Genomic DNA, 115343 nt, shown 5'->3' with positions numbered 1-115343 from the left:
CGTGGCCCAACTGAGCCGCGCCATTGTGGTGGGCCCGATTGCGCGGCTGGAACTTATTCCCTCCGACGATCACAAACCAGCGGACAATGCGTCCCCAGACCACTTGATCGAAGCGCAGATCCCTGCGCAGCAGTTCAAGGAAATGGGTTTCAAGGAGGGTGAAACGCTGGTGGTGACACCGCGCCGCGCCCGAGTGTTCCTGGATCACGCCGCTGGAATCTGACTCCCCCTGAGCCGCTGCGCGTCTTCCCCCTGAGGGGGCGCACCCGGTGGACTGGCGGAGCCAGATCCACGGGTGCACTGGCATGGGCCGCGCCCGTTTCGGAGGCGGCACCGTTTGCAATGGCTATTGGATGAGGGATAAGAATGATGGTGTTGAACTGGATCGATCAGGCCCCGCGCCGCGTGCTGGCACTGATCAGCGTGGCTTGTGTGGCGATGCTGGCTTTTGGCATGTACCTGCAGCATGTGGTGGGCCTGGAGCCTTGTCCCATGTGCATCGTGCAGCGCTATGCTCTCATTGGCATAGCAATCTTTACAGGTCTGGCAAGCGTCAGGGGCCAAAAAGGCTGGTGGATGACCTGGGCGGTGTTGGCGGTGATCGCGGCCGGGTTTGGCGCCTTTGTAGCGGCCCGCCAGAGCTGGCTGCAGTGGTATCCCCCCGAAATCGCCACCTGCGGCCGTGACTTCTACGGAATGATCGAAAACTACCCCATCAGCCGCGCCATTCCGATGATCTTCCGGGGCTCGGGCGATTGCACAGCGATTGACTGGACGTTCCTCGGTGGCTCGATTGCCAACTGGTCCTTTATCTGTTTTGTAGGTTTTGGCCTGGTGCTGCTGGTGCTGCTGGTGCGTGCCTTGAAGAATGGTGGGAGCCGGGGGGGCTCGGGTTACTCAATGGCGTGATGCCCCTGGCTCGCCATGGACTAAAAAAGGCGCTCGTTGGAGCGCCTTTTTCATTTGCTGAACCAAGGTGTCGGGCGGTGCGGCCTGACGTCCCGGTGCCTCATTTCAATGGCTTTTCTTCCGTGGGCACGGGTGCAGCCTCGTCGGGCACCTTGGGGATGTCAGAGGCATGGTGCTCCATGGGAGTCTTCTTCCCCGGCTGAGGTGTCTTGTCAGCGCCCGGGGCGATCTCCTCGTTGTTGTGCTGCTTCGCTTGCTGAACCTTCTTGTCGTGCGCAATGTTGCGGGGATCGGTCATCTCGTACTTTCAGTGGTGGATACCCATCCTTGTCCGAGAACACAGTGGCACGGGTAGGACAACGGGACGTTGCAGTGCAAGGGGCGCGTTTGCACATCGGGTGTCCCTGTCTGGTTATCTACCATCCTCCAGGAATGGGAAAGGCACCCCCTTCGTTCCATCTACCCATCCCGGCAGCTTGTGCATCACGCTCTCGAACAGGCCGTTCACCTGCCACTGCGCCAGCCAGGTCTGAAGGTGTGGCCAGGGTTGGGCATCCCACCATGCGGCGTCAATGCCCGCAAACTGCCGAACGAAGGGGGCAATGGCCATGTCCGCCAGGGCGGCGTGGTCGCCAAACAGGAAGGGGCGTTGGGCAAGCCGTGTCTCCAGGCCGTGCAGCCATTCCACGGCCTGTGTGCGGGCCAGGGCGGTGTCGGCCTCGGGGTAGCGGCTGGGGTATTTGCAGCGGTCCAGTGCTTGCTTGAAGGGGCCGTCGCATTCAGCCACCAATGCCAGCATGTCTTCCACGTCGCCGTGGCTCGGGGCCAGCCAGCCGGCAGGGTCGTTTCGGGCCAATGCCCATTGCATGATGTCCAGGCTCTGCTCCAGCACCTTGCCGTCGGGCAGCACCAGCACAGGCACCGTCGCCTTGGGCGACGCCTGCAGCAAACCTTGTGGCTTGTTCCTCAGCACCACCTCGCGCAACTCGCACACGTGGCCACTCACGGCCAGCGCCAGCCGGGCGCGCATGGCATACGGGCAGCGGCGAAAGGAATAAAGGACGGGCAGGGCGCTCACGCGGATTCGTCCTCGTGATCACTCTCGTCGTCTCTGGAGCTGGATCGCGCCGGGTTGCCCGGTTGCCGCGCGCCGATGTGCGCCTGTCCGCGTTGGTTTGCCAGGTCCATCTGGCGCTGCCGCTCTGCCAGCGCGCGTTCCTGCTCGGGTGTGCGCGTGCCGTGGCAGTAGGGGCAGCTCACGCCGCGCACGTAATGTGGCGAGTGCAATTCGGCCTCGCCCAGTGGCATTCGACACGACCGGCAAAGCTGGTGGTGGCCGGGTGCCAGGCCGTGGCCTACCGACACACGTTCGTCAAACACAAAACAGTCGCCATGCCAGCGGCTGGCCTCTTCGGGCACAGTTTCGAGGTACTTGAGAATGCCGCCTTCGAGGTGAAAGACCTCCTCGAACCCCTGCGATTTGAGCAGGGCGGTGGACTTCTCGCAGCGGATGCCGCCCGTGCAGAACATGGCCACGCGGGGTTTCCCAGCCAGCACGCCGCCAGGCTGCGATTGCGCGGCCACCCACGCCGGAAACTCCGCAAAACTCTTCGTGTGCGGGTTGATGGCGCGCTCAAAACTGCCGATGCCCACCTCGTAGTCGTTGCGCGTGTCCACTACCACCACACCGGGGTCGTCGATGAGCGCGTTCCAGTCCTCGGGCTTCACATAGGTGCCCGCGTTGCGGGCGGGATTCAGGCCGGGTACCCCCAGGGTCACGATCTCGCGCTTGAGCCGCACGCGCATGCGGTAGAACGGCTGGCGCTCGGTAGGCGCCTCTTTGTGCTGCAGGTTGGCAAAGCGCGGGTCGTTGCGCAGCCAGGCCAGTACGGCCAGCACATCCGCTGGCTCGCCCGCGATGGTGCCGTTGATGCCCTCGGGCGCCAGCAACAGCATGCCGCGCACGCCGCGCTCGTCGCACAGGGCCTGCAGCGGCGCACGCAATGCGGCGCAGTCGGGCAGATCGGCAAACTGGTAGAGGGCGACGGTGAGAAAGCGGGGTGTGACCGAGTGCACGAATGGAGTGCCTGAAGCAGCGACTTGTGGAGGGAAGGGGGTGATGATAGCGGTCACCTTTCGTTACGATGTGGTGTCGCCAACGCTGCACCAAGGTGGTTGTATGAGCAAGGAATCCACGATCGACCTGTTTCGCCGGCTGGAGCAGCTCAACGGCATCGGCGCGGCGCTTTCGCGCGAGCGGGATATCGACCGGCTGCTGGAGAACATCCTGGAGGCAGCCAAGGCCATCACCGGCGCCGACGGTGGCACGCTCTACAGCGTGACGGAGGACCAGTCGGCCCTCAAGTTCGAGATCCTGCGCACGGACTCCCTGGGCATCCGCCTCGGGGGCACCACGGGCAAACCCATCGACCTTCCGCTGCTGCCCCTGCGTACAGCCGATGGTGCGCCCAACGACTCTCTGGTGGCCGCGCATGCCGCCATTCACGACCGCACCGTGAACATCGCAGATGCCTACAGCGCGGCGGGGTTTGACTTCTCGGGGACCCGTGCGTTTGACCTGCGCACCGGCTACCACTCGCAATCCTTCCTCACGGTGCCGATGAAGAACCATGACCGGGAGCTGATCGGCGTGTTGCAACTCATCAACCCGCGCGATCCGCAGACGGGGGAGGTCATCACCTTTTCACAGGCCGACCAGAGCCTGGCCGAATCGCTGGCCTCGCAGGCCGCCATTGCGCTGACCAACCGCCTGCTCATCACCCAGCTCGAACGGTTGTTCGAGTCGTTTGTGAACCTCATCAACCTGGCCATTGACGAAAAATCGCCGTACACCGGCGGCCATTGCCAGCGTGTGCCAGCTCTCACCATGATGCTGGCCGAGGCCGTGGATCGCACGGCGCAAGGCCCGCTGGCAGCCTTCAAGATGACCGAACGGGACCGCTACGAACTCAAGATGGCGGGCCTGCTGCACGACTGCGGCAAGATCACCACGCCCGTGCACGTGGTGGACAAGGCGACCAAGCTGCAGACGATTTACGACCGCATCGGCCTGGTGGACACGCGCTTTGAAGTGCTCAAGCGCGACGCCGAGCTGGCCGCGCTGCGCCGCCAGCTGGCGCTGCGCCCCGTGGTGGATGCGCGGGCCGAAGGCCAGGAACTGCAGGGCCTGCAGCAGGAGATCCACACGCTGGAAGAGGAGCGCAAATTTCTGCGCCACTGCAACACCGGCAGCGAAGCCATGCGGCCCGAAGACCAGCAGCGCGTGCGCGACATTGCCGCCATCCGCCACTGGCGCAACCCGCAGGGCGTGCAGACCAGCTTTTTGACGGCCGAAGAGGTCGAGAACCTCACCATCCGCGCGGGTACCTTGAACCAGGCGGAGCGCGACACCATCAATTACCACATCGTCGCCACCATCAAGATGCTGGAGACGCTGCCCTGGCCCCGGCACCTGAAGAACGTGCCCGAGTACGCGGGCGGTCATCATGAGCGCATGGACGGCAAGGGCTACCCGCGTGGCCTCACGCGCGAGCAGATGTCGCTGCAGGCCCGCATGATGGGCATTGCCGATATCTTCGAGGCGCTGACGGCGGCAGACCGGCCCTATAAAAGTGGCATGACCCTGTCAGAGGCGCTGGCCATCATGCGCAGGATGCGGGACAACGGACACATCGACCCAGACCTGTTCGAGGTGTTCGTGCGCGAGGGGGTGTATCTGCGGTATGGACAGGAGTTTCTGGATGCGGGGCAGGTGGACGGGGTGGATATTGCAGCGCTGGGGTTTGTTTAGCAGGGCTGGTAGCTATTGTTTTAATAGCTGCCAGCGCATGCTGAATGGGCGCTGGCGGCCCATATGGATCAAATCACTCCCCATCCCGCACGCACCCCTCCAGCTTTCCCCGATCCATCACCTCCACCACCCGATACCCCACCCGCAAGATCCCCTCGTCTTCCCACAGCTTCAACTGCCGGTTCACGCTCTGCCGTGACACCCCCAGCATGAAGGCCAGGTCTTCCTGCGACACCGCCAGCGTGGTCGCCCCGTCCGAAGCCTCGGGCCGCGCGTCCAGCGTCAGCAGCCGGTGCGCCAGCCGTACGGGCAGCGGCTGCAGGATGGCGTCATCGATCCACGCCAACGCCTGGCGCAGCCGCATGCACACCAGCCTGGTAAACGCCATGTGCACCGGAGGCTGCGTGTTCACCAGGTGGTGGAAGTCGTCGGCATAGACCACGGCGATCTCGGCCGCATCGACCGCACAGGTGTCGTACACGCGCTCGCGGCCTACGAACAGCGACACCTCGCCGAACCAGTGGCCGGGCTCCAGCACGGCGATCACGGCCTCGCGCCCGCCGGGGGCCACCACGCTCACGCGCAGCGAGCCGCTGACCACGCCGAACAGCGCATCGGGCGCCGAGCCCTTGAGGAACAGCGAATCGCCGCGCTGCAGCTGCTTGTGGTGCGCCACCTGCAGCAGTTGCAGCTGCACATCGTCCGGCAGGCGCAATCTGTTGGCCGCGTCGGGGGCAGTGAGCGCGTGGGGCGCGTCGGGGGACAAGGTGGGAGAGCGGGGCGGGGGCGTGCGCAGGGGCATGGGGCGGATGGCGGGCTTGTGCGTGTTGGCGAGCTGAGACGAGCGATCAAGGTGGGTGGCACGGTGTACCGCATGCGGGGGCGGGGCGGAAGGCCTGTGCGGGTTTGTCCGGGGCCGCAATTGCCAACAACAGACAGTCTGCGAAGGGAGGGCTGCGGATAGTCGATGGCTGTACTGCGATGCAACGCGCAGATCACCACCTAGACCAAGGAACCCACGATGACGACTGCCACCACCTCCCCGGTCCCACAGACCGCCCTGCAGGCCCTGCGCGAAAAGACCGTGCTGGACCATTTTGCCGACGAGACCCGCCAGGACTTCGACGCGGTGCTGGACACCTTTCCGCACCCGCACTACGAACTGATTCCGACCGGCGAGGTGCACGACGGCAACGAGGCGGTGCGTGCCTACTACCTGGCCTCGCGCAAGGCCTTCCCGGACCAGCGGCACGAGATCATCCAGCTGCGCCACACCGACGACGCAGTGATCGTGGAGTTCTGGCTGCTGGGCACCCACCGGGGCCCGCTGGGCAACCTGCCGCCCACGGGCAACAGCTTCCGCTGCCGCATGATTGCGCTCTTCATCTTCGAGGGCGAGCGCCTGGTCTGCGAGCGCGTGTACTTCGACTCGATGACCATGCTGCGCCAGTTGCTGGCCGGCGTGCCGCCCGCGCAGCTGCCGGCCATTGTGGGCTCGCTCCTGGCGGCGGGGCCCACCAGCGCGCCCGCAGCTTCAGGGCGCCAACCAGAAACCACTGCGGCTGCCGCATGACGGCGGGCTCGGCGCTCTCGGGTCACCACGCGGTCATCACCGGCGGCGCACAGGGCATCGGCCTGGCCATTGCCCGGCGCTTTCTGGCCGATGGCGCCAGTGTGTCCCTGTGGGACCGCGACACAGAGGCGCTCCAGGTCGCCAGGGCCCCGCTGGATGCCAGCGCCCGCATCCACACGGCCCGGGTGGATGTGGCCCATGAGGCCGATGTCGAATCGGCCGCCCAGGTCAGCGAGGCGGCGCTCGGGCCTATCACCGTGCTGGTGAACAACGCCGGCGTGCTGGGCCCGCTGGCGCCGTTGTGGGAACACACCCCGGCGCAGTGGCGCCAGGTGATGGAGGTGAACCTCACGGGCGCCTTTCTGTGCTGCCGGGCCGTGGTGCCACGCATGCTGCGGGACCTGGCTGGCACCCAGCCGCCCGGCCTGGGGCGGCGCATTGTCAACATCGCCTCAGTGGCGGGCAAGGAAGGCAACGGCCTGAACGCGGCCTACTCCGCGTCCAAGGCCGGGCTCATCGCACTCACCAAGTCGCTGGGCAAGGAGCTGGCGGCGCCGGGCATTCTGGTCAATGCCATCACCCCCTCGGCGGCCGACACGGCAGTGTTCGATGCCGTACCGGCGGAGCACCAGGCCGCGCTGCGCCAGAACCTGCTTGCGCGCGTGCCCATGGGCCGCTTCGTGTTGCCCGATGAAGTGGCTGCGATGGCGGCCTGGCTGGCCTCGGCCGCCTGCTCGTTCAGCACCGGCGCGGTATTCGACATCTCGGGCGGGCGCTCGCTCTACTGACCTGCCTACTTCTCCAGGAGAACTCCATGAAAAGAGAAAACGCCCCTTCCGCCCTGGTGGCGGTCACGGACTTCGACGGCGCCCGCAGCGCGCCGTCGCCGCAGGACCGCCTGCGCGCGCTGCGCCGCAGCGGCGCGCAGTTCCGCGAGCGGTTCCTCGACGAGCCGGCCGTGCGCTACGCCCGCAGCTTCGACCTGCTGCGCATTCCCTATCCGGCTTGGTATGCGTTCAGCGGTGTGTATTCGCAGCAGCTGCTCAAGCCGCACATGGTGCATCTGCTGGCGCGCACCGTGCTCATCCAGTTCGAGGACTTCGAGGGCCAGCTGCGCCAGCTGCTGTTCACGCCGGCAGACCACGAGACGGGGCGCGATACGCCGTACTTCCGCCGCCTGAGCGAGCAGACGCCGGCCTTCTTGCACAGCACCATCGCGCCCATCTATGGCACCGTGCTGGATGCCCTGGCCAGCGTGGGCGTGGCGCCTGAGCACATCGACTACATCACCTACGACCACCTGCACACGCAGAACCTGCGGCGCTGGCTGGGCACGGACGGCGGGCCTGGCCTGCTGCCCAACGCGCGCCTGCTGGTGCACCGGCAGGAGCTGGCGAGCGTGGCGGGCCTCTTGCCCACCCAGGCCGACTGGTACTGCCCCGACGGCCTGCGCGGCGTGGCCGGTGACCGCATCGTGCCGTTCGACGGCAGCGTGCAGCTGGGCCGGGGCGTGGCGCTGGTGCACACACCCGGGCACACCGAGGGCAACCATTCGCTGGTCTACCGGGTGCCGGACGGCCTGCGTGTGAGCAGCGAAAACGGCGTCTCGGCCGACAGCTGGGCGCCCGAGGTCTCGCGCCACAACGCCATCCGCCGCTTTGCCAAGGCGACCGGGGCCGAGGTGATCCTGAACGGCAACACGCAGGAAAACAGCAACGACCAGTACCTCTCGATGGTGCTGGAGAAGACCATCGCGGGCACCTCGGCGTCGCACGGCTTCAGCAACGTGGTGCCGTCGAGCGAATGTTCGCCGCACTGGCTGTTCCCGGGCGCGCCCACGGGCCACCTCTGGGGCGCCACCGAGTCGGGACAGCTGCAGCGCGTGTGACGCCTGCGCACTGCCGGTGCACCACGCGACAAGAACAAACCCAGGAGACAACCCATGAACACGGCCACCTATGGCGCGGCTGCGGCGGCATCCGCTGCCACCGAGAACACCAGCACCCACGCGCTCTACCGCAAGATCAGCTGGCGGCTCATACCGCTGCTGTTCGTCTGCTACATCTTCAACTACCTGGACCGCACCAATATCGGCTACGCGCAGCTGCAGATGAAGGCCGACCTGGGCTTCGGCGATGCGGTCTTCGGCCTGGGGGCCGGGGTGTTCTTCATCGGCTACGCGCTGTTCGAGATCCCCAGCAATGTGATGCTGGCGCGTGTGGGCATGCGGGCCACGCTGCTGCGCATCATGGCGCTGTGGGGTCTGGCATCGGCGGCCACCTTGTTCGTCACCACGCCCACGCAGTTCTATGTGCTGCGGTTTCTGGTGGGGGTTTTCGAGGCAGGCTTTGCACCCGGCGTGCTGTTCTACCTCACGCTGTGGTTCCCGGCGCAGCAGCGTGCGCGGGCCACGGCGCTGTTCTTCATGGCCTACGGAGCGGCACCCATCGTCGCGGGCCCGCTGGCGGGGCTGACCATGACGTACCTGGACGGCGCGCTGTCCCTGCGCGGCTGGCAGTGGCTCTTCGTGGTGGAGGGTTTGCCGTGTGTGTTGCTGGGCGTGCTGGCCTATCGCTGGCTCGACAACCGCCCCGAGGAGGCGGGCTGGCTCACATCGCAAGAAAAAGCCCAGGTGCGGCGCGATCTGGCGCAGGAGCAAGCCATCGGTGGCGGCGCGCCGCAGTCCTTTGGCAGCGCATTGCGCAACCCGCAGGTGTGGCTGTTGGGGTTCATCTCGTTCCTGGTGATCCTGGGCATCTACGCCATGTCGTTCTGGCAGCCCACCTTGCTGCAGTCCATGGGGCTGTCGGTGCTGCAGATCGGGTTCTACTCGGTGGTTCCGGCGGCGCTGGGCATCGCTGCCACGCTGGTGGTGGCGCGGCATTCGGACCGCACCCAAGAGCGGCGCTGGCACTTTGCCGTGGGCGCGGTGCTCGGGGCCGTGGGGCTGTCGCTGACGACCCTGTTCATGCACAGCCCCTGGGCGGCCGTGGCCTGCCTGTCGCTGTCGGCCATGGGGGTGTCCAGCGCCTTCGCGGTGCTGTGGGCCGTGCCCGCCAGCCTGCTGGCCAAGGACGCTGCGGCGATGGGCATTGCGCTCATCACCACGCTGGGCGGCACGGCAGGTGTGGTGGCGCCGGTGATGGTGGGGGCCATCAAGTCGGCCACGGGCGGCTTCAGCCTGAGCCTTTACATCCTGAGTGGCGCACTGGTGCTGGCGGCGGCGTTGATGGTGGCGGCGGGGCCTCGGCGTCGTGTGGCCTGATGGGATATTGGTGCTATTGTTTCGATAGCTATTTGCGCTTGATGAACAAGCGCTGGAGGCCAATTCCCTTCATATTTCTTCCGCCGCCATGCGGGCCTGGGCCCTGAGCCAGTCGCTGAACGCCACCAGGGCGTCTGTGGCCGGGCGCGACTGCAACCGCGTGAGCCAGTAGGCGCCCCGGTGCAGTTCTTGGGCAAAGGGCTGCACCAGCCGGCCTTGCTGCAGTTCGCGCGTGAACATCTTCACCGGCAGCAATGCCATGCCGGCGCCTTGTGCCGCTGCTTCCGCCAGGGTGAGGGACGAGTCGAACACCGCGCCGCGCACCACGGGGCAGGGGGCGCCAGCGGCCTCGAACCACGCCGCCCATTCATCGGTGCGGTAGCTGCGCAGCAGTGGTTGCCGTGCCAGGTCGGCCGCCGTTCGCAGGCCGTGGGCCAGCGCGGGCGAACACATCACGGACATGGGCGCGTCCATGATGCGTTCGGCATGCGTGCCATGCCAGGCGCCGTCGCCAAAGCGGATCGCGCAGTCCAGCCCTTCGCCCGCCATGTCCACCCGGTTGTTGTGTGTGAGCAGGCGCAGGTCCACAAAGGGGCAGGCCTGTTGAAAGTCGCGCAGCCGGGGCAGCAGCCAGCCCACGGCAAAGGTGCCCACGGCGCCCACGGTCAACACCTCGCGCGGGCGGGTGTCGCCCAGTTTTTCCAGGGCGCGCTCCAGGCTAGAGAACGATTCCGTCACCACCGGCAGCAGCGCCTGCCCCTCGTCCGTCAGCGCCAGCCCACGCGGCAGGCGGCGGAACAGCGGCTTGCCCAGGCGTTCTTCGAGCTTGCGGATGTGCTGGCTCACGGCGGTCTGGGTCACGTGCAGCTCCTGGGCCGCCCGCGTGAGGTTCAGGTGGCGCGCCGAGGCTTCGAATGCGCGCAGGGCATTGAGAGGTAGATGCATAAGTTTTTCTGGGGGCTGGCGGCAATTATTGTCGATGGTGCCGGGGGGCAGATATCCGTATCGTTCGAGCCTTGCTTCAACTTACCCCTCAATTTCATATGCAAAGACGACAGTTTTCCTTGGGTTTGATGGCCGCCACCGCCATGCCTCTTTGGGGGTGCGCGGCTGCCAGCAATGCGGCGAACCATGACGCAACGGCCCGCCAATGGAATGACACCCTCGCCGGCATTGAACACTTCGCCCAGGGCCGCCTGGGCGTGGCCATGCTGGACACTGGTTCGGGCCTGGCGCTCGGCTGGCGCCAGGACGAGCGTTTTGCCATGGCCAGCACCTTCAAGGCGGTGCTGGCGGGCTGGATGCTGGCGCTGGTGGACCAGGGCAAGGAGCGGCTGGATGCCCGCGTGCACTACGCGGCGGCCGATGTAGTGGCGTATTCACCCGTCAGCGGCCCCCGTGCGGGCGATGGGGGCGGGTTGACGGTGGGCGAACTGTGTTCTGCCACCGTGAGCCTGAGCGACAACACCGCCGCCAACCTGCTGCTGGCCCGCCACGGCGGTCCAGCCGGGTTCACGGCCTTTGTGCGGTCACTGGGCGACGGCACCACGCGCCTGGACCGCACCGAGCCCACGCTGAACGAAGCCAAGGTGGGCGACCCGCGCGATACCACCACGCCGCTGGCCATGCTGCAGACCTTGCAGAAACTGGTGCTGGGCGATGTGCTCACCGCCCCGTCACGCGCCTGGCTGCAGCGCTGGCTGGTGGAGACAAGCACGGGCGACAAGCGCCTGCGCGCGGGTGTGCCAGGCTGGAAAGTCGGGGACAAGACGGGCACGGCGGGCGACAGTGGCACGGCCAACGACGTGGCGGTTTTGTGGCCCCCAGCTGGTGGCGCACCGGTGCTTGTGACGTGTTACCTCACGCGGTCTACGGCCAAGCCGGAACAGCGCGATGCGGCGATTGCGCAAGTGGCGCGCGCCGTGGCTGCAGCGCGCGAAACGTTCAGAGCTTTTTGACCAGCACCTGACTCTTGCGGTCCCAGTTGTACTTGCGCTTGCGGGCTTCGGGCAGCCAGTCTGGGTCCACGCTCTGAAAACCACGCTTGATGAACCAGTGCATGGTGCGGGTGGTCAGCACGAAGATGCTGTCCAGCCCGGCGGCGCGGGCGCGCTGCTCAATGCGCTTGAGCAGTTTTTCACCATCACCCGTGCCCTGGCTTTGCGGTGATACGGTGACGGCAGCCATCTCGGCCGTCTTGGCCTCGGGGTAGGGGTACAGCGCCGCGCAGCCAAAGATCACGCCGTCGTGTTCGATGATGGTGTAGGCGGCGATGTCGCGCTCGATCTCGGTGCGGTCGCGCTTGACCAGGGTGCCGTCCTTCTCGAAGGGCTCGATGAGCTGCAGGATGCCGCCCACGTCGTCGATGGTGGCCTCGCGCAGTTCTTCCAGTTTTTCGTCGATGACCATGGTGCCGATGCCGTCGTGCACATACACCTCGAGCAGCAGCGACCCGTCCACCGCAAACGGCAGGATGTGGCTGCGCTCCACGCCGGCCTTGCAGGCCTTTACGCAGTGCTGCAGGTAAAAGCCCGTGTCGGTGGGCGTCTGCGCCGTGGGCAGCGTGGCCAGCAGGGCCTGCGCGGCAGCCAGTGGAAGCTCGGTGTCGATGGGGTTGTCTTCGCTCTCGGGCTCTTCCGGTTTCATGCGGATGCCTTGCACCTCGCTCAAGAAGATCAGCTTGTCCGCGCGCATCTCAATGGCCACACTGGTGGCCACTTCTTCCATGCTCAGGTTGAAAGCCTCGCCCGTGGGCGAGAAGCCAAACGGCGACAGCAGCACCAGTGCACCCATGTCCAGCGTGCGCTGGATGCCTGCCACATCCACCTTGCGCACCAGGCCCGAGTGCTGAAAATCCACCCCGTCCATGATGCCCACGGGACGCGCGGTGAGGAAGTTGCCCGAAATCACCCGCACCGTGGCGCCCGCCATGGGCGTGTTGGGCAGGCCCTGGCTGAACGCGGCTTCGATCTCATAGCGCAGCTGGCCCGCAGCCTCCTGGGCACAGTCCAGCGCCACCGAATCCGTGATGCGGATGCCGTGCGAGTATTTCGCCGCATGGCCCTTGGCCGCCAGTTGCTCGTTCACCTGCGGGCGAAAGCCGTGCACCAGCACGATGCGCACGCCCATGGCCTGGATCAGCGCCAGATCCTGCGCAATGTTGTGCAGCTTGCCGGCCGCAATGCCTTCCCCCGTGAGTCCGATCACAAAGGTCTGGTTGCGGAACTTGTGGATGTAGGGCGCCACCGAGCGGAACCAGGGGACGAAGGTGAAGTTGAAGACAGCGGACATGGCGGAGGGTGCGGTGGGGCGGGCCTTGAAACGAAGGAAAAACCGGCAACAACAGGCGGCCCGGTATGGCCGCCAAGTCGCGCATCATAAGCATGCAGGGCTTTCGCTGTCTGGGGCATGTGCCGGCTGCCCCCCGGTTTGTTGCTGAAACGCGGCCAGCCGGGCCGCAAAGGGCTCCAGGATCAGGGCTTCGTCAGGCCCCGTGTGGGCTGCCACCGCAATGGCCACGCCACTCTGGGCCATCAGCGCCTGCATCTCGGGCTGGGCGATCATCCCGTGGTCCATCAGTGCCTCTACCAGGCGGGTGAGGGCCCCCCGGTGCTGGCCCAGCAGGGTGCTGGCACGCTGGTATTGGGACTGCAGCAGTTCCTCGATGGCGGCGTTGCTGGGTTCCACGTCGGTGTTGAGGTGGTTGTCCAGCTCCACCGTCACGTCGGTTCGGGACAGGCGCGTGCCAAAGCCATGGTGGCGGATGAACCGCGCCGCTTCGGCCGTGACCTGCTTGTAGTCCTGCTCGGCGCCGGTCGTGCAGGCCATGTCGCCAAACACCAGCTCCTCGGCCACGCGGCCCGCCAGGCCCACGCACATCATGTCCAGTGCGTTCTGCCGGGTGGTGACCTTGAGGCCCGCGAAGCTGTTGTAGCCGCCCTCGAACGAGGCGATGTTGATCTTCACCTCCTGCGGGGCCTGGCCAAACAGCAGGCAGTAGACCAGCCCGTGGCCCGCTTCATGCACCGCCAGCAAGGCGCGGAAGTCGGCATTGGCGCGCTGCTTGAGCCGGTTGAGCTCCAGAGTCACTCCAAACTGCGCCTGCTGCACATCGCCCTGGCCACCGAGACCATGCACCACCAGATGGCGCTTGTCCGCTGCCAGCGCGATGGCAAAGTCCTGCGCCAGGGGCAGCTGCTGCTCCAGCACCCACAGCGCGGCGTTGACCAGGTTGGCGCTCAGGATCGCGTGCACCGACGAGAACAGCGGCCGCGTGCCCTGCGCCGGAAACACCGCGTTGGCATACAGCGCATCCAGCACGTCCTGCCCGATGGCAAAGCGCACGCCGCACTGGGCGGCAATGTCGTCGCAGTACCGCGTGCACAGGTTGCGGATGAGCTGCTCGTAGGTGGCCTTGTTGAACGAGGGGTAGATCACATGCTCGTTGCCCAGCCGCGCAATCTGCTCTGGCTTGAAACGCTCGGAGAGTGCTTTCTTCACGTCGATGAGCGAGAGCTTGCGCGTGAGGCGGTGGAAGATGTCGGCATCGGTGTCGCAGTCTTCCACGCGCTGGGCGGTCTCGTGGTACATCTCGTCGAGGTTGCCGCAGACGAACACCAGCAGCTTGCTGTAGTCGGTCTCCCAGGACGAAAGCGATTGCTGAAACCGTGTGAACAGTGCCTGCACCTGTGTGGGCGGCCACTGCATGATCTCGGCCAGGGGCTCCGAGAGCTTGAGCATGCGCTTGAGCTCCTGCGCATCCCAGGCGTCGAGCTGGAAGCGGTAGGGTTTCTTGCCAGCGCGCTCATCTTCGTTGTCGTCGGCCCGTTCGGCTTCGTAGTGCGCGTCGGCCAGCTTGCGCTCGATGTTGGTGAGGGCACTCAGCGCGGGCGGCAGGCGCCCGTCGGACAGCAGCGTCCAGACATCCTGGTAGCGCTCCACCTTGACCTCCTCGCCCTTGGTGCTCACCGTGCGAAAGCGCTGGAACTCGTCCAGCACCAGGATGCCGGGTGCGCCTTCGTGGATGCCGGAGTCGCCCAGCATGCCGGAGATGGACGAGCTGCGGTAGCTCGCGCCGTGGCTGAAGCCGTCCATCTGCACTTCCACAAAACGGTCGTAAAAGCCCAGCAGTTGCGCCAGGCGCCGCGTGAGCTGCGTCTTGCCCGTGCCCGTGAGGCCCCACAGGCAGACGATGACCGGCCGGGTGATGAGCTGGGGCAACACGTACCAGGCGCGGATGGCATCGATCACGCGGTCGATCACGTCGTCGATGCCAAAAAGCTCGGCCTTCAGTTGCAGCGCCGCGTCGGTCAACGCCTGCTGGCGCTGGGCGAGCTCGGCTCGGCTGGCTGGAGCTCTGGCCGACTCGCCCGGTTGCGCCCGCACGGGGGCGGGCTGCGGTGTGGAAGCCAGGGGGCGCACACCGGCCGGGGCCGCGTGCGGGACGGGATGCCGCAGGTGTGGCGGCACAGGGTGGTTGAAGGGATTCATCTCAATCGTTCAAAAAGGGGTTCCGGATCGCCTTGCGCAGGGCGACGTTGTCCGCGCGGCGCTGGGCACCACGGGTTCGGATGTGCTTGCCTGCCGCACTCGACAGGCTGCGTTGGGCCAGCGCGGCGGCCACAGGGTTTCGGGGCGGGCCCGAGGCTTCGAGCAGCAGGACCAGGGGCTGCTTCATACGGCGCAGCTTTTTGATTTCACCCTGGGCGTAGGCCCGAGACAATTTTTTGGCACTCATGTGCACTCCACAAACAAAAAACCCCGGCAATGGAGCCAGGGCTTGCGGAGCGCGTGAGGGCGCCGGGAGGCCAAGGCTGGACAGTGCGTACACAGTCCAGCCGGGGCGGTGGACTGTGGTCAGGCGGGAGCGAACAAGGGAACAAACATAGCGGTGACCTCCAGTGTTTTCAGGGGCTGCCGTTGCGGCGGGCACAGGCCTGAAAGAAGCGCGAATTGTGGCGAGGTGCCTGGGGCTTGGCAAGCCGAGGGGCCCGCAAAAGCCTGCATGTGTCGCATGAAAAGAACAGTGGGCGGGCGAGCGCCTCGCCGAACCCTGTGGAAGGGCGGGGCGGGCTGTGCTCAGCCCTGGCGGCGGTAGGTCCAGCCAGCCGCGTGCATCCACTCTTCCTTGTCGCGCGTCTCCACGACCAGTTCCACCAGATCGCGGCCGTCGTTGAGCGGCACCTGCACCGTCATGCCGGCCCGGTCCGACGACAGGGGCAGCAGGAACTGGCTGTCGTCCCAGAAGAGATAACCGGGCAGTTCGGGCAGCTCACGGAGGGCGACCGCCCCCACACCCAGGGCCCGTGGAATGGACTCGGGCGCTTCGTTCGCCAGCAGCCAGGTGCTGTCCATCCGCGCGACCCATTGCGGGGGCAGCGGGGCGGCAGCGGCAGGCATCTGCTGCCCCATGGGCATGGTGACCCAGTAGTGCCCCGCTGCGGCGGGTTCGCGCGAGAGCAGGTAGCGGCGGCCTTCGGCCTGTTCCCACCGGTACTGGGTGCCGGGCTGGGCCTCCGACCACCACCAGCCGTCGCTTCGCAGGCGCAGCCCCGCGCAGAGCGGGGTCCAGTCCTTCGCCTGTGCCGACCAGACCCACAGGTCGATCTGCTGGCTGTCGGGTGAGAGGGCTTTCAGCGGCTTGGATGAGCGGCCATAGATGCCCAGCATGGCGTCCACAGCGCTTGAAGAAGAGGTTGCCGCCGCCGGGATGGCGGTGGATACCTTGGATGGCAGCGCGGGCAGCTGGCCGGTTTCTCGCAAGGCGCGCAGCAGAATGCCCTCGGCAATGGGCCCGGGCTTGAAGCCGGGCGCATTGCCGGTGAGCAGCAGGGCCATGCCCGCCTGCGGCAACACGTAGAAGTCGCTGGCGTAGAACATGGTGTCGCCACTCTTTTGCCACGCAAGGACACCCGCGGCGCCCAGGCCCTGCTGCCGCGTGCTGTCCCAGCCCAGGCCCCAGCGCCAGTCGGGGTTGAGATTGATGCGCAGGCCCTGGTTCTGCTCGCTGCCCATTTCCAGGACGCCGGCTTTGGACACGATGCGCTGGCCATCGTGTTCGCCGCCATGGATGAGCATGGAGGCCAGCTTCATCATGTCGCCGGGCGTGGTGCACAGCCCGCCCGTGGCGTAACCCATCACGAATTCCTGGCCCTGCTGAGCGTTGCGGATGGAGCCGTGGGCGAAGCTGCCTTTGGGCAAGGGCTGCAGTGTGTAGCCCGAGCGGGCCATGCCCAGCGGGTTGAGGATGGCGGACTGCACGAACGCCGGGTAGGCCTGCCCGGTGACCGAGAGCACGATGCGCTCGACCAGCGTGAAGCCGTCATTGCAGTAGACCGCCATGGCCCCGGGCGTGTGCTTGAGGTGCACGTTGGCCATGGCCGCCTCCAGTTCCGCCGCATACCCTGGCAGCGGCGCAAAGGCGAACAGGTTGTGGGAATAGGTGCCCGGCAGCCCTGAAGCGTGGCTCAGCAGGTGCCGGACCGTGATGTCCCGGTAGCCCTCCGACAGCATCGTGAACTGTGGCAGGTAGCGCACCACGGGCGCATCCAGCTGCACCAGCCTGCGGTCCACCAGCACCATGATGGCCAGCGCAGCGAGCACCTTGCTGACGGAGCCGACGTTGAAGCGTGTATCCGGTGTTGCGGGCGTGGCCGAGGTCTCATCCAGCGCCCCAAAGGCCTCTTGCCAGACGATACGGTCGCCGTGCATCAGTGCGATGGACGCGGCCCGCACCTCGCTGCCTTGCATGGCCTGGCGTATTTCGGTGCGTCCCCAGGCAATGGTTGCCGTCATGGTGGGAGAGGCATTGCCGCTGCCGCCACAACCCGGCAGCAGGGGCACCAGGGGCGTCAGCGCTGCGGTGCCAGCCCATGCCAGCCAGTCACGGCGTGGTTGCGATGTGGGCGGGACGGAGCGGCTGTCGTCAAAGCGTTTCTGGGCAGATGTCTGCGGGGGCATTCGGTCATTCCTGGGGGGCCGGAGACATCGTCGGGCGATGGTCAAGAGGCGCGATTGTGGAAGCTGCCCGCCAGGGCTGGCAACCGTGCGCATGGCCCGTGTTGCACGCGGCCAACGCCCGGCTCGGATAATGCAGCCCTTCATGACCGAATCCGCGCCTCCCCATACCTTGCCAATCGCCCCGCGCACTGCGCCGCTGCGTATTACTTTTCCCGAGTCCCTGCCGGTCTCGGGCAAGCGCGAAGAGATCATGGAGGCCATCAGCAAGCACCAGGTCATCATCGTGTGTGGTGAAACCGGCTCGGGCAAGACCACACAGCTGCCCAAGATTGCGCTGGCGCTGGGCCGGGGCAAGTGCAACGCAAAGCCTGGACAAAAAGGCCAGCTCATCGGCCACACCCAGCCACGCCGTATTGCCGCCAGCAGCGTGGCCAAGCGCATTGCCGAAGAGCTGAACACGCCGCTGGGGGATGTGGTGGGCTTCAAGGTGCGGTTCCAGGACCGCCTGAGCCGGGATGCCTCCGTCAAGCTGATGACCGACGGCATCTTGCTGGCCGAGACGCAGACCGACCCGCTGCTCAAGGCCTACGACACCATCATCATTGACGAGGCGCACGAACGCAGCCTGAACATCGACTTCCTGCTGGGCTACCTGCGCCAGCTCCTGCCGCGTCGGCCAGACCTCAAGGTCATCGTCACGTCCGCCACGATTGATGCCGACCGGTTTGCCAAGCATTTCGAGAGCGCCAAGGGCCCAGCGCCGGTCATCATGGTGTCGGGCCGCACCTTTCCGGTGGAGCAGCGCTACCGCCCGTTTGAGGAGAGCCGCGATTACGGCCTCAACGAAGCCATTGCCGATGGCGTGGACGAACTCTGGCAGGGCAATGCAGCGGGCGACATCCTGGTCTTTCTGCCCGGCGAGCGCGAGATCCGCGAGGCCGCCGACCACCTGCGCAAGCACCTGTCGCACCAGCCCGTGATGCGCAATGCCGAGGTGCTGCCGCTGTTTGCACGCCTCTCCCAGGCCGAGCAGGACCGCATTTTTGATGGACACACGGGCCGCCGCATCGTGCTGGCCACCAACGTGGCCGAGACCTCGCTCACCGTGCCAGGCGTCCGGTACGTCATTGACGCTGGTACCGCAAGGGTGAAGCGCTACAGTTTTAGAAGCAAGGTGGAGCAGCTGCTGGTGGAGCCTGTCAGCCAGGCCGCCGCCAACCAGCGCGCTGGCCGCTGCGGGCGCGTGGCCAACGGCATCTGCATCCGCCTGTACGACGAGGCCGGTTTCAATGGCCGCCCCCGTTTTACCGACCCCGAAATCCTGCGGTCATCGCTCGCAGGCGTGATCCTGCGCATGAAGTCGCTGCACCTGGGCGATGTGACGCAGTTCCCGTTCATCGAGGCGCCTTCGGGCCGCGCGATTGCCGACGGCTACCAACTGCTGGCCGAACTGGGCGCGGTGGACGACGCCAACGAGCTGACCCCCATGGGCACAGAGCTGTCGCGCCTGCCTCTGGACCCGCGCGTGGGCCGCATGATCATCGAGGCGCGCGACCGCAAGGCGCTCGATGAGGTGCTGGTGATTGCCAGTGCCCTGAGCGTGCAGGACGTGCGCGACCGCCCCATGGAGGCGCAGCAGCAGGCCGACCAGGCGCACGCCAAGTTCGACGACGACAAAAGCGAATTCAGCGGCTACCTCAAGCTGTGGAAATGGATCAACGAGGCCCGGGGCGGGGCGCCCAGCCTGCCATCGGCCCGTGCCCAGAAAGCCATGGCCGCGCAGAAGGCGCCTTCGCAGGCTTATCTGCCGGTGGCGCAGCGCAGCGGTGGTGGCAGCCCTGCGACAGCGCCTGCTGTACCCGCCGCCGTCCCCGCTGCAACTCACAAACTCAGCAACCGCCAGTACGAGCAGTTGCTGCGCCAGAACTTCATCAGCATCCGCCGCCTGCGCGAGTGGCGCGACATTCACACCCAGCTGCTCACCGTGGTCACCGAGCACAAGTGGCAGATCAACACCCAGCCTGCGAGCTACGAGCAACTGCACCTGTCGATGCTGGCAGGCCTGCTGGGCAACGTGGGCGCCAAAAGCGACGAGGAAGACTGGTACCTGGGCGCACGTGGCATCAAGTTCTACAAACACCCTGGCGCACACCTGAACAAGAAGCCCGGCCGCTGGATCGTGGCGTCGGAACTGGTGGAAACCACGCGCCTGTTTGGCCGGGGTATTGCGGCGATTGAGCCGCAGTGGCTGGAGCAGATTGGCGGGCATGTGCTGCGCAAGCAGCTGCTCGACCCGCACTGGGAGAAGAAATCTGCCGAGGTGGTGGCGCTGGAGCGCGCCACGCTCTACGGCATCGTGGTCTACAACAACCGCCGCGTGAACTTTGGCAAGGTAGACCCCCACGCCGCGCGCGAGGTGTTCATCCGCGAAGCGCTGGTGGGCGGCAACTGGGAGACCAAGCTGCCGTTTCTGGCCGCCAACCAGAAGCTCATCGCCAAGGTCGAAGAGCTGGAGCACAAGTCGCGCCGCCAGGACGTGCTGGTGGACGACGAACTCATCTACGCCTTCTACGACCAGCAGCTGCCGCCGGAGGTGTGCAGCGGCCACAGCTTTGAGGCGTGGTACCGCGAGGAAAGCAAAAAGCAGCCCGATCTGCTCAAGCTCACCCGTGATGAGCTGATGCGCCACGAGGCCGCAGGCATCACCACCAACGCGTTTCCCAAGACGGTGCGCCTGGGCGGTGTGGACTGCACGGCCAGCTATCTGCACGAGCCCGGCGACGCGCGCGACGGCATCACCGTGACCATCCCGCTCTTCGTGCTCAACCAGGTGAGCGACGAACGCTGCGAATGGCTGGTGCCCGGCATGCTCAAGGACAAGATCCAGGCCCTGCTCAAGAGCCTGCCGCAACGCCCGCGCAGCCGTTTTGTGCCGCTGCCCGACAGCGCCACGCGCCTGGCCGAATTGCTGGGTGCGCCCGAGCGTTTTGGCACCGGCAGCCTGACCGACGTGCTGCTCAAGCAGGTGCGCGACGAGACCTCGCTGGATGTGAAGCGTGCCGACTTCAAGCTCGACATGCTCAGCCCGCACCTGTTCATGAACTTCCGCGTGGTGGACGAGCACGGCCGCCAACTGGGCCACGGCCGCAACCTGGGCGCCCTCAAGGCCGAGTGGGGCGCCAAGGCGCGTGGTGCGTTCCAGGCGCTGGCGGGGCTCAAGCTCGGTGGTGCGGCGGCAGAGGGTGTGAAATCTGATTCAAATATGCCTCCAGCGCTTGATAGTAAAGCGCAAGCAGCTATTAAATCAGGAGTAAAAGGCGCGGTGCAGCCCGCCCGGCCCACGAAGCCAGCCAACGCCACGCCATCGGCCCCCGCAGGCCAGCGCTACACCACCTGGACATTCGGCGAGCTGCCCGAGCTCATGGAGATCAGGAAGGCTGGGCAGACGCTGATCGGCTTTCCGGCACTCATTGATGGTGGCGACGCCGTGACGATCGAAGTCTTCGACGAGCCCGAGGTCGCAGCCGCCAAACACCGCGCAGGCCTGCGCCGCCTGTTTGCACTGCAGATCAAGGACGCGCTCAAGTACCTTGAAAAGAACATCCCCGACCTGCAGAAGATGGCTGTGGCGTTCATGCCGCTGGGTACGCAGGAAGAGCTGCGCGCCCAGATCATCGATGTGGCGCTGGACCGGGCCTTTTTGCTCGACCCGCTACCCACCGATGAATACGCCTTCAAGCGCCGCGTGGAAGAGGGCCGGGGCCGCCTCACGCTGATCGCCAACGAGGTGGCTCGCCTGGCCGCCACCATCCTTACCGAATACGCGGCCGCCGCCCGCAAGATCAAGGACACCAAAAACGCCCCCGAGGCCACGCAGGATGCGCAGCAGCAGCTGCAACGCCTGGTGCCCAAGAACTTCATCGCCGCCGCGCCGTGGACGCAACTGGCGCACTACGCCCGCTACCTCAAGGCCATCACGCTGCGCCTGGATAAATACCGCGCCGACCCTGCCCGCGACGCCGCCAAGCTGGCCGAGTTGCGCCCGCAAGAGCAACGCTACTGGCGCCTGGTGGCCGAGCGCAAGGGCGCCGTGGACGCGCGCATGCAGGAGCTGCGCTGGCTGCTGGAAGAGCTGCGCGTGAGCTTCTTCGCACAGGAACTGCGCACGCCGCAGCCGGTGAGCGTGAAGCGGCTGGACAAGCTGTGGGCGCAGGTCAATAGCTGATGGCCCGGGTGGCGGCCTGCGTCTTACCCCCTGGTCCAGATCTTGATCGTCACGTACATCGTGTAGCCCAGGGCGAGCACCATCCACACCACAAAAAACAGGTTGGCCCAGTACTGGCCGGAATGCTCCGCCAGGGTGTAGATCTGCCCTTTGCAGCCCTTGCCAACGCATGGAATCTGCAGCAGCACCACTGCGCGCAGGGCTTCGAACAGGAGATAACACGCCAAACCGGCAATGAGCAAGAAGCTGATAGGCCCGACAGGCGGTTTGGTGAACTCATCGTTCTCGTCGCGCGAGCCCTGGTTGAGCAGTTTCTGCCCGTATCGGTAGAAGGCGTATCCGACCAGGAGCATCAGTGCGTAGTAGGCGAGGGTCAGCATGTCGTCGAGTCTTTGGGGGGTAGAAAAAGACCAGGCGGTAATAGTAGCCGACGCTTCCCGGCACCCATTTGCCCACGCAGTTCTGGCACTGCGCTGCCCCGGCCCGGTACCTCGGCGTCACATTCGCGACGCAGCATCAGTGCCATCCCCAATGCCGTCGGGCACCATGCGAACTAGGCTGCGTACTTCAAAGGAATCCCTGCTCCATGCGCCCTCACTACAAGTTCTGGCCCCGCCGCCTGCCCAAGTCCATCACCCTGCCGTCCACCTCGCTGTGGGACAACCTGGCCATCAGTGCCCGCCGTTATCCCGACAAGACGGCGCTGGTGTTCTTTGGCCAGTCGCTCAGCTATCGGCAGTTGATGGAAGGCGCCGAGCGCCTGGCGGCGCGGCTGGTGGGCCTGGGCGTGCAGCGCGGCGACCGTGTGGTGTTGTGCATGCAGAACTGCCCCCAGCTGGTGATGGCGCACTTTGCGATCCTGCGGGCCAACGCGGTGGTGGTGCCGGTCAACCCCATGAACCGTGCGGAAGAGCTCAAACACTACATCACCGACCCTGATACCAAGGTGGCCTTCACCACGGGCGACCTGGCTGCCGAGATGGCCAAGGCCAGCAATGCGCTGCCGCAGGCCGAGCGCCTGGCGCACCTGGTGGTGGCGCAGTTCAGCGATGCGTTCGATGTGGATGTGGCGGGTGCCGATGCACCGCCCGAGGCCTGGCGGGAATGGCTGGGCACACGCCACCCGCTGCCCGCACTGGAGGGCGGCCAGGCCCATGCCTGGACGGATGCCGTGGCCTGCAAGGATGCGCCCCCGGAGCTGGTGGTGGGCCCCAACGACCTGGCGCTGCTGCCCTACACCAGCGGCACCACCGGCCTGCCCAAGGGCTGCATGCACCTGCACAAAAGCATCGTGCACAACGCAGCCGCGGGCGCGCTGTGGGGCACGGGCTCGGTCGACAGCGTCACGCTGGCCGTGGTGCCCATGTTCCACATCACCGGCATGGTGAGCGTGATGCACACGGCCATCTACACGGCCGCCACGCTGGTCATCATGCCCCGCTGGGACCGCGACCTGGCCGGGCGCCTCATCTCGCGCTACCAGGTCACGAACTGGACGAACATCCCCACCATGGTCATCGACCTGCTGGGCAGCCCGAATTTTGCAAGCTATGACCTGTCGAGCCTGGTCTATATCGGCGGCGGCGGCGCGGCCATGCCGCAGGCCGTGGCGCAGCGCCTGCTGGACCAATATGGCCTCCGCTATTCGGAAGGCTATGGCCTGACCGAAACGGCGGCGCCCTCGCATTCCAACCCGCCCGACCATCCCAAGCAGCAGTGCCTGGGTATCCCTTTCATGAGCACCGATGCGCGTGTGATCGACCCCGACACGCTGCAGGAAGTGCCGGTGGGCGAGCAAGGTGAGATCATCATCCATGGTCCCGAGGTGTTTGAGGGCTACTGGAAGCGGCCCGATGCCACGGCTTCGTCTTTCATCGAGTTCGAAGGCAAGCGTTTCTTCCGCTCGGGCGATCTGGGGCGCATGGACGAGGACGGCTATTTCTTTCTGACCGACCGCTTGAAGCGGATGATCAACGCGAGCGGCTTCAAGGTCTGGCCGGCCGAGGTCGAGGCGCTGATGTTCCGCCACCCCGCTATCCAGGAGGCCTGCATCATTGCCGCCAAGGACAGCTACCGGGGCGAAACCGTCAAGGCCGTGGTGGTGCTGCGCGCCACGCACCAGGACACGACCGAGCAGCAGATCATCGACTGGTGCCGCGAGAACATGGCGGTGTACAAGGTGCCGCGCATCGTGCAGCTGGTGAGCGCGCTGCCCAAGAGCGGCAGCGGCAAGGTCATGTGGCGGGCGCTGCAGGAGCAGGAGGCGCAGTAGGCACAGCGGCATGTGTGCCTTCTTGCGCGACATCAAGGGCTGCCCTCGGCAGCCCTTTTTCTTTGGGAGGAGTCAGTGCGATGAGGTTGCCAGCGTCAATTCGCCCAGGTCGCGCTCCAGCAGCGCCGGGTCGCCCAGCTGCAACTCGATCAGGCGGCGCAGGTGGGTCACGCTGTCCAGGTCAATGCCGCGGCACAACAGGCCGGTGTGCAGGCCTTCGACATGCGCGACTTCGGTGGACATGGCGATGTGGTTGCCAGTTTCGGCCAGGGGGATGGTGAGCTGGCACAGCATGCCGGCCTCCAGGTTCGCCTGGGCCGGCGCCATGAGCAGGGCGCCTTTGAGGGACAGGTCCAGCACATGCACGCTGAATGCATCGGTCGACGTGGTCAGCAGGGCCGGTGCGTCAAAGCCGACGCGGACAAAGTGGCGGCGTTCGTGGGGCATCGCTGTCTCCTGGGCGAAGCGGTGGGTGGGCACATGCTACTCCAAGCCGGCGGTGGCAGATTGCATTTGGATGTTTTTGCAAGCTTTCGTTACCATGGGCCTTATTTCCCTGATTTCGATAGGGCCAAGCTGTGAGTCCATGCGTGTACCGGTTCGGGAGCCATTGCGTCGGCTGGCTGCGATGGGCAGTGCTGTTGGCGTTGTTGTGGGCATGTGGCGTTGCGATGGCGGCTCCGCGCGAGCTGCGCGTGGGGGTGTATTCCAACGAACCGAAGGTGTTTGTGAACGCGGAGGGCAAGCCCTCAGGCATCTTTGTGGACCTGCTTCAGCTGGTGGCCACCCGAGAGCAGTGGACACTGCGCTATGTGCCCTGCGATTGGCAGGACTGTCTGGATGCGCTGGCAGCCGGGCAGATTGACCTGATGCCCGACGTCGCCCGCACCCGCGAGCGCGAGCGGCTGTTCGACTTTCATGCCTCGCCTGTGCTGCACAGCTGGTCGCAGGTCTACCGCGCGCGGGGCAGTTCCATCCAGTCGATGTTCGACCTGGCGGGCAAGCGCGTGGCGGTGCTCAAGGGCTCGGTGCAGCGCGCAACCTTCCAGAGCATGATGGACAGTTTTGGCATCGCGGTGCTGCTGATCGACGCGTCCACACTGACCGAGGCTTTCGAATTTGTACAGAACGGCGATGCGGATGCGGTGATTGCCAACCACCTGTTCGGCAACTTCCATGCGGCCCAGTATGGGCTGGCGGATTCGGGCATCGTGTTCCAGCCCGCCACCTTGTACTTTGCCACCGGCCTCGGACGCAACGCCGATGTGCTGGATGCCATTGATCGATCAGTGCAGGACTGGCGCAGCGGTGCCGACGCGCAATACACCCAGGTTCTACGCCGCTGGGGCGGGCAAGAGCAGGGCGCGCGCATTCCCCCCTGGGTGTGGTGGGGTGTGGCGGGGCTGGCGTTGTTCGGGCTGCTGGCCGCGCTCTCGGCCGTGGTGCTGCAGCGCAAGGTGCAGGAGCGCACACGCCACCTTCAGGTCAGCGAGCAGAAGCTGGCGGCCATCCTCGACAGCGTGGGTGCCTTCATCTACATCAAGGGGCGGGACTATCGCTACCAATATGCGAACCACCATATCCTGGAGCTGTTCGGGCGGCCCGCGAGCGAGGTGGTGGGGCAGGATGACACGGCTTTTTTTGACCAGGCCACTGCCGTACAGATCCAGGAGAACGACCGGCGCGTGCTGGAGCACGGCGAGCGGCTGGAGGTGGAAGAGGTCAATACCCACCTGGCCGATGGCGTGACCCGTGCCTACCTGTCGGTCAAGATTCCCCTTCGCCTGCCCGACGGCAGCATCCACGCGCTGTGCGGTATCTCCACCGACATCACAGAGCGCAGCCGGGCCGAGGAGTCGCTGCGGATCGCGGCGTCCGTGTTCGAGTCCTTCGAGGGCATGGTGGTTACGGGGCCGGACCAGCGCATCCTCAAGGCCAACCAGTCGTATGCACGCCTCACGGGGTATACGGTGGAGGAGCTCGTGGGCCAGACCCCCGCATTGCTGCAGTCTGGCCGCCACGATGCGCAGTTTTACGAAGGCCTGCACAGTGCGCTGCGCAGCACCGGTGCCTGGCAGGGCGAAGTGTGGAACCGGCGCAAGAACGGCGAGGTGTACCCCGCGTGGATCACGGTGACGGCTGTGCGTTCTGCACAAGGCGAGGTTACGCACTATGTGGGCACGCTGACCGACATCTCGCACCGCAAGGCGGCCGAGGAGGAGATCCGTCTGCTCGCGTTCTACGACCCGCTCACCGGTCTGCCCAACCGCCGCCTCATGAACGACCGTCTGCAGCACAGCCTGGCCACCTCGGCGCGCTCCGGTGCGGGCGGGGCACTGCTGTTTGTGGACCTGGACAACTTCAAGGATCTGAACGATACGCAGGGCCACGAGTTCGGCGATCAGCTCTTGCGCCAGGTGGCGGCCCGCCTGGGCGGCTGTGTGCGCAGCGGCGACACCGTGGCGCGGCTGGGGGGCGACGAATTTGTGCTGCTGATCGAGGGGCTGAGCCCACAAGCCCACGAAGCCGCCGCCCAGGCAGAAACCGTGGGGCGCGCGGTGCTGCTCGCATTGGCGCAAGGCTATCCGCTCGGGGGGCACACGTACCACAGCTCGTGCAGCATCGGCGTGGCGCTGTATGCCGATGCGCAGGGCTCAGTGGACGAACTGCTCAAGCGGGGCGACATGGCCATGTACCAGGCCAAGGGTGCCGGGCGCAACACGCTGCGGTTCTTTGATCCGCGCACCCAGGCCGCCGTCACGGCGCGCACGGCCCTGGAGTCCGGGATGCGCGAGGCCTTGCGTGACGGCCAGTTCCTGCTGCACTACCAGGCCCAGATCAGCCAGGCCCACGGCATGGTGGGGGCCGAGGCGCTGGTGCGCTGGCAGCACCCGCAGCGGGGGCTGGTGTCGCCGGCCGAGTTCATTCCGGTGGCCGAGGCCTCGGGCCTCATCGTGCCGCTGGGGGCGTGGATATTGCGCACTGCCTGTCTGCAGCTGGTGGAGTGGGAAAAAGACCCGGCCACCGCCCCCTGGACCTTGGCCGTCAACGTGAGCGCGCGCCAGTTCCGCCACCCGCACTTTGTGGACGAGGTGCTGGGCGTGCTTGAAGAGACGGGGGCCAACCCGCAGCGCCTGAAGCTGGAGCTGACCGAGACCCTGCTGCTTGACGACGTGGAGGACACGATCGAGCGCATGACCACGCTGCGGGCGCTGGGCCTGGGGTTTTCGCTCGACGACTTCGGCACCGGGTACTCGTCCCTGAGCTACCTCAAGCGCCTGCCGCTGGACCAGCTCAAGATCGACCAGAGTTTTGTGCGCGACCTGCTCACCGACGCCAACGATGCCAGCATTGCCCGCACCATCGTCACCCTGGCCCAGAGCCTGGACCTGGGCGTGATTGCCGAAGGCGTGGAAACCTTCGAACAGCGCGACATGCTGGCCAGCCTGGGGTGCCACATGTGGCAGGGCTACCTGTTTGGACGGCCGGGGCCTGCCAGCGCGCTGCAGGACGCCTTGGCCGGCACAGGGGGGTGAAGCCCACAGTGGTCAGGTGGATGGGGTGTTTGCTATCATTTTGATTGCATTAGGCGCTTTATCAATAAGCGGTGGCGGCCATTTTGGCTTGTAAAATGTGATGCCCCCGACGTTGGGGTGTGCGGTTTCTGTCGCCATTCGCTGACATCTTTTGCACGCCAGGCGGAGTAGGGTGTGGCAGGCCTTGCGACAAACCAGGGCCTGTCCCCGCAACCGTCCACCTTGTGGCCGGTAGGGGCGGCAAAAACAAGGAGTTCCCGATGAAAAACACCACCATGACCACGATGCTCTCAATCCGTCTTCTCTTGTCTGGCGCGATGGCCGCGCTGCTGCTGGCTGCGGCCGGTGGGGCCCACGCCCAGGCGTATGTCAATGCCACCGTGGGGGGCGAACTGGCGCCCGGCGTGTATGGCCGCATCAACATCGGCAATGCACCACCACCACCGCTGATCTATGCAGAGCCCGTCATCATCCACCGCCCGGCGGTGGTGGTGCCACGCGCGCCGATCTACCTGTATGTGCCGCCAGGCCACGCCAAGAACTGGGGCAAACATTGCGGCCGCTACAACGCCTGCAACCAGCCGGTGTACTTTGTGCAGGAGCCACCACCACGCCGTGGCCCCGCACACCGTGGCCACGGCCGCGATGACCGCCGTTGGGACGACGACCACCGCCACGGTGGCAAACACGACCGTGACCATGACCGGGGGCGCGGCCATGGCAACGGCAAGGGCCACGGCAACCGCGATTGATGGATCGATCGCTGGCGTTGGCTGACGGCGGGACCGGCCAGCCAGCTGCTCGCAGCATGGCGCCGTGCAAAGCTGGTGCAGGCCCGGCTGCACTTTGCGGGCGCCATCCCCGCAGGCACCCTGGCGCCAGCGGTTAAGCTTGGGCCTTTATGGCCCAAGTCACTTTTTCTCCCCCGTTCACGGCCCCCTCCGAAGTCGCCAGCCAGCTGCGCCAGGCAGGCTACGCCGTGTTGTCGCCCGCCGACGTAGCCCGCTGGGTAGGCTGCGGTCTTTCGGCTTTGATGGCTTTGAACGGCGACTGGGCGGCATTGCCGCCGGACGATTTTCTCAAGGACGGCGGCCGCTACCGCCGCCGCCGCCATGCGTGTTTTGTGGCGCAGGGCGGGAGCCTGCAGCAGGTATCGCACCGGGCCCACTGGCAGCCTGTGGAATACAACGCGCTGCATGGCGGCATGGAGCGCTGGTTTGCGCCCATGGAGCCTGGCACTGTGGCCCAGCCCGTGTGGCAGCAGCTGCTGGCCGCGTTGGCCGGGGTGTCGGATGCCGTGTTTGCGCCCCCCGGTGCGCCTGTGCCCTGGTTCATCGAGGCGCACCAGTTCCGCATCGACACCACCGACGGCATTGGCCGGCCTACCCCTGAGGGCGCCCACCGCGATGGTGTGGACCTGGTGGCGGTCTTCCTGGTAGCGCGCGAAGGCGTCAAGGGCGGAGAGACACGCGTGTTCGAGGCGGCAGGCCCCAGCGGCCAGCGCTTTACGCTGACCGAGCCCTGGTCCCTGCTGCTGCTGGACGATGCCCGCATGATCCACGAGTCCACCCCCATCCAGCCCGTGTCCGAAGGCGGGTACCGCGACACCCTGGTGGTGACCTGTCGGCGTGGCAACTTCCAGGGGGCGGATGTGGTGGGGCAGGCCGCAGCAGTGGGCTGAACGTGGGTGATTGACTGCGCCCGATTTGATGCGAATCAAGATGCGCGGTATGGTGGGCGTTCACACTGGCGTTATAGAAACCGGGCCACAAGCCGGGTCCACCATTCAACCCAAGGAGAAGCACCATGTTCAAGCGCATTCTGGTTCCAGTCGATGGCTCCAACACCTCGATGCTGGCCGTGTCCAAGGCGGCCGCGCTGGCCAAGACCTTTGGCAGCGCCGTGACCGCGGTCTACGTGGTAGACCCCTATCCCTTCACCGGCGTGGGGGCCGATTTTGCCTACGGCCAAGCCCAGTACATCAATGCCGCCACGGCGGAAGCCAATGCAGCCCTGGAAGCCACGCGCAAAGCCATGGCCGAAGCCGGCGTGAATGTGACCACCTTGGTGGGCGAGGGCCATGCCGTGCACGACGGCATTCTGCGCGCGCTGGAGAGCACGGGCGCCGACCTCATCGTGATGGGTTCACACGGCCGCCGAGGCCTTGAAAAGCTGGTGCTGGGCAGTGTCACGCAGCGCGTGCTGGGCGTGGTGCACATCCCGGTTCTGGTCGTGAGGGACTGAGCGCCATCCCGATGAAAAACGGCTCCGAAAGGAGCCGTTTTTCATTTCAGTTCTCGATGACGCCGCGCCTCCGCGCATCCCACATTCCACAGCTCGTGGAGCAGGCACACACCCCCGCCAGTGCACCCGTGGATCTGGCTCTGCCAGGCCACCGGGTGCGTCCCTCTTGGGGGAAGGCGCCGCAGGCGACTCAGGGGGCTACTCAATCTTTGCGCCCGAGGCTTCCACGATGCCCTTCCACTTGGCGTAGTCCGTCTTGAGCAGGGTGCCAAGCTGTGCCGCCGACATGGCTTCGGGTTCGGCGCCTTGGGCCTGGATGGCGGCCTTCATGTCGGGCGTGGCCAGCAGCTTGTTGATTTCGGCGTTCACAGCATTGACCACGGCGGCGGGCGTACCGGCGGGGGCAAACACGCCGTACCAAGTGCTCACGTCGAAGTCCTTGAAGCCCGATTCGGCCACGGTGGGCACTTCAGGCAGGGACGAGCTGCGCTTGGCCGAGGTCACGGCCAGGGGGCGCAGCTTGCCGGACTTGATCTGGCCCATGGCCGAGGGCAGGGACGAGACCAGCAGGTCCACGTTGCCTGCCAGCGCGTCCATGAGCGCGGGGTTGGAACCCTTGTAGGGGATGTGGCTGAGCTTCACGCCAGCGGCCTTCTCGAACAGGTCGCCCGCCAGGTGGATCGACGTGCCGTTGCCGGGCGAGCCATAGGTGATGGTGCCGGGCGCGGCCTTGGCGGCGGCCACCACGTCGGCCAGGGTCTTGTACTTGGAGTTGACGCTGGTGGCGATGACGACGGGCGTGTAGGCCACGTGGGCGACGGCGGTCAGGTCCTTGGTGGGGTCCCAGGGCAGGTTCTTGTAGAGCCAGGGGCCGATCACGAGGTTGTCCTTCTGGCCCATCACGAGGTCATAGCCCGTGGGTGCTGCCTTGACGGCCTCGCCGATGCCGATGGTGCCGCCCGCGCCGGCCTTGTTGTCGGCCACCACGGTCCACTTGGCGCTTTCAGTGAGTTTGGTGGCCACCAGGCGCGAGAGGATGTCGGTGCCGCCGCCGGGCGGGAAGGGCACGATCAGTCGGATGGGCTTGGTGGGGTAGGCCGCAGCCGGTGCGGGAGCCTGGGCGTGCGCGGTGGTGCCCACGGCAAAAGCAAGTGCGGTGAGGGAAAGCAGGGTGCGAATCATGGTGAGAGATGTCTCCGTCGGTTCAATCGATGGGGCGGCTGCGCGGGTGCGCTGCCCTGGTCTTGGTGCCAGCCGCGGATGATCGCCGATCCTCCGCAGCGCAGACCTTGCCGATACAGGATGGCAGCATCGCCGGTGGCGATGCCGCCGTGCCCTGCGTGCGGTCAGATACGTTCAAAAATCGCTGCAATGCCCTGGCCGCCGCCAATGCACATCGTCACCAGCGCATAACGGCCCTGGATGCGCTGCAGCTCATGGATGGCCTTCACGGTGATGAGCGCGCCGGTCGCGCCAATGGGATGGCCCAGCGAGATGCCCGAGCCATTGGGGTTGACCTTTGCCGGGTCCAGGCCCAGGTCCTTGGTCACGGCGCAGGCCTGTGCCGCGAAGGCCTCGTTGGCTTCGATCACGTCGAGATCGTTGACGGTGAGGCCCGCCTTCTTCAATGCCAGCTGCGTGGCTGGCACCGGGCCAATGCCCATGTACTTGGGGTCCACACCTGCGTGGGCATAGGCCACCAGGCGCGCCAGGGGCTTGGCGCCACGGGCCTTGGCGGCACCGGCTTCCATCAGCACCACGGCGGCGGCGGCGTCGTTGATGCCCGAGGCGTTGCCAGCGGTCACCGTGCCGTTTTCCTTGAGGAAGACGGGCTTGAGCTTGGCCAGGTCGTCCATGGTGGCGCCGGGGCGGAAGTGCTCGTCGGTGGCGTATTGCACATCGCCCTTCTTGCTCTTCAACGTGACGGGCACGATCTGGTCCTTGAACACGCCGGCCTGCGTGGCGCGTTCGGCCCTGTTGTGGCTTTCCACGGCCAGTTTGTCCTGGTCTTCGCGGCTGATGCCCCACTTGGCGGCGATGTTCTCGGCCGTCACACCCATGTGGATGTTGTGGAAGGGGTCGTGCAGTGCGCCGATCATCATGTCCACCATCTTGGTGTCACCCATGCGGGCGCCCCAGCGCATGTTCAGGCTGGCAAAGGGCACGCGGCTCATGTTCTCGGCGCCAGCGCCAATTGCCACGTCGGTGTCACCCAGCAAAATGGACTGGCTGGCGTTGACGATGGCCTGCAGGCCCGAGCCGCACAGGCGGTTCACGTTGTAGGCGGGCATGCCCTCGCCGCAGCCGCCGTGGATGGCCGCGACGCGCGACAGGTACATGTCCTTGGGCTCGGTGTTCACCACATGGCCGAACACCACATGGCCCACATCCTTGCCTTCCACGTTGGCACGCGCAAGCGATTCGCGCACCACGAGGGCGCCCAGTTCGGTGGGTGGCACGTCCTTCAGGCTGCCGCCAAAGGTGCCAATGGCGGTGCGCACTGCGCTGACGACGACGACTTCACGGGTCATGGGGAGGTCCTTTCAGAGAGGTTTCGAATCAAATGGGCCGCTGCCGCTTGTCTATCAAGCGCTGGAAGCTATCAAAATAGGAGCTTTCGGTTCACGCGTCCCGCACGTCGGCAACGGGGTTCGCACCGAAATCGGCACGGTCCAGCCAGGCCAGCACGCGGGTGGCGGCGTCGGCGGGCGATGTGAGCTGACCACCCGTCTTGAGGTTGGCAAAGTTCTGCTGGTCCGGAAACGCTTCGGGTGCGGCGCCCCGCAGTTGCACCTGCATGTCGGTGTCGATCACGCCCGGCGCCAGCGAACACACCTTGGCGCCGTGCGGCTTGAGGGCTTCGTCCAGCGCCACGCAGCGCGTGAAATGGTCCATGCCCGCCTTGGCGGCGCAGTACGCGGCCTGCGAGGCCATGGCGCGGCGGCCCAGGCCGGAGGAGATGTTGAGCACCTTGCGTGGCACCGTCCAGGCGTCTGTGGCGCCCAGAAAAGCGGCGGTGAGCTGCATGGGCGCTTCCAGGCCCACGCGCAGGGCATGGGCCAGATCGGCGGCATCGCTGTGCGACAGGGGCGCTATGCGGGGTATCACGCCCGCGTTGTTGATCAGCGTGGCGCTGGCAAATGCCTGCGGACCCTCGGCGCTGAGCCAGGCCTGCAGCTTGTGTGCAGCCTGCTCCCCTTGCGACAGGTCTTGTTGCCATTGCTCTATGGAGACACCTGCCGCCTTGGCCTCAGTGGTCAGGTCGGCATTGGCACTGCGTGCAATGCAGACCAGGGTGTTGCCGCTCTTCAAAAGCTGCTGGGCCATGGCCAGGCCCATGCCGCGTGAGGCCCCGGTGAGGATGTAAAGGTGATTTTGTGGCATCCCGCCATGTTACTGCGCAGTACGCATGTCCATGCGCCGCTACTGATCCACAGGCGACTCCAGCGCCGCCAGCAGCAGTGCCAGCCGCGCATCCAGCGCCGCCAGGTCAGCGGCCTTGAGCGGGGCGAGGATGCGGTGTTCATTGGCCACGTGCGCCTCGACCGCGCGGTCGATCAGCGCCAGTCCCTCGGCCGTAAGCTGCACCAGCGAGCTGCGCGCGTCGTCGGGGTTGGGCAGGCGGGTGATCCAGCCCTGGGCCTCGAGCTTGCCCATGCGGTGTGTCATGGTGCCGGAGGTGACCATGAGCGTCGAAAACAGCGTGGTGGGCGCCAGGCAGTAGGGGGCGCCACTGCGGCGCAGCGTGGCCAGCATGTCGAACTCCCAGAAGCTCAGGTTGAACTCGGAAAAAGTCTCGTCGAGCCGCCGCTGCAGCAGCGCGGCACAACGTTTGATGCGGCCGATGGGGCCCATGGGGCCCACGTCCAGGTCGGGGCGCTCGCGGTGCCACTGGGCCAGGATGGCGTCCACGGCGTCGGGTTGGCGTTGGGTGGCCATGGATTGTTTGCAGGGTAAATTTATCTTGAATTCGAGATTTTATGCTAGAGTTTTTGTCTTGAATTGAAGATAAATAATCGGTTTTTGGTTTTTAATCGATCTCTGCATGGCCGCTACATGACTGCTACACGTTCTTCCCCCTGGCTCGATGCGCTGACCACGGCTGTGGGCCCGGTCATCTGGGGCTCCACCTACATCGTCACCACCGAGCTTCTGCCGCCCGACCGGCCCTTCACCGCCGCGTTGCTGCGCACGCTGCCTGCGGGGCTGTTGCTGGTGTTGTGGTGCCGCCGCTGGCCCGCATGGGGCGACTGGCGGGGCTGGTGGCGGCTGATGGTGTTGTCGGCGCTCAACATCGGGGTCTTTCAGGCCCTGCTGTTTGTGGCGGCCTACCGCTTGCCGGGTGGTGTGGCCGCCGTGGTGGGCGCCATCGGGCCACTGGTAGTGATGGGCCTGGTCTGGGGCATGGACCATCGGCGCCCGCCTGGGTTGGCGCTGGCGGCAGGGGCCTTGGGCGTGCTGGGCATGGCCGCGCTGCTGTTGTCGCCGGGCGCGCGGTGGGACATGGTGGGCGTGGCCGCCGCGCTGGTGGGCACGGTGTGCATGGCGGCGGGCACGTTCTGGTCGCGGCGCTGGCGGTCAGATCTGCCGGTGCTGGCGTTCACCGGCTGGCAGCTGCTGGCGGGCGGCATCATGCTGGCACCGGTGGCCTGGCTGGTGGACCCGCCGCTGCCTGCGCTCTCGGCCACCCAGGTGGGCGGTTATGTCTACCTGAGCCTGGCGGGGGCCTTGCTGGCCTATGCCCTGTGGTTTCGTGGCATTGCGCGCCTGCCGTCGGTGGCGGTGTCATCGCTGGGGCTGCTGAGCCCCGTCACGGCCGTGCTGCTGGGCTGGTTGCTGCTGGGACAGGCCATGACGGGCGTGGCGCTGGTGGGCATGCTGGTGGTGCTGGGCAGCATCTTGGCCGTGCAGTGGGCCATGTCGAGGCCGAAGCCGGTTTAAGGGGCCGCACATCCTGGCTGGACGGCAATGTGTTTGCTATGTTTTGTGTAGCAAACTATGAGTCCCTTCAGGCGCCAGGCCCTTAAAAGACCCAAAAGACGTTGCCCACGCGGCCATCAGGCTGCCGCTATGGCACGGGGGCCGCCTACCCGAGCAACTGGCGCCATGGCGCTGAGGGCCTGTGGGGAGGGTGGGGCGGGCGCCCGGCCGGCGGCGTGCAGGGGGGCTCCGCTGCCTGCCGTATCCAGACGGAACACCGAGACCACTTTGACGAGATCAAGGGCCTGGCTCTTCATGCTGCTGGCGGCAGCGGCCATTTCTTCGACCAGGGCGGCGTTCTGCTGGGTGGCCTGGTCCATCTGCATGACGGCTTCACCCACTTGGCCTACGCCATCGCTCTGCTCGGCGCTGGCGGCGCTGATCTCGCTCATGATGTCCGTGACGCGCCGGATCGACTGGACGACGTCTGTCATCGTCTGCCCCGCCTTGTCCACCAGTGCAGTGCCTTGCTCGACACGGTTGACGCTGGCGGAGATGAGTTCCTTGATCTCCTTGGCGGCCTCGGCGGACCGGCCCGCAAGCCCCCGCACTTCACTGGCCACCACGGCAAAGCCCCGGCCCTGGTCGCCCGCGCGCGCGGCTTCCACGGCAGCGTTCAGGGCCAGGATGTTGGTCTGGAAGGCGATGCCGTCGATCACGCTGATGATGTCGGAGATTCTCTTGGAGCTGTCGTTGATGCCCTTCATGGTCTCCACCACCTGGGCCACCACTTTGCCGCCCTCCACGGCCACATTGTTGGCACTCAGGGCGAGCTTGTTGGCCTGCTGGGCGCTGTCGGAGTTCTGTTTCACGGTCGAGCCCAGCTCCTCCATGGAGGCGGCGGTCTGCTCCAGCGCGCTGGCCTGGCGTTCGGTGCGGGCTGAAAGGTCGTGGTTGCCCTGCGAGATTTCTGCGCTGGCGGTAGAGACGCTTTCGGCGCTTTGCCGTACGTTGGCCACGATTTCGGCCAGCTTGTCGCGCATGTGGGCCAGCTCTGTGAGCAGCTGGCCCGGCTCGTCCTTGGCACCCTGGGGAATGGGGGTTGCCAGGTCCCCCGCGGCGATGGCCGTTGTGGCCTGGACCGCCTGCCGCACCGGGGCGGTGATGGAGCGTGTGGTCCACCAGGCCAGGAACAGGCCCACCAGGATGGCCAGCACGGTGCTGCCGCTCACCCAGGCGGTGCTGGTCTCGGCCTTGCGGGTGGTTTCCTTCAACGTGGTGGCCACGCCTTCATCGAGCGTATGGGTCAGCTCTTGCAGCACGGCCGCGTAGTTCTGGAAGACGGGGGCCAGCACGGTATCGGTCTGCGCGACCACGTCTTGCCCGGCTTCCTTGGCCTTGACGAGTTCGGTGCGCTTGACGCGGTAGGCGTCGCGCGCGGCAATGGCCTGGTCGTACAGCTGTGTTTCCTTGCCGGGCAACAGGTAGCCACTCACTTCCTGCATGCGTTTGCTTTGCACCTCGACCACTGCAGACATGTCCTTCTTGAGCTTGCTGGTGTAGGGCGCGTCGTTGGCCTTGAGCAAAGCCTCGGTGCGCAGCCAGTTCATCTGGATGTCGGTCTGCCACTGGTGCATGAGGCCCTGGCGCTTGAGCTCCGAGGTGGCGATGTGTTCATTGCTGCGCTGCAGCGCCGTCACGCTCAAGACACCGAGTGTGGCGATGACCACGGTGATCAGCAGCAGCATCCCAAATGCCACTCCGAGTCGAATGCCCAGTTTCAGGTCTTTGATGCGCATGGCGGCTCCTTGGGGATGCAGTGGCGAAGTGGGGTGAAAGGGGTGCTGGCGTCCGGTGGCTGGGGCGGTCCGGGTGTCTTGTGGGGCAGGCAGGCGCGTGTCAGGAAAGGGCCGCCGCACCGGTTTCGAGAGAGCTGGTGCTTTGCAGGCGCTGGCCCACGCGTGCCAGGTAGTCCGCCCGCACGCGGCGGGCTGCGTAGTCGCGTGGCGCGCTGCGCAGCAGCTGCTCCCACGCCTCGCGGCGGTGCCGCTCTGACTGCTGCTGGCACTGGGCCACCACCACGGGCGTGGGGTGGGGGGCCTGGGCATCGGTCATGCATTCGTAGCCGTAGTAGTGCATGAACTCCCACGCCAGGCTCTCGATGGTCTCGATTTCGTGCGGCTGCAGCTGGGTCTTGAACTTGTCCTTGTGGGCCGGCAGGGGGGCAAAGCAGTTGGACTCCCACAGGGCGGACCTGCGCGAGAGGTCTTGCGCCTCCTGCGATGCTGCGATGTCCAGCATCTGCGGCAAAAACTCGATGCCGATGAACTGGCAGATGCGCCGCAGCGTGTGCTCCTGGTCGCTCAGGAAGTCCTCGTAGCGGATGGTGAGCACGCGGTCCGGGTAGCGCAGCGCCAGTGCACGGCCAGCAGTGTGGGCCTTGACCCAGGCCTGGGCGTTGAGCGTGGTATCGAAGTCATGGATGATCGCGCGGTTCATCGACGCCACCTGCGCCCGGGGGTCGCGCACCACGTTCAGGAACCGCATGTCGGGAAACAGCTCCATCAGTTCGTGGGCGTAGTGGACGCTGTCCAGCGACTTGTCCATGGCCACGCTGGCCCCGTGCAGTTCAGCGCTGCGCAGCAGCAGCTCCCACACGATGCGGTGCACGCTGCGGGGTTTGCCCTGAAGGGCGCTGAAAATCTCTTCGGCGTCGAAGTGCACCCCCGGCCACTTCACCATGCTGGCCGCCTGCAGGCCCACCACGTCCTTGACCATCTGCCAGTACGCGCTGTCGTCGCGCAGGTCGCCATACAGCGGCACCATCGGCATGAAATCCACGATGTGCAGGGGATAGGGCGAATGAAACTGAGGGCTGGCATTGAGACGCAGGCGCAGCGCGTGGCTGCCGCAGCGCCGCAGCGGAATCATCAGCAGCGGAAGCGGGCGCGGGGTGTGGGGTGGCTGGTTCATGGTGTGTCTGCCTCCAGGTGCGCAAAGAACTCGTTGATGAAGCGGTCCATGTCCCGGTCGGGCAGGCGGTCGATGCCACCCGCGCCATGCCGCCCGCCACCCGCCGGGTAGCGGCTGCAGAAGATGTCTGCACGGCTGGCGCTGGCGCTGCCAATGCGCAGGTTGACCAGAAAGTCGCCGTCCGAACGCGGGGTGAGCACGGCGACCGAGCGCCCGTTGTTGCGTGCCACGAGCTGGTTGGCCAGGGTGCCGCACAGGCGCCGGGCCCAGGCGCGGTCGGGCAGCACATACACGCTGGCCCTGTCATTGGTGGTGTAGGGGGCCAGGTCCTGCACGGCCTGCAGGTCGCTGGCGTGGCCCTCTTGCAGGCGTCGGAATTCGTAGGCCTTGGCCATGAAATCGAGCGGGCTCTCGAAGCGGTGGAGTGATCGGTACAGCTGCACGGGGCAAAAGTGCAGGTCTTCGCGGCTTTCGCCGTAGGCGTTGTAGTTGAGCAGGTAACCCAGCTGCGCCAGCGCCCCGCGCGTGCCTGCTGTGCAGCCATGTTCCCGCGCCATGCGATCGGCGACGGCGTCCAGGTTGTCGCCGTAGGCCGCCACGATGGCCCACTGGTGCAATACACCACCCAGGTGGCGGTCCACCAGGATGCTGGTGCACACGTCGAGGCTCGTGTCGATGTGGGCCGTGAGCCGCGGGTGGCGAAAGAGGGTTTTTGCGCTGTGGTGGTCGAAATAAGTCACCTGGCCGCCTCCGTTGAGCACCCGGCACACACCCTGCGCATTGCGGTCCCACGAGATGTCCAGCGCGGTCACCTGCAGCGGCCGCCCGGAGGGCAGCTGGTCGAACAGGGCAATGTCCCGCTTCACGCCGCTGATGAGAAAGTTGTCGCGGGGCTCTACCAGGCGCAATTGGTGCAGCGCGCACAGCCCGTCGGCGTCGCCATTGAAGAGGTCGTAGGCCTGCAACCCACGGTCGGCGGGTGCGGAGGCGGGGGGCGCGGCTGCGGCCGAGAAGCGATCAGTGAACATGGAAAAGGTCTTGCGAAAAGGGGCGGAACTGGTCGGGTGGCATTAGCGGGTGTACCCGCGCTGGCGCAGGAGCGCGAGCACCTGCGCGCAGGCGTCGGCCAGGCTCAGGTGGGCGGTGTCGATGCTGAAATCGGGCGATTCAGGCGCCTCGTAGGGGGCGGAAACCCCTGTGAACTGCGGAATGCGCCCCGCGCGCGCCATGGTGTACAGGCCTTTGGGATCGCGGCCCTCGCACACGTCCAGCGGGGTGCTCACATGCACCTCCAGAAAACGGTGCTCGCCGATGAGCGCACGGGCCATGGCGCGGTCGCTGCACTGGGGCGAGATAAGGGCGGTGAAGACCATCAGCCCGGCGTCGTTCATGAGGGCGGCGACTTCGGCCACGCGCCGGATGTTTTCCGAGCGTTCGGCCGCGCTGAAGCCCAGGTCCCGGTTGAGCCGGTGCCGAAGGTTGTCTCCGTCCAGCACGAAACTGGCAAACCCGAGGGTGTGCAGCTGCTCTTCCAGCGCGTAGGCCAGGGTGGACTTGCCCGCACCGCTCAAGCCCGTGAGCCATACCGTGACGGGGCGCTGCTGCAGCAGCTGCTCGCGCAGGGGGGCGGTGACCCGGCCCATGTGCGGGATCACTACCCGCAGGCCGTGGGGCGTCAGGCCTTTCGCTGCAGCGGCAGGGTCCTTGACCGAGGGTTGGAGTGAGGCGGGAAGCGGCATGGTCAGTCCAGGGGGCGGTTGGGGCGTGCGGCAAGCGCGTTCACTGGCACCGGATGGCGCACGCAAAAAGCGGATGGCCCTGGACCACGGTCGGTGGCCCCAAGCGGTAGGATTCAAAACCCGTGCGGCGCAGCAGGCGTTCCACCCCCAGCGGTGAGACGGTGACCATGCGCTGGGCACCGCGCGCCATGGCGCAGCGGCTGGCCGCCTGCAGCAGGCCGGTGGTAAGGGGCGAGGAGAACTGGTCAAGCGCGGAGCCCGTAGGCCCCGAAAGGTCCATCGAGGCAAAGCGGGACAGTTCCCACACCTCGGGTGCGTTCGGTGCCGGGGCGCCGTTGAGCAGTTGCGGGAACACCTCGGCCAGCAGGTAGGGGCGGGTGGTGGGCAGCAGCCGGGCGGTGCCGATGACCTCGCCGTCTTCGTTTTGTGCGATGACGTAGACGGTGTCGTCCCGGTCAAACTGGTCCAGCTCCAGGGCATCGCGGCAGTGAAGTTGCCAGCCCAGTTTTTCCACAAAAACACGGTGCCGGTACCGGGCCATGCGGGTCATCAATGGTGGGTGCAGTTCAGCAGAGCAGCCGGAGGTGATGCGCATTGGAGGTGCCCTCGTGAGTTTCGTCGATTAGAAAATCACGGAAAGATATTTGTAACTACCAACTCTGGTAGGTGTTTCCGTCGGCCTTTCTGGTCAAAATCAACTCGCCAAAGGGCTTCAATGCCGCCAGAATGTGAAAAAAACGTAACGGCGGTTGATGGCGCGTAATTCGCGTGCGGATGGTCAGTCTCTGTGGGGTGGTGCTCGGTGTTGGAGTCCTATGACAAGCTGGCAAGAAGATCTTTTGGGGGTGATGGACCGCGCGCAGTCAGAGCAAGAGGTTTTTTGCAAAATCGAGCTCGCTGCGCACGCTCTGGGGTTTGAGTACTGCGCCTATGGCCTGCGGGTACCCATGCCCTTGTCCAACCCAAAGACCATTTTGTTGAACAACTACCCCTTGGCCTGGCAGGAACGGTATGCGCAACAGGGCTATGTGCAGATCGATCCGACGGTGCTCCACGGATGCCGCAAGCAGACCCCGCTGGTCTGGTCGGACGATGTGTTTGCATCGGCCCAGAATTTCTGGGAAGACGCACGATCGTTCGGATTGCGTTTTGGTTGGGCGCAATCGTGCATTGACGGCGGCGGGGTGCGCGGCATGCTGACGCTGGCGCGTCCGTCCGAGGCCCTGACACCCGAAGAGATCGCCCACAGTGAGATGAAGATGCGCTGGCTGGCGCACATTGCGCACCTGATCCTTTCGCGCATCTTTACGACCCGCCAGGCCGAACTGATGCAGCCGCATCTGACGGCCAGAGAAATCGAGGTGCTCAAATGGACCGCCGACGGCAAGACCTCTGCCGACATCTCCTCGCTGCTGGATGTGTCGGAAAACACCGTGAACTTCCATGTCAAGAATGCCGTGACCAAGCTGCAAACCACCAACAAGACGGCCGCCACCGTGCGTGCCGCCATGCTGGGGTTGCTGGGCTGATGTCGCGGCCTGCTGGCGCTGCAACCCCTTGCGCCAAGCCGGGTTGCGTCGGTGCAGGGATGGAAGCAACAGGGGCGACCCGTGGGGGGCGGGTGTGAACACCATGCGGGTTTCGCCGGATGGCCTGCTGCGCCTGTCGATTGACGAATTGCTGTCCCTGCCCATCCATCACCTGATGTCGGCGGTGGATGTGGACCTGGTGGTGCCCCGAAGGGCAGTGTGCGGGTGCGAAACCACCATCAGCGGCTACACCGAGTGGGTGAGTGCTTCCCGCCCGGCGGTGTCCATCGGCTGGGACTGGCATATCCGCCTCTGGACCGCGCAGCGGCCCTTCGCCTGGGCGCGGCTGGGCCAGCCTCGCAGCAACGTCATGCTGGTGTACTCCACAGGCAACGACACGGGGTGGCAGAAGAACCTCGAGCTGCTGTCCACGGTGGTGGACGCCTTGCCCTGGCAGGAGCAGTTGAGCCAATCGGTAACGGCCCTGCTGCCAAGCCACTGAACAAGGCCTTGGCGCTTTGCGGAATGGAAGCGTGAACACACGGAGTGCGAGTTTGCTATTGAATGTATAGCAATAGATGGCTTCTATCTAGCGCTAGGCCGCAGAAAGCACTTCAAAAATCAGCTGCCAGCTCCCACCGCATGGCCTGGCCGGTAGCTGTGTGGGTCAGGGCCAGTTCTCCGGCATGCAGCAGCAGGCGCGGGGCCTGTGCCTGGGTGGCTGCATCGGCATACAGCGCGTCTCCCAGGATCGGGTGGCCCAGGGCGGCCAGGTGCACGCGAAGTTGGTGCGTGCGGCCGGTGACGGGTTCCAGCTCGACACGGGTGGTTCCGGCCGCAGTGTTGTGCGCCAGGGCGCGCCAGCGGGTATGGCTGGGCTTGCCTTGCAGCGCATCGATGATCCGCAGGGGGCGTCGCTCCCAATCGGCGGCGATGGGCAGGTGGATGTCAGCCCAGGTGCCGGGTGGTTCGGCCACCAGGCCTTGCACGACGGCGAGGTAACGCTTGTGGACCTGCCGCTGCTCGAACGCCAGGCTCAGGCGACGTTGTGCGTCGGCATGCCGGGCCATCAGCACAAGACCCGAAGTGGCCTGATCCAGCCGGTGAACGATGAGTGCGCCTGGCCAGTGCAACTGGGCGCGGGCACTCAGGCAGTCCTGCTTGTCGGGGCCGCGCCCCGGCACGCACAGCAGGCCCGAAGGTTTGTTGAGCACCAGCAGGTCAGCGTCCTCATACAGTGCCATTGGGGCCGGGTGTCTTGCAGTGCCTGCCGTGCCTTCGGCCACTGTGGGGGTCATGGGCACCCTCGAATCCACGGACGCCCTTGGGGCCGCCACCGTATCGGCTTCAGCCCGGGGCATGGTTGTCGCCACCCACCAGGCGTTGCACGGTGGCGCAAAGCTCTTCCACGTCGTTGGGTTTGTGGATCAGTGCCTGTGCGCCTTCAGCCAGCGCGGCTTGCTCGATTTCGGCCGTGACATAGCCCGAGGCCAGGGCCACGGGCAGATCGGGGCGGATCAGGCGGGCCTCGCGCACCAGGTCCACTCCACAGAAGCCGGGCATGTTGTAGTCGGTCACCAGCAGGTCAAAGGCCTGTGGGGCAGCACGCAGCGCGGCCGTGGCCTCGTGCGGATCGGTGTAGCCGCTGACCTCATAGCCCCGGCGGCGCAGGAGGCGCTGCACCAGAAACACCAGGGCCTGGTCATCGTCCACGTACATCACATGGTGCTTCTTGCGCGGCGCGCTGCCGGGGGCATCGGCGGCGGCAGGCGTCGAGGGTGCGGCGGATGCCGGTGCGGCCTGCAAGGCTTGGGGGGGCTGCGCATCCAGGATGCTCTGCGTGGCGATGTGGGCGACCGGAAAGTACAACGTGAACCGGCTGCCCTGGCCGGGTGCACTTTGCACGTCAACGCCGCCTTCGTGCGTGCGCATCACGCCGTGCACGACCGCGAGGCCGAGGCCCGTGCCTTGGCCCACGGGCTTGGTGGTGAAGAAGGGCTCGAAGATGCGTTCCAGCGTGGCAGCGTCCATGCCCGGACCACTGTCGCGCACCGTCAGGGCGACGTAGTCCACGGGTGCGAGGCCCAGCCGTTCGCTCAGGCGCTGGTCGGGCTGCACGGCGGTGGCTTCCACATGGATGCTGCCGCGCTCGGAGCCAATGGCATGGACAGCATTGGTGCACAGGTTGAGCAGGGCCTGCTCGACCTGCGTGGCGTCGGCCAGCACGGGAGGCAGGCCGGCCTGCAGCTGCATGTGCAGTTCGATGGCCGGGGGCAGGGTGACGCGCAGCAGGCGTTCGGTGTCGTGCACTACCTCGGCCAGCGATACGGCCGAGCGCTGCGGTGGCTCGTTGCGGCTGAAGGTGAGGATCTGGCGCACCAGGTCGCGCGCGCGCCGCCCAGCCTTGTCGATCTCCATCAGGCTTTCCAGCACAGGTGAGCCCGATGCACAGTCGGCCTTGGCCAGCTCGACGTTGCCCAGGATGGCGCCCAGGATGTTGTTGAAGTCGTGCGCAATGCCGCCCGCCATGGTGCCCACAGCCTGCATCTTGTGCGACTCGCGCAGCTGGGCTTCCAGCTCGCTTCGGTGCGCCTCGGCCTTCTTGCGGCCGGTCAGGTCCCGAGCGAACACGGTGGTGGTTTCACCCTCGGAATGGCGCTCGAACGACACGCTCACCTCCACGGCCAGTTCCTTGCCGCTGGCGGTCAGCGCCGTCATCTCGCCCAGCAGGGCCTGGGTGGTGAGCTGCGCAAACGCCAGCCCCTGCGCCGCGTCGGGCAAAAAACGGTCGAGCGTGCTGCCCAGCGCGTCGCTGGCGCTGCACTGGAACAGCGCTGCCGCTGTGGGGTTGAACACGGTGATGCGCTGGTGCTGGTCCACGCAAATGATGGCGTCCAGCGCGGAGTTGATGATGGCTTCCAGCCGCTTCTCGCTGGCGCGGATCTGCTCGTTGCGCTGCTGCAGGGTAATGGCACTGTGCTGCAACGCCTGGCGCTCGGCCAGCAGCGGGCCCTGGTCGATCACTGCACACAGAAACTGCGGCAGCGGGGGGCCATTGCTTTGCGGGGCCTCGATGTGCGCAATGTGCAGGTCGCCCGTGATGGGTGTGTCTGCATTGATGGAAAAAACGACCTCCTTGACCTCGCTGCGGCCCAGATCCTGCGCCAGTGCGAAGGCCTCGCGCACGCGCCGGGCGTCCTGCGGGCGCACAAAGGGCATCAGTGCCGTGAGCGGGCGGTCGCGTTCGGTGGGCTGGAAAGATCGGTGGGCCATCGAATTGGCCTGCACCACCATGTCGTGCTCGTCCACCACCATGAGGGCCAGCGGGACGCTGGCAAACAGGGTTTCGAAGCGCTCGTAGGCGCTTTCGGCCACGGTCTGGCTGTAGCGCAGGACCTTGTTCTGGCTCTCCAGCTCTGCCTGGTAGGCGCGCAACTCGGCCACGAGGCCTTCGGCCGGGGTGCCAGGGGCACGGGCATGCGGGGTGGCACTACCGGGTGGGTGCTCTGCGGGGGCGGGCCGCCGCCCCTCAGGGTCCAGAAACGACAGGTCGGGTTCACTCATGGGAAAGGCGCGGCCAGGGGTTTTGGCGCGGGGAAAGTGCGCGCGCCGCGCAATGCTGTGGGCCAGAAAGCATGGCCACGAGTGTACGCCTGCAGTCTTTGCCTATGCGGTCTGGCGGGTGCCTGCCTGTGCAAGGCAACGGAGCAGAACCCGCGTGGTGCCGCGTGCTGGTGGCTCCCGGCCCCCATTCAAGGCGCGATTGTTGATCGATTGCGAACAATCCTTTTCTGTGGCGGGGCTTATCGATGGGGAAACGGTTCTCTACAGTTCCACCATCGCCCATTTGCCGATCAACCTTTTAGCCATCTTCAGGAATTCTTGCCATGAACCCCATCGACACCCCCCTTGCCCAACCGCTGCTGAACAAGCTGCAATGGCGGTACGCCGCCAAGAAGATGAACCCCGCCAAGGTGGTTCCACAGGACAAGGTAGAGCGTATTCTCGAAGCCGCACGCCTGGCCCCCACCTCCAGCGGCCTGCAGCCGTTCGAGATCATCGTGGTGACGGACCCCGCTGTGCGCGCCAAGATCCAGCCCATCGCCTGGAACCAGGCGCAGATCACCGACGGCTCGCACCTGCTGGTGTTCGCCGCATGGGACAACTACACGGCCGACCGCATCAACATGATGTTCGACCTGACCAATGACCAACGCGGTTTCAAGAACGAAGGCTGGGAAAACTATCGCCAGATGCTGCTCGGGAGCTACCCCCAGCGCGATGCCGAGGTGAATTTCCAGCATGCCGCCCGCCAAGCCTACATTGGCATGAGCGCCGCACTGATCGCCGCTGCGTTTGAAGAGGTGGACTCCACCCCCATGGAAGGTTTTGACCCCAACGCACTGGACGAAATCCTGGACCTGCGCTCCCGTGGCCTGCGCAGCGTGTCGATCCTGCCGCTGGGCTACCGTGCCGATGAAGGCGACTGGCTGGTCAATCTGAAGAAGGTGCGCCGCCCTCGCGAGCAGTTCATCACCGAGGTCTGAGACCTTTCTTTGCCTGCCTGCCGCCGTAGTGCCTGATAGCAGGCACTACGGCGGGTCTTGCCGGTATCTGAAGCCCGGCCGCGCGTTCAACGTGCGGCCGGGCTTTGGCGTTTCAGCGCACGGCTTTCGGTGCGTCGTTCACACGGCGCATGGGTGTCAGCACAAAGGCCAGCGCTGCCAGCACCACCAGCGTGCCGCCACTGGCTGCAAACAACTGAGGGAGTGTGACGCTCTTCATCACCCAGCCCGTCACCGCTGCAGAGATGGGAGCCAGGCCCATGAAGATGAACATGAACAGGCTCATTGCCCGGCCAATCAGGGCCGGCGGCACACGTTGCTGGATCCAGGTGAACACGCTTACCTGCATGAAGCCGCCGAGCAGGCCGATGACCAGCATCAGTGCTGCGCCCTGCCACACTGCCGTGATCAGCCCCAGGGGCATGAACAGCGCGCCGATGATGGCGTCGAACGCCAGGATGGTCATGCCCAGGCTGCCAATGCGCAGCCGCGGCACCATGCCCGACACCACCATGCCCAGCAGCGTGCCCGCGCCATGGGCGCCCACCATGATGCCGAAAGCGGCCGCGCCCAGCTGGGGCGTGCTGCTGGCCAGCACCGGGATGGCGATGTGGATGGGGCCCATGATGAACAGGGCAATGGCACTCCAGTAGAGAAAGCAGGTGCGCAGTTCGCCATCGCGCCAGAAGTGAACCAGGCCCTGCGCCACCGATGCCAGCACCGCCTGGGGTGCTGCTGCAGGGGCTGGGTTGGCTGCGTGGGTCTGCACCTTCGACAGCGTCCAGGCCGACACGGCGAAGCTCAGGGCATCGAGCGCAAAAGCGATGCCGATGCCGGTGGCATTGGCGTGGGCCGGTGCATCGGCGGCTCCTGTGGCCGCGTCGCCCGCACCAAACAGTGCAATGAGCAACCCCGCCAGCAGGGGCCCGAGGAACATGGTCAGCTGCCGCAGGCCCAGGCTGATGCCGTTGGCGGCCTGCAATTGCGAGCGTGCCACCACGTGGGGCATCATGGCCGTGCCTGCGGGGATGCTGAAGGCCGTGGCCAGGCCAATACCCAGCGACAGCGCGTACACCATCCACAGTGTCAGGGTGCCTGCAAGCACCAGCCCAGCCAGCACGGCCAGCAGCACCAGGTTGATGTATTTGGTGACCATCAGTACCTGTTTCGGCGAGTGGCGGTCCACCAGCGCTCCCCCCACCAGGATGAACAGCGCACGGGGAATGCTGATGAGGGCCAGCACGGTGCCCAGCACCAGGGTGTCGCCTGTCATCTGCAGCACCAGCCAGGGCAGTGCAATCAGCGTGAACTGGTCCCCCAGCATGGACAGGAAGGCGCCGACCGTCATCCAGCGAAAGTTGGGGTCCTTGAACAGCGCGGCGCGCGGGTCCTGGGGAGGGCTCGTTGGGGGGCGGGGCGAAGGGTGAGGGGGCGTTTCAGGTCGCATGAACAGGGTCTCCAAAAGATTTGCGGGTGTGCCGACGCCCGTTGAGCCACTGGCTCACGGCGGTGAATCGCACGCACAGGTGGTAGCTGGCCAGGCACAGGGCCGTGGTGGCCAGCACGTTGAGGGCCATCTTGGTCAGGACGGGGATCGGCACGCCGTACAGCAGAGCGCCAAAACCAATCGTCAGCGGCAGGTGCACGAGGTACACCCAGTACGAGCTGTCGGCCAGGTAGGCCAACCAGGCGCGAGGCTGGCCGACGTGGCGCAGAAAGAGTCCCATCAGCGCAAAGCTCCACAACCAGGACGCGGCGTTGTAAGCCAGTGCCATCCAGAACTGCAGATGCCGGGTGGCAGAAACGGGTTCGGCGAGGATCTCGGTGAAGGCACCGGTGAGCAGTACCAGCGCGAAGGCCGAAGCCTCAGGCTGGGCCAGCACTTCCGACAAGAATGCAGTGATCAGGAAACACGCGAGCCCCAGGCCCGCCAGTACCGGCCAGTGCCTTTCGTAGCGCGCCATCAGGTCCTTGCGCTGTGCATGCAGGCACAGCCCGAATCCGTAGAACAGCCCGTTGTGGAGCCATTCCGCCAGCGGCGGCAAAAAGGACCCGCTGGGCGTGACGATGCCGTGGTCATAGTGGGCGCCGATCCAGGCCAGCGGCAATGTCAGCGCCACCACGCCAAGCGACGAACCGCCCAGCCAGGCCGTGGTGCGCCCCAGGGCTTTCTGCACGCCGCTGGGCAGCGCATTTGCCGCCGCCCACACCACGGGCGTGAACACAGCCAACCACAGCAGCATCCACAGGAACCACAGGTGCATGGTGGCGGGGCCTTGGGGCACGTTAGGGCCCTGAGGCAGCAGGCTGCGGTCCACGCCCCAGGTGCCATAGGCCATGCGGTGCAGGAACATCAGGCCCAGCAGGGCGCTGACCACAAACAGAGGCGGCCAGAACACCACGAAGGGCAGGCCCAGGCGGCGCAGCCGGTTGTGGACCATGCCCGCCAGTCCGCGGCGCTGCACCAGCGCCGACACAAAAAATCCGGCCAGGATAAAAAACAGGGGCATGCGGAACGCGTGGATCACGGCGACCAGCAAGTCGGCCACCGACGTGGACTGCTCGTCGTGCCAGGGCAGGGGGGACGGCCGGCTCATGTAGATGACCGAGACGTGCAGCACGATGCCCAGCCACATCATGGTGGCGCGCAAATTGTCCAGGGCATGCAGCCGTCGGCCCGGGGCTGCGGGTTCTGGGGGGCGGGTCGATCCATTCATAGGGACCGACTGTGAGCCCTCACGTTGCGTGAGGGTCAAGCGCTTTTCAGCACTTTTTCGTCAATGTGTGGGCGACAACGTTGTTTTGGCGGATGTCGGTTTTGTCACTGGCGCAGCATGGGCGAGCGCCGCGTGCAGATAGGCGCGCACGGGCGCGCTCAGGGGGGACCCTGCCTGCAGCAGAGGTTCGTTGGCAGAGGCCACGACCAGTTTTTGGCGCAGAGGGGGGTTGCCGCGGGTCAACTGGTCGAACAGCGCGTTCCAACGCAGTGCAGCGGCCCGCGCGTTGGGGTGGTGGGGTGGCACGGCGCGGCCCAGAAGCTGCTGGACGTCCTCTTCCAGCGCCGCCCATTGGGTGTAGGGCACATGGCCCAGCGCCCGCAGGTCGTCGCGGGTCAGGTACTTTTCGAGCAGTGCCATGCGCAGCTTGATGGCCGTTTCAATGAACTCGATCATGTCGCCCGGCGGGGCGTGGTTGCGCCCTTGGGTCGTGGGCTCGGTGCGGAACATGTGGCCCCAGCGCTCCAGCAGATCGAGGTCGCCATTCATCCAGTGCAGCATGAGCGCCATCCAGCGGTAGGCCAGCGCCTGCACCTCGGGCGTGTCGGGTGCCAATTGGCGGTCCATGGCGCTGCGCACCAGGTCCTTGACGACCAGCCAGTCGGCCTCGATGAGGTTCCAGTTCTGAAAGATGTGCTTGAGTTCGGCCGAGCTGAAGTACTTGCCGTAGGTCGTCATCAGCGCCAGAGCCTCCAGCCAGTTGCCCATGTCGGGATCGGCACCGGCCATCAGGCCGTCGCGCAGCATGGTCAGGCGCCCGCGCAGTTCCGTGGCCTGCGTGATCTGCTGGTCCAGCGAGCGGATTTGTTGCCCGATGATGCGCTCGGGGGCCATGCCTTCGCCCGCCAGCAGTGCGCCGATATCGCTGAGCGCAAGGCCCATCTGGCGCATGGTCTGGATGCCGTGCAGCCGCTGCACGTCGGCTTGGCTGTACAGGCGATAGCCCGCCTCGGACCGGCCCGAAGGCTTGAGCAGACCGATCTCGTCATAGTGGTGCAGCGTGCGCACCGTGAGGCCGGTACGCCGCGCAAGATCACCGACCTTCAGCAGCACGAGCGACTCCACGACGCATCTTGCGCTCCCACTGAACGATGCAACTGGCGCTCCTCAGGCCAGGGCAGCCGGGCAAGGGCTGCCCCGCAGTGAGGGCTGCGTCCCCCCTGGGGGGAAGGCGCCGCAGGCGACTCAGGGGGAGATTTCATTTCAGCGACCGACTGAAATCAGCTCGATCTCGAAGTTCAGCGTGGCATTGGGTGGAATCACGCCGCCCGCACCCCGGGCGCCGTAAGCGATGGAGGGGGGGCAGGTCAGCTTGGCCTTACCGCCCGGCTTCATGCGCTGCACGCCTTCGGTCCAGCAGGGGATCACGCCGTTGAGCGGGAACGCGGTGGGTTCACCGCGCTTGTAGGAACTGTCGAATTCCTTGCCGTCCAGAAACATGCCTTTGTAGTGCACCTTGACGGTGTCGGTGGCCTTGGGCGAATCGCCCGTGCCTTCCTTGATCGATTCATAGACCAGGCCGCTGGCCGTGGTCACGGGCTTGGCTTGTTGTGCCATGGCGACGGGGGCGATCACAAGGCTGGCAAGCAGCACGCACAGGATGTTGCGCAAAGGGTTCTCCTTGGAGGATGGGATTTCAAACAGGCGCGATCTTAGTCCGGTTCCAGGCCACGCCGGTAACAGGCTTGCCGTGAAAAAGCCTGCACGCAGCCGGGGCTCCATGCAGGCTTTGCAGGCCGAGCCGATGCGGGTCAGGCGTAGTCGCTCACCGGGATGCAGCTGCAGCTCAAATTGCGGTCACCCCACACGTTGTCCACGCGGCCCACGGGCGACCAGTACTTGTTGCTGCGCAAGGCGGCCACGGGGTAGGCAGCGGCTTCGCGGGCGTAGGGGCGGGCCCATTCGTTGCCCAGCAGGCTCTCGGCTGTATGCGGCGCATTCTTGAGCGGGTTGTTGTCCTGCGGCCAGGCGCCCGCCTCGATCTGACGGATCTCTTCGCGGATGGCGATCATCGCGTCGATGAAGCGGTCGATCTCGAACAGCGTCTCGCTTTCGGTGGGTTCCACCATCAGCGTGTTGGGCACGGGGAAGCTCAGCGTGGGCGCGTGGAAGCCATAGTCGATCAGGCGCTTGGCCACGTCCTCGGCCATCACGCCGCTGGTGTCCTTCAACTGGCGCAGATCCAGGATGCATTCGTGCGCCACATGGCCATTGGCGCTCGCGTACAGCGTGGGGTAGTGGTCCTTGAGGCGCGCGCTGATGTAGTTGGCCGAGAGGATGGCCGTCTCGGTCGCGGCCTGCAGGCCCTCGGCACCCATCATGCGGCAGTACATCCAGCTGATGGGCAGCACGGCGGCATTGCCCAGAGGCGCGGCCGAGACGGCGCCCACGCCGCCGGGCACTCCGGCCGTGGCATGGCCTGGCAGGTAGGGCACCAGATCGGCCACCACGCACACGGGGCCCACGCCGGGACCGCCACCGCCGTGGGGGATGCAGAAGGTCTTGTGCAGGTTCAGGTGGCTCACGTCGCCGCCGAACTCCCCGGGGGCTGCCACGCCCACCAGGGCGTTCATGTTGGCACCGTCCACGTACACCCGGCCACCATGCTGGTGCACCAGGGCGCACAGCTCCTTGACTTGGGTTTCGAACACGCCGTGTGTGCTGGGGTAGGTGATCATCACGGCGGCCAGGTTGGCGCTGTGCTGTTCGCATTTGGCTTGCAGGTCGGCCATGTCCACATTGCCGTTGGCGTCGCAGGCGGTCACCACCACCTGCATGCCCACCATTTGCGCGCTGGCCGGGTTGGTACCGTGTGCGCTGCTGGGGATCAGGCAGATGTTGCGGTGGCCGTGGCCCTGGGCCTCGTGGTAGGCCTTGATGGCCAGCAGGCCTGCGTATTCACCCTGGCTGCCGGCGTTGGGTTGCAGGCTGATGCCGGCGTAGCCCGTGGCCTGGCACAGCCAGGCGCGCAGCTGTTCGTCCAGTTCCTGGTAGCCCTGTAGCTGGTGGGCGGGAGCAAACGGGTGCACGTTGGCAAATTCGGGCCAGGTGATGGGGATCATCTCGCTCGTGGCGTTGAGCTTCATGGTGCAGCTGCCCAGCGGAATCATGCTGCGGTCCAGCGCCAGGTCCTTGTCGGACAGCTGGCGGATGTAGCGCAGCATGCCGGTCTCGGAATGGTGGGTGTTGAACACCGGGTGCGTAAGGTAGCTGCTGGTGCGGCGCAGCTCGGCGGGAATCAATGGCTCCACGCCTTTTTCGAATGCGTCAAAAGTGGGCAGCGCCTGGCCATCTTTGGCGAAAACCTTCCACAGCAACTCGATGTCGGCGCGCGTGGTGGTCTCGTCCAACGAGATGCACAGGTAGTTTTCGAAGTAAATTCGCAGGTTGGCGCCCATCTGTACTGCGCGAGCAGCTATGGATTTGGTAGCGACATCGGTTTTGAGCGACAACGTGTCGAAGCAAGCCTGGGGGCGCACCGGCGCGCCCAGCTGGGTGAGCCCCTTGGCCAGGATGGCGGTGTAGCTGGCCACACGCTGTGCAATGCGCTTGAGGCCTTGGGGTCCGTGGTAGACGGCATACATGCTGGCAATTACGGCGGGCAGCACCTGCGCAGTGCAGATGTTGGACGTGGCCTTTTCGCGGCGGATGTGCTGTTCGCGCGTCTGCAGGGCCAGGCGGTAGGCGGGCTTGCCATGCACATCCACGCTCACGCCCACCAGGCGGCCGGGCAGGCTGCGCTTGAACTCGTCGCGGCAGGCCATGTAGGCTGCGTGCGGACCACCGGCGCCCATGGGCATGCCAAATCGCTGGGTGGTGCCCACCACAATGTCGGCGCCCCACTCGCCGGGTGCGGTGATCAACGTGAGGGCCAGCAGGTCGGCCGCTGCGATGAAGGCGGCCTGTTTGGCGTGGGCCTTCTCCACATCGGCGCGCAGGTCGTCAATGCGGCCGCTGGTGGCGGGGTACTGGGCCAGCACGGCGAAATACTCGCCATTCAGCGCGGCATCCCATTCGGCGGCGGAATTGGCCAGCACCACGTCGATGCCCAGGGGCTTGGCGCGGGTCTGGATCACTTCGATGGTTTGCGGGTGGGCGTCGCCGGCCACCACAAACACATTGCTTTTGCTCTTGACCGAGCGCTTGGCCAGTGTCATGGCCTCGGCGGCGGCGGTGGCCTCGTCCAGCATCGATGCATTGGCAATCGGCATGCCGGTCAGGTCGCACACCATGGTCTGGAAATTGACCAGCGCCTCCATGCGGCCTTGCGAGATCTCGGCCTGGTAGGGCGTGTAGGCCGTGTACCAGGCGGGGTTCTCCAGGATGTTGCGCAGGATGACGCCCGGAGTGTGGGTGCCGTAGTAGCCCTGGCCGATGAAGCTCTTCAAGACCTGGTTCTTCGATGCAATCGCCTTGAGCTCGGCCAGCGCCGCCGCTTCCGTGATCGGCAGGGGCAGGTCCATCGCGGTGCTGCGTGCGATGGAGCGCGGCACGATGCTTTCGATGAGTGCGCGGCGCGAGGCCTCGCCAATCACCGACAGCATGTGTGCTTCGTCGGCCGCGTCGATGCCGATGTGGCGGGGCAGGAATTCGGTGGCGTTTTCAAGCTCGCCAAGCGGCAAGGCGGATTGCATCAACATGGTGGGGCAGTCTCGAAGAGGGAATCAGGGTCAGGCGTTCTTGGCGAAGTCGGCGTAGGTGGCTTCATCCAGCAGCGCATCGAGCTGGCTGGCATCACTGAGCTTGACCTTGAAGAACCAGCCGGCATTGAGAGGGTCGGAGTTGGCCAGCGAAGGGTCGGCACGCAGGGCTTCGTTCACTTCGGTGATTTCGCCAGAGACGGGCATGTACACGTCGGCGGCGGCCTTCACGGACTCCACCACGCCGGCGACGTCGCCCTGGGCAAAGGTCTTGCCCACTTCGGGCAGGTCCACAAATACCACATCGCCCAGCGCGTCTTGCGCGTGGACGGTGATGCCGACCACAGCTGCATTGGCGTCAGCGGCGTTGATCCATTCGTGGTCTTTGGAGAATTTGACGGTCATGGGGAGGCTCCTCAAGCAACTAGAAAAATGAAAGGAATCTGCAATGTAGCGGGCGCAGGCGCGGTCTGTGCGCTGCGCCCGGCGAAATCAGCCACGGAAATAGTTGGCAGGCACGAAGGGCATGGCACGCACTTCCATCGGCACAGCCTTGCCACGCACGATGGCGTTCACGCGCGTGCCCATGGCCGCGAAGGCGGGCGCGACGTAGCCCATGGCCACGGGTTCGTTCACCGTGGGGCCCAGCAGGCCGCTGGTCACTTCGCCGATCTTCTGGCCATCGGTGCTTTGCAATTCGGTGTGTTCGCGCACAGGCACACGCTCCAGCGCCACCAGGCCCACACGTTTGCGCTGCAGGCTGGCGGGGTTGTCGATCTGCGCCAGCACCTTGTCGGCGCCGGGAAATCCGCCGGCGCGGGCGCCACCCGGGCGGCGCACCTTCTGGATGGCCCAGTTCAGTGCCGCTTCGGGCGGCGTGGTGGTGGTGTCAATGTCGTTGCCGTACAGGCACAGGCCCGCTTCGAGCCGCAGCGAGTTGCGTGCACCCAGGCCGATGGGTTTGACCTCGGGCTGCGCGAGCAGGGCGCGGGCCAGGGTGTCGGCTTGTGCGGCAGGCACCGAGATCTCGAAGCCGTCCTCGCCCGTATAGCCGCTGCGGGTGACAAAACAGTCGCAACCTGCAATGGCGAAATCGCCGCCCGTCATGAAAATCAGCTTTTCCACTCCGGGCGCCAGGCGGGCGAGGGCCGTGACGGCCTGCGGGCCCTGCAGCGCCAGCAGCGCATGGTCGGGCATGGGGATCACGTTGCAGCGCTGGCCAATGCGCGCCTGAATGTGGGCAATGTCACCCACCTTGCAGGCGCCGTTCACGATGACGAAGAGCTCGTGGTTGCCCTTGTTGAAGAACATCAGGTCGTCGATGACGGTGCCCTCGTCGGTGAGCAGCAGGCCGTAACGCTGTTTGCCCACGGGCAGGTCGATCACGTCCACAGGCATCAGAGTTTCAAACGCCGCAGCAGCATCGGGGCCGACGAGCTTGAGCTGGCCCATGTGCGAGACGTCGAACAATCCTGCCGCGCTGCGCGTGTGCTGGTGCTCAGCCATCAGGCCCGCAGGGTATTGCACGGGCATGGAATAGCCGGCAAACGGCACCATGCGGGCGCCCAGCTCGATGTGCAGGGCGTTCAGGGGCGTGGTGAGCAGGGGCGAGGACGTGGCAGGGGATGACATGGCGGACTCCGGGCAAATAGGGGCCGCGACCACAAAGGTGGCCACGGGATTTGCCCTGCTGTCCGCTTTACCTGAGAGATTCACCGCAGCGCCCTGGCTGGCCATGCGGTTTGCTCCTTCGGTGGATGGCCTCATCACGCGATGCGGCGGGCCATCTCTCTCCAGCAAGGGAACGCCCGCATCACTGCGGGCGGTTGTCAGTCCTTTTGCCTGAGCGTTCGGCTGCTGCCTGCGCCTTCGGCGGTGCGTTGGCCCGTGGGGCTTGGCACTCTCTCCTGACTGGGCGATTCTAACTACTTCGCGTAGACCAGATCGCGAAGTGCCAGCGAGATCGAGGGGATGTATGTGATGATCAACAGGCACACCAGAATCACGCCGACAAACGGCAGAAGGTGTTTGATGATCCGGTCCAGCGAGATCTTTGCCACCGTGCAGGCTGCAAACAGGTTCACTCCAAAAGGCGGAGTGATCATGCCAAGCGCCAGGTTCACCACCATGATCAGGCCGAAGTGCACTGGGTCGATACCGAAGTGCATGGCCACCGGTGCCAGGATAGGGGCCAGAACGATGATGGCTGCGCTGGTCTCGATGAACATGCCAATCACGAAAAGCGCGGCGTTCACACCCAGCAGGAACAGGGCCGGGGACTGCAGCACCGCCTCCAGCCAGCGGCCGATGGCATCGGGCACACCAGCGCGCGTGATGAGGAACGCGAACAGCCCCGCGTTGGCGATGATGAACATGATCACCGCCGAGGAGATGGCCGACTTGCGCAGGATGGCGAACAAGTCCCTGAGCTTGATCTCGCGGTAGATCACCACGCCCACGATGAGTGCGTAGAACACGGCCACTGCCGACGCCTCGGTGGGGGTGAACACACCGCCGTAGATGCCGCCCAGGATGATCACCGGCATCAGCAGCGCCCAGCCAGCCTGCCAAGTGGCTTGGCCGAAGGGCATGCGGCCTTCACCGTCGTTCTTGCCCCATCCCTTCCACTTGCAATACGCCCAGACAAAAAGCATCAGCGCCCCGCTGATCAGAAGGCCGGGACCAAAACCTGCAATGAACAGCTCGCCAATCGACACTTCGGCGCTCACACCGTAAAGGATCATCGGAATGGAAGGCGGAATGATCACGCCCAGCTCGGCGCTGGTGGCCTGCAACGCCGCAGCGTAGCTGGTGGGGTAGCCATGTTTGATAAGCGCAGGAATCAGGATGGCGCCAATCGCAAACGTGGTGGCCACTGACGAGCCCGACACGGCCGCAAAGATCATGCAGGTCAGCACGCAGGTCATGGGCAGGCCACCCTGCACGCCGCCGACGATGCTCTTGGCAAACTCCACCAGACGGCGAGAGATGCCGCCCGTTTCCATCAGATTGCCTGCCAGGATGAAGAACGGAATGGCCGCCAGCGGAAACTTGTTGATGGACGCGAACATCTCCTTGACGGAAATGAGCATGTTCGCGTTCGATGCCTGGATGCCCAGGATGGACGCGAGCCCGATGGAAACGGCCACCGAGATGGTGAGCGCAAAGCACAGCACCATCGTTGAAATCATGACCACGCTCATTGTTGGTCCCCCACGCTCGGCATTGCATGTCCTCGCTGCCCCCCGAGGGGGCCGTTCGCTTGCTTGAGGCGGCTCGGCACGGCGCTCATTGGGCAGTCTCCAGTTCCATGCGAAGGGGGTCGATGAGGTTGCCGATGATGCCCACCACGCAAAACAGGCCCCCGACAGGCATGGCCAGGTAGGCCCAGAACATGGACACGGATTCCAGCCCGGCCATGCTTTGCACACCGCCACGTTTGGCGTAGTCCCAGCCCCACCAGATGATCACGCCGATGAGCGCCAGGGCCGCGATGGACACTATCCAGTCGAGCACGCGTCGCATCTTCGGTGGACTCCAGCGGTACAGCACATCCACGCTCACCATCGCACCCTGGCGGAAGGCGGCGGGGATGGCGAGGAACACCATCCAGATCAGGCTGAAACGGATCAGCACCTCGGTCCATTCTGCGGGCTGCTCCAGCACGAATCGCGTCACGATCTGGAACATGCCGAGCGCGGACGCCACTGCCAGCATGGCGCACGCGGCCAGCATGGCGAAGGAGGTCGTCCAGCGCTCAAAGGTCAGGAAAGCATTTTTCATGGGGCAGGGCCAGCCACGGGAGAAAGGGAGGGGAGAAAAGGCAAGAACCAAACGCCCGGTAGCTGGAGTGCCACAGGCGTTTGGTTCCAGAGCGCGGAGCGCACAGGGTTACTTCACGTCGCGGATCTTGTCGAGCGTGGCCTTGCCGAATTGCTTTTCGAACTCTGCATTCACCGGGGCCAGCGCGGCGACGAACTTGGCCTTGTCCACGTTGTCGATCACCGTCATACCCTTGGCTCGCAGGTCGGCCACACCCTTGGCATCGTCTTCATCGACGCGGGCGCGGTTTGCCTTGGTGCCTTCCTTGGCGGCGTCCAGAAACGCCTGCTTGTCGGCAGCGCTGAGCTTGTCGAACGAGGCCTTGTTCATCACGAAGATGCACGGCGAGTAGACGTGGCCCGTGAGCGTCAAGTGCTTTTGCACTTGGTCGAACTTGGCCGAGATGATCACCGGCAGCGGGTTCTCCTGCCCGTCCACGGTGCCTTGTTGCAAGGCCGTGAACACTTCGGGGAAGGCCATGGGCGTGGTGATGATGCCAAAGCCCTTGTACGCGGCAATGTGCACGGGGTTTTCCATCGTGCGCATCTTCAGGCCCTTGAGGTCACCGGGCTCTTTCACGTCGCGCTTGCTGTTGGTCATGTGGCGAAAACCGTTCTCGGCCCAGGCCAGGGCCTTGAAGCCCTTGCTGTCGAACTTGGTCAGCATCTCTTGGCCGATAGGGCCGTCCAGCACGGCGCGGGCATGGGCCTTATCGCGGAACAGGAAGGGCACGTCCAGGATCTTGGTGTCTGGCACAAAGTTGGGGATGGGGCCTGTGGAGCTGAAGGCCAGTTCCTGCGTGCCCAGTTGCACGGCTTCGATCGACTCGCGCTCGCCGCCTAGGGCGCCGTTGTAGAAGGTCTGCACCTTGTAGCGACCGCCTGTGCGCTTTTCAACTTCCTTGGCAAACGTGTCGATGGCCACACCCTGGTGGGAGTTCTGGGCCGTAGAAATGCTGATGCGCATGGTGGTTTGCGCGGCAGCGGAGGCCACAAAGCCGAGCGCGAGGCTCAGGCCGACGACGAGTTTGGTCAGTTGCATGCTGTCTCCTGTTGATGGTGGGCTGGGGCCGAAGGGATGCGCGGAGCTCCTTGCGGAGCGGGCCCCGAGCGCTTCCAAATTATGGTGGTGCCGCATCGGCGCAGGCATCGGGGTTTGTGCTGGTAAGCGTGCTTACTAACTGTGCACCGAGGTGCCCCCCAGTCCAAGGGTCGACCTGCAAATGCCAAGGGCCCCGTGCTGGCGGTAACCAGCCGGGGCCTTGTCAGTTTGTGCACTCCGGTAAGAGCGCCTTGATGGAAGAAGTATGCGCTGCAGGGATGAGATGAATTTGCTGAATTCTCTTTGAAACAGTCAAATGTCAGAATAATTTTCTGAGTTTGTAGGAATCAGTGAATAATCCACCTGATGGATCGACTGGATAGAAAAATTCTCGCTGTGCTGCAGGGCAACGCCCGCGCCAGCCTGCAAGAGATCGGGCAGGCCGTTGGCTTGAGCGCGTCACCTTGTTGGGGCCGCATCAAGAAGATGGAAGAGGCGGGTGTGATCCAGGGTTACACCGTGCGCATCAACCCGCAGTCGCTGGACCTGGCCGACACGGTGCTGGTGCAGGTCACGCTCGACAGCCACTCCGACAACACGCTCGAAAAGTTCGGCGAAACGCTGGCCAGCATCCCCGAGGTGATCGAGGCGCACCTGGTGTCGGGCGACTACGACTACCTGCTGCGCATCGTCGTGAAGGACACGCGCGACTACGAGCGCCTGCTGCGTGAGAAGCTCTACAAGATCAAGGGCATCCGGCACAGCCGCTCCAGTTTTGTACTGCGCACGCTCAAAAAGGCGGACCTCCCCCTTTTTGTGGGATGAATTTAATAAAAAATGGCCGTTGGCGCTTGTCTGTAAAGCGCTAATAGCTATCAATTTAATAGTATCTGCATCAGGTGCCAATTTCAACGCTCAGGCATCAAGGAACACCCGCCGCGTTCTGTTTCTGCGGTTCTGAGGCTGTAGGGCATGCAGATCAACGGCAGAATGGCCCCGCCTTTTGCGCTGGTTTCGGTGGGTTGCACCACCACGGTGCGCAGCCAGAGGGCTTGAGGCGTGCCAGCACGGCCGGAGAACCACCACCATGAACCTGCGTTTTGTCGAAGCCTTTTATTGGGTTGCCTCCCTCAAGAGCGTGACGCGCGCGGCGGAAAAACTCTTTCTGACCCAGTCGGCCATGTCCAGCCGCGTGGCGGCGCTGGAGGAAGAACTCGGTGTGCTGCTGCTGGACCGGCGCGACAAACATTTCAAGCTCACCGTGGCGGGCACCCGGTTTCTCACGTATGCGAAACGCATGCTGGAACTGCAGCGCCAGCTCAAGACCGAGATGGGCTCGGGCGGCCCGCTGGAAGTGTCGATCCGCCTGGGCGCGATTGAGTCGGTGCTCCACTCATGGCTCATTCCCTGGGTGGAACAACTGCGCAAGGACAACCCGCTGCTGGAGCTGGAGCTTACGGTCGAGTCCACGCCTGTGTTGCTCGACCAGATCCGCCGGGGCACGCTGGATGCCGTGTTTGCGGCGCTGCCTGCATCGGCGGACGGTATCCGCAGCCAGGCGCTGACGCCCATGGAGATGGTGTTCGTTGGCAACAGCAAGATCCACCGCAAGCGCCGCTATGCGCCTGAGGACTTTGCCGGTACCGACATCCTGACGTTCCAGCGTGGCTCCCAGCCCCATGTGTACCTGCTGGACACGCTGCGCCAGGCGCAGGTGGAGCCGCGCTGCGTGCACACCATTTCCTCGATCTCCGCCATGGTGCAGCTGGTACAGGGTGGATTTGGTGTGGCCACCCTGCCGCGCCTGGCGGTGGAGCGGATGCTGGCGTTCCCGGATCTGCGCGCGTTGGCCTGCGACATCGTCCTGCGGCCACTGCCCATTCATGTGAGCTACCGCGAGGACCCCTCATCCCCGGCAATGGAGGCGATCGTGCGATCCGCGCTCAGCTTCATTGAGGCACAACCACCGCAGCCCAAGACGCGCAAGGCCCGCGCCTGAGCGCGAGGACCACGCACGCTCCTTTTTTCTGCTGCGCGCACTTCCGTTGCGCTGTCTGCATTTCCGCTTCCGCATTGAGGACTTCGCATTGAAATGGCGTGCGGGGTTCCGTGCGACTGCGCTGGTTCAGATGCTCCTTTCAAGGGTCCGGGTTAACCCTTGCAGCAATCACAAGGGTTAACCCTAAGCACCAAGTTGGTTTGCCTCGCCCCAATGAAGTGCATCGAAAAAATCGATGAGCTGAGAGAAATTTTTTGAATTTGCCAGCGCAGTTACACCCCAACAAAATCCGTCCAACGTCATGCAATTGACTTTTCTCAATGCAAGGAAATACGGTGGACTTAGCTCAAGAAAATTCGCTCGCGGTGTTTGGCCCTGAGGGCACCAGCAACCCGAACCATGTCCGCGACACCATCCGAAAAGGACTGTGGACATCGCACACCAGCGGTCTCGCAGACGGCCATGTTCAAGGCAACGTGGTCATCCTGCCCGAGGTGCTTGCCAGTGACTTCCTGCGGTTCTGCCAACGCAACCCCAAGCCATGCCCCGTGCTGGCGGTCAGCGAGCCTGGCCAGTTCGCCCTGCCTTCGCTGGGCAAAGGCATCGACATCCGCAGCGATGTGCCGCTGTACCGTGTTTGGCGCCACGGTGAAATGTCGGAGGAGGTGGCGGACATTGCCAGCCTCTGGCGGCAGGACCTGGTCACCTTCATTCTCGGCTGCTCGTTCTCGTTCGAATCGGCGTTGATCGAAGCAGGCATCCGCCTGCGCCACATTGACGAAGGCAAGAACGTGGCCATGTTCCGCACCAACCTGCAGACCGAGCCGGCCGGCCCCTTCGGCGGTGCCATGGTGGTCACCATGCGTCCCATGCCCGCCGCGGAGGTGATCCGTGCCGTGCAAGTCACCTCGCGTTTTCCCAATGTGCATGGAGCCCCTGTGCATATCGGTGACCCCGCCCTGATCGGCATCGCCGATCTGGCCCATCCCGACTACGGGGACGCCGTAGCGCTGATGCCCGGTGAGATCCCTGTTTTCTGGGCCTGCGGCGTGACACCGCAATCGGCCATCTTGAACGCCCAGCCCGCGTTCTGCATCACGCATGCGCCGGGTTGCATGCTGGTCACCGACCTTCTCAACCACCAACTTGCCAGTTTTTAAACAAGGAGCTACCCCATGAAAAAAATTACTTTTGGTCTCTGCGCCGTTGCCTTGGCGGGACTCTCGCAGGCCCAGGTCAAGTGGGATCTGCCGTCCGGCTATGCCGTGAACACCTTCCAGGTGCAGAACCTGCAGCAGTTCGTGCAGGACGTGGACAAGGCGACGGGGGGCAAGCTCAAGATCGCGGTGCATCCCAATGCCTCGCTGTTCAAGGCCAACGAGATCAAGCGCACGGTGCAGTCCGGCCAGGTGGCTTTGGGTGAGTTCATTTTGTCGGGCGCTGCCAATGAGGCGCCCGTCTACGGCGTGGACTCCATTCCGTTCCTGGCGACGAGCTATGCGGACTCCAAGCGCCTGGACCAGGCCTCGCGCCCGCTGCTGGTCAAGACGCTGGGTGCACAGGGCATGAAGCTTTTGTACACCGTGCCATGGCCTGCACAGAGTCTGTACTCGGTCAAGCCCGTCACGGCGTTGAAGGATCTCAAGGGCACCAAGATGCGTGCCTACAACCCAGCCACCTCGTACATCGCCACGGCGGTGGGGGCGCAGCCCGTCACCATCCAGCTGGCGGAGCTGTCCGCAGCATTGGCCACGGGCACGGTGGACAACTTCCTCACCTCCAGCGCCAGTGGTGTGGACAGCAAGCTGTATGAGACCGTGAAGTACTTCTACGGTGTGGCTGCCTGGCTGCCCCGCAATGCCGTGGTGGTGAACCAGAAGGCGTTCGACGCGCTGGACAAGCCTACCCAGGAATCCCTGCTGGCCCAGGCTGCCGTGGCTGAACAACGGGGTTGGGCCATGAGCGAGAAGAAAGACCAGGAATATCTGAAGGAACTGGCAGCCAAGGGCATGCAGGTGGATGTGAGCGCCACGAGCCTGAAGGCAGAGCTCAAGGCCGTCGGTGAGCGCATGACCGCAGACTGGATCAAGACCGCTGGCGATGAGGGCAAGGCTGTCATCGACGCCTACAACAAGAAGTGAGATGGACGTGTCTATCCTGTCTCAAACCCCTTTGGCCGTGGGCGATGCAGCCACGGTGAAGATGCCGCCGCACCTGCTGCGGCGCATGCTGGACGGTGCCTACCTTGCCGCCGGTGCCGTGGGTGCCGCCTGCATTGCGGTCATCTGCGTGCTGATGGTGGTGCAGTCCCTGGGGCGCCAGTTCGGGTTTCCCACTGGCGCCATCAACGACGTGGTGGCCTGGCTGTGCGCGGCGGCGGCTTTTCTCACCATGGCGCATGCCTTCAAGCACGGCGATTTCGTGCGCGTGACGCTGGTGCTGGAAAAGCTCTCGCCCGGCATGCGCCGCAAATACGAAGTGGCCTGCCTGAGCATTGCGGCGCTGGCCATCGGCTACCTGACCTGGTGGGCCTGCATCTTCACCTATGAGAGTTGGCAGTTCCATGAACTGGCCCAGGGGCTGTGGGCGATCCCCATCTGGATCCCGCAACTGAGCTTTGCCTTGGGCTCCCTGCTGTTCTTCGTGGCTGTCATCGATGAATGGTGGATCGTGATGCGGGGCGGCATTCCTACCTTTGTGCGGCTGGTGGAAGAGCGCCACGCCAAGGGTGACTTTTCTTCGGACCTTTAAGGAGCATCACCATGGACATTCTTTCCATCGGCGCTTTCCTGCTGCTGCTCATGCTCCTCATGCTGTCCGGCGGTGTCTGGATCGCCATGACCCTGGCCATCTGCGGATGGGTCGGCCAGGCCTACTTCACCAACAGCCAGCCCGGGCTGAACCTCTTCTCCGCGTTTTGGGAGAGCAATGCCAGCTGGGAACTGGCCGCTCTGCCCCTGTTCATCTGGATGGGTGAAATCCTGTTTCGCACCCGCTTGAGTGAAGACATGTTCACGGGGTTGGCCCCCTGGCTGGGCAAGGTGCCCGGGCGGCTGTTCCATACCACCATCCTGGGTTGCGGCATTTTCGGCTCGGTCTCGGGATCGTCGGCAGCCACTTGCGCCACCATTGCCAAGGTCTCGCTGCCTGCGCTCAAGAAACGCGGCTACGACGAGAGCATCGCCATCGGTTCGCTGGCCACCGCCGGTACCCTGGGCATCCTGATTCCCCCGTCCATCACCATGGTGGTGTATGCGGTGGCGGCCGATGCCTCCATCATTCGCATCTTCCTGGCAGGCTTTCTGCCAGGGCTGCTGCTGATGCTGCTGTTCTCCGGCTACATCGCCTGGTGGTCGGTGCGCAACAAGGAACGCATGCCTGCGGACGAACCACCCACCACGTTCCGCGAAAAGCTGCATCTCTCGCGCAACCTGATTCCCTGCGCGCTGCTGATCGTGTTCATCTGCTGGTCTTTGGTGGCCGGGTGGGCGACGGCCACGGAATGTGCCGCGTATGGCGTGGTGGGGGCACTGGCCCTGGCCGCATGGTGCAAGGCCCTGACCTGGCAGAACTTCAAGGAAGGCCTGGCGGGCTCGGCCCGTACCAGCTGCATGATCATGTTCATCCTGGCGGGTGCTGCCTTCTTGACCAAGACCATGGCTTTTACCGGCATCCCACGCGAGCTGGCCGAATGGGTGGACTCCATGCACTTGTCGCCCTATGCGCTGATTGCCTGCCTGGTGGGGGTGTACCTGGTTTTGGGCACCGCGCTGGATGGCATCAGCATGATCGTGCTGACCGCTGCCGTGGTCATGCCCATGATCGAAAAGGCGGGCTTTGATCTCATCTGGTTTGGCATCTTCGTGATCCTGCTGGTGGAGATCGCCGAGGTCACGCCACCTGTGGGCTTCAACCTCTTCGTGCTGCAGAACATGACGGGCAAGGACAGCAACCTCATTGCCAAGGCGGCCATACCGTTCTTCCTGTGCCTGGTGGTCTGCATCGGCCTGATCACGGCCTTCCCGCAGATCGTCACCATCGTCCCTGACCTCGTCATGGGGCAGTCGAAGTAGCCAGCCACCCGGCTTTTCACTGTGTCCTCCAGCGCACCCGGTCTGCGCTGGCGTCCACTTCCCCCCCTTCAGGAGCTTGCCATGAAGAACATGGTCTTGTTGGCCGCGCTTGCCGTGGCCCCGGTGGTGCACGCCCAGACCCAGTGGAAGCTGGCCACGGGCTACCGTGCCGAGTCGTTCCATACGCGCAACGTTGTCCAGTTTGCGCAGGATGTGGAGCGTGCTTCGGCAGGCGCACTGCGCATCGAGGTGCATGCCAACAATGCCTTGTTCAAGCTGGGGGAAATCCCGCAGGCGGTGCAGGACGGCAAGGCCCAGGCGGGGGAGACCATCATGACCAGCCTGGTGCGCGAAATTCCCTTGGCAGGGGCCGATTCCGTGCCTTTTGTGGTGCGCAGCTATGCCGACGCGCGGCGCATGTGGGATGTGCAGCGTCCGCTGATCGAAGCGCACATGGCGCGCAAGGGGCTCAAGGCACTGTATGCCGTGCCCTGGCCCCCACAGGGGCTGTTCACCACGGCCTCGGTGCGTTCGTCGGTGGATTTCAAGGGCACCCGCATGCGCACCTACAACCCGGGCACGGTGCGCATTGCCGAGTTGCTCGGTGCCACGCCGGTGGATGTGCCCATGGTCGAGGTCAACCAGGCCTTGGCGGCCGGAAAGCTGGACTCGATGATCACCTCGGCCCTGACTGGCGTGGAAAACCAGGTCTGGGGCCAGATCAAGCAGTACTACGGCATCAACGCCTGGTTCCCCAAGAACATCGTCTTTGTGAACCAGCATGCGTTTGATGCACTGCCCGCCCCGGTGCGCCAGGCCGTCAGTCAGGCCGCGGCCGAGGCCGAAAAACGGGGGTGGGCGATGAGTGCTGCGGTGGCCGAGGAATCGGTGACCGAGCTGCAGCGCAAGGGCATCAAGGTCGAACCCCCCTCGGCCGTGCTTGACACCGAGCTCAAACGCCTGGGCGAGCGGTTTTCCCGCGAATGGGTGCGGTCCGTGGGGAGCGAGGCCAACCAGCTCTTCATCCCGTACTACACGCAGCGCTAGGTCGTCGCAGGAATCACCCAGCAAGCACACGGCAATCACCAAGGAATCACCAAGGAATCACCATGCAAACCCCTTCAGACACCATCGAGATGTATCTGCTGGCCAAGGATGGCAACCGGCCCCACCTGATGGAGCGGGCCTTCGCTGGCGGCGCACTGTTGCGCATGGATGTGCGGCAGGGCGACATGGGTTTTCCGCCCCTGGCCCACGGCCGCGACGCCATTGCCGAAACCCTGGTGCGCCACTTTGGCCGCACCTATGAAAACGTCTACAGCTTCTGCCTCGCCGATCCTCCGGATCCCGCGTGCTCGGAGTTTCACTGCCCCTGGCTCGTGGCCATGACAGAAAAAGACAGCCGCGCCGTGCGCCTGGGTTGCGGCCAGTACCACTGGCGCTTTGCGCCGGGTACGCGCCTGGCGCAGGAGCTGAGCATCGTGGTGGACAGCATGCAAACCCTGCCGCCCTCGGACATCCATGTCGTGATGCCCTGGATCGCGGCGCTGGACCGCCCCTGGTGCGATACAGACCGGGCGATAGCGACGGCACCTTCCATCCCTTCGGTGCATGCGGTGCTGGAGGCGTTGGCCCGAACACCGGTTTTGGCCCCTTCCTCCCTGGCCCTGGCGGCCTGAGCGGCGCACCGAACACTTTCTTTTCACCTTTGCAAACCATCACACCATGACCCAACTTGCACCCTCCATCCACATCCCCCGCTGGCAGTTCTGGATTGACCGTGGGGGTACATTCACCGACATCGTGGCCAAGCGACCCGATGGCTCGCTGACCACCCACAAGCTGCTGTCGGAAAACCCTGAGCAGTACAAGGACGCTGCCGTGGCGGGCATCCGCCACCTGCTGGGTCTCAAACCCGGTGAGCCTGTTACACCCGCGCTGGTGGAATGCGTGAAGATGGGCACCACCGTGGCCACGAATGCGCTGCTGGAGCGCAAGGGCGAGCCCACACTGCTGGTGACCACGCGCGGTTTTCGCGATGCACTTCGCATTGCCTACCAGAACCGCCCACGCCTGTTCGACCGCCATATCCAGTTGCCCGAGCTTTTGTACACCGAGGTGATCGAAGCGCGCGAACGTGTGGGCGCCCATGGCGACGTGTTGCAGGCACTGGACGAGCCCAGCCTGCGGGGTGATCTGCTGGCGGCTTACGCGCGTGGCCTGCGCAGCGTGGCCGTCGTTTTCATGCACGGCTACCGCTACACCCAACACGAGCAGGCTGCCCAGCGCATTGCCCGGGAAGTGGGCTTCACGCAGATCAGCACCTCACACGAAACCAGCCCCATGATGAAATTCGTGAGCCGGGGCGACACGACAGTGGTGGATGCCTACCTGTCGCCCATCTTGCGCCGCTATGTGGAGCAGGTGGCCAGCGAGATGCCGGGCGTGAAGCTGTTCTTCATGCAATCTTCGGGTGGTCTCACCGATGCCGGCACTTTCCAGGGCAAGGACGCCATCCTGTCTGGCCCGGCGGGCGGCATTGTGGGCATGGCGCGCACCGCAGGGCTGGCAGGACACGAAAAGGTCATCGGCTTTGACATGGGCGGCACGTCCACCGATGTGAGCCACTACGCCGGTGCGTTCGAGCGCGAGTTCGAGACCCATGTGGCGGGTGTGCGCATGCGAGCGCCCATGATGAGCATCCACACGGTGGCCGCTGGCGGCGGCTCGGTGCTGGCCTATGACGGTGCCCGTTTTCGCGTGGGCCCTGAAAGTGCGGGTGCCAACCCGGGTCCGGTGAGCTACCGCCGGGGCGGGCCACTGGCTGTGACCGATGCCAATGTGATGGTGGGCAAGGTGCAGCCACGTTACTTCCCCAGCGTGTTTGGCCCTGCAGCCAACGAAACACTGGATGCCGACGCAGTGCGCGCGCGGTTTGAAGCCATCGCCGCCCAGACCCAGCGCAAACCCGAAGAAGTGGCCGAGGGTTTCATCCAGATTGCCGTCCAGCAGATGGCCAACGCCATCAAGAAAATCAGCGTGGCGCGGGGCTACGACGTGACGCGCTACACCCTGCAGTGTTTTGGTGGTGCGGGTGGCCAGCACGCCTGCCTGGTGGCCGATGCCCTCGGCATGACCCGCGTGTTCGTCCATCCGCTGGCCGGGGTGTTGAGCGCTTACGGCATGGGCCTGGCCGACCAGACCGTGATCCGCGAGCAAGCGGTGGAGATGCCGCTGGCCACCGCGTCGCTGCCGCTGATTGCCGAACGCCTGGACACCCTGGGCTCCGCAGCCCAGGCCGAGCTGGAGCGCCAGCAGGTCAGCGCCAACCCGGTGCAGGTGCGCCACAACGTGCATGTGCGCTACGAAGGCACCGATTCAGCCCTGGTGGTGCCGTTTGGCGACATGGCCAGCATCCAGTCCGCCTTTGAGACGGCCTACCGCCAGCGCTTTGCCTTCCTGATGGCGGGCAAAGGGCTGGTGGTGGAGGCCGTCTCGGTGGAGGCCATGATTGCAGGCGACGCTCCTGCAGAGCCGCGCCTGGCGGTGCACCCGCACCGCAAGCACCCGCTGCGCGAAACGGTGAAGATGTACTCGGGCAGCGAGTGGCACGACGCCGCGCTGGTGGTGCGCGAAGACCTGCACCCCGGCGATGTGATTCCCGGTCCGGCCATCATTGCCGAGAAGAACACCACCACGGTGGTGGAGCCCGGCTGGTCCGCCCGCCTGACCGACCTGGATCACCTGGTGCTGGACCGCGTCACGGCCCGCAAGGTGCAATACGCGGCCGGCACCACGGTGGACCCGGTGCTGCTGGAGGTGTTCAACAACCTGTTCATGAACATCGCCGAGCAGATGGGCCTGCAGCTGCAGAACACGGCGTACTCGGTGAACATCAAGGAGCGCCTGGACTTCAGCTGCGCGCTGTTCGATGCCACCGGCAACCTGATTGCCAACGCGCCGCACATGCCCGTGCACCTGGGCTCCATGGGCGAGAGCATCAAGACCGTGATCCGCGAGAACGCGGGCAAGATGCACCCGGGCGATGTGTACATGCTCAACGACCCGTACCACGGTGGCACCCATCTGCCCGATGTGACGGTAATCACTCCGGTGTACGTGGCCGAGGGCTCCGAGCCCACGTTCTATGTGGGCAGCCGGGGCCACCATGCCGACATCGGCGGCACCACGCCGGGCTCGATGCCACCGTTCTCCACGCGCATCGACGAAGAGGGTGTGCAGATCAACAACGTGAAGCTGGTGGACCGGGGCATCTTCCTGGAAGAAGAAGTGCGCAGCCTGCTGACGACGGGCGGCGGCACCACGTCGTATCCCAGCCGCAACCCCCAGCAAAACCTGGCCGACCTGCGTGCGCAAATCGCCGCCAACGAAAAAGGCGTGCAGGAACTCTCGAAGATGGTGGGCCAGTTTGGCCTGGATGTCGTGCAGGCCTACATGCGCCATGTGCAGGACAACGCGGAAGAGTCGGTGCGCCGCGTGATCACGCAGCTCAAAGACGGGCAGTTCACCCTCAAGTTGGACAACGGCGCACAGATCAGCGTGTCGGTCAAGGTCAATGTGGCCGAGCGCAGCGCGGTCATCGACTTTGCAGGCACCAGTGCGCAGCAGACCAACAACTTCAACGCGCCGCGTGCGGTGTGCATGGCCGCGGTGCTGTACGTGTTCCGTACGCTGGTGGACGACGACATTCCGCTCAATGCGGGCTGCCTGAAACCTCTGCAGGTGATCATCCCGCAGGGCTCCATGCTCAACCCGAATCCGCCGGCCTCGGTGGTGGCGGGCAACGTCGAGACCTCCACCTGCATCACCAATGCGCTGTTCGGCGCCTTGGGCGTGATGGCGGGCAGCCAGCCCACCATGAACAACTTCACCTTTGGCAATGCGCAGTACCAGTATTACGAAACCATTGCCGGCGGCAGCGGTGCGGGTGCGGTGTTCGATGCTTCAGGCCGCACGGTGCGCGGGTTTGACGGCACCAGCGTGGTCCAGACGCACATGACCAATTCGCGCCTGACCGACCCCGAGGTGCTGGAGTTCCGTTTCCCCGTGGTGCTCGACAGCTACGAGATCCAGCGCGGTTCTGGCGGGGCAGGCCGCTGGGCGGGTGGCGATGGCGGCGTGCGGCGCGTGCGCTTTCTGGAGGCCATGACGGCCAGCATCCTGTCCAACGGGCGCTTGAACCCTGCGTTTGGCATGGCAGGGGGCCAACCCGGCCGGCCTGGCGCCAACCGTGTGCTGCGTGCCAACGGCCAGGTGGAAGAACTGGGCCATATCGGTGCGGCACTGATGGAGCCCGGCGATGTGTTCGAGATATCGACCCCCGGTGGTGGCGGCTACGGCGAAGAGTGCACCGTGCATTGACGCGCATGCCGGAGGCGCGTTGCCTCCGGCCCTGCTCAGTGGCACGGCGTTTGCGTTCTTTCCCATGCTGCTTTGCGGGCAGTGGGATGCAACCAGGAGAAATTCATGAACTATCTGCCAGCCACTTCCCATGCCGAACGGTACGCGCAGCCGCGTACGGCCCCCACGGCGAGCGGCACCTCTGCGTCGGATGCGCCTGCAGGCGCTTCCCGCTCCGGCCCTGCATCGGCAGAGGCTGCGCCCGCTGGTGGCCGACGCAACCTGAGCGTGGGGCAGAAGCTTGCGGCCAGCTTTGGCCTGCTGGGCTGCGCCGTGGCACTGCTGGGAGCGATGACGTGGATGACCGGCGAGGGCACCCGCCGCCAGGCCACGTTGCTTGCCAGCGAGCAACTGCCCATTGAACGCTCGGTGCGCGACTGGAAGACACAGTCGGTCACCATTGGCCAGATTGCGTTGCGCACCACGGTGTCCTCCGACGTATTTCCCCTGGTGGCAGAGATCCGCAAGCAACTGGCGACCGAAGACGCGATGCGCAAGCGCATCGAAGAGGCTTTGGCAGGTGCATCCACAGCCGAGCACACCAAACCCCTGTGGGCCGAGGCCCAGGCGCAGCGGCAGCAATACGCGGCGCTGCGCGACGCCCTGGTGCAGAACGCCCTGGAGGCCAAGATCATCAGCCAGAAGGAGCTGCAGGACCACGCCGCCGCACTGACGCAATACCTGCGGGCCATTGATCAGTTGCTCGGGGCGTCCGAGCAGGCGTCCCTCCAGGCGGCGGACGCCATGATCAGCGACGCCTCGCGCGCACAGTGGATCAGTGCCATCGCTGTGCTGGTGGTGGTGGGGCTGTCGGCGCTGTTTGGCTGGCTATTGCGGCGCTCCATCGTGCTGCCGCTGCGCCAGGCCTGCGAGGCTGCGGACCTGGTGGCACATGGCGACCTGACCGTGCGCATGCAGACGCAGCGCACCGATGAAATCGGCCAGTTGCTCACGGCGCTGGACAAGATGGTCGAGTCCCTGCACTACGTGGTGACCGAGGTGCGTGACTCGGGGGAGTCCATCCACGTGGCCAGTTCCGAGGTGGCGGCGGGCAACACCGACCTGAGTGCACGCACCGAACATGCCGCCAGCAACCTGCAGCAGACGGCGGCGAGCATTGCCCAGCTGGCACAGATGGTGGCGGCCAATGCGGACAGCACGCGCCAGGCCAATGCGCTGGCCCTGAATGCCACACAAGTGGCCAGCAAGGGCGGTGAGGTGGTCAGCCAGGTGGTGAAGACCATGGAAGAGATCAACGCCAGCAGCAAGAAAATTGCCGACATCGTGGGCATCATCGATGGCATTGCGTTCCAGACCAACATCCTGGCACTCAATGCGGCCGTCGAGGCTGCCCGTGCGGGCGAACAGGGGCGTGGTTTTGCGGTGGTGGCCAGCGAGGTGCGGGGCCTGGCCGGGCGCAGCGCCAACGCGGCGCGCGAGATCAAGGCGCTGATCTCCACCAGCGTCGAGAAGGTGAGCGACGGCGCCAGGCTGGTGGTGACGGCAGGCTCCACCATGGGCGACATCGTGCAGAGCGTGGAGCGCGTGACCACGTTGATGTCCGAGATCAACGAGGCCAGCAGCGAACAGAGCACGCAGATCGGCCAGGTGAGCCAGGCCGTGGACCAACTCGACCACATGACGCAACAGAACGCCGCGCTGGTAGAGGAGGGCGCTGCCGCGGCCCAGAGCCTCAAGGACCAGGCACACCGCCTGGCCGGTGCCATGGGGCAGTTTCAGCTCGTTCGTGCAGCGGTTTGATTCCGGAAATTCAATAAAAAAGGCCTGCAGCGCAGGCCCATAAAGCGCCAGGCGCTATGAATTTTGATGTGACTACATGCCCGCGTAGTTCGGGCCACCGCCGCCCTCGGGCGTGACCCACACGATGTTCTGCGTCGGGTCCTTGATGTCGCAAGTCTTGCAGTGCACGCAGTTTTGCGCGTTGATCTGCAGGCGTTGCGCATCGCCGCCCTTGGCCACGTCGGGCACAAACTCGTACACGCCCGCGGGGCAGTAGCGCGCCTCGGGGCCGGCGTACTTGGCCAGGTTGATGTTGACTGGCACGCTCGCGTCCTTGAGCGTGAGGTGGGCCGGCTGGTTCTCTTCGTGGTTGGTGTTGCTGATGAACACGCTGCTGAGGCGGTCGAACGTGAGCTTGCCATCGGGCTTGGGGTAGACGATAGGCTTGCACTCTGCCGCGGGCTTCAGATACGCGTGGTCGGGCTTGTCGCGGTGCAGGGTCCAGGGGATGTGGCCGCGCAGCACGAACTGCTCGAAACCGTTCATCAGCGTGGCGGCGGTCAGGCCGTACTTGAACCAGTTCTTGAAGTTGCGGTCCTTGTTCAGCTCGGTGTAGAGCCAGCTTTCCTCGAAGGCCTTGGGGTAGGCGGTCAGTTCGTCGTGCTGGCGGCCTGCGACGATGGCGTCGTAGGCGGCTTCGGCGGCCAGCATGCCGGTCTTGATGGCGGCGTGGCTGCCCTTGATGCGGCCCACGTTCAGGTAGCCCGCATTGCAGCCCACCAGTGCGCCACCCGGGAAGACCGTCTTGGGCAGGGCGTTGATGCCGCTGGCGTTGATGGCACGCGCGCCATACGACAGGCGCTTGGCCGTGATCTCGCCCTTTTCGTTCTCAAAGTAGTAGCGGACGTTCGGGTGGGTCTTCCAGCGCTGGAATTCCTCGAACGGGCTGAGGTACGGGTTGGTGTAGCCCAGGCCAGTGACGAAGCCCAGGGCCACCTTGTTGCCCTCCAGGTGGTACAGGAAGGCGCCGCCGTAGGTATCGTTCTCCATGGGCCAGCCGGCGGTGTGCATCACAAAGCCGGGCTGGTGCTTCTTGGGGTCGATCTCCCACAGTTCCTTCACGCCAATGCCGAAGCTCTGCGGGTCGCGGTCCTTGTCGAGGTGGAACTTGGCGATCAGCTGCTTGCCCAGGTGGCCGCGTGCGCCTTCGGCAAACACGGTGTACTTGCCCAGCAGCTCCATGCCCAGCTGGAAGTTTTCGGTGGGCTCGCCATCCTTGCCGATGCCCAGATTGCCCGTGGCCACGCCCTTGACGGAGCCGTTGTCGTTGTAGAGCACTTCTGCGGCGGTGAACCCGGGGAAAATTTCCACGCCCAGGGCTTCGGCCTGTTCACCCAGCCACTTGGTCAGGTTGCCCAGGCTGATGATGTAGTTGCCGTGGTTGTGCGCAAACGGCGGCAAGAACATGTTGGGCACGCGAAAGCCCGATTTTTCGCCCAGGAAGATATAGGCGTCGTCGGTCACGGGCTGGTTCAGCGGAGCGCCGCGCTTTTTCCAGTCGGGGATCAGTTCGGTCAGCGCCTTGGGGTCCATGATGGCGCCCGAGAGAATGTGCGCGCCGGGTTCGGAGCCTTTTTCCAGCACCACGACCGAGACATCCTGGCCTTTTTCAGCCGCCAATTGCTTCAGGCGGATCGCAGTGGCCAAGCCGCCCGGGCCACCGCCGACGACGACGACGTCGTATTCCATGGATTCGCGGGGGCCGTATTGGGCGAGGATTTCTTCATTGGTCATGGGCTTCTCGTCGGGCGTTTGATAATGGGCTATTTTCTACAGAGCAGGGTGCAATGCCCTGTCTGGCTGGCGACTGATTGTATTCACGGAATACAGACAATCGAACGACCGTTCTATTTTGATCCAGTAGGGAGACTCTAAATGGCATACAGCATCGACTTGTCCGGCCGCGTGGCCTTCATCACAGGTGCCTCCAGCGGCCTGGGCGCACAGTTTGCCCGTACGCTGGCCCGCGCGGGCGCCGGCGTGGTGCTGGCCAGCCGCCGGGTCGAAAAGCTCAAGGAGCTGCGTGCACGCATCGAAGGCGAGGGCGGTGACGCCCATGTGATCGAACTCGACGTGACCGACCACGACTCGATCAAGTCCGCCGTGGCACACGCCGAGACCGAGATGGGCTCCATCGACATCCTGGTCAACAACTCGGGCGTGAGCACCACGCAGCGTATCCAGGACGTGACGCCGGAGGACTACGACTTCATCTTCGACACCAACGTGAAGGGCGCCTTCTTCGTGGCTCAGGAGGTCGGCAAGCGCATGCTGGCTCGCTCGCGCGGTGCCGCGCCGGGCAGCTTCACGGGGGGGCGCATCATCAACATCGCCTCGATGGCAGGCCTCAAGGTGCTGCCGCAGATCGGCGCCTACTGCATGAGCAAGGCCGCCGTGGTGCAGATGACCAAGGCTATGGCCATGGAGTGGGGCAAGTTTGGCATCAACGTGAACGCGATATGCCCTGGCTACATCGATACCGAGATCAACCACCACCACTGGCAGACCGAGCAGGGCAAGAAGCTCATCGACATGCTGCCCCGCAAGCGCGTGGGCAACGCGCAAGACCTGGATGCCTTGCTGGTCATGCTGGCCAGCGACCAGAGCCACTTCATCAATGGTGCGGTGATTGCGGCCGATGACGGCTTTGCTGTATAGGAAGTCCCCCTGAGGCGCTGCGCGCCATCCCCCGAGGGGGACGCCACCGGTGGCCTGGCAGAGCCAGTTCCACGGTGGCACTGGCCTGGGGGCGCGCCAGTTGCAGAGCGCTGGGCGGTACCACCAACCTGGACTATCGATGAAGATTGAAATTCCTGAAGCCAAGAAGCTGGTCTACGAGATGCGCTTTCCCGTGCGCTGGGGCGACATGGACGCGATGGGCCATGTCAACAACACGGTGTATTTCAGATACCTGGAAACCGCGCGCATCGACTGGATGGTGTCGGTGGGCTGCAACCCCGACCCGCGCGGACAGGGGCCGGTCATCGTCAATGCGTTCTGCAATTTCTACAAGCAACTCGAATACCCGGCCGACGTGTTGCTCAAGCTCTACGTGAGCGACCCGGGCCGTACCACGTTCGAGACCTGGGGCACGATGGAGCGGCTGGACCAGCCGGGCGTCATCTGCGCTGCGGGCGGGGCCACCACCATCTGGGTGGACTTTCCGCAGCAGAAAGCAGCACCCTTGCCGGACTGGATGCGGGCGCTTGTCACTGCAGACTGAATTTGAAAGAAATAGGGCTCTAGCGCTCATTGGATAAGCGCTAGTAGCTATCAAATATGTAGTAAATGCGCCAGGGCACTTACTTCTGCTTGGGCACCCGTCCCATCAAGTAGAACTCTGGGTTGGGCTGCATGCCCGCAAAGCTGGCCATGCGGTTGCTCAGGCCAAAGAACGCGGTGATGGCCGCGATGTCCCAGATGTCCTCGTCGTCGAAGCCGTGCGGGTGCAGGGCCTCGAAGTCGGCGTCCTCGATCTCGTGCGAGCGCTGGCACACCTTCATCGCAAAGTCGAGCATCGCGCGCTCGCGCGGGCTGATGTCGGCCTTGCGGTGGTTGACCGCCACCTGGTCCGCGACCAGCGGCTTCTTCTCGTAGATGCGCAGGATGGCGCCGTGGGCCACCACGCAGTACAGGCACTGGTTGGCAGCGCTGGTGGTGGTGACGATCATCTCGCGCTCGCCTTTGGTCAGGCTGCCTTCTTCCTTGAGCATGAGCGCGTCGTGGTACGCAAAGAACGCGCGCCACTCGGCCGGGCGGCGGGCAAACGCCAGGAACACGTTGGGGATGAAGCCGGCCTTTTCCTGCACTTCCACGATGCGTGCGCGGATGTCGTCGGGCAGGGTGTTCAGGTCGGGAAAGGGGTAGCGGCTCACGAAGGTCTCCTTGGCTTGTTGTGTTGGTCGTGGATGCCAGTATCCGCGATGCACCGCATTGCGCTGTGCGCATGAAACTGGCGCCGCCCCACCAGTGCACCCGTGGATCCGGCTTCGCCGGTCCACCGGGTGCGTCCCCCTTAGGGGGAAGACGCCGCCAGGCGGCTCAGGGGGAGCTCAAGGATGCCAGTGCGTGGCCCGTACCGGGCTTTGCGCGGGCGCTGCCGTGTTGCCTGCCAGCGCGTACGACAGCTGCGTCGCCGCGGCGATCACGGTCTGGGCCAGTGCTTCGAGTTTTTCAGCGGGCAGGCGCGAGGCAGGCCCTGAAATGCACACGGACCCCATCAGGCGCCAGTGCATGCCGAACACCGGCGCCGACACCGTGGCCACGCCTTGCTCGCGTTCGCCGATGGACCAGTGGTAGCCCTTCTTGCGGATGTCTTCATACGCCTTGCCCGGCTCGCCCGAGAACGCCAGGATCACGCGACCCGGCGAGCCTTTGTCGAGCGGCAGGCCTTCGCCCATGCGGGCGTGGTGGCGCAGTGCCTGCGGGCCCTCCACGCGCACCAGGCAGGTCCGCACCTGGCCTTCGCGCACGTAGAAGGCCGCGCTTTCGCCCGTGGCGTGGGTCAGCTCGCGCAGCGCGGGTTCCAGCACGTTCTGCACATCAAAGCCCGCTTGGTAGCGCGCGCCCAGCCAGCCCGCGGCGGGCCCCAGGCGCCAGTCGCCGTCTTCGCGCTGCACCATGAAGCCCGACTGCGCCAGCGTGCGCGCCAGGCGCAGCACCGTGGTCTTGTGCAGGCCGCAGCGGCGGCTCAACTCGGCCAGCGGCAGGCTGGATTCGCCCAGGGCAAAGGCTTCGAGCACCTGCAGAGCGCGCGTGACGGCAATCACGCCGCCGGCAGCGTCGGGCTGCGCGGCCGGGGCAGGTGCCGAGGAGGGCGGCAATGGCGGTGGCGCGGGGAGAGAAGGCTTGATGGACTTGTCGCTCATGGCGCTATATGTTTCACTGTGTGCAACTGCATTGTATGCGTTGAAACGTCTGCGTAAAGTCGCAGCCACGGCGCCGGGCCGTCGCAGGTTCTGCAGACCGGCGTGACGAACCACCATAAAACGGAGACAAATCCATGCCAGCTTTTTCATCGCTTTCGCGTGCCGTCGGCGCGCACCTGTGCGCAGCCCTGATGGGCCTTGCCGCAACCGCCGTGCCCTTGGCCGCCCAGGCCCAGGCCGCATACCCGAACAAACCCATCCGCCTCATCGTGCCGTTCCCACCCGGTGGCGGCACTGACATGATCGCGCGCACCGTGGCGCAAAAGCTCACGGACCAGAACAAGTGGAACGTGATCGTGGACAACCGCCCCGGCGCGGGCGGCAATCTGGGCGTGGATGCGGCCGCCAAGTCGGCCCCCGATGGCTACACGCTGGTCATGGGCCAGACCAGCAACCTGGCCATCAACCCCACGCTGTACCCCAAGCTGCCCTACGACCCCATCAAGGACCTGGTGCCCGTGGCGCTGGTGTCGTCGTCGCCCATCGTGATCGCCGCGCCGGCCAATTCGCCGTACAAGACCTTTGCCGATGTGGTGGCTGCATCCAAGGGCAAGCCTGACGCGCTCACCCTGGGCTACTCGGGCAACGGCACGGTGGCCCACCTGGCCGGCGAGCTGGCCGAGAACGCGGCGGGCATCAAGCTGCGCCATATCCCCTACAAGGGCGCGGCCCAGGCCATGACCGACCTGGTGGGCGGGCAGATCGATCTGTACATGTCCTCCGTGCCCACGCTGCTGGGCCAGGTGCGCAACGGCAAGCTCAAGGTGCTGGCCATCACGTCGGCCAAGCGCTCGTCGCAATTGCCGGATGTGCCCACGCTGGCCGAGTCCGGCTACAAGGGCTTCGAGGCCGTGACCTGGTTCGGCATCCTGGCGCCCGCCGGCACGCCCGCACCCATCGTGGCGCAGCTGAACAAGGCCATCAACCAGGTGCTGCAGCATGCTGAAGTGGCCGAGAAGCTGCGCTCAGAAGGCGGTGATATCCTGGGCGGCTCGGCCGATCAGTTCGGCCAGCTGCTGCGCACCGAAGTGCCGCGCTGGGGCAAGATCGTCAAGGACTCGGGCGCCAGCCTGGACTGACCGACAGCGCCGACACAGCCACCGCTTAGCGCCCGCCAAGAGTCCGCGCCATGCACCGCGACAGCCTTGTCACGCCTGTGCGTACCGCCCACACCGTGCGGTTTTCAGCCGGCACCGCCGCGCCGCGCAACGTGGTGCCGGCCGGCGCCTGCGACTGCCATGTGCATGTGTACGACAGCCGCTTTCCGGCTGCGCCGCAGGCCAGGCTGTTGCCGCCCGATGCGTCGGCGCTGGACTATGCAGCGCTGCAGCAGCGCATCGGCACCACGCGGGTGGTGCTGGTCACGCCGTCGACCTACGGCACCGACAACCGCCCGATGCTCGAAGGCCTGGCCGCACTGGGCGCCATGGGCGTGCAAGCCCGTGGCGTGGCGGTGATCGACGGCACCGAGAGCGATGACGAGCTGCAGCACCTGCAGGCCGCCGGCGTGCGCGGCGTGCGGCTGAACCTGTCGCTGGGCGTGTCGGGCACGGCGGCTTCGCTGCTGCCGCTGGCCCGCCGCATCGCGCCGCTGGGCTGGCACCTGCAGCTGCTGATGGCGCCCGATGTGCTGGTCGCGCAGGCCGACGTGCTGCACCAGTTGCCCGTGCCGGTGGTCTTCGACCACTTCGGCCGCATCGCTCCCGCGCAGGCGGGTCGGCACCCCGCCCATGGGTTGCTGCTGGCGCTGCTGCAGGGCGGGCAGGCGTGGATCAAGCTGTCGGGTGGCTACATCGTGAGCGAGCAGCACTCGGTGGAAGACCCCGCGCTCGACACCCTGGCTGCCAGCTACCTGCGCTGCGCGCCCGACCGCGTGGTCTGGGGCAGCGATTGGCCGCATGCCACCGCATCGGCCGGCGTGCAGCCCCTGCCCGACGACGCCCGCCAGGTGGACCGGCTGGCCGACTGGGCGCGCGATACAGGCGACAGCGCCACGCTGCAGCGCGTGCTGGTGGACAACCCGGCCGCGCTCTACGGCTTCACGCCGACCATTTCTTCATTGCCTTGACGACACCGGGAGACCTGCCCATGACCGAATCCGCAACCCCCACTCCAACAGCCGGCCTGCCGCGCCGCAGCGTGCTCGCTGCCAGCGGTGCCGCGCTGCTGGCCCCCTGGCTGTCGGCACCTGCATTGGCCCAGGGCGACTGGCCTGCCGGTCGCGTCATCACCTGGGTGGTGCCGTACCCGCCCGGCGGCAGCACCGACGTGCTGGGCCGCAATGTGGCGCAGCGCATCGGCGCCGCGCTGTCCACCAACGTGATCGTGGACAACAAGGCCGGTGCCACCGGCACCATCGGCGCGGCCTTTGTTGCCAAGGCGGCGCCCGACGGCTACACGCTTCTGGGCACCTCCATCGGGCCGCAGGCGATCGCGCCGCACCTGATGGGCAAGCTGCCGTACGACCACATCACGGCGTTCGAGCCTGTGGTCATCATCGGCACCATTCCGCACATTTTGGTGGTGGGCACGGACCAGCCGTTCAAGACGGTGGCCGACCTGCTGGCCGCTGCCAAGGCACAGCCGGGCAAGCTCGCCTTCGCCTCGGGCGGCAACGGCACCATCTTGCAGATGCAGGGCGAGCTGCTGCAGCAGCAGACCGGCGCGCGCTTCATCCACGTGCCCTACAAGGGCGACACCCCGGCGCTGCAGGACACGTTGGCCAGCCAGGTGCAGTTCATGTTCGCGCCCGCGGCCGCCGCGCTGCCGCATGTGCAGGCGGGCAAGCTGCGCGCGCTGGCCGTCACCTCGGCCCAGCGCCTGAAGGCCCTGCCGGCCGTGCCCACGATGGCCGAGGTGGGCATGAAGGACTTCGTGGTGGAGCAGTGGCAGGCCGTGTTCGCGCCGGCCAAGACGCCCTCCACCGTGGTGCAGCGCTTGAACCAGGAGATCAACAAGGCCCTGAAGGACCCCGCCGTGGTTGCCCTGGCCGACAAGCTGGGCGTGACGCTGGTGGGCGGCACGCCCCAGCAGCTGGGCGACCTGCAAAAGGCCGACTCGGCCAAGTGGGCCAAGGTCATCAAAGACGGAAACATAAAAGCTGAGTGAGACGGCCTTTGCAGCCGGCATTGTCTGCACGCACCCCTTCTTCATTTTTCAAACGGACAGAACACCATGAGCCAACTCCCCGACATCATCCGTGACATCGACCGCGTGAGCGCCGATGTCGTGAGCAAAGCCGCGACCTTCCAGGCCGCCATCCTGGCCGACGTGGCGGGCCGCCGCGGCACGATGCACGGCCGCGTGGCCCCGGTGCACCAGAGCATGCAGGTGGCAGGCCCCGCCTTCACCGTGGAAGTGCGCCCCGGCGACAACCTCATGATCCACGCCGCCATCGCGCTGGCCCAGCCGGGCGACGTGCTGGTGATCGACGGCAAGGGCGACCTGACCGCCGCCCTCATGGGCACCCTGATGCTCAGCGCCTGCAAGAAGCGGGGCCTGGCCGGCGTGATCGTGGACGCGGCCATCCGCGACAAGCTGGAGATCCTGGAGCTGGACTTCCCCGTGTTCAGCGCGGGCTTCAACCCCGCCGGACCCACCAAGTACGTGCCCGGCCGCATCAACCACCCCATCTCTGCCGGCGGCGCCACCGTGAACCCCGGCGACCTGGTGGTGGGCGATGCTGACGGCGTGGTTGTGATCGAGCGCGCCAAGGCCCCCGGCATGATGGCCCTGGCCGACAAGAAGGTGGCCGACGAGGCCGCCCGCATCGAAGCCATCGCCCGCGGCGACACCGCATCGAAATGGCTGCCTGCCGCGCTGCGCGCTGCTGGCGTTTTGAAGGAAGGGGAATCGCTGTGAGCCAAACCATCATCGTCACTGGCGCCGATCTGGCGCAGCAAGCCCTGGACCTGCTCACGGGCTACGACATCGTCTACACAGGCAAGACGCCGACCGAAGAGGACATGGTGGCCCTGTGCGGTTCGCACAACCCCGTGGCCATCATCGTGCGCTACGGCAAGGTGGGCCCGGCCGTGATGGACGCGGCGCCTTCGCTCAAGGTGATCTCCAAGCACGGCAGTGGCACCGACACCATCGACAAGGTGGCGGCCCAGGCGCGCGGCATCGAGGTGGTGGCCGCCGTGGGCGCCAATGCTGCGGCCGTGGCCGAGCAGGCGCTGGCACTGCTGCTGGCCTGTGCCAAGTCGGTGGTGCAGCTGGATGCGCGCATGCATGCCGGCCATTGGGACAAGGCCACGCACAAGAGCCTGGAGCTGGGCGGCCGCACCGTGGGCCTGGTGGGCCTGGGCGCCATCGGCCTGCGCTTTGCGAAGATGGCCGATGCGTTGGGCATGCGCGTGATCGGTTTCGACCCGTTCGCCAAGAATCTGCCCGACTACGTGCAGAGCGTGAGCCTGGAGACCATCTGGCGCGAAGCCGATGCAGTCTCCTTGCACTGCCCGCTGACCGACGAAAACCGCGGCATGCTCAACGCCGCCACGCTCGCGCAGTGCAAGCGCGGCGTGATCGTGGTCAACACCGCCCGCGGCGGCCTCATCGACGAAGCCGCATTGCTCGCAGCCGTGCGCTCGGGCCAGGTGATGGCGGCGGGCCTGGACAGTTTTGCGGTGGAGCCCATGGTGGCCGGCCACCCGTTCCAGGGCGAGAAGAATTTCATCCTCAGCCCGCACATCGGCGGCGTGACCAGCGACGCCTACGTGAACATGGGCGTGGGCGCGGCCCAGAACCTGCTCGCCGTGCTGGCCCGCGTGCCGGCCGCCGCGGCGGCATGAGCCGGTGCTGGCCCTGCCGCAGCAGGGCCGGCCGCAGAGTGAGACCGTAGCAGGCAGACCTCGGGCAGGGCAGGGCACACCAGCGTTGTGTGCCCGCCGTGCAGGGGCCCGTGCGCGCACCGGCTTGCGCCAGAACCGACGGCTGCCACACCGCAGCCCATGACAGGAGACACATCGATGAACAAGAATTTTGAGAAAAAAATGCCCCTACCGCTTGTCCATCAAGCGCTAGCAGCTACGCTTTTTATAGCGTCTGGCGCTTGCTTCGCCCAGGCCGGCGACTACCCCGCCAAGCCCGTGAAGCTGGTGGTGGGCTTTGCCGCCGGCGGCCCCACCGACGTGGTGGCCCGCGCATTCGCAGACCATGCCAGCCGCGCGCTGGGCCAGCCCTTCATCATCGACAACAAGCCCGGCGCCAATACCATCCTGGCCGCGCAGGCCGTGGCCAGCGCGCCGGCCGACGGCTACACGCTGCTGTTCGGCGCCACCAACCACACGATGATCCCCGGGGCCGTACAGCAACCGGGTCAAGTTCGATGCGGTGAAGTCTTTCAAGCCCCTGTGCACCGTGGCCACCAGCCCGACGGTGCTGGTGGTGGGCCCCGGCATGCCGGTGAAATCGCTGGCCGACTACATGGCCCGTGCCCGCAAGGAGCCGGGCGTGACCACGGCCGGCACTGCCGGCGTGGGCAGCTCGGGTCATTTCGCCACCGAGATGTTTGCACGGGCCAATGGCCTCAAGCTCAACCACGTGCCCTACAAGGGCGCGGCGCCGGTGGTCACGGACCTGATGGGCGGCCAGCTCGACAGCTCGTTCGCCACGCTGGGCTCGGTGCTGCCGCAGATCAAGAGCGGCAAGCTCACGGCCCTGGCCGTGGCGTCGCCCAAGCGCTCGTCGCTGCTGCCCGACGTGGCCACGTTCGCTGAAGCCGGCGGCGGCAAGTATTCGGCCGATGCCTGGTACGGCGTGCTGGCGCCCGCCGGTGTGCCCGACGCCGTGGTGCAGAAGCTCGAACGCGCGGCTGTGGACTTTGCGAAGAGCGCCTCCGCGGTGGACAAGCTGCGCGGCCTGGGGCTGGATGCGGACTCGACCTGCGGCACCGCGTTTGCAGCGCAGGTGGAGCGCGAAGTCGCCACCTATACCCAGATCGCCAAAGACCTGGATCTGAAAGTGGAGTGACCCCCCTGAGGCGCTTTGCGCCTTCCCCCCTCTCTCGCCTCGCTGCGCGATGCGGGAAGGGGGACGCAGCCAGTGCGGCGGGGCGGCCCTTGCACGGCTGCCTGCGCCTTGTCTGCGCCAGTTTCGCAGGCCAGAGGGCAGCAATACCTGTTGGCTCTTGATGGATTGAATGGATAAGGAGACTTTATGTTGCGTTTTCTCAAACCCCTGATCGCCGCCTGCGCCCTGGCCACGGGCCTGGCCCATGCCGCGTTCCCCGAGCGCCCCATCACCATCGTCGTGCCGTATGCGCCCGGCGGTGCGGCCGACGCCGTGGCCCGTGTGCTGGCCACGCGCCTGGGTGCCAAACTGGGCGCCAGCGTGATCGTGGACAACAAGGCCGGCGCCAGCGGCACCATCGGCGCCAGCTACGTGGCCAAGGCCAATGCGGATGGCCACACGGTGCTGTACGACGCCACGCCGTACTCCATCAACCCGCACCTGTTCCCCAAGATGCCGTATGCCGCCAACGCGCTGCAGCCGCTGTCGCTGGTGCTGCTCGCGCCCAATGTGCTCATCGTGAAGACCGACTCGCCAATCAAGAACATCGGCGACCTCGTTGCCAAGGCCAAGGCGGCCCCGGGCAAGCTCAACTTCGCCTCGGGCGGCAGCGGCACCGTGCAGCGCCTGGCGGCCGAGCTGCTGCGCCAGCAGCTGAACCTGGACATGGTGCATGTGCCCTACAAGAGCGGCGGCCCCGCCATCACCGACGTGATGGCCGGCCAGGTGGACTTCATGTTCGGTACCGTGGCCGCGACCTACCCACATGTCTCCGGCGGCAAGCTGCGCGCCCTGGCCGTGTCGGCGCCCGAGCGCTCCAGGCGCCTGCCCGACGTGCCCACCGTGGCCGAGACGGTGATCCCCGGCTACGAGGCCTATGAGTGGAACGGCCTGTTCCTGCCCGCCGGCACGCCCGAGCCCATCGCCGCCAAGCTGCGCGAGGCCGTGCAGGAGGTGATGAAGGAAGACGAGCTCAAGCAGCGCCTGGCCGACATGGGCGCGCAGCCCGTGGGCTCCACGCCTGCCGAGTTCGCGGCCTTCCTCAAGAAGGAAGATGCGAAATGGGGCGAGGTGGTGCGCAAGGGCAACATCAAGCTGGACTGAGCGCCGATGGACCAGCCCCTGCCTGGCGCCGTGCCGCATTCGGCAGGCCTCAACCAGCCGCTGCGGGCGCTGCCGCCGCTGGCGTGCGACAGCCACATGCACATCTTCGATGCGCGTTTTGCGCCATCGCCGCACTGGCCGCGCACGCCGCCCCATGCGCCCGTGGCCGCCTACCGGCAGCTGCAGCAGCGCCTGGGCACATCGCGCACCGTGGTGGTCACGCCGTCCACCTACGGAACCGACAATGCCTGCGCGCTGGATGCACTGGACGCCTTGGGCGACAGCGCGCGTGGCGTGGCGGTGGTGGGCCATGCGGTGAGCGATGTGGAGCTGAGCCGCCTGGCCGCACGGCGTGTGTGCGGACTGCGGGTGAACTTCGTCTCGCTGCAGTCCTGGGGTACGACCACGCCGGCCATGCTGTCCACCCTGGCGGACAAGGTTGCGCGCCATACGGACTGCGGCGGCTGGCATATCCAGGTGTTCGCGCACCCGGAGCAGATCGTGGCGCTCGAACCCGTGCTGCAGGCCTTGCCTGTTCCGCTGGTCATCGACCACCTGGGCCGCATCGACCCGGCGCAGGGCCCGAGTGCCGACGCCTACGGCGTGCTGCGCAGGCTGCTGGACGGCGGCAATACGTGGGTCAAGCTGTCGGGCGCCTACATGCGCTCCACCGCGCAGGGCCCGAGCTACGCCGACATGCTGCCCCTGGGCCGCGCGCTGGTGCAGGCCGCGCCCGGGCGCCTGGTGTGGGGCAGCGACTGGCCGCACACCACCGAGGCACCGGGCTCGGTCAACGATGCCGGCCTGTTGGACTTGCTGCGTGCCTGGGCGGGCAGCGATGCCGTGATGGACGGCATCCTGGTCGACAACCCGGCGCGGCTGTATGGTTTCGCCACCGCGTCCTGAACAAGAAAGACCCCCACCATGTTTCTGCTGCAACCGCCCCAGGTCCGCGACCTGGATATGTTCTCCGCCATGCCCGAACACTTTCGCCGCCGCGAGCGCAGTGCCTGGGCCGATGCCAACCGGGGCGGCACCGTCACCGATTCGTTCCTCGAAGGCCCGGTGTTCGACGGTGCGGGCCACCTGTACGTGACCGACATCCCCTGGGGCCGCATCTTTCGCATCAGCCCTGAGGGCGAATGGACACTGGTGGCCGAGTACGACGGCGAGCCCAACGGCATGAAGTTCCTGGATGCCGGCACGCTGCTGATCACCGACTACAAGAACGGCCTCATGCGCCTGGACGTGGCCTCCGGCAAGGTCACGCCCTACCTGGAGCGCCGCAACAGCGAGCGCTTCAAGGGCGTGAACGATTTGATCTTCGACGCCGACGGCAACCTGTATTTCACCGACCAAGGCCAGAGCGGCCTGCACGACCCGAGCGGCCGCCTGTACCGCCTGCGCCCCAATGGCCAGCTCGACCTGCTGCTGGCCAACGTGCCCAGCCCCAATGGCGTGGCCCTGTCGCCCGACGGGCGCGTGCTGTACCTGGCCGCCACGCGCGGCAACTGCGTGTGGCGCGTGCCGCTGCTGCCCGACGGCAGCGTGGCCAAGGTGGGGCAGTTCTTCACGTCGTACGGGCCCAGCGGCCCTGATGGGCTGTCCGTGGATGCGCAGGGCCGGCTGCTGGTGGCCAACCCCGGCCTGGGCTATGTCTGGGTGCTCAACCACCGGGCCGAGCCCGAGCTGGTGCTGCGCGGGCCGGCGGGGGCGTCGACCACCAATCTGGCCTTTGGCGGCGAGGGCGGCCGCACGGTCTACGTCACCGACTCGACCCACGGCCAGGTGCTGCGCGCGCAGCTGGATGCTCCAGGGCTGCCGCTGCACCGCTTGGCCGCGCGCTGAGGGGCGGCGGCACAGGGCGGCCGGGAAATTGATAGGGAAGGCGGTAGGGAAGGGACCGCGCCGTTCTTGCGGGCTATTGCGCTGCAGCGACCTTGGCCGCGCCCCGGTAGCGCGACAGCCAGTGGGCATACGGCGCGGGCAGCGTGGTCCATTCGGGCTTTTGCTCGCCCAGCACCTGCGCCAGGTGGTAGGTGTAGTGCGGGTTGGACAGGTGGGCGCGGCCGATCATCACCAGGTCCATCTGGCCGTCGGCCACTGCGCGTTCTGCAATGTGCGGGTCGTCGATGCCCCATGACGAGGCCACGGGCAGGCCGGCCTCGCTGCGCACGCGCTGGGCCACCGGGGCCAGGAAGGCCGGCGTGGCCCAGGGGATCTGCGTCTCTGCGATCACGAAATTGGCGCTGACGTTGACCATGTCCAGGCCGCGCTCGCGCATCTGGCGCACCAGCTCGATGGACTCGGCCACGGTTTCCTCGTCGCGGCCGTCGTATTCGATCACGCCGAAACGTGCCGTGAGCGGCAGGTGTGCGGGCCAGACCTTGCGCACGGCCTCCACGGTTTCCAGCAGAAAGCGTGCGCGGTTGTCGAAGCTGCCGCCGTACTGGTCGGTGCGCTGGTTGCTGTGGGCCGAGAAGAAGCTCTGCGCGAGGTAGCCGTGGGCAAAGTGCAGTTCCAGCCATTCAAAGCCCGCGGCCAGCGCGCGGCGGGCGGCGGCGACGAAATCGGCCTGCACCCGGGCGATGTCTTCCAGCGTCATGGCCTTGGGCACGCGGGGCAGGCCGCCGCCATAGGCAATGGCGGACGGGGCGATGGGTTGCCAGGCACGCGGATCGCTTTCGGGAATGTGGTCGTCGCCTTCCCACGGGCGCTGGGCGCTGGCCTTGCGCCCGGCGTGGCCGATCTGAATGCCGGGCACCGCGCCAGCGGCCTTGATGTTGGCGGCGATGCGGGCCAGGCCTTCGACCTGCTGGTCGTTCCACAGGCCGGTGCAGGCCGGGGTGATGCGGCCTTCGGGCGACACGCCGGTGGCCTCGACGATCACGAGACCTGCGCCGCCACGGGCAAGGCCGGCGTAGTGCGCCTGGTGCCATTCATTGGTCAGGCCGTCGGTGGCGCTGTACTGGCACATCGGCGGGATCGCGATGCGGTTGCGCAGGGTGACGCTTTGGAGCTGGAACGGGGTGAACAGGGCAGACATGCAGCTTTCTTTCTTGTGGGAGGCTGAAAAGGGGGGTGAAGCGGGAGGGCCAAAACAAGTCATGGCCACACACGGTGAGGATGGTGGGTACGATGCAGCCATAAACCAAATCGATATTTCTTATTCTTGAAATCATGGCAATTGATATCAGGGCCATGGACCTGAACCTGCTCAAGGCGCTGGATGCCTTGCTCGACGAGCGCAGCGTGACCCGCGCCGCCCGGCGCCTGTCGCTCACCCAGCCCGCGGTCAGTGGCATGCTGACCCGTCTGCGCGAAAGCTTCGACGACCCGCTTTTCGTGCGCACCCAGCGCGGCATCACGCCCACGCTGCGCGCGCAGGAGCTGGCCGCGCCGGTCAAGGAGCTGCTGGGCGGGATCGAGTCGCTGCTGCAGCCCCAGGCCTTCGACCCTGCCACGGCGCAGATGACCGTGCACCTGGCATCCACCGACTACGCGCTGCAGGCGGTGGTGGTGCCGTTTCTTGCCAAGCTGCGGCGCCGCGCGCCCGGCGTGCGTGTGGCCGTGGTGCCTGCCCAGCACCTGCCGGTGTACGAGCGGCTGGAGCGCGGCGATATCGACCTGGCCCTGATCAGCCCGGAGAACACGGCGCCCGACTTGTACGCCCGCCACCTGTTCGACGAGCGCTATGTCTGCGTGATGCGCGAAGGGCATCCGGATGCACAGGGTGACGTCCTGTCGCTCGACCGTTTCTGTGCGCTGGACCATGCACTCATCTCGTACACCGGCGGCAGCTTCTACGGCGTGACGGACGAGGCGCTGGCACGCCTGGGCCGGTCACGCCGGGTGGCGCTGTCGATCACCAGTTTTCTGGTGCTGCCGCAGATTCTGCGCACCAGCGACCTGATCGCGGTCGTGCCGCAGCGGGTGGTGGCCGATGCACCGGGGCTGGTCGTCATGGAGCCACCGGTGGCCATACCGGGATTCGTGAAAACTGCCGCCTGGCACGAACGCACCCACCGCTCCGCGGGGCATCGCTGGGTACGCTCCGTGCTGTTCGATACCTGTGGTTGCGGGGAGCCTGAAGCTCCGTTGAAGCTCACCAGTTTTCAATAAAAACTATCGTCTTGATGAATATGATTGCCTTTTCAATGGAGTGCACATTTCTTAGGATCGGAGCCGTTCATCAGCCATAACAAGGAGTGACCCATGACGACAGACGCAAAGTGCCCCTTCGATCACACCCAGGCCGCCGCGCCCAAGGGCCCTGGTAACGCAGACTGGTGGCCCAACCAGCTCAACCTGCGCCCGCTGAACCAAAGCTCGCCGCTGGTCGACCCCATGGGCGACGGCTTCAACTACGCCGAGGAGTTCAAGAGTCTGGACCTGGCCGCGGTGAAGGCTGACCTGCACGCGCTGATGACCGATTCGCAAGACTGGTGGCCGGCCGACTTCGGCCACTACGGCCCGCTGTTCGTGCGCATGGCCTGGCACAGCGCCGGCACCTACCGCCTGGCCGATGGCCGCGGCGGCGCCGGGGCCGGGCAGCAGCGTTTTGCGCCCCTGAACAGCTGGCCCGACAACGCCAACCTGGACAAGGCCCGCCGCCTGCTGTGGCCCATCAAGCAAAAATACGGCCGCAAGATCTCGTGGGCCGACCTGTTGATCCTGACCGGCAACGTGGCGCTCGAATCCATGGGCTTCAAGACCTTCGGCTTTGCCGGCGGCCGCCCCGACGTGTGGGAACCCGATGAAAACGTGTACTGGGGCGCAGAGAGCACGTGGCTGGGCGGCGACAAGCGCTACAGCGGCGAGCGCGACTTGGCCAAGCCCCTGGCCGCCGTGCAGATGGGCCTGATCTACGTCAACCCCGAAGGCCCGAACGGCAACCCCGACCCCCTGGCCGCAGCGCGCGACATCCGCGACACCTTTGCCCGCATGGCCATGGACGACGAAGAAACCGTGGCACTGATCGCCGGCGGCCACACCTTTGGCAAGACCCACGGCGCAGGCGACGCGGCCCTGGTGGGCCTGGAGCCCGAAGGCGGCGGCATCGAGGACCAGGGCTTCGGCTGGATCAGCAAGCACGGCAGCGGCTTTGGCGGCGACGCCATCACCAGCGGCCTGGAAGTCACCTGGACCACCACACCCACGAAGTGGAGCAACAACTTCTTCGAGAACCTGTTCGGCTTTGAATGGGAGCTGACCAAGAGCCCGGCCGGCGCGCACCAGTGGACGGCCAAGGGCGCGGCGGCGACCATTCCGCACGCCCACGACCCGGCCAAGAAGCTGGTGCCCACCATGCTCACCACCGATTTGTCGCTGCGCTTCGATCCGGCCTACGAGAAGATCTCGCGCCGCTTCCTCGACAACCCCGACCAGTTCGCCGACGCGTTTGCCCGTGCCTGGTTCAAGCTGACCCACCGCGACATGGGCCCCCGTTCGCGCTATCTGGGCGCGGACGTGCCGGCCGAGGTGCTGGTGTGGCAAGACCCGGTGCCGGATGTGGACCATGCGCTGGTCGATGCGCAGGATGTGGCGGCGCTCAAGGCCCAGGTGCTTGCCTCGGGCCTGTCGATCGCCGAGCTGGTGTCCACCGCCTGGGCCTCGGCATCGACCTTCCGCGGCGGTGACAAGCGCGGTGGTGCCAACGGTGCCCGCATCCGCCTGGCGCCGCAAAAGGACTGGGAGGTGAACCAGCCCGCGCAGCTGGCCAAGGTGCTGGGCCAGCTCGAAGCGATCCAGCAGGCCTTCAATGCTGCGCAATCCGGCGGCAAGAAGATCTCGCTGGCCGACCTGATCGTGCTGGCCGGGGGCGCAGCCGTGGAGGCCGCAGCCAAGAAGGCCGGGCAGGACGTGACGGTACCGTTCACGCCAGGCCGCACCGATGCCTCGCAAGAGCAAACCGATGTGCCCTCTTTCGAGGTCATGGAGCCTGCGGCCGATGGTTTCCGCAACTACGTGAAGCCGGGCCTGGAAGGCGCCGTGTCCGAGTTGTTGATCGACCGTGCCAACCAGCTCACGCTGACCGGGCCGGAGATGACGGTGCTCGTCGGCGGCCTGCGCGTGCTGGGGGCGAACGTGGCGTCGTCCGCCGCGCACGGTGTGTTCACGCAGCGCCCGCAGACCCTGAGCAACGACTTCTTCGTGAACCTGCTGGACATGCGCACCAAGTGGCAGAAGTCTGCCTCGGCCCCCGGCGTGCTGGAAGGCGTGGACCGCAGCGGCGGCACCCCGAAGTGGACGGGCACGGTGGCCGACCTGGTGTTCGGCTCCAACTCGCAACTGCGCGCCCTGGCCGAGGTGTATGGCAGCAGCGATGCGCAGGCGGTGTTCGTGCAGGACTTTGTGCGCGCCTGGACCAAGGTCATGAACCTTGATCGTTTCGATCTCGCGGCTGCATAAGCCAACGGCGGAGCCATTGACCGCGCCACTTGCCTGCCCCACGTGGGGGACGGCAAGTGGCGTTGTGCTTTTTGCCCAGGCGCTGCGGCTAACATGGCGGCCCCAACCGTATTGGAGAGCCCGCATGACGCAACCCCCATCCACCAAGGACTTCGACAAAGGCCTGGCCACGCGCAAGCAGGTCATGGGCGAGGACTTCGTGGCCAATGCCTTTGGCAACGCCACGGAATTCACCCAGCCGATTCAGGAGTTCATCACCCGCAATGCCTGGGGCGATGTGTGGCAGCGTCCGGGGCTCGACCTGAAGACACGCAGCCTGATCACCGTGGCTTTCTTGACCGCTTTGGGCAAGCAACACGAGCTCAAGGGCCATGTGCGCGGCGCACTCAACAACGGTGCCACCGCGCAAGAAATCCAGGAAGTGCTGCTGCACGCCAGTATCTACTGTGGCTTGCCCACGGCCGTGGAGGCGTTCCGCACAGCGGCTGAGGTGATCGACGGGCCCAAGAAGGGCTGAACCCAGTCGCGGCCTTCAGCCCCCCGCGAGCAGTTTGTGCACCAGGTCCGCTGCGGTGGACGCGTTGTACTTGCGCATGAGGCGGGCACGGTAGATCTCCACCGTGCGGTGGCTGATCTCCAGCGCCCGGCCGATTTCCTTGGAGGTCAAACCCTCCAGCAAGCGTGCGGCCACCTCGCGCTCGCGGCCCGTCAGCTCGGCCTTGACGGGGCGCTGCGAACTGAGGTCTTCAAAGCTCCAGATGCCCGATTCATGGGGAGCGTCGCGATTGAGCGCACGGCCTGACACATGGCACCAGAACACCTCACCGTTGGCGCGTTTCATGATGCGGTTGTCGGCGTAGTGGCCCTTGGCGTTCAGGATGGGTTCCATGTGCGCGCCCAGGCGTTCGTATTCGTCAGCGCTTGGGTACAGTACCTGGAACGACTGACCAATGAGCACCTCGCGCGAAGCGCCGAACATCTCGCAGACCTGGCGGTTGCAATCGACCATGGTGCGATTGCGTGACAGCACCAGGCCCACGGGGGCCATGTCAAAAGCGAGTCGGTAATCAACGTCCATAGTGCAAGTCTTTACGGAATACTACTTAATCGGGTACGTAGTATCGTAGCGCATCCAAATTCACAAGGAGATCGTGGTGAACAAGTTATTCCCCTCCGCAGCCGAAGCCTTGAAGGGCGTGGTTGCAGACGGCCAACTCATGGCCGTGGGTGGCTTCGGTTTGTGTGGCATTCCAGAAGCGCTGATCGACGCTTTGCGCGACTCCGGCGCCAAGAACCTCACCGTGATCTCCAACAACGCAGGTGTGGATGGCTTCGGCCTGGGCAAACTGCTGGAGACCCGACAAATCAAAAAGATGATTTCGTCCTACGTGGGCGAGAACAAAGAGTTCGAGCGCCAGTACCTGGCGGGCGAACTGGAGTTGGAGTTCACGCCCCAGGGCACGCTGGCCGAGAAGCTGCGCGCTGGCGGCGCTGGCATCCCGGCTTTCTTTACCAAGACGGGTGTAGGCACCATCGTGGCCGATGGCAAGGAACTGCGCGGATTTGACGGCGAAACCTACGTGATGGAGCGCTCGCTGGTGCCCGAGGTCTCGCTCATCAAGGCCGACGTGGCCGACAAGTCCGGCAACCTGCGTTTCAACCTCACAGCGCGCAACTTCAACCCTGCGGCTGCCACTGCCGGCAAGGTCTGCATTGTGGAAGTGGAGCGCATTGTGGAAGTTGGCGAGCTTGCCCCAGACGACGTCCATCTGCCCGGCATCTATGTGCACCGCATCGTGCTCAATGCCAACCCCGAAAAGCGTATCGAAAAACGCACGATCACCGAGAAAGCAGGAGCCTGAACATGCCGTGGACCCAAGACCAGATGGCCGCCCGCGCGGCGCAAGAACTCGAAGACGGTTTCTATGTGAACCTGGGCATCGGCATCCCCACGCTGGTGGCCAATTTCACCGGTGACAAGGAAGTGTGGCTGCAGTCCGAGAACGGCATGCTGGGCATTGGCCCGTTCCCCACCGAAGACAAGGTGGACCCGGATCTCATCAACGCTGGCAAGCAGACCGTGACCACGATCAAGGGCTCGTCGATCTTCGGCAGCGACCAGTCGTTTGCCATGATCCGTGGCGGCAAGATCAACCTGTCGATCCTCGGTGCGATGCAGGTCAGCGAAAAGGGCGACCTGGCCAACTGGATGATCCCCGGCAAGATGGTCAAGGGCATGGGCGGCGCGATGGACTTGGTGGCAGGCGTCAAGCGCGTGATCGTGCTCATGGAGCATGTTGCGAAGAAGAAAGACGGCACGGAAGACATGAAGATCCTGCCCCAGTGCACGCTGCCCCTCACAGGCGTGGGCGTGGTGGACCGCATCATCACCGACCTGGCCGTGCTGGACGTTACGCCCGAAGGCCTCAAGCTCGTGGAGCTGGCACCCGGCGTGAGCTTCGAATCCCTGCAGGCCAAGACCGGCGTGACCGTGCTGCAGTGATCGGTGTGCTGCCGCGCCCTTCGCGGGCGCGCGGCGAACAATACAAAAAAAGGCCGGGGCCCCGTGAGGGGCTCCGGCCTTTTGCATGGAGGCTGCAGTGCGGTCTGCAGCGTTGCCTTGCGTGGATTACAGAACGCCGATCTCGCCCGAAGGGATCTGGCCAGTGCGCACGGCTTCGGCTGCAGCGGCGCGCACGGCGGCGCGGTCGGCCTTCGACTGGTAGGTCGCTACGCGGGAGCCGGCGGGCTCCATGCTGTGTGTGCGGGCCTCCACAGCGGCTTCGGCAGCCACTTCAGCGCGGGTGCGGTTGGTCTCGAACTTCAGGGCGAACTGCGAGCTGTCGGCTTCATCGGCATAGGCACCAAAGGAGGCGAAAGCGGCAACGGCGGCAATGGACAGGAAACGTGCGGTGTTGTTCATGGTGACTCTCCGATCAAATGGGGTAGGGGGCTTGGTGCGGGGCGGTGCGGATTACAGGTAGCTTGCTTCGCCCGACGAGATCTTGCCTGTGCGCAGGGCTTCGGCAGCCTGGGCACGCACCGCGGCGCGGTCTGCCGTCGATTGGTAGGTCACCACGCGGGAACCAGCGGGTTCCATGCTGTGCGTGCGGGCCGTCAATGAGGCCTCGGCAGCGACTTCGGCGCGTGTGCGGTTGGTCTCGAACTTCAGGGCGAATTGCGAGCCATCGGCCTCATCGGCGTGGGCGCCGAACGATGCAAAAGCAGCAACAGCGGCGATGGAGAGGAAGCGTGCAGTCGTGTTCATGATGAAAATCCTTGGAAGATCAAAAAAGCGTCTCAAAAACCGGGACAAAAACCTCTCTGAACCGGGTTCGGTGAGTCGCCTTGCGGGTTCGGCTCATCGATGGGTTGAACTGTACGCCTGAGGTGTTCAGAGAAAAACCATCTGGTCGCGAACTGACTGTTCCAGTTTTGGAAATATTGGCGCGGAACTGGCGCGCACAAAAAAAGCCCGCAGTCGCTTGGCGACTGCGGGCTTCGCAGGCCGGAGCTTGGGGCGGCGCTGCAGCGCCGCCTGGTCAGGGCAACTGTGTCCAGTTCTGGTTGTTGCCGCCGTTGCAGGTCCAGGTGACCAGTGGGATATCCTGCGCCGTGGAGTTGTTGGGCACATCCAGGCAAGCCCCCGATGCGCGGTTGCGCAGCGTCGACCCCACCATGCTCCATTGCGCCGTGTTGCCCGTGCTGCAAGCCAGCTGCACCACGCCAGCACCACTCGCCGCCGCGCTGTCCTGCGCCAGGCACAGGTTGCTGTGCCGCGCCACCAGTTGCACAAAGCCGCCCGCCACGGTGCGCACCGTAAAGGTCTCGTTGGCCGCCGTGCCGCAAGGCCACTGGATTGCGACCACACCGCTGTTGGGTGACGCGCCGCGGATGTTGACGCACAGCGTGCTGTGGGCCGAGCGCAGGCGCGTGGTGAAGTCCGTCGCCGTATCGAGCGAGCGCACGTACTCGGCCAGCGCCTGCCGGTCGGCAGCAGGCAGGCTGCCGGCATTGCCGTGGCCCCCCGCCATCACTTCCAGCACGCTCGCCTTCTGGCCGTTGTGCAGGTAGGACTTGGCGGCCCAGCTGCCGATCAGCGTGGGCGTGTCAAAACCCAGGCCGGCCAGCGGCTGGTTGCCGCCCTTGCCGGACGAGGGTTGGATCGTGCCCACGTCGTGCCGCAGCCCGTCGGTGAGCGTGCCGCCCGCGTGGCAGCTGGCGCAGTTGGCACTGGCAAACAGGGTCTGCCCGCGTGCCGCCTCTACCGTGAGATTGCCGTCGGCCGCACGCGCCGGGCTGCGCATGTACTTGTTCAGCGAAGTAAGGTAAGCCGCGAGGTCGTCGAGCTGCGCATTGCGCCCGGCCTTGGGCGCGCCCAGCGGGTCGGACGTGGCAGCAAAGTCGGCGTCGCTCAAAAAGCCCGTGCCCCCAAACGCGCTGCGCATGTCGTTCTCGAAGTCCTGCACCTCGTCGAAGTTGGCGCTCCAGTGCAGCTTGCCGTGGCCCAGGCCGCGCCGGCCCTGCAGGCTGATGGTGCGGCGCAGGCCCTCGCCACGTTGGGTGAAGTCCCACACCATGCCGTCGTCGCCGCCATCGGCGTGGCAGCTTGCGCACGACATGTAGTTGTCCTTGCTCATGCGCCGGTCGGCCGCGTTGTAGAACACCTGCTTGCCGCGCAGTGCCGCGGCCGCCAGGGGCTCTTGCGCCACCGTGGCCACGTTCTGCACAAAGACCGCCGCCGCGCTGCGCGATGCCAGCACATCGGCCACGTCGTGCACGGTGACTGAACGCGCGAGGAAGTTGTTCACGAACAGCCGCTTGCGCGAGGCATCCAGGTACAGCCCGTGCGGCGCGCTGCTGGCGTTGATCTCGCCGCGCACGGCGCGGGTGTAGGCATCGACGATGGCGATGTTGTTGCCCTCCATCTGCGCGACAAACAGGTAGTCGCCCACCGGGGAATACAGGGCCGCACGCGCCGGTGCCCGGTCGTCGAAGTCGATCTGCTCGGCCAGCAAATGCGTGCCCTGCGACAGGTCCACCTGCGACAGGATGGAGCGCACGGTCTGGTCGTGTGGCAGGTCGTTGCCGTCGCGAAAGCGCCCGCGCACGATGTTGTCCTTCTTGCCCGGCAGCACCGCGCGGCCGCCGTCGGGCGAGATCACCACCTGGCTCAGGTAGTTGGCCACGCCGCGCGAGCTGTTCTCGGTGTCGACCGTGGTGGTGTCGACCGGCAGCGCAATCGTGGACACCAGCGCCATGCTGTTCAAGCCCACCTTGTGCAGCTGCCCGCCCGTCATCCTGGACTTGAAGCGCGTGATGTACGCCGTCTGCGAATCGGCCGCCACGGCAATGCCGCGCAGATCGCCTTCCAGCGCGAGCGTGCCCGTGGTGTTGCCGTTGGCGGGGTCGAAGGCAATGAGCGTGGACTTGCTCTCCAGCGTCAGCAGCCCCTTGGCGCCGTTGGGCGTGAACGCCACGCCGTACGGCCCGCTGCCGTAGGCCAGCGTGATCGTGGTCGAAATGCTGCCGTCCGCGGGGTTCAGCGCCACCAGTTTGTCCTCGCCCTGCACCGCGACCCAGATGCGGCCATCGGGTGCGCGCGCCAGGGTTTTGGGTTCGTCTCCCACACGCGTTTCCCAGCGCTTGGCCAGCGACACCGCATCGATGGCGGCCACCGTGCCGCTGTCCGGGTTCACCGCATACACGCTGTTGGCGTCGCCCACGATGTTGCTCGAATGCGTGGGCGCGGTGGCGGTCGCCGGGAAGACCACGGTCACGTTGTAGGTGTAGAAAGTCTCCCGGCCCGCCGCGTCGCGCACCGTCAGGGTCACGGTGTAGTGGCCCGGGCGGTTGTAGGCGTAGCTCGCATTGGCCTGGGCTGAGAAGTTGGTCTGCGTGCCGTTGCCAAAATTCCACCGGTAGGTGAGGCCCGTGCCGCCGCCCAGGCGGGTCGGGTCGAAGCTCAGCTGCCCATTGACCAGCTGCGGGGAACCGCTTACGGCAACGTCGCCAATGATGGCCTGCGAGCGCAGTTGCGCCACGTCGGCATCGCTGAGCACGCGGCCATAGACCCGCACGTCGGCCAGGCTGCCGCGGAAGAAGTCGGCATTGCCCTGTATCTGCCCGAGCAGCGTGAACTTGTTGGACAGGCCTTTGGTCCCGGTGAGCCCGGTCGAGCTGGTCTTGGTGCCGTCGATGTACACCGTCTGCGCGCCCGACGCGGCGTCGCGTGTCATCACCACATGGTGCCAGGCGCCATCGTTGACCGGGGCGGTGGAACGTGTGCCGGGGTTGTTGGCCGCGACGTTGCCCACCGACAGGTTCACGCGCCCGGTGTTGTCGAGCCAGCCCCAGAACACGTCGTCGGCGCCGTTGGCCTGGTCGCGCCCAAAAATGCCTGGCGCGGTCCAGGGGTTCACCGAGCCTGCCTGGGTGGTCTTCATGTAGAACGCGACCGATGCCGTGCCGCCCAGGGCAGTGGCCACGCTGTCGTTCTTGAGCGCGACGCCGCCTGTGCGCTGCGCGAAGTTCAGGCCCAGGCCCTCGAAGCGGTCGGCCGCCGAGGCCGTACCGTTGTTCGCACCGATCTCATCGGTCAGCGCGCTGGTCAGCGGCCAGTGGTTGCTCAGGCTGATGTCGGTGGCGTTGCCGGTGTGGAAAACAGCCCTGTACTCTGTAGCGATGCCGTTGCCCGCATAGTCCTTCACTCCTCCGGCCGTCAGCAGAATTTCGTAGCTGGTGCCAGCTGCCAGGGGCTGTGCAGGGTGGAAATTGATGATGCCCAGCTGCACGCTGTAGGTGCCGGCCAGCGCATTGCCGTTGACCGGCCGCACGATGAAGGTGCTGGCGGTCACGCTCTCGGGCAGGATGCTGTCGGTGAGGCCCACGCCGATGCGCGAGGTCAGCGCCTGTTGCTTGGCGCCGTTGGTGGGCGATGTCTGCTTGACGGCGGGCGGCGTGGTGTCGCGCGCCGTCTGGTGCACGATGAAACCGCTGCCCGAGCCGTGGTCGTTGCCGATGAACAGCAGGTTGCCCATGGGCGCGACCTGGCCGTGGTCGGAGTGCGAATAGTCAGGATGGTTGGTCGCGAACAGGCTGCCCTGCCCCACTTCGACGTGGTTGAGCGGGTTGCTCACATCCACCTTGTGCACCTTGAACTGCGCGCCCTGGAACACGTAGTGGTCCTGCATGCCGCAGTACAGCTGCTCGTCAATCACAAGGCGGTTGTCCTCCACCACAAACTGCGTGCGATCACTCAGGTCATAGCTGTACATCTTGGCGCCATTGCCGCGTGCCGACGCGTGCAGGTTCTTGCCATCAAAACAGGTGGCGTAGTAGTTGGGGTTGGAGCCCACGGTATCGAGCACCTTGGGGTTGAGCGGGTCGGAAATATCCAGGCTGGCAAAGCCGTCGGTGTTGTCCATCGACGTCAGCACCATGTGGTTGCCCATGGTGAAGATGGGCCCCACACGAAAACCGCCCAGCTCGCCCGTGGGCACGGGGTTGGGCTTGCCGGCGCCGCGGTTGGCGATCACGGCGTTCACCGGGTCGCTGGCGTCCACGATGTAGACCCCGTCGTTGGCCGAGGCCACATACAAGTACGGCGCCTGCCACCACAGCTGCCACGCCACGTTGGCGTAGTCGCCCCCGTTCACGGTCGGCAGCGCCAGCTTCTTGACCTGCTGGATGTTGTTGATGTCGGTGAAGTCCCAGAACTCGACGCCCTTGATGCTGGGCACCACCACGTATTGCTTGCCGCCGATCTTCGCGGTGCCGAAGGAGTGCGCCTCGCGGAACTCCTTGGTGCGCCCCTCGGGCTCGTAGATCTTTTTTACCAGCACGATGGCGCGCGGGTTGGACACGTCGTACAGCAGAAAGCCCCCAGGGCCCAGCCCGCTGTCCGGCGCAAAGGACGTGAGGAAGTAGCCGTTGAGCATGATGCCCACGTTCAACCCGTAGTCCTTGCGGCCTGGGTAGGTGGCCGGCACATCGCCCGAGGCGCGGGTGATCATGGAGACCGGCTTGAAGAGCTCGGCCGAGGTGTAGGTGAGGTTGCCCAGGCCCGGGCCCTGCAGCGCCAGCGTCGCCTCGCCGGCTCGCGTGACCGTGGTCACCATCGTGCTCAAGGTGGTCATCGGGCTCACGCCCGTGATCGCCGCGTGCGTCATCAAGGTGGCGAATGGCAGCAACAGCGCCAGCAAGTAGTACCGGATCTTCATCGTTGTCTCCTGGTTAGGGTGGGTCCTCGCGGGACCTTTTTTTCTCGGTCTTTCCGACAGGCCGCTGTAGGTCGAGCGCACGCAAACACGCGCAGGCGCTCCCGGCCGATGGCGCGTGTGCCACCGGCCGCAGGGCTCTTCTTTTTCTTTCTTCTCCCTCGCTCCCTCTCTTCTCGTTTTCTTCTCACCCATCGGCGGTGGCGGGGCAGGCCCGCTCTGTGCCTGTTACGGCACCGGTCGCCAGGCGCCCACGACCAGACGGCCGGGCGCGTTGGGGGACTTACTTCTTTCTTTGCACGAACAGGTTGCGGCGCGCATCCTCGGGATAGGCGAAGGTGACGGCGGAATTGCGCACCAGCCCGACCACCAGCATGTTCTGGCTGATGGCCTCCTTGTCCTCTGGCGAAAAGGGCTTTTCGTACGTGGCGACCACTCCGTAGAAGACGCGGGGAATCGTCTCCAGCGCGTGCTTGACGGCCGGCCCACTCAGGTCGCCGTTGTGGATGCCGAGCAAGGCGTAGGTCAGCAGGTAAGTCGCGTCGTACGCCTGGGCCGCTGCCATGGGCACGCGGATGCGCGACATGCTGAACTTGCGGGCATAGGTGCTGAGGAAGGCGGCGCGGCGCTCGTTGCTCGGCTCGGCAATAAAGGTCTGCGCCATGAGTGATCCTTCCGCGCCGCCATACGCGCCGTCGATGTAGTTCGGGAAAGAGAGCGGCCAGGCACCCACCTGAGGGACTTTCCAGCCCAGGGTCTTGCGGCCGTTGGCAATGGTGGCGGCCTCAGGGCCTGCGGCGTAGCTCAGGATGACGTTGGCGTGGGCTGCCCTGGCCTCGGCCAGCTGCGCCGTCACTTCCTTTGCGCTGGCTGCGACGCGCGCTACGTATACGGGTTTGACGCCCTGTTGCGCCAGGGCTTGCGTGACGTCGTGCAAACCGGCGCTGCCGTAGTCCGTGGTGTCGGCAAACACAGCCACCCGGCTCCAGCCGCGCTTGAGAATGTCGTCGACGATGAACGACGCCTGGATCGCATCGCGAGCGGCGGTGCGAAAGATGAAACTCTGCGCCGGGGGCACCTTGGTGGTGAGCAGCGTGCCGGTGGCGCACGGGATCACCAGCGGCACCTTCGCTTGCTGGAAGACGTCCACCACCTTCATGCCCACGCCGTTGTCGCACACGCCAATGGTGGCCACCACCTTCTGGGCCACCAGCTCTTTGGCGGCCGCCAGGCCCTTCTCAGGGTCGGCGAAGTCGTCCTTGATGTCCAGTTCCAGCGGGCGCCCCAGGTAGCCACCCACTGCATTGATCTCGTCCACGGCCATGCGGATGCCGTTGAGCATGGTGGTGCCGACATCGGCCGAGCCGCCGGTGAAGGGGCCGATCACCCCGATACGCACCGGCGTACCCTGTGCCAGTGCGCTCGCCGAAAACAGCGCTGCCGCGAGGATCCAGGGCGTTTTCATGGAGGGTCAGGCCGGCGTGGATTCGTACAGGCGCCATGCCTCGGCAGCGCTGGCGCCGTGGTGGATCATGGACATCAGCGCATTCACCACCGCCGAAGGGTTGGCGTGCTGGTACACATTGCGCCCATAGACCATGCCCGATGCGCCCTGGTCCATCAGCACACGCGAGCGTGCAAACACCTGCTGCAGGTCCTCGCGGCCGCCGCCGCGCACCAGTACCGGGCAGCGCGCGGCTTGCACCACGCGGTGGAAGTCCGTGGGGTCCGTAGTGGGGTCGGCCTTCACGATGTCGGCGCCCATTTCACGCGCCAGGCGCACCAGGGTGACGATCTTCTCGGCGTCGCCATCGACCATGTAGCCGCCCTGGTCGCTGTGCGGGCGCATGACCAGCGGCTCGATCATCAGCGGCATGCCGTAGCGGTCGCAGTCGGCGCGCACGCGGGCGATGTTGGCCACGCACTGGCGAAACAGGTCGGGCTCGTTGGGCAGCATGAACAGGTTGACCACCACACAGGCGGCGTCGCGCTGCACGGCGGGCAGGACCGGGTCGTGCTCGTTCTGCAGCACGGCCCACATCACGCGGTGGGCGGTGGCGTTGTAGGGGTTGCCCATGTCGATGCGCATCACCAGCGCGGGCTTGTCGCGGCCCGGACGGTCCTGCAGCAGGTCGGCCTGGCCGTAGTTGAGCTGGATCGCATCGGGCCCGGCGGCCACGAGCTTGTCCATCACCTGGGGCATGTCCTCCAGGCCATTGAGGAACGAGGGTTCGTTGCAGACGCCGTGGTCGAGCGCGATATCCAGGCAACGTCCGTTGGTGAGCAAACGGTTCAGGCGCGCGGTCTTGTCCTTCGACATACGAAGAGGTCCTTGTGAAATTGGAAAGAGAGACGGGGAAAGAGAAGCGGGCGATGTCAGCCCAGCGCACGCAGGTGGCGGGCTGCGGCATCGTCGATGCGCTGCACGGCCTCGCGCGGGATGTCGATGGCGCCGGCCGCGGCGTTCTCCACGGCCTGCTGGCGCACGCGGGCACCACACAACGCCACCGACACGTTGCCGCTGGCCACGGTCCAGGCAATCATCAGCTGCCCGAACGAGCAGCCGATCTGGTTGCGCACGGGTTCAAGCTCCTCAAAGAATGCCTTGAGCTTGGCGCGGTTGGCCGTGCTGAAACGCGGGTTGGTGGCGCGCTGGTCGTCGCCGGTGAACTCGCGCGCCGGGTCGATGGGGCCGGCCAGCAGGCCCAGCGCCAAGGAGGAATAACCCAGCATCGCCACGTTGTGTTGGCTGCACAGGGGCGTTAGCGTGTGCTCGATCTCGCGGTCGATCAGGCTGTAGCGCTCCTGCGCCGCATCCACCGGGCCGTAGCGCAGGTATTCCGACAGCGTCTCGGCGCTCACGTTGCTCACGCCGATGGCGCGGATCTTTCCCTGCCTCTTGAGGGTGAGCAGCGCGTCCATGGTCTCCCCGACCGGGGTGGTCGCATCCTGCCAGTGCGTGATGTACAGGTCGATGTAGTCGGTCTGCAGGCGCTTCAGGCTCTCCTCGGCCTCATGAAAAATCGACTCCCGGCCCAGGTAGCGGTACACCGGGTGGCCGTCTTCATCAAAGAAGTGCGTGCCCTTTTGGGTATGCCACACCAGGCCACACTTGGTTGCGATCACGGCTTCATGGCGGCGGCCCTTGAGTGCGGCACCGACGATGTTCTCGGAAGCGCCCAGGCCATAGGCGGGCGCGGTGTCGATCAGCGTCACCCCGGCGTCGAGCGAAGCGGCAATGGCCTCGGTGGCAGCAGCGCTGTCCTGCCCGCCCCACATCCATCCGCCCATGGCCCAGGTTCCGAGGCCAATGGCCGAGCATTCAATGCCCGAGGGCCCGAGGGTGGTGGTCTTCATCTCTGCGTTCAGCACGGCATTCATCGCTTGGTCTTTCGGGTGTTCATGAGGTGGTCAATGGTCACGGCGGTCAGCAGGATCAAACCCTTGATCACGTCTTGCCAATAAGGCGATACGTCGAGCAGGATCAGCGAACTGGTCACCACCGAGAGCAGCGCCAGGCCCAGCACGGCGCCCAGCACCGTGCCCGAGCCGCCCTTGAGGCTGGCGCCGCCGATCACGGCTGCCGCAATCACGTTGAGTTCCATGCCTACGCCAAAGGTGGGCGTGGCTGCGCCGAAGCGCGCGGTGTAGATCACGCCGGCGAGGCCGGCCGAGGCTGCGCACAGCACCGTGACCCAGAACTTCACATGGCCTACGCGGATGCCGGAGTACAGCGCCGCCTTCTCGTTGCTGCCGGTGTAGAACACGCGGCGCAGCAGGCTCGCGCGGCGCAGCACGAAGTCGCTGACCACCACGATGGTGAGGAAGATCAGGATCACCGCCGGAATGCCAAACAAAGTGCCCTGGCCGATGAACTTGAACTCGGCGGGCAGCGAGAACAGCGATTGGGGCGTGCCCTGCGTGAGCGCAAGGCACAGGCCGCGCACGATGACCATGAAGGCCAGCGAGGCGATGAAGTGGTTGAGCCCGATGCGCACTACGCAGCCGCCAATCATGGCGCCGATGAGCGCGCTGGCGGCAATCGCGATGAGCCCGGCTGTCCACGGGTCGAACCCCATCAGGAAAAGCTTGCCCGTGACCACCATCGCAAAACACACCACGGAGCCCACCGACAGGTCGATGCCGCCAACGATCAGCAAGATGGTCATGCCCACCACCACGATGCCCTCGATGGAGAACGACAGCAGCATGGCGCGGATGTTGTCCCACGTGAGGAAATACGGTGACGCGAAGCTCATGCCCACGCACAGCGCGACGATGATGACCAGAAGGCCCATCTCGCGCATGCTGGTGAGCTTGGTGCCGCCGGGTTTCCCGGGCCCTCCCGGGGCCTCGCGCGGAGGCTGCAGGCCGGCCACGATGCCGGCGTCAAGTTGTGCGGGGTGATTCATGCCATCTCCTCTTGTCGTTCCAGTCCAGAGGCCAGCCGCAGCAGGGCCTCTTCGGTCATGTCTTTGCCTTGCACCTCGCCCGCGATGCGGCCGTCACGGATCACCAGGGCCCGGTCGCACAGTCCGATGATCTCGGGCAGCTCCGAGGAGATCACCACCACGCCCACGCCCTGGCAGGCCAGGTCTCTGAGGATGTGGTGGATCTCTGACTTGGCGCCCACGTCCACGCCGCGCGTGGGTTCGTCCATCAGCAGCACCGCCGGGTTGGTGGCCAGCAGCTTGGCAATGGCCACCTTCTGCTGGTTGCCGCCCGACAGGCTGGCCACCTCGATCTGCACGCCGTCGGACTTGAGCTTGAGGCGCGCGCCCAGCTCCTGCGCCAGCCGGTGCTCAGCCGCGCGCTGCAGCAGGCCGAATCGCGAGCTCACGCGCTGGAGCGCCATCGCCGCGATGTTCTGGGCGATAGGAAGGTCCAGGTACACGCCTGCGGCCTTGCGGTCCTCGCTGAGGTAGGCGATGCCGGCGCGCAGCGCGTCGCTGTATTTGCGGACGGTGAGTGGCTTGCCGCGCAGCCGCACGCTGCCGCCCGTGGCAGGGCGCAGGCCACACAGGGTCTGCGCCAGTTCGCTGCGCCCGGCGCCCATGAGCCCGGCGATGCCCAGAATCTCCCCGCGCTGCAGGGTGAAGGACACGCCATGCACCCGCTCGCCGTCACCCAGGTCGGCCACTTCGAGCACATGCTCTCCGCGGTCGGCATCCTGCTGCTTGGGTGGGTAATAGCTGCCCAGGTCGCGGCCGACCATGCGGCGCACCAGGTCGTCAGCGTTCAGCTCGGCCAGCGGGCCCGAGTGCACGTTGCGTCCGTCGCGCAGCACCGTCACCCGCGCGCAGTGCGCAAAGATCTCGGCCATGCGGTGGCTGATGTAGATGATGCCGATGCCCTGGTCCTTGAGGTCGTGCAGCACGCGGAACAGTGCGGCCGACTCGTTGTCGGTGAGTGCGGCTGTCGGCTCGTCGAGGATCAGCACCTTGCAGTCGAGCGTGAGCGCCTTGGCGATCTCGATCAGCTGCTGGCTCGATATGGAGAGGTCGCTCACCCGGGCCGCGGGGTCGATGTCCTGGCCCAGCCGCGCCAGCACCTTTGCGGCCCGTGCATTGAGGCTGCCGTAGTCCATCCACGCCTGCTTGCCAGCGTTGATCTCCGGCATGAAGATGTTTTCGGCCACGGTGGCGTCGCCGCACAGGGCGATCTCCTGGTGCACCAGGCCGATACCCAGGCGCATGGCCTGGGCCGGACCATCGATGGCCACCACCTGGCCGTCGAGCACGATCTCGCCCGCGTCCGGGTGGTGGATGCCATCGATGATGTTCATCAGCGTGGACTTGCCCGCGCCGTTCTCGCCGCACAGGGCGTGGATCTCGCCCCTGTGCAGCGAAAAATCCACGCCCGAGAGCGCATGCGCAGCGCCGAAGCGTTTGCTGATGCCGCGCAACTCGAGCAATGAAGAGCCCATGGCGTTGCTGCTCACTCGTTGATGCCCTTGGTACCGCGGCGGGTGAGGTACTTGTCCCAGTAGAAGTCGTCGGCGTTGGCCTTGCTGACCACCGCCAGGCCGTTGTCCAGGAAAGGCACGGCCATGGGGTTGGCGCCGTTGCGCTTGGCGTCGTTCATCGGGTCGATGAGGCCGGGGTTCTTGGCCAGGAACAACATCATCATTCCCATATAGCCCTGCATGCCCTGGTTGGGGTTGATGGCGCCGAACACGTCGCCGGACTTGATCATGTCCAGGATCTTGGCGTTCACGTCGCAGCACATCACCTTGATGTTTTTCTTGGACTCCACCTTGGCCTGCGCCGCACCCAGTGCCGAATTGGCCTCGGGCATGAACAAGGCCCCCAGGTTGGGGTTGGCTTGCACCAAGCTCTGCACAGCCTGGTAGGCCTTGTTGGGGTCCTGATTGCTGGCGGCGCGGCCCACCAGCTTCATGCCGGGGTGCTTGGTCTTCATGCGGTTGACAAACGCGGCGATGCGGCGGTCGTGGTTGTCCTGGCCGGGGTTCTCCAGCACGGCGAATTCGCCCTTGCCACCCATCGATGCCGCAATGGCGTCGGCGGCCTGTGCACCCTCGCGGTCGTTGTCCGATGCGATGAACGACGTGCGCTTGGAGTTGGGCGAATCGGCCGCGAATGTGACCACCGGGATGCCCATCGCAGCGGCGCGGTTGATGGGCTCGATGAACGGGTCGGGGTTCATGGGGTGCAGCAGGATGCCGGCGGGCTTGCGGGCCAGTTCTTGCTCAAACGACGCCAGCTGCTTGTTCACGTCGTACTCGGGCGTGCCGGTGTAGCGGGTCTTCACGCCCAGCGTGCGACCGAGCTGCTTCATCATTTCGTAGACCGGAAACCAGTACTCCACACCCGAGACCATCACGTTCATCACGTAGACGTCGCTCGCGTTGCCGCGCAGGCCAGCACCCGCAGCGGGTGCGGCGGCTGCCGGTTGCTGCGCGAAAGCGGTGGTACCGGCCAGACCGATACCGGCAGCGGCCGCGGACTTCAAGAAATTACGCCTCATGTTTTGTCTCCTCTTTGTTGAGTGGCACAGCTTGCGATGCTGCTCATTGACAGCAGCTTCGGGTTCTTGGTGTCACGACAGTTGTTATGACAGGTAGAATGTAATCATGGATCGATTCACCAGCTAGTTAGGGGAAACACTACTGGAACTACCGCCTGATCCGGCAGAAGCTGTTATGACATGAAGACCAACATACTCATCGGCATCGACCTGGGGTCGAGCAGCCTCAAAGCCCTGGCCCTGGAGGCCGCCACCGGCCGCACCGTGGCCCTGTCCCGCATGCCCCTGCTGCACAACCGCCTGCCTGGCGGTGGGTGCGAGGTGCCCGCCTCCGTGATCCGCTCGGCCCTGGCCACCGTGCTGCGCGACGTGTCGCACCAGCTGGGCAACCGCGTGGGCGATGTCCGCGCCATCGGCTGCACCGGGCACGGCGCGGGGCTGTACGCGCTGGGCACTGACCAGGAACTGGTGGGTGGCCGGGCCGTGGCCTCGACCGACCAGCGGGCCGACGCGCGGGCGCAGTCGCTGGCGCGCAGCCATGGCGGGCGGCTGCTGGCCGATGTGGGCTGCCAGCCCTGGCCGGGCCAGCCCACCGTGATTGCGGCCGAGCTGCTGGGCAGCGATGCCGTGCGCAGCGGCGCCGTGCAGCGCCTGATGTTTGCCAAGGACTACGTGGGCTTTCTGCTCACGGGCGAGATCGCCACCGATGCCAGCGATGCGAGCACGGCAGGGCTGCTTTCGCTGGCCACGGGTACCTGGTCATCGACGGCGTTTTCCGCCTCGGGTATTGCAGGCTTGTCCTCGCAGGCTTTTGGGCCGCTGGTGCCCAGCGGCAAGCCCATCGGTACGGTACAACCCCTCGCGGCCGCGGCGCACGGCCTGCCCGCGGGCATCCCCGCAGCCATGGGCGCGATCGACCTGCTGGCCTCGATGACCGCCATCTGCGCCGAAGAACGCGGCCGCGCCGTATCGGTGCTGGGCACCTGGTGCGTCAACGCCGTCATCGGCCCGGTGATGGAGCCACAGCCCTGCGTGGCAGCCACCGTCACCTTCGGCCCCACCAACCGGCGCCTGTACATGGAGAACAGCCCCTCGTCGATGGCCAACATCGCCTGGCTGGCCGGTGTGCTGGGGCTGCCGGATGCGCGGGCGGTGGTCGACCTGGCGATGTCCGTGCCGCTGGGCGCGGGCGGACTGCGCTTTTTGCCTTTCGTGAACGGCGGTGGCGGTGTCACCGCAGGTTTTGTCGGCCTCAAGAGCCACCACACGCGCGGCGACATGGCCCGCGCGGTGGTCGATGCCACGGCGGCGCTGCATGTGCGCCACACGGCGCGCCTGACGGCGGCGGGCCTTGCGGTGTCGGAGTCCACCATCTTGGGCGGCGGCGCGAGCGACACGCGCCTGGTGCGCCTGCTGGCCGGCCTGCTCGGGCGGCCGGTGGAGCGTTGCGCCGACGACGAGACCGGCGCGCGCGGCGCGGCGATCTACGCAGCGATGTCGCGCGGTATGGATACGGAGCCTTTGCGCGCGCCCTGCGACACGGTCGAACCCGATGCCCGCCAGGCGCGGGCCCATGCGGACTACAACGCTGCCTTCAACGAATTGATCGACACCATGGCGCCTGTGTTTGGCCATCTGGCGGGCAGCGCAGCCCCGCCGCCGTTGCCGCAGCCACAGCAAGCGCCACCGCAGCGCGCGGCGGCGCCCTCGCCCAGCGTGGAGGTGTTGCCATGAACAGCGCCAGCAGCTTCTCCCCATCGCCCTTCGTGCGCCCGGCCGCCGTGGCGGGCCGGCATTTTTCGACCGTGATCGTCGGCGCCGGCATCAACGGCGTGGGCGTGTTCCGAGATCTTTCTTTGCAGGGCGTGGACTGCCTCATCGTGGACAAAGGGGACTTCAGCGCGGGCGCCAGCAGCGCGCCCTCGCGCATGATCCACGGCGGCCTGCGCTATCTGGAGAGCGGCAGCTTCTCGCTGGTGGCCGAGGCCACGCGCGAGCGCAACCTGCTGCTGCGCAACGCGCCGCATCTGGTGCAGCCTTTGAAGACCGTGGTGCCGCTGTCGAGCTTTTTTGGCGGGTTGATGAGCAGCGCACTCAAGTTTTTGGGCCGCACACCGCCCCAGCGCACGCGCGGCCTGCTGGCGGTGGCCACGGGGCTGCGCCTGTACGACCTGCTGGGCCGGCGCCAGCGTGTGATGCCCAACCACCGCATCGGCCGCGTGCAGCCTGCGGACCGCCTGCTGTTCCGCACGGCGGTGCGCTGGACGGCCACCTTCTTTGACGCCTGGATCAGCCACCCCGAATGGTTGGTGCTGGAGCTGATGCGCGACGCCTGCCGCGACGAGCCGCGTTCGGCCGCCACCAACCACTGCCGCGTGACGGGCTGTGCGGGCAAAACCATCACGCTGCGCGACGAGATCACGGGCGAGGTCGTGCAGGTCACCGCCGATAGCGTGGTCAACGCCAGCGGTGCGTGGCTGGACCGCAGCACGGCGCTGCTCGGTGGCGCCGTGCCGCGCGTGATGGGCACCAAGGGCTCGCACCTGGTGCTCGACCACCCGGCGCTGCGCGACGCGCTTTGTGGGCGCATGGCGTACTTCGAAGCGCTCGACGGGCGCGTGTGCATCGTCTACCCGTTCCTCGGCCGCGTGCTGGTCGGTTCCACCGACATCCCCGTGGACGACCCGGACCAGATCACCACCGAACCGGCCGAGGTGGACTACCTGCTCGAGGTGCTGGGCGAGGTGTTTCCCAACCTGGCCTTCGGCCGCCGCGACGTGGTCTACACCTATGTGGGCGTGCGGCCGCTGGCGCGGTCGGACGCCGACAAGCCGGGCCAGATCTCCCGCGACCATTCGGTGGTGATCGACCCTCCCTCGCCATTGCGCGATATCCCGGTCGTGGGTCTGGTGGGGGGCAAGTGGACCACCTTTCGCGCGCTGGCCGAGGAGGCAACCGACGAGGTGCTGCGCCTGCTGGGGCGCGGGCGCACGGCCTCGACCCGGCAGCTGCCCATTGGTGGCGGCGCCGACATGCCGCAGGGTGGGCAGGCGACCGAGCGCTTCATCGACCGCATTGCCCAGGATTCCGGCCTGGGCCGTGTCCGCGCCCAGGCACTGCTGCGCCGCTACGGCACCCAGGCCTTGCGCATGGCCCAGCATTTCAAGGTGGCCGGCGACGTGCCGCTGCAGCATGCACCCGACTACTCGGCGGCGGAGGTGGCCTGGCTGTGCACCGAAACCGGCGTAATCCACCTCGACGACCTGGTGATCCGGCGCACGCTGCAGGCCATTCGCGGCCTCGTCACGGACGCGGCACTGGCCGAAATGGCGGGCATCGCCGCACAGGCGCTGGGTTGGGATGCGGAGCGCGAACAGCAGGAACTGCACAATTGCACCACCGCACTGCGCGAGCGCCATGGCGTGCGCCTGGCCCCCGCAGTCCCCGATTCCGATGCAGCGCTGGCTTTCCATGCATCATTGACCAAGCACCCGGCCCTGAGCCCGACCTGACGTGAATTCACCGACCGAACTCCAGCCCCTGCTCGACCGCAACTCCGAATCGCCCCTGTGGGCGCAGTTCCGCGATGCCCTGCGCCTGCAGATACTGCAGGGCGAACTGGCCATTGGGGCCAAGCTGCCCTCCGAAGCGGAGCTGGGCGAGCAGTTCGGCATCTCGCGCATCGTGGTACGCGAGGCGCTGGCCGACCTGGTGCGCAACAACCTGATCTACAAGATCAAGGGCCGCGGCGCGTTTGTTGCGGCGCGCGAGCGCGACGAGGATTTCGTCTCCACCGTGCTCGGCTTCTCCGACGAAATGGAGCGCAAGGGCCGCTCTGTGCGCACCCAGGTCCTCGTGCAACAGCTGCGTGACCCCACACCACAGGAGATCAGCGCGCTGGGGCTCACGGACGACACCCAGGTGGTCGCGCTCAAGCGGCTGCGCAGCGTCGACGGTGAACTGCGCCTGCTGGTGGAAACCGTGGTGCCCGCGGACCTTGCGCCCGGCCTGCACCGCATGCGCTTGGACGACCGCTCACTGTACGACGTGCTGCGCCGCCAGTACGGCGTGCGCCTGGTGCGCGCCGAGCGCTGGATCGACGCCGTGCTGCCCGACGCCGAGACTTGCGGGCTGCTGCAGCTCGAGGACCCCGAACCGCTGCTGCGCATAGAGTCCATCGCCTATGGCGCCAACGGCCGGCGCCTGGAGTATTACAACGCCTTGCACCGCTGCAAGTCGAGCCGCCTGCATGTGCAGACAACAACATAGGAGACTGTGCGGAGTTCATTTTTTAGCATCCCATGGCTGTGGCCGAAATTCCATGATCCGAAAATTTCAGTGCTCTATCGCGCTGTGTATCACCCGCAGCCCATGAAACCGGCGCGGCTGCTATCGGAGGCTGCGGTGCAAAGACGGCCGTGTCGCTCTGGCGGCGTCTCCCTTCCTGCTGCGAGAGAAGTCATCCCATGCGAATGATGGCCTTGGTTATCGGTGCAATAGCTCTGGCATGTCTTGGCGCTGCCCTTTGGCTGCTCGCCGCAGCCGCTGGGCTCTACTGGGGGCCTGAGTACGCTCCTGGTTCCGCTGGCATGCCTGGCTACAAGGCTGCAGGTGTGGAGGCCGATGGAGGTGGAATCTTCTTTCCAGGCTTTCTTGTCCTTGCAGTCGGTGTTTTTCTGGGCAAGTTCGCGCTCAATCTGTGGCGCAAGCCCTAGGCTTGTTGAGGGCCGCCCCGGCAGGCTGCGGCTTTGAAGGCCTCAAATCGTGCTCGAGAAAAGAGGGCTGAAAACACCCCTATGATCGCGCCGAACAAATCCGGGTTCGCCATGCCAACGATTGCCTTGTCCCATCCTCCTATTACGCAGCTACTGAATGCCTGGTCCGAAGGGAAGGACCAGGCGCTGGAGAAGCTGGTCCCGCTGGTCTACGCAGACCTGAAACGCATCGCCCAGTTTCACATGCGGGGAGAACGCGACGACCATGTGCTGCAGAGGACCGCACTGGTGCACGAGGCCTTCATGCGACTGGGCGAGCAACGCGGCAATGCGTGGTCCTCGCGCAGCCAATTTTTTGGCTGGATGTCCACGTTGATGCGGCGCATTCTTGTGGACCATGCCCGGAGCCGCGATGCGATGAAGCGTGGCTTTGGCGCCACGGACAAGAGCCTGGATTCCATGCAAGAGGAATCGCCCGACGAAATGCTGACTTGCCCCTCAAGCGACCAGTGGCAAAGCCTGCTGCACCTCGATCAGGCGCTGGTGCGCCTGGAGCAACTGGATGCACGGCAGGGCAGGGTGGTGGAATTGCGTTTTTTTGGTGGCTTGTCGGTGGAGCAGACCGCCGAGGCGCTGAAAGTGTCCGAGGCCACGGTCAAGCGGGAGTGGTCCACAGCGCGCGCCTGGCTGCTGCGTGAACTGAACCCGTGACTGGTGTGGTGGAGCGGGGCACTGCAGCGCAAGCATTGCGCTGGCAGCGCATGAAGGTCATCCTGGCCGACGCGCTGGAGCTGCCTGCCGAGCAACAGCAGGCGTTTTTGCAGCGGCAAGCAGGGGATGCCGAAGAACTTCTGGAGCTGCAGGCCCTGAGTGCCGCAGGCCATGCGGAGAGCCGACTTCTCGATGCCGGCTCCGGCGTGTTCCTGGCGGAGGCAGTGGCTTCCCGGTTCGGGGCCGGTTGGTTGGGGCGCGAGGTAGGCCGGTACCGTCTCGTCGAACTGATTGCCCGCGGAGGGATGGGGCAGGTGTATCGCGCAGAACAGCTGGACGGCTCCCCAGGCCCGGATGTTGCCGTCAAGCTGATGCGCGACGGCCTGGTGGATGGGGCCTTGGCATCGCGCTTTCTGGCAGAGCGCCAGATACTGGCCAGACTCGAACACCCCCATCTGGCACGACTGCTGGACGGTGGTGTTGCCGACGGTGTGCCGTACCTGGTGATGGAACTGGTTCGGGGGGTGCCGATTGACGTCTATTGCAGGCATCACGAATTGACGCTGGTCCAGAGAATCGAACTGTTCAGGACCCTGTGCCATGCCGTGCACTATGCGCATGGACAGGGTGTCGTCCATCGGGATTTGAAACCGGACAACGTACTGGTCACCGATCAAGGGGACGTCAAGCTGGTCGATTTCGGTATCGCCAAAAACCTGGGCGATCCACTTGTGGCAGGCACGGCCACCACGGTACGGGTCATGACCCTGGCATGTGCCAGCCCTGAGCAGGTGCGGGGCCAGAAAATCACGCCCGCCAGCGATGTGTATTCGCTCGGTGTACTCCTGTACCAGCTGCTGACGGGGCGGACTCCTTATCGGCTGGATGACTGCGCCGACGATCTGGAGGTGCGCAAGGCGATCTGTGAGACCCCACCCCTTCGTCCCAGCCTGGCCACCGCCGGTGCCGTTCGCCGAGCGCTCAAAGGGAGTCTGGATGTGGTGGTAATGAAGGCGCTGAGCAAAGAACCTGCGCAACGCCATGCGAGCGCGCAAGCGCTCTCCGAGGATTTGCGTCGCTATATGGAAAGCCTGCTGGCGGGGACACAGCGACAGAGGCTTGGGCGTACGGCCAGCTTTGCCCATCGCAACCCCCGGGTGTGGACAGGGGCATGGGTGGCAGCCGTTCTGATGGGACTTGGGGGGCTGTGGTGGGGTTGGCATGCCTGGTCTGAGGCAACCCGCAAGGCAAGCGTGGAGATGCAGTTGCTCACCAGTGCCCGCAACGGGCTTGAAGCGGTACTGGTGCGGATGGAGGCAGAGCAAGAGCCATTGGGCTCTGCCCAAGGGCAGCAGGCGCTGGTCCGGATGGCCCTGGACCAAGTGAGTGGGCTGGCAGCGAAGGCCACTGGTGCCGACGCTGCATTGCATGCCGAGTTGGGGCGTTCCCATCTGCGCATTGCGCGGGTGCAGGGCGGACCACAGGGTGTGCATCTGGATGACCGTGCCGGTGCGATGCGAAACTATGGTGCAGCGGTTGCGGCGGTGGATCGGGCCGTGCACCTGGGTTTGACTGGGAAAGCGCTGCGCCAGGCGCGCCATTCCAGAGCCGCAGCCCGCGGCGCATGGGCGCGCCTGTTGGCACAGGAGGGCCGGCCACAGGAAGCACGGGTGCTGGCTGGCCAGGCCTTGGTCGAGGCGCGGGAGGTCAGCCAGGAAGATCCCAGCTCCTGGGAGGGGCGCTGGTTATTGGCCAGCACGCAGTTGGATATGGCCCACACCCTCAGCCTGAAAGAAGAGGGGCCAGCGATAGAGGATTCCCTTCAATCTTCTCAGGACCTGCTGGAGTTGATGCATGAGGAGCGTCCTTCAGATGGGATGGTGGCCCAGGCGCTGGCGGACAACCACGTGCGGCGTGGCCAGCGTTTCTTGCACGCCGATCTGCCAGCCGTACGCAGTGTGGAGCAGGCGGCAAGTGCTTTCGAAAAAGGACGTGGGCTGCTGGAAATACTCCTGCAGGCACAACCGCGCAGTGTTCACCTGCAGCTGGACCTGGCGCTGGTACATCGCCACCTGGGCGAAGCACTGTGGCGGGCCGGGAGGAGTGCTGATGCCTTGGTAAGCGGCCAGCGTGCACAGGACTTACTGCACACCCTGTGGAAAGGTGCTCCAGACCAACGCCTGTTGCAGTTGCATTGGGCAGAGGCCTCCCAGTCGCTTGGAGAACTCCTGTTGGCCGTTGGGTCGGCCGACCGGGCTGTGCAGGCCTTGGCCCCGGCGGTCTTGGCCCTGGACGCTCTGGAGCCGGGCCTTTCCGGTGATCGCAGGGGGCAGCTTCGGCATGCTTCCGCCCGTTATGCCTTGGGCAAGGCGCTGATGGAGCGGACCCCAGCGTCCGCCAATGCGCTTGCCGACCCCATCCCACCCGATTGGTCGCTGGCATGCAATCATTTTCGGCGGAGCCTTGAGCGGCTCCAACCCATGCAGCCACGCTGGTCGGGGGACCCACTGCTGCCTGATGCCACACGTGTCCTTGAGATGCAACAAGTGCTTCACACATGCCCGAGCGCGTGAAACCTGTGCGTATGCTGGACAAGCCGCACTCCGTACTGCGGGGGGCTTTCCAGGCGCTGCTGTGCTCCATGCTGCTCTTGTGCGCGACGGCGTCACTGGCAAGTGCTCAGGCGGATCGTGCGTCCATTGGATCAGCCCCTGTCTTCCCGCCGCTGGGGGTGGAGCGCGGGGCGTCCCGCAAGGCCTGGGCCGCTGCGGCGGCATTGTCACGCGGTGTCAACCTGGCTGTCTATGCGGCCCCGCGCGAGGGCGACTGGGGACTGCGCATGGACGAGCAGTGGATCGAGACGCTCGCCAAAGCCGGCTTTCGCAGCGTGCGCCTCTCAGTGCGCTGGAGCAACCATGCTTCTGCAGGGCCGCAAGCTGTTCTCGACGAGGCGTTTGCCCGGCGCATTGACCGTGTGGTGGAAGCCTTGCTGGCCAACGATTTGCGGGTCGTGATGAACATGAGCTTCTACAGCCAGCTCAACGGCTGGGCCTTGCACGAAGGGGAAACCCCTGTGGCTGCGGCCGTTGTCCGCACCCGCTTCGTCAATATCTGGAGGCAGCTGGCACAGCGCCATGCCCATCGCTCCGACCGCCTGCTGTTCGAGTTGTACAACGCACCGCAGGGAAATGCGCAGGAGTGGAACCGCCTGGCTGCAGTGACCGTGGCCGTGATCCGGCAAAGCAATCCCAGCCGGATCATTGTCATCGCACCCATGCGTAACGATGCTGCGAATCTGCCGTACCTGTCATTGCCCCGTGATGCCCACCTGATGGTCACGATCCACAACCGCGAACCGCAGACGTTCACAAGCCAGGGCTCTCCCTGGTTTGCAGGTTCCGAGGAATGGCTGGGAACCCCGTGCTGCAACGAGCGGCAGCGCCTGGAGCTGGCGCGCAACCTGGATCGCGCCAAAGCATGGTCCGACGTGCACCGCTATCCCGTCTGGCTTGGGTCTTTCGGTGCGGCCAGTACGGCGCCCATGGACTCGCGGGCCCGCTATCTTCGCCAGATGCGCGACGCGGCGGAAGCCCGTGGCATGTCCTGGTCGCATGCAGATTTTGCAGCCAACTTCAATGTGCAGGATCCACCCCTGGACTCGGGTATCTACGACGTGGTGAAGCGCCAATGGCATCGCTCCCTGCTGGATGCGCTGCTGGGGCCTTGAACATGGTCCTGATTCCTTCTTCCTGGGCACGCTGGGGTTTTTTGCTGGCGATGCTTTGGTGTGGGGTCGGGCACGCACAAGCACCACTGCCTTCCGGCTCGCCGCCGTATCCGCTGGGGACGCAGTCGGGTGCTTCGCGGCAGGCATGGGTGGCAGCCGCCGCCTTGTCGCGGGGAATCAGGATCGACGCCGCGCTGGAAACCTCCACCTCGCTTTCGGAGAGCAGTTCCACTGCCGAGACGATTGCCAGGGCCGGGTTCCGGACGGTGCGGTTGACGGTGCCGCAGTCCTCGCTGCATGCAGCCTGGATGGTGGAGCCAGGCCAGGAATCGCGTCTCGCCTTGCTGGACGAAACCATCGAAGCGCTGCTCGCACGGGGGCTGCACGTGGTGCTCGGCGTGCGGGATGGTGGCACGGAGCACGCAGGCAGCCCGCAGATGCGGGAAGAGAGCTTTCCAGCCGCGCAGGCCAGGCATCGCCAGTCCGTGCTGATCTGGCAGCACCTGGCCCGGCGCTATGCCAGCCGTCCCCAGCGATTGTTGTTTGAAGTCTCCTTCGCGCAGGGCGCTGCCAGCACGCTGAAAAACAGGCAAGCAACGTCACTCTTGAAAGCCATTCGCAAGAGCAATCCAACGCGGGTCCTGGTGCTGGGCTGGGCCGATGCCATTGGCCTGCCCCAGTTGGAGCTACCGGGCGACAGGCACCTCATTGTGGGCATCACCCATGTCGAGCCGTTTCGTTTCACCCGCCAAGGGGTTTCTGGTATCTCCGGGGCTGAGCAGTGGCGTGGAACGACCTGCTGCAGCGCCCAGGAATTGCAGTTGATGGCTTTGCCACTGGATATTGCAAAAAACTGGTCACTGGAAAACAGGTACCCCGTATGGGTGCGGGATTTTGTGTCCTACCAGGACATCCCCGTCGAACTTCGTGCTCGCCACGCCCGCCTGGTGCGCCAGGCCGCCGAGGAGCGCGGGTTTTCCTGGGTGTATGGAGATTTTTCTGCTGGTTTCGGTATCTACGAAACGGCTTCCCATGTGTGGAAAATGCCGCTGCTTCAGGCGCTGCTAGGGCCATAGGGCTTGGAGGTGTGCACCAACAGGTGTTCTTCTATTTTGGGACGACAGCCAGCGGCGCGCGCCCAAAAAAACAGGCTCCCACATGGGAGCCCGGTTTCATCCATGCAATCGTCGTTGCACGTCGTGTGTGGGGAAACACTTCCACATGGTGGCGACATTCACGACTGTGAAATGCCACCACCACGGGAAGGCCCGCATTCTTTACATGGCGCTGAATTCGCCCGAAGGGATCTGGCCCGTGCGCAGGGCTTCAGCAGCCTGAGCACGCACAGCAGCGCGGTCAGCGGTGGACTTGTAGGTCACCACACGCGAACCAGCAGGCTCAATGGAGCGGGTCTGTGCCACGGTAGCGGCTTCAGC

At 65.6% G+C, this 115343-nt stretch carries 97 protein-coding genes, 2 pseudogenes and 2 riboswitches (1 of these 101 running past the window's edge); of the genes and pseudogenes, 52 read left to right on the top strand and 47 right to left on the bottom strand.

Features of this window, described 5'->3' with window-relative positions:
• Together ASE39_RS16205 and ASE39_RS16200 are read left to right on the top strand one after the other, a co-directional pair.
• A protein-coding gene (locus tag ASE39_RS16205) for a sulfate ABC transporter ATP-binding protein (RefSeq protein ID WP_010461518.1) crosses the window boundary here: on the top strand, positions 1–223 show its 3' end. The gene continues 902 nt to the left of window position 1, outside the view; the window shows 223 of its 1125 coding nt (coding positions 903–1125); its start codon lies beyond the left edge, outside the window; it ends in the stop codon at positions 221–223.
• 146 nt (positions 224–369) lie between these two features.
• Positions 370–909: a disulfide bond formation protein B gene (locus ASE39_RS16200; RefSeq protein ID WP_192425346.1), complete on the top strand. Its 540-nt coding sequence runs from the start codon at positions 370–372 to the stop codon at positions 907–909.
• Positions 910–1009: 100 nt separating this feature from the next.
• Here the strand turns inward: ASE39_RS16200 and ASE39_RS16195 are convergent, their stop codons facing one another.
• The 3 genes from ASE39_RS16195 to ASE39_RS16185 all read right to left on the bottom strand — a co-directional run bounded on the left by ASE39_RS16195 (position 1010) and on the right by ASE39_RS16185 (position 2985).
• Positions 1010–1207 (bottom strand): hypothetical protein, encoded by a 198-nt coding sequence (locus ASE39_RS16195; RefSeq protein WP_035196858.1) that lies wholly within the window; start codon positions 1205–1207, stop codon positions 1010–1012.
• Positions 1208–1321: 114 nt separating this feature from the next.
• Positions 1322–1987 (bottom strand): glutathione S-transferase, encoded by a 666-nt coding sequence (locus ASE39_RS16190; protein ID WP_010461521.1) that lies wholly within the window; start codon positions 1985–1987, stop codon positions 1322–1324.
• Positions 1984–2985, bottom strand: coding sequence for a rhodanese-related sulfurtransferase (locus ASE39_RS16185; protein ID WP_010461522.1), 1002 nt, complete (start codon positions 2983–2985; stop codon positions 1984–1986). Before ASE39_RS16185 ends, ASE39_RS16190 begins: the two co-directional genes overlap by 4 nt.
• Before the next feature lie 103 nt (positions 2986–3088).
• Here ASE39_RS16185 and ASE39_RS16180 point away from each other — a divergent pair, with 103 nt between their 5' ends.
• The gene (locus ASE39_RS16180; protein WP_029413816.1) at positions 3089–4720 is read left to right on the top strand and encodes an HD family phosphohydrolase; all 1632 of its coding nucleotides are present in this window, start codon (positions 3089–3091) and stop codon (positions 4718–4720) included.
• Positions 4721–4793: 73 nt separating this feature from the next.
• Here the strand turns inward: ASE39_RS16180 and ASE39_RS16175 are convergent, their stop codons facing one another.
• The gene (locus ASE39_RS16175) at positions 4794–5522 is read right to left on the bottom strand and encodes a Crp/Fnr family transcriptional regulator (protein WP_057271803.1); all 729 of its coding nucleotides are present in this window, start codon (positions 5520–5522) and stop codon (positions 4794–4796) included.
• 219 nt (positions 5523–5741) lie between these two features.
• Here ASE39_RS16175 and ASE39_RS16170 point away from each other — a divergent pair, with 219 nt between their 5' ends.
• Genes ASE39_RS16170 through ASE39_RS16155 form a run of 4 tightly spaced genes read left to right on the top strand, consistent with a single transcriptional unit; the run spans position 5742 to position 9558 of the window.
• Entirely contained in the window at positions 5742–6293 is a 552-nt protein-coding gene (locus ASE39_RS16170; RefSeq protein ID WP_057271802.1) for an ester cyclase, read from the top strand.
• Positions 6290–7081 carry an SDR family NAD(P)-dependent oxidoreductase gene (locus ASE39_RS16165; protein WP_057271801.1) on the top strand — a complete coding sequence of 264 codons (792 nt, stop codon included), beginning with the start codon at positions 6290–6292 and terminating at the stop codon, positions 7079–7081. The genes ASE39_RS16170 and ASE39_RS16165 overlap by 4 nt, the downstream gene beginning before the upstream one ends.
• A 26-nt stretch (positions 7082–7107) precedes the next feature.
• On the top strand, positions 7108–8181 hold the full coding sequence (locus ASE39_RS16160) for a hypothetical protein (RefSeq protein WP_057271800.1): 1074 nt from the start codon (positions 7108–7110) through the stop codon (positions 8179–8181).
• A 54-nt stretch (positions 8182–8235) separates the two neighbouring features.
• Positions 8236–9558 carry an MFS transporter gene (locus ASE39_RS16155; protein WP_057271799.1) on the top strand — a complete coding sequence of 441 codons (1323 nt, stop codon included), beginning with the start codon at positions 8236–8238 and terminating at the stop codon, positions 9556–9558.
• 69 nt (positions 9559–9627) lie between these two features.
• Here the strand turns inward: ASE39_RS16155 and ASE39_RS16150 are convergent, their stop codons facing one another.
• Entirely contained in the window at positions 9628–10503 is an 876-nt protein-coding gene (locus ASE39_RS16150) for a LysR family transcriptional regulator (RefSeq protein ID WP_057271798.1), read from the bottom strand.
• Positions 10504–10601: 98 nt separating this feature from the next.
• Between ASE39_RS16150 and bla the strand changes: the two genes are divergently transcribed.
• Positions 10602–11516, top strand: coding sequence for a class A beta-lactamase (gene bla / locus ASE39_RS16145; protein WP_057271797.1), 915 nt, complete (start codon positions 10602–10604; stop codon positions 11514–11516).
• Here the strand turns inward: bla and argA are convergent.
• From argA to ASE39_RS16125, 4 genes are all read right to left on the bottom strand, one after another.
• Positions 11503–12849, bottom strand: a complete 1347-nt coding sequence (gene argA, locus ASE39_RS16140; RefSeq protein WP_010461531.1) for an amino-acid N-acetyltransferase — start codon at positions 12847–12849, stop codon at positions 11503–11505. The genes bla and argA overlap by 14 nt on opposite strands.
• Positions 12850–12933: 84 nt before the next feature.
• Positions 12934–15048 (bottom strand): AAA family ATPase, encoded by a 2115-nt coding sequence (locus ASE39_RS16135; protein WP_057271796.1) that lies wholly within the window; start codon positions 15046–15048, stop codon positions 12934–12936.
• A 1-nt stretch (position 15049) separates the two neighbouring features.
• A complete protein-coding gene (locus tag ASE39_RS16130) occupies positions 15050–15295 on the bottom strand; it encodes a hypothetical protein (protein WP_057224027.1) in 246 nt (81 codons plus the stop codon).
• A 341-nt stretch (positions 15296–15636) separates the two neighbouring features.
• Complete coding sequence (locus tag ASE39_RS16125) at positions 15637–17517, bottom strand: serine hydrolase domain-containing protein (RefSeq protein WP_057224030.1); 1881 nt, start codon at positions 17515–17517, stop codon at positions 15637–15639.
• A 142-nt stretch (positions 17518–17659) separates the two neighbouring features.
• Between ASE39_RS16125 and hrpA the strand changes: the two genes are divergently transcribed.
• Positions 17660–21742: an ATP-dependent RNA helicase HrpA gene (hrpA, locus tag ASE39_RS16120; RefSeq protein WP_057271865.1), complete on the top strand. Its 4083-nt coding sequence runs from the start codon at positions 17660–17662 to the stop codon at positions 21740–21742.
• 23 nt (positions 21743–21765) lie between these two features.
• On the opposite strand, the gene ASE39_RS16115 is transcribed toward hrpA, so the two are convergent.
• Entirely contained in the window at positions 21766–22122 is a 357-nt protein-coding gene (locus ASE39_RS16115) for a hypothetical protein (protein ID WP_057271795.1), read from the bottom strand.
• Positions 22123–22328: 206 nt separating this feature from the next.
• On the opposite strand from ASE39_RS16115, the gene ASE39_RS16110 reads away from it, so the two are divergent.
• Positions 22329–24014 (top strand): long-chain fatty acid--CoA ligase, encoded by a 1686-nt coding sequence (locus ASE39_RS16110; protein WP_057271794.1) that lies wholly within the window; start codon positions 22329–22331, stop codon positions 24012–24014.
• Between the two features lie 72 nt (positions 24015–24086).
• On the opposite strand, the gene ASE39_RS16105 is transcribed toward ASE39_RS16110, so the two are convergent.
• The gene (locus tag ASE39_RS16105) at positions 24087–24461 is read right to left on the bottom strand and encodes a PilZ domain-containing protein (RefSeq protein ID WP_057224037.1); all 375 of its coding nucleotides are present in this window, start codon (positions 24459–24461) and stop codon (positions 24087–24089) included.
• A gap of 224 nt (positions 24462–24685) precedes the next feature.
• On the opposite strand from ASE39_RS16105, the gene ASE39_RS16100 reads away from it, so the two are divergent.
• The 4 genes from ASE39_RS16100 to ASE39_RS16085 all read left to right on the top strand — a co-directional run bounded on the left by ASE39_RS16100 (position 24686) and on the right by ASE39_RS16085 (position 29794).
• Positions 24686–27550 (top strand): EAL domain-containing protein, encoded by a 2865-nt coding sequence (locus ASE39_RS16100; RefSeq protein WP_242421467.1) that lies wholly within the window; start codon positions 24686–24688, stop codon positions 27548–27550.
• 260 nt (positions 27551–27810) lie between these two features.
• Complete coding sequence (locus ASE39_RS16095; protein WP_010458637.1) at positions 27811–28302, top strand: hypothetical protein; 492 nt, start codon at positions 27811–27813, stop codon at positions 28300–28302.
• A 149-nt stretch (positions 28303–28451) separates the two neighbouring features.
• Positions 28452–29231, top strand: coding sequence for a 2OG-Fe dioxygenase family protein (locus ASE39_RS16090; protein ID WP_057271792.1), 780 nt, complete (start codon positions 28452–28454; stop codon positions 29229–29231).
• A 125-nt stretch (positions 29232–29356) separates the two neighbouring features.
• Positions 29357–29794, top strand: coding sequence for a universal stress protein (locus ASE39_RS16085; protein ID WP_057271791.1), 438 nt, complete (start codon positions 29357–29359; stop codon positions 29792–29794).
• 198 nt (positions 29795–29992) lie between these two features.
• Here the strand turns inward: ASE39_RS16085 and ASE39_RS16080 are convergent, their stop codons facing one another.
• The 4 genes from ASE39_RS16080 to ASE39_RS16065 form a co-directional block, all read right to left on the bottom strand.
• A complete protein-coding gene (locus ASE39_RS16080; RefSeq protein WP_057271790.1) occupies positions 29993–30976 on the bottom strand; it encodes a tripartite tricarboxylate transporter substrate binding protein in 984 nt (327 codons plus the stop codon).
• A 164-nt stretch (positions 30977–31140) separates the two neighbouring features.
• Positions 31141–32325 carry a beta-ketothiolase BktB gene (gene bktB / locus ASE39_RS16075; protein ID WP_057271789.1) on the bottom strand — a complete coding sequence of 395 codons (1185 nt, stop codon included), beginning with the start codon at positions 32323–32325 and terminating at the stop codon, positions 31141–31143.
• A gap of 91 nt (positions 32326–32416) precedes the next feature.
• Entirely contained in the window at positions 32417–33178 is a 762-nt protein-coding gene (locus ASE39_RS16070) for an SDR family NAD(P)-dependent oxidoreductase (protein WP_010458647.1), read from the bottom strand.
• A 39-nt stretch (positions 33179–33217) separates the two neighbouring features.
• Positions 33218–33733, bottom strand: coding sequence for a MarR family transcriptional regulator (locus tag ASE39_RS16065; protein ID WP_057271788.1), 516 nt, complete (start codon positions 33731–33733; stop codon positions 33218–33220).
• A 117-nt stretch (positions 33734–33850) separates the two neighbouring features.
• Here ASE39_RS16065 and ASE39_RS16060 point away from each other — a divergent pair, with 117 nt between their 5' ends.
• A complete protein-coding gene (locus ASE39_RS16060; protein WP_057271787.1) occupies positions 33851–34735 on the top strand; it encodes an EamA family transporter in 885 nt (294 codons plus the stop codon).
• Between the two features lie 116 nt (positions 34736–34851).
• On the opposite strand, the gene ASE39_RS16055 is transcribed toward ASE39_RS16060, so the two are convergent.
• From ASE39_RS16055 to ASE39_RS16035, 5 genes are all read right to left on the bottom strand, one after another.
• Positions 34852–36513 carry a methyl-accepting chemotaxis protein gene (locus ASE39_RS16055; protein WP_057271786.1) on the bottom strand — a complete coding sequence of 554 codons (1662 nt, stop codon included), beginning with the start codon at positions 36511–36513 and terminating at the stop codon, positions 34852–34854.
• A gap of 100 nt (positions 36514–36613) precedes the next feature.
• A complete protein-coding gene (locus ASE39_RS16050) occupies positions 36614–37687 on the bottom strand; it encodes a sulfotransferase (protein WP_057271785.1) in 1074 nt (357 codons plus the stop codon).
• Complete coding sequence (locus tag ASE39_RS16045; protein WP_242421466.1) at positions 37684–38715, bottom strand: hypothetical protein; 1032 nt, start codon at positions 38713–38715, stop codon at positions 37684–37686. The genes ASE39_RS16050 and ASE39_RS16045 overlap by 4 nt, the downstream gene beginning before the upstream one ends.
• Positions 38716–38757: 42 nt before the next feature.
• A complete protein-coding gene (gene cysC, locus ASE39_RS16040) occupies positions 38758–39426 on the bottom strand; it encodes an adenylyl-sulfate kinase (RefSeq protein ID WP_082615468.1) in 669 nt (222 codons plus the stop codon).
• A gap of 40 nt (positions 39427–39466) precedes the next feature.
• Positions 39467–40021 carry an acyl-homoserine-lactone synthase gene (locus tag ASE39_RS16035; RefSeq protein ID WP_010458661.1) on the bottom strand — a complete coding sequence of 185 codons (555 nt, stop codon included), beginning with the start codon at positions 40019–40021 and terminating at the stop codon, positions 39467–39469.
• Between the two features lie 220 nt (positions 40022–40241).
• Here ASE39_RS16035 and ASE39_RS16030 point away from each other — a divergent pair, with 220 nt between their 5' ends.
• Both ASE39_RS16030 and ASE39_RS16025 read left to right on the top strand, forming a co-directional pair.
• Positions 40242–40955 (top strand): autoinducer binding domain-containing protein, encoded by a 714-nt coding sequence (locus tag ASE39_RS16030; protein ID WP_057224049.1) that lies wholly within the window; start codon positions 40242–40244, stop codon positions 40953–40955.
• Positions 40956–41058: 103 nt separating this feature from the next.
• Positions 41059–41457, top strand: coding sequence for a DUF4902 domain-containing protein (locus ASE39_RS16025; RefSeq protein ID WP_139019156.1), 399 nt, complete (start codon positions 41059–41061; stop codon positions 41455–41457).
• A gap of 112 nt (positions 41458–41569) precedes the next feature.
• Here ASE39_RS16025 and ASE39_RS16020 read toward each other — a convergent pair whose 3' ends face one another.
• Together ASE39_RS16020 and ASE39_RS16015 are read right to left on the bottom strand one after the other, a co-directional pair.
• On the bottom strand, positions 41570–42253 hold the full coding sequence (locus tag ASE39_RS16020; protein ID WP_057271784.1) for an RluA family pseudouridine synthase: 684 nt from the start codon (positions 42251–42253) through the stop codon (positions 41570–41572).
• A 49-nt stretch (positions 42254–42302) separates the two neighbouring features.
• Entirely contained in the window at positions 42303–44519 is a 2217-nt protein-coding gene (locus ASE39_RS16015) for an ATP-binding protein (protein WP_057271783.1), read from the bottom strand.
• Positions 44520–44842: 323 nt separating this feature from the next.
• On the opposite strand from ASE39_RS16015, the gene ASE39_RS16010 reads away from it, so the two are divergent.
• Positions 44843–45502 carry an NAD(P)H-dependent oxidoreductase gene (locus tag ASE39_RS16010; protein ID WP_010458668.1) on the top strand — a complete coding sequence of 220 codons (660 nt, stop codon included), beginning with the start codon at positions 44843–44845 and terminating at the stop codon, positions 45500–45502.
• A 112-nt stretch (positions 45503–45614) separates the two neighbouring features.
• Here ASE39_RS16010 and ASE39_RS16005 read toward each other — a convergent pair whose 3' ends face one another.
• The 10 genes from ASE39_RS16005 to ASE39_RS15960 form a co-directional block, all read right to left on the bottom strand.
• Entirely contained in the window at positions 45615–46967 is a 1353-nt protein-coding gene (locus tag ASE39_RS16005; RefSeq protein WP_057224057.1) for an MFS transporter, read from the bottom strand.
• Positions 46957–48237, bottom strand: a complete 1281-nt coding sequence (locus ASE39_RS16000) for an acyltransferase family protein (protein WP_057271782.1) — start codon at positions 48235–48237, stop codon at positions 46957–46959. The genes ASE39_RS16005 and ASE39_RS16000 overlap by 11 nt, the downstream gene beginning before the upstream one ends.
• 60 nt (positions 48238–48297) lie before the next feature.
• Positions 48298–49350 (bottom strand): MerR family transcriptional regulator, encoded by a 1053-nt coding sequence (locus tag ASE39_RS15995; RefSeq protein WP_057271862.1) that lies wholly within the window; start codon positions 49348–49350, stop codon positions 48298–48300.
• Positions 49351–49500: 150 nt separating this feature from the next.
• Positions 49501–49854, bottom strand: coding sequence for an FKBP-type peptidyl-prolyl cis-trans isomerase (locus ASE39_RS15990; RefSeq protein WP_085940313.1), 354 nt, complete (start codon positions 49852–49854; stop codon positions 49501–49503).
• A 194-nt stretch (positions 49855–50048) separates the two neighbouring features.
• A complete protein-coding gene (gene gcvP, locus ASE39_RS15985) occupies positions 50049–52937 on the bottom strand; it encodes an aminomethyl-transferring glycine dehydrogenase (protein WP_057271781.1) in 2889 nt (962 codons plus the stop codon).
• Between the two features lie 30 nt (positions 52938–52967).
• Positions 52968–53342, bottom strand: a complete 375-nt coding sequence (gene gcvH / locus ASE39_RS15980; RefSeq protein ID WP_010458679.1) for a glycine cleavage system protein GcvH — start codon at positions 53340–53342, stop codon at positions 52968–52970.
• A gap of 87 nt (positions 53343–53429) precedes the next feature.
• The gene (gene gcvT, locus ASE39_RS15975) at positions 53430–54569 is read right to left on the bottom strand and encodes a glycine cleavage system aminomethyltransferase GcvT (protein ID WP_057271780.1); all 1140 of its coding nucleotides are present in this window, start codon (positions 54567–54569) and stop codon (positions 53430–53432) included.
• A 48-nt stretch (positions 54570–54617) separates the two neighbouring features.
• Positions 54618–54744: riboswitch (glycine riboswitch) on the bottom strand.
• Between the two features lie 21 nt (positions 54745–54765).
• Positions 54766–54849: riboswitch (glycine riboswitch) on the bottom strand.
• Positions 54850–54862: 13 nt separating this feature from the next.
• Positions 54863–56140, bottom strand: coding sequence for a TRAP transporter large permease (locus tag ASE39_RS15970; RefSeq protein WP_057224065.1), 1278 nt, complete (start codon positions 56138–56140; stop codon positions 54863–54865).
• A gap of 85 nt (positions 56141–56225) precedes the next feature.
• A complete protein-coding gene (locus tag ASE39_RS15965; protein WP_057224067.1) occupies positions 56226–56720 on the bottom strand; it encodes a TRAP transporter small permease in 495 nt (164 codons plus the stop codon).
• A gap of 108 nt (positions 56721–56828) precedes the next feature.
• Entirely contained in the window at positions 56829–57800 is a 972-nt protein-coding gene (locus ASE39_RS15960; RefSeq protein WP_057224068.1) for a TRAP transporter substrate-binding protein, read from the bottom strand.
• A gap of 366 nt (positions 57801–58166) precedes the next feature.
• On the opposite strand from ASE39_RS15960, the gene ASE39_RS15955 reads away from it, so the two are divergent.
• From ASE39_RS15955 to ASE39_RS15910, 10 genes are all read left to right on the top strand, one after another.
• On the top strand, positions 58167–58625 hold the full coding sequence (locus ASE39_RS15955; RefSeq protein ID WP_010458688.1) for an Lrp/AsnC family transcriptional regulator: 459 nt from the start codon (positions 58167–58169) through the stop codon (positions 58623–58625).
• Positions 58626–58887: 262 nt separating this feature from the next.
• Positions 58888–59799 (top strand): LysR family transcriptional regulator, encoded by a 912-nt coding sequence (locus ASE39_RS15950; RefSeq protein WP_057224070.1) that lies wholly within the window; start codon positions 58888–58890, stop codon positions 59797–59799.
• A 365-nt stretch (positions 59800–60164) separates the two neighbouring features.
• Positions 60165–60959: a putative hydro-lyase gene (locus ASE39_RS15945; RefSeq protein ID WP_057271861.1), complete on the top strand. Its 795-nt coding sequence runs from the start codon at positions 60165–60167 to the stop codon at positions 60957–60959.
• A 15-nt stretch (positions 60960–60974) separates the two neighbouring features.
• Positions 60975–61940: a TRAP transporter substrate-binding protein gene (locus tag ASE39_RS15940; protein WP_057271779.1), complete on the top strand. Its 966-nt coding sequence runs from the start codon at positions 60975–60977 to the stop codon at positions 61938–61940.
• 61 nt (positions 61941–62001) lie between these two features.
• On the top strand, positions 62002–62550 hold the full coding sequence (locus tag ASE39_RS15935) for a TRAP transporter small permease (RefSeq protein ID WP_199864294.1): 549 nt from the start codon (positions 62002–62004) through the stop codon (positions 62548–62550).
• 11 nt (positions 62551–62561) lie between these two features.
• A complete protein-coding gene (locus tag ASE39_RS15930; protein WP_010465482.1) occupies positions 62562–63872 on the top strand; it encodes a TRAP transporter large permease subunit in 1311 nt (436 codons plus the stop codon).
• An 81-nt stretch (positions 63873–63953) separates the two neighbouring features.
• Entirely contained in the window at positions 63954–64919 is a 966-nt protein-coding gene (locus tag ASE39_RS15925) for a TRAP transporter substrate-binding protein (protein ID WP_057271778.1), read from the top strand.
• 62 nt (positions 64920–64981) lie between these two features.
• Positions 64982–65551: a hypothetical protein gene (locus ASE39_RS15920; protein ID WP_010465478.1), complete on the top strand. Its 570-nt coding sequence runs from the start codon at positions 64982–64984 to the stop codon at positions 65549–65551.
• A 46-nt stretch (positions 65552–65597) separates the two neighbouring features.
• On the top strand, positions 65598–69254 hold the full coding sequence (locus ASE39_RS15915) for a hydantoinase B/oxoprolinase family protein (RefSeq protein WP_057271777.1): 3657 nt from the start codon (positions 65598–65600) through the stop codon (positions 69252–69254).
• A 105-nt stretch (positions 69255–69359) separates the two neighbouring features.
• A complete protein-coding gene (locus ASE39_RS15910; RefSeq protein WP_010465474.1) occupies positions 69360–71054 on the top strand; it encodes a methyl-accepting chemotaxis protein in 1695 nt (564 codons plus the stop codon).
• Between the two features lie 72 nt (positions 71055–71126).
• On the opposite strand, the gene ASE39_RS15905 is transcribed toward ASE39_RS15910, so the two are convergent.
• Positions 71127–72827: an electron transfer flavoprotein-ubiquinone oxidoreductase gene (locus ASE39_RS15905; RefSeq protein WP_010465472.1), complete on the bottom strand. Its 1701-nt coding sequence runs from the start codon at positions 72825–72827 to the stop codon at positions 71127–71129.
• Between the two features lie 141 nt (positions 72828–72968).
• Here ASE39_RS15905 and ASE39_RS15900 point away from each other — a divergent pair, with 141 nt between their 5' ends.
• Both ASE39_RS15900 and ASE39_RS15895 read left to right on the top strand, forming a co-directional pair.
• The gene (locus tag ASE39_RS15900) at positions 72969–73751 is read left to right on the top strand and encodes an SDR family oxidoreductase (RefSeq protein ID WP_010465470.1); all 783 of its coding nucleotides are present in this window, start codon (positions 72969–72971) and stop codon (positions 73749–73751) included.
• 139 nt (positions 73752–73890) lie between these two features.
• Positions 73891–74316 carry an acyl-CoA thioesterase gene (locus ASE39_RS15895; RefSeq protein ID WP_057271776.1) on the top strand — a complete coding sequence of 142 codons (426 nt, stop codon included), beginning with the start codon at positions 73891–73893 and terminating at the stop codon, positions 74314–74316.
• 79 nt (positions 74317–74395) lie between these two features.
• Here ASE39_RS15895 and ASE39_RS15890 read toward each other — a convergent pair whose 3' ends face one another.
• Together ASE39_RS15890 and ASE39_RS15885 are read right to left on the bottom strand one after the other, a co-directional pair.
• Entirely contained in the window at positions 74396–74968 is a 573-nt protein-coding gene (locus tag ASE39_RS15890) for a peroxidase-related enzyme (RefSeq protein WP_057271775.1), read from the bottom strand.
• A gap of 177 nt (positions 74969–75145) precedes the next feature.
• Positions 75146–75961 carry an IclR family transcriptional regulator gene (locus ASE39_RS15885; RefSeq protein ID WP_057271774.1) on the bottom strand — a complete coding sequence of 272 codons (816 nt, stop codon included), beginning with the start codon at positions 75959–75961 and terminating at the stop codon, positions 75146–75148.
• A 134-nt stretch (positions 75962–76095) separates the two neighbouring features.
• Here ASE39_RS15885 and ASE39_RS15880 point away from each other — a divergent pair, with 134 nt between their 5' ends.
• The 9 genes and pseudogenes from ASE39_RS15880 (at position 76096) to ASE39_RS15840 (ending at position 84985) form a co-directional block, all read left to right on the top strand.
• Positions 76096–77100 (top strand): tripartite tricarboxylate transporter substrate binding protein, encoded by a 1005-nt coding sequence (locus ASE39_RS15880; RefSeq protein WP_057271773.1) that lies wholly within the window; start codon positions 76096–76098, stop codon positions 77098–77100.
• Positions 77101–77150: 50 nt separating this feature from the next.
• Positions 77151–78089, top strand: coding sequence for an amidohydrolase family protein (locus ASE39_RS15875; RefSeq protein WP_057271772.1), 939 nt, complete (start codon positions 77151–77153; stop codon positions 78087–78089).
• A gap of 20 nt (positions 78090–78109) precedes the next feature.
• Complete coding sequence (locus ASE39_RS15870; RefSeq protein WP_057271771.1) at positions 78110–79129, top strand: tripartite tricarboxylate transporter substrate binding protein; 1020 nt, start codon at positions 78110–78112, stop codon at positions 79127–79129.
• A gap of 66 nt (positions 79130–79195) precedes the next feature.
• On the top strand, positions 79196–79882 hold the full coding sequence (locus ASE39_RS15865) for a diguanylate cyclase (protein WP_057271770.1): 687 nt from the start codon (positions 79196–79198) through the stop codon (positions 79880–79882).
• A complete protein-coding gene (locus ASE39_RS15860; protein ID WP_057271769.1) occupies positions 79879–80814 on the top strand; it encodes an NAD(P)-dependent oxidoreductase in 936 nt (311 codons plus the stop codon). Before ASE39_RS15865 ends, ASE39_RS15860 begins: the two co-directional genes overlap by 4 nt.
• Positions 80815–80991: 177 nt before the next feature.
• Positions 80992–81994 (top strand): annotated as a pseudogene (locus tag ASE39_RS15855) (tripartite tricarboxylate transporter substrate binding protein).
• Positions 81995–82180: 186 nt separating this feature from the next.
• Positions 82181–83137 (top strand): tripartite tricarboxylate transporter substrate binding protein, encoded by a 957-nt coding sequence (locus ASE39_RS15850; protein WP_057271768.1) that lies wholly within the window; start codon positions 82181–82183, stop codon positions 83135–83137.
• Between the two features lie 6 nt (positions 83138–83143).
• Complete coding sequence (locus tag ASE39_RS15845; protein WP_057271767.1) at positions 83144–84043, top strand: amidohydrolase family protein; 900 nt, start codon at positions 83144–83146, stop codon at positions 84041–84043.
• 18 nt (positions 84044–84061) lie between these two features.
• Positions 84062–84985: an SMP-30/gluconolactonase/LRE family protein gene (locus ASE39_RS15840; protein ID WP_057271766.1), complete on the top strand. Its 924-nt coding sequence runs from the start codon at positions 84062–84064 to the stop codon at positions 84983–84985.
• A gap of 73 nt (positions 84986–85058) precedes the next feature.
• Here the strand turns inward: ASE39_RS15840 and ASE39_RS15835 are convergent, their stop codons facing one another.
• Positions 85059–86183 carry an NADH:flavin oxidoreductase/NADH oxidase gene (locus ASE39_RS15835; protein ID WP_057271765.1) on the bottom strand — a complete coding sequence of 375 codons (1125 nt, stop codon included), beginning with the start codon at positions 86181–86183 and terminating at the stop codon, positions 85059–85061.
• Positions 86184–86317: 134 nt separating this feature from the next.
• Between ASE39_RS15835 and ASE39_RS15830 the strand changes: the two genes are divergently transcribed.
• From ASE39_RS15830 to ASE39_RS15820, 3 genes are all read left to right on the top strand, one after another.
• Positions 86318–87259, top strand: coding sequence for a LysR family transcriptional regulator (locus ASE39_RS15830; RefSeq protein ID WP_057271764.1), 942 nt, complete (start codon positions 86318–86320; stop codon positions 87257–87259).
• A gap of 93 nt (positions 87260–87352) precedes the next feature.
• Positions 87353–89548 carry a catalase/peroxidase HPI gene (gene katG, locus ASE39_RS15825; RefSeq protein ID WP_057271763.1) on the top strand — a complete coding sequence of 732 codons (2196 nt, stop codon included), beginning with the start codon at positions 87353–87355 and terminating at the stop codon, positions 89546–89548.
• Between the two features lie 124 nt (positions 89549–89672).
• Entirely contained in the window at positions 89673–90065 is a 393-nt protein-coding gene (locus ASE39_RS15820) for a carboxymuconolactone decarboxylase family protein (RefSeq protein ID WP_010465441.1), read from the top strand.
• A gap of 15 nt (positions 90066–90080) precedes the next feature.
• Here ASE39_RS15820 and ASE39_RS15815 read toward each other — a convergent pair whose 3' ends face one another.
• On the bottom strand, positions 90081–90626 hold the full coding sequence (locus tag ASE39_RS15815; protein ID WP_010465438.1) for a PAS and helix-turn-helix domain-containing protein: 546 nt from the start codon (positions 90624–90626) through the stop codon (positions 90081–90083).
• Positions 90627–90702: 76 nt separating this feature from the next.
• On the opposite strand from ASE39_RS15815, the gene ASE39_RS15810 reads away from it, so the two are divergent.
• Positions 90703–91410 carry a CoA transferase subunit A gene (locus ASE39_RS15810; RefSeq protein WP_057271859.1) on the top strand — a complete coding sequence of 236 codons (708 nt, stop codon included), beginning with the start codon at positions 90703–90705 and terminating at the stop codon, positions 91408–91410.
• A gap of 2 nt (positions 91411–91412) precedes the next feature.
• The gene (locus ASE39_RS15805; protein WP_057224103.1) at positions 91413–92051 is read left to right on the top strand and encodes a 3-oxoacid CoA-transferase subunit B; all 639 of its coding nucleotides are present in this window, start codon (positions 91413–91415) and stop codon (positions 92049–92051) included.
• A gap of 126 nt (positions 92052–92177) precedes the next feature.
• On the opposite strand, the gene ASE39_RS15800 is transcribed toward ASE39_RS15805, so the two are convergent.
• The 9 genes from ASE39_RS15800 to ASE39_RS15760 form a co-directional block, all read right to left on the bottom strand.
• Positions 92178–92471 (bottom strand): hypothetical protein, encoded by a 294-nt coding sequence (locus tag ASE39_RS15800; RefSeq protein ID WP_057224104.1) that lies wholly within the window; start codon positions 92469–92471, stop codon positions 92178–92180.
• 51 nt (positions 92472–92522) lie between these two features.
• Complete coding sequence (locus ASE39_RS15795; protein WP_057271762.1) at positions 92523–92816, bottom strand: hypothetical protein; 294 nt, start codon at positions 92814–92816, stop codon at positions 92523–92525.
• A 274-nt stretch (positions 92817–93090) separates the two neighbouring features.
• Complete coding sequence (locus tag ASE39_RS15790) at positions 93091–97770, bottom strand: LamG-like jellyroll fold domain-containing protein (protein WP_057271761.1); 4680 nt, start codon at positions 97768–97770, stop codon at positions 93091–93093.
• A gap of 280 nt (positions 97771–98050) precedes the next feature.
• Positions 98051–99232 (bottom strand): ABC transporter substrate-binding protein, encoded by a 1182-nt coding sequence (locus tag ASE39_RS15785; RefSeq protein WP_057224107.1) that lies wholly within the window; start codon positions 99230–99232, stop codon positions 98051–98053.
• Positions 99233–99238: 6 nt separating this feature from the next.
• Positions 99239–100087: an aldolase gene (locus ASE39_RS15780; RefSeq protein WP_057224108.1), complete on the bottom strand. Its 849-nt coding sequence runs from the start codon at positions 100085–100087 to the stop codon at positions 99239–99241.
• Between the two features lie 56 nt (positions 100088–100143).
• Positions 100144–101148 (bottom strand): aldo/keto reductase, encoded by a 1005-nt coding sequence (locus ASE39_RS15775; protein WP_057271760.1) that lies wholly within the window; start codon positions 101146–101148, stop codon positions 100144–100146.
• Positions 101145–102179 (bottom strand): ABC transporter permease, encoded by a 1035-nt coding sequence (locus ASE39_RS15770; RefSeq protein WP_057224111.1) that lies wholly within the window; start codon positions 102177–102179, stop codon positions 101145–101147. The genes ASE39_RS15775 and ASE39_RS15770 overlap by 4 nt, the downstream gene beginning before the upstream one ends.
• Complete coding sequence (locus tag ASE39_RS15765) at positions 102176–103693, bottom strand: sugar ABC transporter ATP-binding protein (RefSeq protein ID WP_057271858.1); 1518 nt, start codon at positions 103691–103693, stop codon at positions 102176–102178. Before ASE39_RS15765 ends, ASE39_RS15770 begins: the two co-directional genes overlap by 4 nt.
• 11 nt (positions 103694–103704) lie before the next feature.
• The gene (locus ASE39_RS15760) at positions 103705–104754 is read right to left on the bottom strand and encodes a substrate-binding domain-containing protein (protein ID WP_057271759.1); all 1050 of its coding nucleotides are present in this window, start codon (positions 104752–104754) and stop codon (positions 103705–103707) included.
• A gap of 180 nt (positions 104755–104934) precedes the next feature.
• On the opposite strand from ASE39_RS15760, the gene ASE39_RS15755 reads away from it, so the two are divergent.
• The 8 genes from ASE39_RS15755 (at position 104935) to ASE39_RS15725 (ending at position 114983) form a co-directional block, all read left to right on the top strand.
• On the top strand, positions 104935–106488 hold the full coding sequence (locus tag ASE39_RS15755) for an FGGY family carbohydrate kinase (RefSeq protein ID WP_057271758.1): 1554 nt from the start codon (positions 104935–104937) through the stop codon (positions 106486–106488).
• A complete protein-coding gene (locus ASE39_RS15750) occupies positions 106485–108266 on the top strand; it encodes a glycerol-3-phosphate dehydrogenase/oxidase (protein WP_057271757.1) in 1782 nt (593 codons plus the stop codon). Before ASE39_RS15755 ends, ASE39_RS15750 begins: the two co-directional genes overlap by 4 nt.
• Position 108267: 1 nt before the next feature.
• Complete coding sequence (locus tag ASE39_RS15745; RefSeq protein ID WP_057224118.1) at positions 108268–109023, top strand: GntR family transcriptional regulator; 756 nt, start codon at positions 108268–108270, stop codon at positions 109021–109023.
• Positions 109024–109220: 197 nt separating this feature from the next.
• A complete protein-coding gene (locus ASE39_RS26530) occupies positions 109221–109469 on the top strand; it encodes a hypothetical protein (RefSeq protein ID WP_140426802.1) in 249 nt (82 codons plus the stop codon).
• A 111-nt stretch (positions 109470–109580) separates the two neighbouring features.
• Positions 109581–110180: a sigma-70 family RNA polymerase sigma factor gene (locus ASE39_RS15740; protein ID WP_035198430.1), complete on the top strand. Its 600-nt coding sequence runs from the start codon at positions 109581–109583 to the stop codon at positions 110178–110180.
• Positions 110181–110230: 50 nt separating this feature from the next.
• Positions 110231–112753 carry a serine/threonine-protein kinase gene (locus tag ASE39_RS15735; protein WP_057271756.1) on the top strand — a complete coding sequence of 841 codons (2523 nt, stop codon included), beginning with the start codon at positions 110231–110233 and terminating at the stop codon, positions 112751–112753.
• Complete coding sequence (locus ASE39_RS15730) at positions 112750–113907, top strand: cellulase family glycosylhydrolase (RefSeq protein WP_158004258.1); 1158 nt, start codon at positions 112750–112752, stop codon at positions 113905–113907. The genes ASE39_RS15735 and ASE39_RS15730 overlap by 4 nt, the downstream gene beginning before the upstream one ends.
• Positions 113908–113909: 2 nt before the next feature.
• Positions 113910–114983, top strand: coding sequence for a cellulase family glycosylhydrolase (locus tag ASE39_RS15725; protein WP_057271754.1), 1074 nt, complete (start codon positions 113910–113912; stop codon positions 114981–114983).
• A 201-nt stretch (positions 114984–115184) separates the two neighbouring features.
• On the opposite strand, the pseudogene ASE39_RS27160 reads toward ASE39_RS15725, so the two are convergent.
• Positions 115185–115343, bottom strand: a pseudogene (locus ASE39_RS27160) (DUF4148 domain-containing protein); the annotation flags it as partial.

Source organism: Acidovorax sp. Root267 (genome assembly GCF_001429215.1).
GTDB lineage: Bacteria > Pseudomonadota > Gammaproteobacteria > Burkholderiales > Burkholderiaceae_C > Acidovorax > Acidovorax radicis.
The sequence above is the reverse complement of the archived record's forward strand: the minus strand, read 5'-3'. Positions and strand labels throughout refer to the sequence as shown.

Coding starts and splice junctions, on each gene's coding strand:
- ASE39_RS16200 (WP_192425346.1), top strand. CDS start 370: ATGGTGTTGAACTGGATCGATCAGGCCCCGCGCCGCGTGCTGGCACTG.
- ASE39_RS16195 (WP_035196858.1), bottom strand. CDS start 1,207: ATGACCGATCCCCGCAACATTGCGCACGACAAGAAGGTTCAGCAAGCG.
- ASE39_RS16180 (WP_029413816.1), top strand. CDS start 3,089: ATGAGCAAGGAATCCACGATCGACCTGTTTCGCCGGCTGGAGCAGCTC.
- ASE39_RS16175 (WP_057271803.1), bottom strand. CDS start 5,522: ATGCCCCTGCGCACGCCCCCGCCCCGCTCTCCCACCTTGTCCCCCGAC.
- ASE39_RS16170 (WP_057271802.1), top strand. CDS start 5,742: ATGACGACTGCCACCACCTCCCCGGTCCCACAGACCGCCCTGCAGGCC.
- ASE39_RS16165 (WP_057271801.1), top strand. CDS start 6,290: ATGACGGCGGGCTCGGCGCTCTCGGGTCACCACGCGGTCATCACCGGC.
- ASE39_RS16160 (WP_057271800.1), top strand. CDS start 7,108: ATGAAAAGAGAAAACGCCCCTTCCGCCCTGGTGGCGGTCACGGACTTC.
- ASE39_RS16155 (WP_057271799.1), top strand. CDS start 8,236: ATGAACACGGCCACCTATGGCGCGGCTGCGGCGGCATCCGCTGCCACC.
- ASE39_RS16150 (WP_057271798.1), bottom strand. CDS start 10,503: ATGCATCTACCTCTCAATGCCCTGCGCGCATTCGAAGCCTCGGCGCGC.
- bla (WP_057271797.1), top strand. CDS start 10,602: ATGCAAAGACGACAGTTTTCCTTGGGTTTGATGGCCGCCACCGCCATG.
- argA (WP_010461531.1), bottom strand. CDS start 12,849: ATGTCCGCTGTCTTCAACTTCACCTTCGTCCCCTGGTTCCGCTCGGTG.
- ASE39_RS16135 (WP_057271796.1), bottom strand. CDS start 15,048: ATGAATCCCTTCAACCACCCTGTGCCGCCACACCTGCGGCATCCCGTC.
- ASE39_RS16130 (WP_057224027.1), bottom strand. CDS start 15,295: ATGAGTGCCAAAAAATTGTCTCGGGCCTACGCCCAGGGTGAAATCAAA.
- ASE39_RS16125 (WP_057224030.1), bottom strand. CDS start 17,517: ATGCCCCCGCAGACATCTGCCCAGAAACGCTTTGACGACAGCCGCTCC.
- hrpA (WP_057271865.1), top strand. CDS start 17,660: ATGACCGAATCCGCGCCTCCCCATACCTTGCCAATCGCCCCGCGCACT.
- ASE39_RS16115 (WP_057271795.1), bottom strand. CDS start 22,122: ATGCTGACCCTCGCCTACTACGCACTGATGCTCCTGGTCGGATACGCC.
- ASE39_RS16110 (WP_057271794.1), top strand. CDS start 22,329: ATGCGCCCTCACTACAAGTTCTGGCCCCGCCGCCTGCCCAAGTCCATC.
- ASE39_RS16105 (WP_057224037.1), bottom strand. CDS start 24,461: ATGCCCCACGAACGCCGCCACTTTGTCCGCGTCGGCTTTGACGCACCG.
- ASE39_RS16100 (WP_242421467.1), top strand. CDS start 24,686: ATGGCGGCTCCGCGCGAGCTGCGCGTGGGGGTGTATTCCAACGAACCG.
- ASE39_RS16095 (WP_010458637.1), top strand. CDS start 27,811: ATGAAAAACACCACCATGACCACGATGCTCTCAATCCGTCTTCTCTTG.
- ASE39_RS16090 (WP_057271792.1), top strand. CDS start 28,452: ATGGCCCAAGTCACTTTTTCTCCCCCGTTCACGGCCCCCTCCGAAGTC.
- ASE39_RS16085 (WP_057271791.1), top strand. CDS start 29,357: ATGTTCAAGCGCATTCTGGTTCCAGTCGATGGCTCCAACACCTCGATG.
- ASE39_RS16080 (WP_057271790.1), bottom strand. CDS start 30,976: ATGATTCGCACCCTGCTTTCCCTCACCGCACTTGCTTTTGCCGTGGGC.
- bktB (WP_057271789.1), bottom strand. CDS start 32,325: ATGACCCGTGAAGTCGTCGTCGTCAGCGCAGTGCGCACCGCCATTGGC.
- ASE39_RS16070 (WP_010458647.1), bottom strand. CDS start 33,178: ATGCCACAAAATCACCTTTACATCCTCACCGGGGCCTCACGCGGCATG.
- ASE39_RS16065 (WP_057271788.1), bottom strand. CDS start 33,733: ATGGCCACCCAACGCCAACCCGACGCCGTGGACGCCATCCTGGCCCAG.
- ASE39_RS16060 (WP_057271787.1), top strand. CDS start 33,851: ATGACTGCTACACGTTCTTCCCCCTGGCTCGATGCGCTGACCACGGCT.
- ASE39_RS16055 (WP_057271786.1), bottom strand. CDS start 36,513: ATGCGCATCAAAGACCTGAAACTGGGCATTCGACTCGGAGTGGCATTT.
- ASE39_RS16050 (WP_057271785.1), bottom strand. CDS start 37,687: ATGAACCAGCCACCCCACACCCCGCGCCCGCTTCCGCTGCTGATGATT.
- ASE39_RS16045 (WP_242421466.1), bottom strand. CDS start 38,715: ATGTTCACTGATCGCTTCTCGGCCGCAGCCGCGCCCCCCGCCTCCGCA.
- cysC (WP_082615468.1), bottom strand. CDS start 39,426: ATGCCGCTTCCCGCCTCACTCCAACCCTCGGTCAAGGACCCTGCCGCT.
- ASE39_RS16035 (WP_010458661.1), bottom strand. CDS start 40,021: ATGCGCATCACCTCCGGCTGCTCTGCTGAACTGCACCCACCATTGATG.
- ASE39_RS16030 (WP_057224049.1), top strand. CDS start 40,242: ATGACAAGCTGGCAAGAAGATCTTTTGGGGGTGATGGACCGCGCGCAG.
- ASE39_RS16025 (WP_139019156.1), top strand. CDS start 41,059: ATGCGGGTTTCGCCGGATGGCCTGCTGCGCCTGTCGATTGACGAATTG.
- ASE39_RS16020 (WP_057271784.1), bottom strand. CDS start 42,253: ATGACCCCCACAGTGGCCGAAGGCACGGCAGGCACTGCAAGACACCCG.
- ASE39_RS16015 (WP_057271783.1), bottom strand. CDS start 44,519: ATGAGTGAACCCGACCTGTCGTTTCTGGACCCTGAGGGGCGGCGGCCC.
- ASE39_RS16010 (WP_010458668.1), top strand. CDS start 44,843: ATGAACCCCATCGACACCCCCCTTGCCCAACCGCTGCTGAACAAGCTG.
- ASE39_RS16005 (WP_057224057.1), bottom strand. CDS start 46,967: ATGCGACCTGAAACGCCCCCTCACCCTTCGCCCCGCCCCCCAACGAGC.
- ASE39_RS16000 (WP_057271782.1), bottom strand. CDS start 48,237: ATGAATGGATCGACCCGCCCCCCAGAACCCGCAGCCCCGGGCCGACGG.
- ASE39_RS15990 (WP_085940313.1), bottom strand. CDS start 49,854: ATGGCACAACAAGCCAAGCCCGTGACCACGGCCAGCGGCCTGGTCTAT.
- gcvP (WP_057271781.1), bottom strand. CDS start 52,937: ATGTTGATGCAATCCGCCTTGCCGCTTGGCGAGCTTGAAAACGCCACC.
- gcvH (WP_010458679.1), bottom strand. CDS start 53,342: ATGACCGTCAAATTCTCCAAAGACCACGAATGGATCAACGCCGCTGAC.
- gcvT (WP_057271780.1), bottom strand. CDS start 54,569: ATGTCATCCCCTGCCACGTCCTCGCCCCTGCTCACCACGCCCCTGAAC.
- ASE39_RS15970 (WP_057224065.1), bottom strand. CDS start 56,140: ATGAGCGTGGTCATGATTTCAACGATGGTGCTGTGCTTTGCGCTCACC.
- ASE39_RS15965 (WP_057224067.1), bottom strand. CDS start 56,720: ATGAAAAATGCTTTCCTGACCTTTGAGCGCTGGACGACCTCCTTCGCC.
- ASE39_RS15960 (WP_057224068.1), bottom strand. CDS start 57,800: ATGCAACTGACCAAACTCGTCGTCGGCCTGAGCCTCGCGCTCGGCTTT.
- ASE39_RS15955 (WP_010458688.1), top strand. CDS start 58,167: ATGGATCGACTGGATAGAAAAATTCTCGCTGTGCTGCAGGGCAACGCC.
- ASE39_RS15950 (WP_057224070.1), top strand. CDS start 58,888: ATGAACCTGCGTTTTGTCGAAGCCTTTTATTGGGTTGCCTCCCTCAAG.
- ASE39_RS15940 (WP_057271779.1), top strand. CDS start 60,975: ATGAAAAAAATTACTTTTGGTCTCTGCGCCGTTGCCTTGGCGGGACTC.
- ASE39_RS15935 (WP_199864294.1), top strand. CDS start 62,002: ATGCCGCCGCACCTGCTGCGGCGCATGCTGGACGGTGCCTACCTTGCC.
- ASE39_RS15930 (WP_010465482.1), top strand. CDS start 62,562: ATGGACATTCTTTCCATCGGCGCTTTCCTGCTGCTGCTCATGCTCCTC.
- ASE39_RS15925 (WP_057271778.1), top strand. CDS start 63,954: ATGAAGAACATGGTCTTGTTGGCCGCGCTTGCCGTGGCCCCGGTGGTG.
- ASE39_RS15920 (WP_010465478.1), top strand. CDS start 64,982: ATGCAAACCCCTTCAGACACCATCGAGATGTATCTGCTGGCCAAGGAT.
- ASE39_RS15915 (WP_057271777.1), top strand. CDS start 65,598: ATGACCCAACTTGCACCCTCCATCCACATCCCCCGCTGGCAGTTCTGG.
- ASE39_RS15910 (WP_010465474.1), top strand. CDS start 69,360: ATGAACTATCTGCCAGCCACTTCCCATGCCGAACGGTACGCGCAGCCG.
- ASE39_RS15905 (WP_010465472.1), bottom strand. CDS start 72,827: ATGACCAATGAAGAAATCCTCGCCCAATACGGCCCCCGCGAATCCATG.
- ASE39_RS15900 (WP_010465470.1), top strand. CDS start 72,969: ATGGCATACAGCATCGACTTGTCCGGCCGCGTGGCCTTCATCACAGGT.
- ASE39_RS15895 (WP_057271776.1), top strand. CDS start 73,891: ATGAAGATTGAAATTCCTGAAGCCAAGAAGCTGGTCTACGAGATGCGC.
- ASE39_RS15885 (WP_057271774.1), bottom strand. CDS start 75,961: ATGAGCGACAAGTCCATCAAGCCTTCTCTCCCCGCGCCACCGCCATTG.
- ASE39_RS15880 (WP_057271773.1), top strand. CDS start 76,096: ATGCCAGCTTTTTCATCGCTTTCGCGTGCCGTCGGCGCGCACCTGTGC.
- ASE39_RS15875 (WP_057271772.1), top strand. CDS start 77,151: ATGCACCGCGACAGCCTTGTCACGCCTGTGCGTACCGCCCACACCGTG.
- ASE39_RS15870 (WP_057271771.1), top strand. CDS start 78,110: ATGACCGAATCCGCAACCCCCACTCCAACAGCCGGCCTGCCGCGCCGC.
- ASE39_RS15865 (WP_057271770.1), top strand. CDS start 79,196: ATGAGCCAACTCCCCGACATCATCCGTGACATCGACCGCGTGAGCGCC.
- ASE39_RS15850 (WP_057271768.1), top strand. CDS start 82,181: ATGTTGCGTTTTCTCAAACCCCTGATCGCCGCCTGCGCCCTGGCCACG.
- ASE39_RS15845 (WP_057271767.1), top strand. CDS start 83,144: ATGGACCAGCCCCTGCCTGGCGCCGTGCCGCATTCGGCAGGCCTCAAC.
- ASE39_RS15840 (WP_057271766.1), top strand. CDS start 84,062: ATGTTTCTGCTGCAACCGCCCCAGGTCCGCGACCTGGATATGTTCTCC.
- ASE39_RS15835 (WP_057271765.1), bottom strand. CDS start 86,183: ATGTCTGCCCTGTTCACCCCGTTCCAGCTCCAAAGCGTCACCCTGCGC.
- ASE39_RS15830 (WP_057271764.1), top strand. CDS start 86,318: ATGGCAATTGATATCAGGGCCATGGACCTGAACCTGCTCAAGGCGCTG.
- katG (WP_057271763.1), top strand. CDS start 87,353: ATGACGACAGACGCAAAGTGCCCCTTCGATCACACCCAGGCCGCCGCG.
- ASE39_RS15820 (WP_010465441.1), top strand. CDS start 89,673: ATGACGCAACCCCCATCCACCAAGGACTTCGACAAAGGCCTGGCCACG.
- ASE39_RS15815 (WP_010465438.1), bottom strand. CDS start 90,626: ATGGACGTTGATTACCGACTCGCTTTTGACATGGCCCCCGTGGGCCTG.
- ASE39_RS15805 (WP_057224103.1), top strand. CDS start 91,413: ATGCCGTGGACCCAAGACCAGATGGCCGCCCGCGCGGCGCAAGAACTC.
- ASE39_RS15800 (WP_057224104.1), bottom strand. CDS start 92,471: ATGAACAACACCGCACGTTTCCTGTCCATTGCCGCCGTTGCCGCTTTC.
- ASE39_RS15795 (WP_057271762.1), bottom strand. CDS start 92,816: ATGAACACGACTGCACGCTTCCTCTCCATCGCCGCTGTTGCTGCTTTT.
- ASE39_RS15790 (WP_057271761.1), bottom strand. CDS start 97,770: ATGAAGATCCGGTACTACTTGCTGGCGCTGTTGCTGCCATTCGCCACC.
- ASE39_RS15785 (WP_057224107.1), bottom strand. CDS start 99,232: ATGAAAACGCCCTGGATCCTCGCGGCAGCGCTGTTTTCGGCGAGCGCA.
- ASE39_RS15780 (WP_057224108.1), bottom strand. CDS start 100,087: ATGTCGAAGGACAAGACCGCGCGCCTGAACCGTTTGCTCACCAACGGA.
- ASE39_RS15775 (WP_057271760.1), bottom strand. CDS start 101,148: ATGAATGCCGTGCTGAACGCAGAGATGAAGACCACCACCCTCGGGCCC.
- ASE39_RS15770 (WP_057224111.1), bottom strand. CDS start 102,179: ATGAATCACCCCGCACAACTTGACGCCGGCATCGTGGCCGGCCTGCAG.
- ASE39_RS15765 (WP_057271858.1), bottom strand. CDS start 103,693: ATGGGCTCTTCATTGCTCGAGTTGCGCGGCATCAGCAAACGCTTCGGC.
- ASE39_RS15760 (WP_057271759.1), bottom strand. CDS start 104,754: ATGAGGCGTAATTTCTTGAAGTCCGCGGCCGCTGCCGGTATCGGTCTG.
- ASE39_RS15755 (WP_057271758.1), top strand. CDS start 104,935: ATGAAGACCAACATACTCATCGGCATCGACCTGGGGTCGAGCAGCCTC.
- ASE39_RS15750 (WP_057271757.1), top strand. CDS start 106,485: ATGAACAGCGCCAGCAGCTTCTCCCCATCGCCCTTCGTGCGCCCGGCC.
- ASE39_RS26530 (WP_140426802.1), top strand. CDS start 109,221: ATGCGAATGATGGCCTTGGTTATCGGTGCAATAGCTCTGGCATGTCTT.
- ASE39_RS15740 (WP_035198430.1), top strand. CDS start 109,581: ATGCCAACGATTGCCTTGTCCCATCCTCCTATTACGCAGCTACTGAAT.
- ASE39_RS15735 (WP_057271756.1), top strand. CDS start 110,231: ATGAAGGTCATCCTGGCCGACGCGCTGGAGCTGCCTGCCGAGCAACAG.
- ASE39_RS15725 (WP_057271754.1), top strand. CDS start 113,910: ATGGTCCTGATTCCTTCTTCCTGGGCACGCTGGGGTTTTTTGCTGGCG.